This is a genomic window from Mycobacterium sp. HUMS_12744610 (assembly GCF_041206865.1).
Lineage (GTDB): Bacteria > Actinomycetota > Actinomycetes > Mycobacteriales > Mycobacteriaceae > Mycobacterium > Mycobacterium servetii.
Window position 1 is genome coordinate 1,997,874 of record NZ_JBGEDP010000001.1, and the last position, 115,343, is coordinate 2,113,216.

General features: G+C 68.5%; 87 protein-coding genes, 2 tRNA genes and 10 pseudogenes (2 of these 99 cut by a window edge). 55 read left to right on the top strand and 44 right to left on the bottom strand.

Features of this window, described 5'->3' with window-relative positions; genetic code table 11:
• Window positions 1-1,378, bottom strand: partial view of an acyl-CoA carboxylase subunit beta gene (locus AB8998_RS09925; RefSeq protein ID WP_369737755.1) — the 5' portion only. Its footprint begins 119 nt before the window's first position; 1,378 of the gene's 1,497 nt are visible here — the first part of the coding sequence; the start codon lies at window positions 1,376-1,378; its stop codon lies off the left edge, out of view.
• 84 nt (window positions 1,379-1,462) lie between these two features.
• Here AB8998_RS09925 and AB8998_RS09930 point away from each other — a divergent pair, with 84 nt between their 5' ends.
• From AB8998_RS09930 to AB8998_RS09955, 6 genes and pseudogenes are all read left to right on the top strand, one after another.
• A complete protein-coding gene (locus tag AB8998_RS09930; RefSeq protein ID WP_369737756.1) occupies window positions 1,463-2,485 on the top strand; it encodes an LLM class F420-dependent oxidoreductase in 1,023 nt (340 codons plus the stop codon).
• Between the two features lie 8 nt (window positions 2,486-2,493).
• On the top strand, window positions 2,494-3,714 hold the full coding sequence (locus AB8998_RS09935) for a cytochrome P450 (protein WP_369741501.1): 1,221 nt from the start codon (window positions 2,494-2,496) through the stop codon (window positions 3,712-3,714).
• Window positions 3,711-4,534 (top strand): annotated as a pseudogene (locus AB8998_RS09940) (SDR family NAD(P)-dependent oxidoreductase). Before AB8998_RS09935 ends, AB8998_RS09940 begins: the two are co-directional and overlap by 4 nt.
• A gap of 110 nt (window positions 4,535-4,644) precedes the next feature.
• Window positions 4,645-4,893, top strand: coding sequence for a dsRBD fold-containing protein (locus AB8998_RS09945; protein WP_369737757.1), 249 nt, complete (start codon window positions 4,645-4,647; stop codon window positions 4,891-4,893).
• Between the two features lie 28 nt (window positions 4,894-4,921).
• Window positions 4,922-5,362, top strand: a complete 441-nt coding sequence (locus AB8998_RS09950; RefSeq protein ID WP_369737758.1) for a VOC family protein — start codon at window positions 4,922-4,924, stop codon at window positions 5,360-5,362.
• Window positions 5,359-6,102, top strand: coding sequence for an SDR family NAD(P)-dependent oxidoreductase (locus AB8998_RS09955; RefSeq protein WP_369737759.1), 744 nt, complete (start codon window positions 5,359-5,361; stop codon window positions 6,100-6,102). The genes AB8998_RS09950 and AB8998_RS09955 overlap by 4 nt, the downstream gene beginning before the upstream one ends.
• On the opposite strand, the pseudogene AB8998_RS09960 reads toward AB8998_RS09955, so the two are convergent.
• The 4 genes and pseudogenes from AB8998_RS09960 to AB8998_RS09975 all read right to left on the bottom strand — a co-directional run bounded on the left by AB8998_RS09960 (window position 6,095) and on the right by AB8998_RS09975 (window position 9,762).
• Window positions 6,095-7,139 (bottom strand): annotated as a pseudogene (locus tag AB8998_RS09960) (zinc-binding dehydrogenase). The gene AB8998_RS09955 and the pseudogene AB8998_RS09960 sit on opposite strands and share 8 nt — an antisense overlap.
• A 17-nt stretch (window positions 7,140-7,156) precedes the next feature.
• A pseudogene (locus tag AB8998_RS09965) lies at window positions 7,157-8,101 on the bottom strand (cytochrome P450); the annotation flags it as partial.
• Between the two features lie 150 nt (window positions 8,102-8,251).
• Window positions 8,252-8,857 (bottom strand): hypothetical protein, encoded by a 606-nt coding sequence (locus AB8998_RS09970; protein ID WP_369741502.1) that lies wholly within the window; start codon window positions 8,855-8,857, stop codon window positions 8,252-8,254.
• A 35-nt stretch (window positions 8,858-8,892) separates the two neighbouring features.
• Complete coding sequence (locus tag AB8998_RS09975) at window positions 8,893-9,762, bottom strand: hypothetical protein (protein WP_369741503.1); 870 nt, start codon at window positions 9,760-9,762, stop codon at window positions 8,893-8,895.
• A 240-nt stretch (window positions 9,763-10,002) separates the two neighbouring features.
• Between AB8998_RS09975 and AB8998_RS09980 the strand changes: the two genes are divergently transcribed.
• On the top strand, window positions 10,003-11,166 hold the full coding sequence (locus AB8998_RS09980; RefSeq protein WP_369737760.1) for an acyl-CoA dehydrogenase family protein: 1,164 nt from the start codon (window positions 10,003-10,005) through the stop codon (window positions 11,164-11,166).
• Window positions 11,163-12,398, top strand: coding sequence for an acyl-CoA dehydrogenase family protein (locus AB8998_RS09985; protein ID WP_369737762.1), 1,236 nt, complete (start codon window positions 11,163-11,165; stop codon window positions 12,396-12,398). The genes AB8998_RS09980 and AB8998_RS09985 overlap by 4 nt, the downstream gene beginning before the upstream one ends.
• On the opposite strand, the gene AB8998_RS09990 is transcribed toward AB8998_RS09985, so the two are convergent.
• The 3 genes from AB8998_RS09990 to AB8998_RS10000 form a co-directional block, all read right to left on the bottom strand.
• Entirely contained in the window at window positions 12,395-14,422 is a 2,028-nt protein-coding gene (locus AB8998_RS09990) for a SpoIIE family protein phosphatase (RefSeq protein WP_369737763.1), read from the bottom strand. The two genes, AB8998_RS09985 and AB8998_RS09990, sit on opposite strands and share 4 nt — an antisense overlap.
• 106 nt (window positions 14,423-14,528) lie before the next feature.
• Window positions 14,529-14,795: a hypothetical protein gene (locus AB8998_RS09995; RefSeq protein WP_369737765.1), complete on the bottom strand. Its 267-nt coding sequence runs from the start codon at window positions 14,793-14,795 to the stop codon at window positions 14,529-14,531.
• Window positions 14,796-14,925: 130 nt separating this feature from the next.
• Window positions 14,926-15,870 (bottom strand): nitrilase-related carbon-nitrogen hydrolase, encoded by a 945-nt coding sequence (locus tag AB8998_RS10000; protein ID WP_369737767.1) that lies wholly within the window; start codon window positions 15,868-15,870, stop codon window positions 14,926-14,928.
• Window positions 15,871-16,087: 217 nt separating this feature from the next.
• Here AB8998_RS10000 and AB8998_RS10005 point away from each other — a divergent pair, with 217 nt between their 5' ends.
• Entirely contained in the window at window positions 16,088-17,278 is a 1,191-nt protein-coding gene (locus AB8998_RS10005; protein ID WP_369737769.1) for a phosphatidylserine decarboxylase, read from the top strand.
• A 71-nt stretch (window positions 17,279-17,349) separates the two neighbouring features.
• Window positions 17,350-17,814: a DUF421 domain-containing protein gene (locus AB8998_RS10010; protein WP_369737770.1), complete on the top strand. Its 465-nt coding sequence runs from the start codon at window positions 17,350-17,352 to the stop codon at window positions 17,812-17,814.
• An 11-nt stretch (window positions 17,815-17,825) separates the two neighbouring features.
• Here the strand turns inward: AB8998_RS10010 and AB8998_RS10015 are convergent, their stop codons facing one another.
• Together AB8998_RS10015 and AB8998_RS10020 are read right to left on the bottom strand one after the other, a co-directional pair.
• Complete coding sequence (locus tag AB8998_RS10015; RefSeq protein WP_369737772.1) at window positions 17,826-19,034, bottom strand: amidohydrolase family protein; 1,209 nt, start codon at window positions 19,032-19,034, stop codon at window positions 17,826-17,828.
• A 77-nt stretch (window positions 19,035-19,111) separates the two neighbouring features.
• A complete protein-coding gene (locus AB8998_RS10020) occupies window positions 19,112-20,152 on the bottom strand; it encodes a hotdog fold thioesterase (protein WP_369737774.1) in 1,041 nt (346 codons plus the stop codon).
• A 196-nt stretch (window positions 20,153-20,348) separates the two neighbouring features.
• On the opposite strand from AB8998_RS10020, the gene AB8998_RS10025 reads away from it, so the two are divergent.
• Window positions 20,349-20,648 carry a PE family protein gene (locus AB8998_RS10025; protein WP_369737776.1) on the top strand — a complete coding sequence of 100 codons (300 nt, stop codon included), beginning with the start codon at window positions 20,349-20,351 and terminating at the stop codon, window positions 20,646-20,648.
• A gap of 147 nt (window positions 20,649-20,795) precedes the next feature.
• Here AB8998_RS10025 and AB8998_RS10030 read toward each other — a convergent pair whose 3' ends face one another.
• The 7 genes from AB8998_RS10030 to AB8998_RS10060 are packed head-to-tail and all read right to left on the bottom strand — an operon-like array spanning window position 20,796 to window position 28,141.
• Complete coding sequence (locus AB8998_RS10030; protein WP_369737778.1) at window positions 20,796-22,301, bottom strand: class I adenylate-forming enzyme family protein; 1,506 nt, start codon at window positions 22,299-22,301, stop codon at window positions 20,796-20,798.
• Window positions 22,298-23,233 (bottom strand): acyl-CoA dehydrogenase family protein, encoded by a 936-nt coding sequence (locus AB8998_RS10035; protein WP_369737779.1) that lies wholly within the window; start codon window positions 23,231-23,233, stop codon window positions 22,298-22,300. The genes AB8998_RS10030 and AB8998_RS10035 overlap by 4 nt, the downstream gene beginning before the upstream one ends.
• On the bottom strand, window positions 23,230-24,387 hold the full coding sequence (locus AB8998_RS10040; protein WP_369737781.1) for an acyl-CoA dehydrogenase family protein: 1,158 nt from the start codon (window positions 24,385-24,387) through the stop codon (window positions 23,230-23,232). The genes AB8998_RS10035 and AB8998_RS10040 overlap by 4 nt, the downstream gene beginning before the upstream one ends.
• Window positions 24,384-25,478 (bottom strand): acyl-CoA dehydrogenase family protein, encoded by a 1,095-nt coding sequence (locus tag AB8998_RS10045; protein WP_369737782.1) that lies wholly within the window; start codon window positions 25,476-25,478, stop codon window positions 24,384-24,386. Before AB8998_RS10045 ends, AB8998_RS10040 begins: the two co-directional genes overlap by 4 nt.
• Window positions 25,475-26,539 carry an acyl-CoA dehydrogenase family protein gene (locus tag AB8998_RS10050; RefSeq protein ID WP_369737783.1) on the bottom strand — a complete coding sequence of 355 codons (1,065 nt, stop codon included), beginning with the start codon at window positions 26,537-26,539 and terminating at the stop codon, window positions 25,475-25,477. Before AB8998_RS10050 ends, AB8998_RS10045 begins: the two co-directional genes overlap by 4 nt.
• 29 nt (window positions 26,540-26,568) lie before the next feature.
• Complete coding sequence (locus tag AB8998_RS10055) at window positions 26,569-27,297, bottom strand: SDR family oxidoreductase (protein WP_369737785.1); 729 nt, start codon at window positions 27,295-27,297, stop codon at window positions 26,569-26,571.
• Between the two features lie 10 nt (window positions 27,298-27,307).
• The gene (locus AB8998_RS10060; protein WP_369737787.1) at window positions 27,308-28,141 is read right to left on the bottom strand and encodes a FadR/GntR family transcriptional regulator; all 834 of its coding nucleotides are present in this window, start codon (window positions 28,139-28,141) and stop codon (window positions 27,308-27,310) included.
• 67 nt (window positions 28,142-28,208) lie between these two features.
• Between AB8998_RS10060 and AB8998_RS10065 the strand changes: the two genes are divergently transcribed.
• Entirely contained in the window at window positions 28,209-30,593 is a 2,385-nt protein-coding gene (locus AB8998_RS10065; RefSeq protein ID WP_369737789.1) for a CaiB/BaiF CoA-transferase family protein, read from the top strand.
• A gap of 15 nt (window positions 30,594-30,608) precedes the next feature.
• The gene (locus tag AB8998_RS10070) at window positions 30,609-30,800 is read left to right on the top strand and encodes a ferredoxin (protein ID WP_369737791.1); all 192 of its coding nucleotides are present in this window, start codon (window positions 30,609-30,611) and stop codon (window positions 30,798-30,800) included.
• A gap of 1 nt (window position 30,801) precedes the next feature.
• Here AB8998_RS10070 and AB8998_RS10075 read toward each other — a convergent pair whose 3' ends face one another.
• Window positions 30,802-32,049, bottom strand: coding sequence for a cytochrome P450 (locus AB8998_RS10075; protein WP_369737792.1), 1,248 nt, complete (start codon window positions 32,047-32,049; stop codon window positions 30,802-30,804).
• A gap of 115 nt (window positions 32,050-32,164) precedes the next feature.
• Between AB8998_RS10075 and AB8998_RS10080 the strand changes: the two genes are divergently transcribed.
• The 5 genes from AB8998_RS10080 (at window position 32,165) to AB8998_RS10100 (ending at window position 36,301) form a co-directional block, all read left to right on the top strand.
• Complete coding sequence (locus AB8998_RS10080; protein WP_369737793.1) at window positions 32,165-33,280, top strand: aromatic ring-hydroxylating oxygenase subunit alpha; 1,116 nt, start codon at window positions 32,165-32,167, stop codon at window positions 33,278-33,280.
• Entirely contained in the window at window positions 33,280-34,845 is a 1,566-nt protein-coding gene (locus AB8998_RS10085; RefSeq protein WP_369737794.1) for an AMP-binding protein, read from the top strand. Before AB8998_RS10080 ends, AB8998_RS10085 begins: the two co-directional genes overlap by 1 nt.
• Before the next feature lie 63 nt (window positions 34,846-34,908).
• The gene (locus tag AB8998_RS10090; protein WP_369737795.1) at window positions 34,909-35,334 is read left to right on the top strand and encodes a nuclear transport factor 2 family protein; all 426 of its coding nucleotides are present in this window, start codon (window positions 34,909-34,911) and stop codon (window positions 35,332-35,334) included.
• Window positions 35,335-35,378: 44 nt separating this feature from the next.
• Complete coding sequence (locus AB8998_RS10095; RefSeq protein ID WP_369741504.1) at window positions 35,379-35,858, top strand: FAS1-like dehydratase domain-containing protein; 480 nt, start codon at window positions 35,379-35,381, stop codon at window positions 35,856-35,858.
• The gene (locus AB8998_RS10100; protein ID WP_369737796.1) at window positions 35,855-36,301 is read left to right on the top strand and encodes a MaoC family dehydratase; all 447 of its coding nucleotides are present in this window, start codon (window positions 35,855-35,857) and stop codon (window positions 36,299-36,301) included. The genes AB8998_RS10095 and AB8998_RS10100 overlap by 4 nt, the downstream gene beginning before the upstream one ends.
• A gap of 3 nt (window positions 36,302-36,304) precedes the next feature.
• Here AB8998_RS10100 and AB8998_RS10105 read toward each other — a convergent pair whose 3' ends face one another.
• On the bottom strand, window positions 36,305-37,777 hold the full coding sequence (locus tag AB8998_RS10105; protein ID WP_369737798.1) for an aldehyde dehydrogenase: 1,473 nt from the start codon (window positions 37,775-37,777) through the stop codon (window positions 36,305-36,307).
• A gap of 53 nt (window positions 37,778-37,830) precedes the next feature.
• On the opposite strand from AB8998_RS10105, the pseudogene AB8998_RS10110 reads away from it, so the two are divergent.
• From AB8998_RS10110 to AB8998_RS10140, 7 genes and pseudogenes are all read left to right on the top strand, one after another.
• Window positions 37,831-39,188 (top strand): annotated as a pseudogene (locus tag AB8998_RS10110) (secreted hydrolase).
• A 235-nt stretch (window positions 39,189-39,423) separates the two neighbouring features.
• Window positions 39,424-40,143: a DUF1906 domain-containing protein gene (locus AB8998_RS10115; RefSeq protein WP_369737800.1), complete on the top strand. Its 720-nt coding sequence runs from the start codon at window positions 39,424-39,426 to the stop codon at window positions 40,141-40,143.
• Window positions 40,144-40,577: 434 nt separating this feature from the next.
• Window positions 40,578-49,814 (top strand): fatty acid synthase subunit beta domain-containing protein, encoded by a 9,237-nt coding sequence (locus AB8998_RS10120; protein WP_369737803.1) that lies wholly within the window; start codon window positions 40,578-40,580, stop codon window positions 49,812-49,814.
• Window positions 49,815-49,842: 28 nt separating this feature from the next.
• On the top strand, window positions 49,843-50,235 hold the full coding sequence (gene acpS / locus AB8998_RS10125) for a holo-ACP synthase AcpS (RefSeq protein WP_369737805.1): 393 nt from the start codon (window positions 49,843-49,845) through the stop codon (window positions 50,233-50,235).
• Between the two features lie 95 nt (window positions 50,236-50,330).
• Window positions 50,331-51,449 (top strand): annotated as a pseudogene (locus AB8998_RS10130) (M20/M25/M40 family metallo-hydrolase); the annotation flags it as partial.
• A gap of 115 nt (window positions 51,450-51,564) precedes the next feature.
• Complete coding sequence (locus tag AB8998_RS10135; RefSeq protein WP_369737806.1) at window positions 51,565-53,349, top strand: IS1634 family transposase; 1,785 nt, start codon at window positions 51,565-51,567, stop codon at window positions 53,347-53,349.
• A 78-nt stretch (window positions 53,350-53,427) separates the two neighbouring features.
• A pseudogene (locus tag AB8998_RS10140) lies at window positions 53,428-53,670 on the top strand (dipeptidase); the annotation flags it as partial.
• On the opposite strand, the gene bcp reads toward AB8998_RS10140, so the two are convergent.
• Window positions 53,671-54,144, bottom strand: coding sequence for a thioredoxin-dependent thiol peroxidase (gene bcp, locus AB8998_RS10145; RefSeq protein WP_369737807.1), 474 nt, complete (start codon window positions 54,142-54,144; stop codon window positions 53,671-53,673). It abuts the pseudogene before it with no gap.
• Window positions 54,145-54,240: 96 nt separating this feature from the next.
• Here bcp and AB8998_RS10150 point away from each other — a divergent pair.
• A pseudogene (locus AB8998_RS10150) lies at window positions 54,241-54,467 on the top strand (DUF3618 domain-containing protein).
• Here AB8998_RS10150 and AB8998_RS10155 read toward each other — a convergent pair.
• From AB8998_RS10155 to AB8998_RS10165, 3 genes are all read right to left on the bottom strand, one after another.
• Window positions 54,454-56,139, bottom strand: coding sequence for a DUF3556 domain-containing protein (locus AB8998_RS10155; protein ID WP_369737809.1), 1,686 nt, complete (start codon window positions 56,137-56,139; stop codon window positions 54,454-54,456). The pseudogene AB8998_RS10150 and the gene AB8998_RS10155 overlap by 14 nt on opposite strands.
• Window positions 56,140-56,268: 129 nt before the next feature.
• Window positions 56,269-58,050: an SLC13 family permease gene (locus tag AB8998_RS10160; protein WP_369737811.1), complete on the bottom strand. Its 1,782-nt coding sequence runs from the start codon at window positions 58,048-58,050 to the stop codon at window positions 56,269-56,271.
• A gap of 728 nt (window positions 58,051-58,778) precedes the next feature.
• Window positions 58,779-58,854 (bottom strand) — tRNA-Lys (locus AB8998_RS10165).
• Between the two features lie 261 nt (window positions 58,855-59,115).
• Between AB8998_RS10165 and AB8998_RS10170 the strand changes: the two genes are divergently transcribed.
• On the top strand, window positions 59,116-60,312 hold the full coding sequence (locus AB8998_RS10170; protein WP_369737813.1) for a L,D-transpeptidase: 1,197 nt from the start codon (window positions 59,116-59,118) through the stop codon (window positions 60,310-60,312).
• A gap of 211 nt (window positions 60,313-60,523) precedes the next feature.
• Here AB8998_RS10170 and orn read toward each other — a convergent pair whose 3' ends face one another.
• Window positions 60,524-61,171: an oligoribonuclease gene (orn, locus tag AB8998_RS10175; RefSeq protein ID WP_369737815.1), complete on the bottom strand. Its 648-nt coding sequence runs from the start codon at window positions 61,169-61,171 to the stop codon at window positions 60,524-60,526.
• A 100-nt stretch (window positions 61,172-61,271) separates the two neighbouring features.
• Here orn and AB8998_RS10180 point away from each other — a divergent pair, with 100 nt between their 5' ends.
• Window positions 61,272-62,801 (top strand): helicase HerA-like domain-containing protein, encoded by a 1,530-nt coding sequence (locus AB8998_RS10180; protein ID WP_369737817.1) that lies wholly within the window; start codon window positions 61,272-61,274, stop codon window positions 62,799-62,801.
• A gap of 33 nt (window positions 62,802-62,834) precedes the next feature.
• Here AB8998_RS10180 and cmrA read toward each other — a convergent pair whose 3' ends face one another.
• Together cmrA and AB8998_RS10190 are read right to left on the bottom strand one after the other, a co-directional pair.
• Window positions 62,835-63,641 (bottom strand): mycolate reductase, encoded by an 807-nt coding sequence (cmrA, locus tag AB8998_RS10185; protein ID WP_369737819.1) that lies wholly within the window; start codon window positions 63,639-63,641, stop codon window positions 62,835-62,837.
• 89 nt (window positions 63,642-63,730) lie between these two features.
• Entirely contained in the window at window positions 63,731-64,963 is a 1,233-nt protein-coding gene (locus AB8998_RS10190) for an ISL3 family transposase (protein ID WP_369737157.1), read from the bottom strand.
• A gap of 140 nt (window positions 64,964-65,103) precedes the next feature.
• On the opposite strand from AB8998_RS10190, the gene AB8998_RS10195 reads away from it, so the two are divergent.
• The gene (locus AB8998_RS10195; protein ID WP_369737821.1) at window positions 65,104-66,435 is read left to right on the top strand and encodes an MFS transporter; all 1,332 of its coding nucleotides are present in this window, start codon (window positions 65,104-65,106) and stop codon (window positions 66,433-66,435) included.
• Between the two features lie 6 nt (window positions 66,436-66,441).
• Here AB8998_RS10195 and AB8998_RS10200 read toward each other — a convergent pair whose 3' ends face one another.
• Entirely contained in the window at window positions 66,442-67,233 is a 792-nt protein-coding gene (locus tag AB8998_RS10200) for an MmpS family transport accessory protein (RefSeq protein ID WP_369737823.1), read from the bottom strand.
• 69 nt (window positions 67,234-67,302) lie between these two features.
• A complete protein-coding gene (locus AB8998_RS10205; RefSeq protein ID WP_369737825.1) occupies window positions 67,303-67,959 on the bottom strand; it encodes an SACE_7040 family transcriptional regulator in 657 nt (218 codons plus the stop codon).
• Between the two features lie 192 nt (window positions 67,960-68,151).
• On the opposite strand from AB8998_RS10205, the gene AB8998_RS10210 reads away from it, so the two are divergent.
• The 8 genes from AB8998_RS10210 to AB8998_RS10245 all read left to right on the top strand — a co-directional run bounded on the left by AB8998_RS10210 (window position 68,152) and on the right by AB8998_RS10245 (window position 77,455).
• The gene (locus AB8998_RS10210; protein ID WP_369741505.1) at window positions 68,152-69,720 is read left to right on the top strand and encodes an AMP-binding protein; all 1,569 of its coding nucleotides are present in this window, start codon (window positions 68,152-68,154) and stop codon (window positions 69,718-69,720) included.
• Between the two features lie 108 nt (window positions 69,721-69,828).
• Window positions 69,829-70,572 (top strand): CoA transferase subunit A, encoded by a 744-nt coding sequence (locus tag AB8998_RS10215; RefSeq protein ID WP_369737827.1) that lies wholly within the window; start codon window positions 69,829-69,831, stop codon window positions 70,570-70,572.
• Between the two features lie 228 nt (window positions 70,573-70,800).
• Window positions 70,801-71,445, top strand: coding sequence for a CoA transferase subunit B (locus AB8998_RS10220; protein ID WP_369737829.1), 645 nt, complete (start codon window positions 70,801-70,803; stop codon window positions 71,443-71,445).
• The gene (locus AB8998_RS10225; protein WP_369737830.1) at window positions 71,442-73,025 is read left to right on the top strand and encodes a carboxyl transferase domain-containing protein; all 1,584 of its coding nucleotides are present in this window, start codon (window positions 71,442-71,444) and stop codon (window positions 73,023-73,025) included. The genes AB8998_RS10220 and AB8998_RS10225 overlap by 4 nt, the downstream gene beginning before the upstream one ends.
• A gap of 5 nt (window positions 73,026-73,030) precedes the next feature.
• On the top strand, window positions 73,031-75,004 hold the full coding sequence (locus AB8998_RS10230; protein ID WP_369737831.1) for an acetyl/propionyl/methylcrotonyl-CoA carboxylase subunit alpha: 1,974 nt from the start codon (window positions 73,031-73,033) through the stop codon (window positions 75,002-75,004).
• On the top strand, window positions 75,001-76,146 hold the full coding sequence (locus tag AB8998_RS10235; protein WP_369737832.1) for an acyl-CoA dehydrogenase family protein: 1,146 nt from the start codon (window positions 75,001-75,003) through the stop codon (window positions 76,144-76,146). The genes AB8998_RS10230 and AB8998_RS10235 overlap by 4 nt, the downstream gene beginning before the upstream one ends.
• Entirely contained in the window at window positions 76,143-76,640 is a 498-nt protein-coding gene (locus AB8998_RS10240) for a MaoC family dehydratase (protein ID WP_369737833.1), read from the top strand. The genes AB8998_RS10235 and AB8998_RS10240 overlap by 4 nt, the downstream gene beginning before the upstream one ends.
• On the top strand, window positions 76,640-77,455 hold the full coding sequence (locus tag AB8998_RS10245; RefSeq protein WP_369737834.1) for an HpcH/HpaI aldolase/citrate lyase family protein: 816 nt from the start codon (window positions 76,640-76,642) through the stop codon (window positions 77,453-77,455). Before AB8998_RS10240 ends, AB8998_RS10245 begins: the two co-directional genes overlap by 1 nt.
• 9 nt (window positions 77,456-77,464) lie before the next feature.
• Here the strand turns inward: AB8998_RS10245 and AB8998_RS10250 are convergent, their stop codons facing one another.
• The 3 genes from AB8998_RS10250 to AB8998_RS10260 all read right to left on the bottom strand — a co-directional run bounded on the left by AB8998_RS10250 (window position 77,465) and on the right by AB8998_RS10260 (window position 80,482).
• On the bottom strand, window positions 77,465-78,847 hold the full coding sequence (locus AB8998_RS10250) for an HNH endonuclease signature motif containing protein (RefSeq protein WP_369737835.1): 1,383 nt from the start codon (window positions 78,845-78,847) through the stop codon (window positions 77,465-77,467).
• A gap of 94 nt (window positions 78,848-78,941) precedes the next feature.
• Window positions 78,942-79,712, bottom strand: coding sequence for an enoyl-CoA hydratase (locus AB8998_RS10255; RefSeq protein WP_369737836.1), 771 nt, complete (start codon window positions 79,710-79,712; stop codon window positions 78,942-78,944).
• A 35-nt stretch (window positions 79,713-79,747) separates the two neighbouring features.
• On the bottom strand, window positions 79,748-80,482 hold the full coding sequence (locus AB8998_RS10260; protein ID WP_369737838.1) for a glucose 1-dehydrogenase: 735 nt from the start codon (window positions 80,480-80,482) through the stop codon (window positions 79,748-79,750).
• Window positions 80,483-80,607: 125 nt separating this feature from the next.
• Here AB8998_RS10260 and AB8998_RS10265 point away from each other — a divergent pair, with 125 nt between their 5' ends.
• The 3 genes from AB8998_RS10265 to AB8998_RS10275 all read left to right on the top strand — a co-directional run bounded on the left by AB8998_RS10265 (window position 80,608) and on the right by AB8998_RS10275 (window position 83,577).
• Entirely contained in the window at window positions 80,608-81,351 is a 744-nt protein-coding gene (locus AB8998_RS10265) for an ANTAR domain-containing protein (RefSeq protein ID WP_369737840.1), read from the top strand.
• Between the two features lie 364 nt (window positions 81,352-81,715).
• Window positions 81,716-82,411, top strand: coding sequence for a TetR/AcrR family transcriptional regulator (locus tag AB8998_RS10270; RefSeq protein ID WP_369737842.1), 696 nt, complete (start codon window positions 81,716-81,718; stop codon window positions 82,409-82,411).
• A gap of 161 nt (window positions 82,412-82,572) precedes the next feature.
• Entirely contained in the window at window positions 82,573-83,577 is a 1,005-nt protein-coding gene (locus AB8998_RS10275) for a glycoside hydrolase family 6 protein (RefSeq protein WP_369737843.1), read from the top strand.
• 60 nt (window positions 83,578-83,637) lie between these two features.
• On the opposite strand, the gene AB8998_RS10280 is transcribed toward AB8998_RS10275, so the two are convergent.
• From AB8998_RS10280 to AB8998_RS10290, 3 genes are all read right to left on the bottom strand, one after another.
• Window positions 83,638-83,982 (bottom strand): hypothetical protein, encoded by a 345-nt coding sequence (locus tag AB8998_RS10280; RefSeq protein ID WP_369737844.1) that lies wholly within the window; start codon window positions 83,980-83,982, stop codon window positions 83,638-83,640.
• Window positions 83,983-84,719: 737 nt separating this feature from the next.
• Window positions 84,720-85,982, bottom strand: coding sequence for an APC family permease (locus AB8998_RS10285; RefSeq protein WP_369741506.1), 1,263 nt, complete (start codon window positions 85,980-85,982; stop codon window positions 84,720-84,722).
• Entirely contained in the window at window positions 85,979-86,287 is a 309-nt protein-coding gene (locus tag AB8998_RS10290) for an Rv3488 family transcriptional regulator (protein WP_369737845.1), read from the bottom strand. The genes AB8998_RS10285 and AB8998_RS10290 overlap by 4 nt, the downstream gene beginning before the upstream one ends.
• 142 nt (window positions 86,288-86,429) lie before the next feature.
• On the opposite strand from AB8998_RS10290, the gene AB8998_RS10295 reads away from it, so the two are divergent.
• Window positions 86,430-87,155, top strand: coding sequence for a hemerythrin domain-containing protein (locus AB8998_RS10295; protein ID WP_369737846.1), 726 nt, complete (start codon window positions 86,430-86,432; stop codon window positions 87,153-87,155).
• 346 nt (window positions 87,156-87,501) lie between these two features.
• Here AB8998_RS10295 and AB8998_RS10300 read toward each other — a convergent pair whose 3' ends face one another.
• On the bottom strand, window positions 87,502-88,002 hold the full coding sequence (locus AB8998_RS10300) for a class I SAM-dependent methyltransferase (protein ID WP_369737848.1): 501 nt from the start codon (window positions 88,000-88,002) through the stop codon (window positions 87,502-87,504).
• A gap of 191 nt (window positions 88,003-88,193) precedes the next feature.
• Between AB8998_RS10300 and AB8998_RS10305 the strand changes: the two genes are divergently transcribed.
• Both AB8998_RS10305 and AB8998_RS31570 read left to right on the top strand, forming a co-directional pair.
• Window positions 88,194-88,595, top strand: coding sequence for a transposase (locus tag AB8998_RS10305; RefSeq protein ID WP_369737849.1), 402 nt, complete (start codon window positions 88,194-88,196; stop codon window positions 88,593-88,595).
• A pseudogene (locus tag AB8998_RS31570) lies at window positions 88,592-88,754 on the top strand (IS3-like element IS1141 family transposase); the annotation flags it as partial. The gene AB8998_RS10305 and the pseudogene AB8998_RS31570, both read left to right, overlap by 4 nt.
• A 19-nt stretch (window positions 88,755-88,773) precedes the next feature.
• Here the strand turns inward: AB8998_RS31570 and AB8998_RS10310 are convergent.
• On the bottom strand, window positions 88,774-89,121 hold the full coding sequence (locus AB8998_RS10310) for a hypothetical protein (RefSeq protein ID WP_369736315.1): 348 nt from the start codon (window positions 89,119-89,121) through the stop codon (window positions 88,774-88,776).
• A gap of 301 nt (window positions 89,122-89,422) precedes the next feature.
• On the opposite strand from AB8998_RS10310, the gene AB8998_RS10315 reads away from it, so the two are divergent.
• The 4 genes and pseudogenes from AB8998_RS10315 (at window position 89,423) to AB8998_RS10330 (ending at window position 94,214) form a co-directional block, all read left to right on the top strand.
• Window positions 89,423-90,658 carry an IS256 family transposase gene (locus tag AB8998_RS10315; RefSeq protein ID WP_369741377.1) on the top strand — a complete coding sequence of 412 codons (1,236 nt, stop codon included), beginning with the start codon at window positions 89,423-89,425 and terminating at the stop codon, window positions 90,656-90,658.
• Between the two features lie 83 nt (window positions 90,659-90,741).
• On the top strand, window positions 90,742-91,806 hold the full coding sequence (locus AB8998_RS10320; protein ID WP_369737850.1) for an IS630 family transposase: 1,065 nt from the start codon (window positions 90,742-90,744) through the stop codon (window positions 91,804-91,806).
• Window positions 91,807-91,827: 21 nt separating this feature from the next.
• Window positions 91,828-92,691: pseudogene (locus AB8998_RS10325) on the top strand (IS3 family transposase); the annotation flags it as partial.
• Between the two features lie 413 nt (window positions 92,692-93,104).
• Entirely contained in the window at window positions 93,105-94,214 is a 1,110-nt protein-coding gene (locus AB8998_RS10330; RefSeq protein ID WP_369741507.1) for a cystathionine gamma-lyase, read from the top strand.
• Between the two features lie 78 nt (window positions 94,215-94,292).
• On the opposite strand, the gene AB8998_RS10335 is transcribed toward AB8998_RS10330, so the two are convergent.
• From AB8998_RS10335 to AB8998_RS10360, 6 genes are all read right to left on the bottom strand, one after another.
• Window positions 94,293-94,772 carry a DinB family protein gene (locus AB8998_RS10335; protein WP_369741508.1) on the bottom strand — a complete coding sequence of 160 codons (480 nt, stop codon included), beginning with the start codon at window positions 94,770-94,772 and terminating at the stop codon, window positions 94,293-94,295.
• 185 nt (window positions 94,773-94,957) lie between these two features.
• On the bottom strand, window positions 94,958-95,788 hold the full coding sequence (locus AB8998_RS10340) for an ExeA family protein (protein ID WP_369737851.1): 831 nt from the start codon (window positions 95,786-95,788) through the stop codon (window positions 94,958-94,960).
• Between the two features lie 56 nt (window positions 95,789-95,844).
• Window positions 95,845-97,224 (bottom strand): DDE-type integrase/transposase/recombinase, encoded by a 1,380-nt coding sequence (locus AB8998_RS10345; RefSeq protein WP_369737852.1) that lies wholly within the window; start codon window positions 97,222-97,224, stop codon window positions 95,845-95,847.
• 72 nt (window positions 97,225-97,296) lie between these two features.
• A complete protein-coding gene (locus AB8998_RS10350) occupies window positions 97,297-97,905 on the bottom strand; it encodes a helix-turn-helix domain-containing protein (RefSeq protein WP_369737854.1) in 609 nt (202 codons plus the stop codon).
• Window positions 97,906-98,185: 280 nt separating this feature from the next.
• Entirely contained in the window at window positions 98,186-98,473 is a 288-nt protein-coding gene (locus AB8998_RS10355; RefSeq protein WP_369737855.1) for a DUF1330 domain-containing protein, read from the bottom strand.
• Between the two features lie 459 nt (window positions 98,474-98,932).
• Window positions 98,933-99,006, bottom strand: a tRNA-Arg gene (locus tag AB8998_RS10360).
• 186 nt (window positions 99,007-99,192) lie between these two features.
• Here AB8998_RS10360 and lipQ point away from each other — a divergent pair.
• The 5 genes and pseudogenes from lipQ to AB8998_RS10385 all read left to right on the top strand — a co-directional run bounded on the left by lipQ (window position 99,193) and on the right by AB8998_RS10385 (window position 108,209).
• Entirely contained in the window at window positions 99,193-100,440 is a 1,248-nt protein-coding gene (gene lipQ, locus AB8998_RS10365; protein WP_369737856.1) for an esterase LipQ, read from the top strand.
• A 146-nt stretch (window positions 100,441-100,586) separates the two neighbouring features.
• Window positions 100,587-102,068: a WS/DGAT/MGAT family O-acyltransferase gene (locus AB8998_RS10370; RefSeq protein ID WP_369737857.1), complete on the top strand. Its 1,482-nt coding sequence runs from the start codon at window positions 100,587-100,589 to the stop codon at window positions 102,066-102,068.
• The gene (locus AB8998_RS10375; RefSeq protein WP_369737858.1) at window positions 102,065-103,780 is read left to right on the top strand and encodes an HAD-IB family hydrolase; all 1,716 of its coding nucleotides are present in this window, start codon (window positions 102,065-102,067) and stop codon (window positions 103,778-103,780) included. Before AB8998_RS10370 ends, AB8998_RS10375 begins: the two co-directional genes overlap by 4 nt.
• The gene (locus AB8998_RS10380) at window positions 103,777-106,122 is read left to right on the top strand and encodes a glycerol-3-phosphate 1-O-acyltransferase (protein WP_369737859.1); all 2,346 of its coding nucleotides are present in this window, start codon (window positions 103,777-103,779) and stop codon (window positions 106,120-106,122) included. The genes AB8998_RS10375 and AB8998_RS10380 overlap by 4 nt, the downstream gene beginning before the upstream one ends.
• Window positions 106,123-106,152: 30 nt before the next feature.
• Window positions 106,153-108,209: pseudogene (locus tag AB8998_RS10385) on the top strand (bifunctional copper resistance protein CopD/cytochrome c oxidase assembly protein).
• Here the strand turns inward: AB8998_RS10385 and AB8998_RS10390 are convergent.
• Complete coding sequence (locus AB8998_RS10390) at window positions 108,206-108,463, bottom strand: Txe/YoeB family addiction module toxin (RefSeq protein ID WP_369737860.1); 258 nt, start codon at window positions 108,461-108,463, stop codon at window positions 108,206-108,208. The pseudogene AB8998_RS10385 and the gene AB8998_RS10390 overlap by 4 nt on opposite strands.
• A complete protein-coding gene (locus AB8998_RS10395; RefSeq protein WP_369741509.1) occupies window positions 108,460-108,978 on the bottom strand; it encodes a type II toxin-antitoxin system prevent-host-death family antitoxin in 519 nt (172 codons plus the stop codon). Before AB8998_RS10395 ends, AB8998_RS10390 begins: the two co-directional genes overlap by 4 nt.
• Window positions 108,979-109,278: 300 nt before the next feature.
• Between AB8998_RS10395 and AB8998_RS10400 the strand changes: the two genes are divergently transcribed.
• From AB8998_RS10400 to AB8998_RS10410, 3 genes are all read left to right on the top strand, one after another.
• On the top strand, window positions 109,279-109,755 hold the full coding sequence (locus AB8998_RS10400; RefSeq protein ID WP_369737862.1) for a single-stranded DNA-binding protein: 477 nt from the start codon (window positions 109,279-109,281) through the stop codon (window positions 109,753-109,755).
• Between the two features lie 80 nt (window positions 109,756-109,835).
• Complete coding sequence (gene ettA, locus AB8998_RS10405; RefSeq protein WP_369737863.1) at window positions 109,836-111,512, top strand: energy-dependent translational throttle protein EttA; 1,677 nt, start codon at window positions 109,836-109,838, stop codon at window positions 111,510-111,512.
• A 44-nt stretch (window positions 111,513-111,556) separates the two neighbouring features.
• Window positions 111,557-115,343, top strand: partial view of an NAD-glutamate dehydrogenase gene (locus AB8998_RS10410; protein WP_369737864.1) — the 5' portion only. 1,055 nt of this gene lie beyond the right edge of the window; 3,787 of the gene's 4,842 nt are visible here — the first part of the coding sequence; it begins with the start codon at window positions 111,557-111,559; its stop codon lies off the right edge, out of view.

Genomic DNA, 115,343 nt, shown 5'->3' on the forward strand with positions numbered 1-115,343 from the left:
ATCCCATGTGTTCGGCCGACCGGTAGGACGCCTGCAGTTCGGCGTCGCGCAGCTGCGCCGTCAGGTCCTCCCCGGCGTGCGAGGCCCTGCTCAGCGCCGCCGCGCTCATCGCGCCCATGGTCGCGCCGGGGTAGGCGAAGGTCGCCGACTGGTGGTCGAAGCCCAGCAGCGACATCACCATCGAGCCGAAGCCGTAGGCCTTGCGCAGCGTCAGGTGCAGCTTGACCGTGGTGGCCGCGGTCTGGGCGGCGAACATCCGCCCGCCGGCGCGCAGCACGCCGCTGCGCTCCGACCGGCTGCCGGGCAGCATCCCCGGGTTGTCGGCGAGGAACACGATCGGCAGGTGGAACGAATCGGCGACCATGATGAAGTGGGCCGCCTTGTCCGCGGCGTCGGCGTCGATGGAACCGGCCAGCACCTGCGGCTGGTTGGCCACCACCGCGACCGGGTGGCCGCCGAGGTGGGCCAGCGCGCAGATGACCGCCCTGCCGAACTGGGGCTGCACCTCGAACCAGTCCGGTGAGTCGAATACCACGTCGAGGACCGCGCGCATGTCGTAGACGCGGCGGTTGTCGCGGGAGACGATGTCGAGCAACTCCGGGGTTTGCCGCGGGCCGCCGGTCTCGGACGGGGGCAGCGCCGCCGGGTAGGACCATGCGCTCGGCGGGAAGTACGACAGGTAGCGGCGGATGTCGTCGAGCACGTCTTCGTCGGCCTCAGCGACGTTGTGGATCACCCCGCTCGGCAGGGCGACGTCCGGCCCGCCGAGATCCTCTTTCGAAATGTCTTCGCCGGTGGACTCTTTGACCACGGGTGGCCCGGCGGTGAAGATCGCGCCCTGCCGGCTCATGATCCGGAAGTCGCACACCGGCGCCACCAGGGCGCCGTGGCCGGCCGAGGGGCCGAGCACCGCGGCGACGGTCGGGACGCGCCCCGAGCACTGCGCCTGGGCGAGCAGGTCGGTCGGGGTGCGCCCGTAGTGCCCGCCGGTGGGGCGAAAGCCGGCGCCCTCGAGCAGCATGACGAGCGGGACCTTGTCGCGCAGCGCCAGCTCGGCGATGCGGTAGCGCTTGGAGTTGCCGCCCGGTCCGATGGTGCCAGCCATGCTGGTGAAGTCCTCGGCGCCCAGCATCACCGGCGAGCCGTTGATCGATCCAGAGCCGACGACGATGCCGTCGGCGGCGATCTCGCCGCCGACCAGGGTGCCGAATTCGCGGAAGGTCCCGGGATCGAGCAGCCGCTCGATCCGGGCGCGCGCGTCGAGCTTGCCCTTGCCGCGGTGCTTGTCGAGCCGCTCCGGCCCGCCCATGGCCCACGCGTGCCGACGGCGACGATCGAGGTCCTCGAGCGTCTCCTCCCAATCCCGGGCTTTTGTCATGCCTATGTCCTACCTCACGGGAGATTCGTGCGCAGCCAGACCAGCAGGGTCACATACTGGATTGCTTACTGTAAAGTCACCGGCATGGCCAGCAGCCCCCGCCTCAAGATCGACGGGGGCATCCCCAATCGCCTCGATCAGGCCGCCGCTGCGGCCGGTGACCTCGAGCGCCAGGGGTATGACGGCGGCTGGACCGCCGAAACCAGCCACGACCCGTTCCTGCCGCTGTTGCTGGCCGCCGAGCACACCTCGCAGATCGAACTGGGCACCAACATCGCGGTCGCCTTCGCGCGCAACCCGATGATCGTCGCCAACACCGGCTGGGACCTGCAGGCGTACGCGAAAGGGCGCTTCCTGCTCGGCCTGGGCACCCAGATCCGGCCGCACATCGAGAAGCGGTTCAGCATGCCGTGGAGCCATCCCGCGCCCCGGATGCGCGAGTTCGTCTCGGCGCTGCAGGCGATCTGGGCCGCGTGGCGCGACGGCACCAAGCTGTCGTTCGAGGGCGACTTCTACACCCACAAGATCATGACCCCGATGTTCACCCCGGAGCCGCAACCCCACCCCGCGCCCAAGGTCTTCCTCGCCGCCGTCGGCACCGCGATGACCGAGGTGTGCGGCGAGGTCGCCGACGGCCACCTCGGTCACCCGATGGTGTCGAAGCGCTACCTCGACGAGGTGACCCTGCCCGCGCTGGAACGCGGCATGCGGCGCCGCGGCCGCGCCCGCGACGACTTCCAGGTGTGCGCCGAGGTGATGGTGGCGACCGGTGCGGACGACGCCGAACTGGCGGCCGCCGCTGCCGCCGTGCGCAAGCAGATCGCGTTCTACGGATCGACACCGGCCTACCGCACGGTTCTGGAGTTGCACGGCTGGGGCGATTTGCACACCGAGCTGCACCGGTTGTCGCTGGCCGGGGAGTGGGACGCCATGGCAGCGCTGATCGACGACGAGATGCTCGCGGCGTTCGCCGTCGTCGGCGGGGCGGACACGGTCGGGACCGCGCTCCGGCGTCGCTGCGACGGTGCGGTCGACCGGGTCCTGCCGATCTTCCCTACCGTCTCAACGACCCGTGTTGCCGCCATATTGAAGGAGTTTCGCCAATGAGCACCACACTGGACGAGGCCGGCGGCCTCCTGGCGGACCCGTTGGCCTACACCGACGAGCCGAGGCTGCACGCGGCGCTGACCCACCTGCGGGCCAACGCACCGGTGTCGTGGGTCGAGGTGCCCGGCTATCGGCCGTTCTGGGCGATCACCAAACACGCCGACATCATGGACATCGAACGCGACAACGCGCTGTTCACGAATTGGCCACGCCCCGTGCTGACCACCGCGGAGGGCGACGAGATGCAGGCGGCCGCCGGCGTCCGCACGCTGATCCACATGGACGACCCACAGCACCGGGTGGTGCGCGCGATTGGGTCGGACTGGTTCCGCCCGAAGGCCATGCGGGCGCTGAAGGTTCGGGTCGAGGAATTGGCCAAGGTCTACGTCGACAAGATGGTGGCCGCCGGCCCCGAGTGTGACTTCGTCCAGGAAGTCGCGGTGAACTACCCGCTGTACGTGATCATGTCGCTACTGGGTCTGCCCGAGGACGACTTCCCGCGCATGCTCAAGCTCACCCAGGAACTGTTCGGCAGCGAGGACACCGAGTTCAAACGGGGCGCGACGAACGAAGACCAGCTTCCGGCGCTGCTGGACATGTTCGGCTACTTCAATGCGGTCACCGCGACGCGCCGCGAGCATCCGACCGACGACCTCGCGTCGGCGATCGCCAACGCCCGCGTCGACGGGGAACCGTTGTCGGACATCGACACCGTGTCGTATTACCTCATCGTCGCCACCGCGGGCCACGACACCACCAGTGCGACCATCTCCGGTGGCATGCAGGCGCTCATCGAAAACCCCGACCAGCTGCAACGGCTGCGCGACAATCGTGAGCTGCTGCCGCTGGCCACCGAGGAGATGATCCGCTGGGTCACCCCGGTCAAGGAATTCATGCGCACCGCCGCCGCGGACACCGTCGTGCGCGGGGTTCCCATCGCCGCGGGCGACTCCGTGCTGTTGTCGTATGTGTCGGGCAACCGCGACGAGGACGTCTTCGACGACCCGTTCCGCTTCGACGTCGGCCGCGACCCCAACAAACACCTGGCGTTCGGCTACGGGGTGCATTTCTGCATGGGTGCGGCCCTGGCCCGCATGGAGGTCAGCAGCTTCTTCTCCGAGCTGCTGCCCAGGCTCGAAAGCATTGAGCTGAACGGCGATCCGGAACTCGTGGCCACCACCTTCGTCGGTGGCCTCAAGCACCTACCGGTCCGCTACTCCCTGACGTGAACCGCCGGACGATCGTGATCACCGGCGCCAGCGAGACGGCATCGGCGCCGCGGCGGCCCGTCGTCTGCGTCGCAGCGGACACAACGTCGTGCTGGTAGGGCGTTCGGAGGCCAAGACCGCCGCCGTGGCCGCCGAACTGGACGCCGCATATTTCGTCGCCGATTTCGCCGATCTGTCGCAGGTGCGGGCGCTGGCCGACAAGCTTCGTTCCGAATACCCGCGCATCGACGTGTTGGGCAACAACGCCGGCGGCATGTTCAGCCGCATGCAGCGCACGGCCGACGGCCACGAGATCACCTTCCAGGTCAACTATCTGGCGCCGTTCCTGCTGACCACGCAGTTGCTCGACGTGCTCATCGGTTCGCGGGCCACGGTCGTCAACACGACGAGCTCGTCACAGAAACTGCTCCACCGCGTCACCCTCGACGACTTCGAAACAACGGACCGCCGCCGGCCCGGCACCGCGTACGCGCTGGCCAAGCTCGCGAACATCCTGTTCACCAGGGAATTGCATCGGCGCTACCACGCCGGGGGTCTTTCGGCCGCGGTGGTGCACCCCGGCTTCGTCAACACCAATATCGGCCACGCGTCGGGATCACGCTTCCTGGTGTGGATGCAGCGCACGCCGGTAAGCCGCCTCATCGCGACCGCGGACCGGGGCGCCGATCAGCTGGTCTGGCTGGCGTCGAGCACACCCGGTGTCGACTGGACTCCCGGCGAGTACTACGCGAAGGGCAAAGTGGCCAGGGCCAATCGCGCTGCCGACGACCCCGTCCTGGCGCGCGAGTTGTGGGATCGCGCGCTGGCCGCGGTCGGCTAGAAGTGCCCATCGGCGCCACCCATGGGGACCAATGACCCTAGGATGCGCCACGGCGGTGCCTAGGGTTGAGGCCAGCTCGTCCCGCAGCACGATTCGAAAGAGGCGCCGCCATGCCATACGACAGCCGCCCGATTGCCGCCAACCGGCCCATGGTCACCGTGGCGATCGACGAGCACGCCGGCCGCACCCTCGCGAAGGCTCAATTGCGCTGGGGGAGTTCGTATATCTTCGGGCGCGGGGTCGCCTATCGCCACCCGTCGGACTGTTTGGCCCGCGAAGCCGGCCAGGAGCTCGCCACCGCGCGTGCGCTCTCGGATCTGGCGGATCAGGTCAGCGCGTTCAGCCGGATCATGAACTGACCAGCACGGAGTACTAGACTGCGAACTCGTGTTGGGAGTTCACCACTCGGCGATCTGCACCGCCGACGTCGAACGCTCGTTGCGATTCTGGCGCGACGGCCTCGGCCTGACTCCACTACTCGACCACGAGTTCACCGGTGATTGGCCGGCATTGTTCGGCACGAGCAGCGACCGGTTGCGGTCGATCTTTTTGGGCGACCCGCAGACACCGGACGCCGGCATCGTCGAACTCGTCGAGTTCGACGGGGCCGACGAGGCGCTGCCGTCGTCGCCGGCGCCCCGGCACGGATTCTTTCTGCTCTCCCTGCAGCGTGACGTCGACGAGACACTCTCCGCGCTGGCCGAATTGGGTTTCACCGACGGTGTTCGCCGGATCGACGTGGCGGCTCCGGCCGGAAAGACCGTCGCGATGGCCGTTGTCACCGCGCCCGACGGCGTGCTGGTCGAGTTGATCGGTGCTGCGCGATGACGGCGCCGACAGCCCTCGTCACCGGCGGTGCATCCGGCATCGGGCGCGAGGTCGCCGGACTGCTGCGCGAGGCCGGCCACGACGTCGTGGTCTGGGACCTGTCCGGCGCCGACATCGTCTGTGACGTCAGCGATCCCGACGCGGTGTCGACGGCGATGGAACAAACCTTGTCCGAGCGCGGGACGCCGACCCGGGTGGTGACCTGCGCGGGAATCGGCGCCTCGGGCATGCTGCTGGACCAGTCACCCGCGGAATGGCAACGGGTGCTGGCGGTGAACCTCACCGGCACCTGGCTGACCATTCGCGCCGCGGCGCAGGCCATGGTCGATGCGGGGGCGGGCGGGTCGATCGTCGCCGTCTCCAGCATCAGCGGCACCCTCGCCGACCGGGACATGGGCGCCTACTGCGTGTCCAAAGCGGGCGTGGACATGCTGGTCAAGGTCGCCGCCGTGGAGTGGGGCGGCCACGGCATCCGAGTCAACGCGGTCGGGCCGGGCGTCACGAGGACGCCGATGCTGGCGAAACCCGAACAGCTTCCCGGCTGGGTGGAGGCGCTGGCCGAGCGCACGGTGCTGGGCGGTGTGGGGGAGGCGACCGACGTGGCGGGTGCCATCGTGGGGGTCCTCGGACTGCCCTGGGTGACGGGCCAGATCGTGCACGCGGACGGCGGCCTGGCGTTGCACAGCCCGATCGACGCGTACGGCCAGCTGCAGAAGGCGATCCGCAAAGGCCCTAGCTGATCCCGAAATCGATGATGCCGCAGATGATTTCGCCGTTGAGTAAGTCCGCGTAGGCGTCGTTGACGTCGTCGAGGCGATAGCGCCGGGTGATCATCTCGTCGAGCTGCAGTTGCCCCGTCTGGTAGAGCCTGGCCAGCCGGGCGATGTCCGCCTTCGGGTTGCACGACCCGAAGACGGTGCCCGCCAGCGACTTGTTCATCAGGATGAAGTCCTGCAGATCGATCTTGACCGACCGGGTCAGCTGCGAGGTCATTCCGGTCAGCACACACGTGCCGCCCTTTCGGGTGAGCTGCAACGCGTCGCGGACATCGGCGGCGGTGATCAGCGACGGCGAGACCACGACAGCGTCGGCCATCACCCCGTAGGTCAGGCCGCGCACCAGGTCCAGCGCCTCGTCCACCGCGGCCACACTGTGCGTGGCGCCGAACCGCAAGGCGGACTGCCGTTTGAACTCGACCGGATCGACGGCGACGATCTGCGCGGCGCCCCCGATCCGGGCGCCCTGGATCGCGCCCGTGCCGATCCCACCGGCGCCGACGATCACGACGGTGTCGCCGGCGCGCATGTTGGAGCGGTTCGCGACCGAACCGTAGCTTGGACAGATGCCCGAGATCGCCGCCGTCGCCGGTGTGGTGCCGGAACGTGCCGTCGGTGGGCATGCCCGGGGTCAGGGTGCCGATGCCCGCGTCGCAGATGTACTCCATCCCGCTCGCGCACCAGCGGCACTGCCCGCAGACGGCGACGAACGACATCACCACATGGTCGCCGACCGCGAAATCGGTTACTCCCGAACCGATGTCGCGCACGATGCCCGAACCCTCGTGTCCGCCGATCGTCGGGAACATGGTCGGCAGGCCCAGCGACCGCAGCACCTCGTTGGGTGCCGACATGTCGCCCTTGAGGATGTGGTCGTCGGAGTGGCACAGGCCGGCGGCCATCTCGACGAGGACCTCGCCGGCGCGCGGCGGGTCCAGCTCGAACTCCTCGACGGACCAGGGGCCGCCGACGTCGTGCAGGACCGCTCCTCGAGTTTTCAAGCGGCTTCTCAAGCGGCCGGGGCGAGCGCCAGGTCCGTCACCCGGTCGAACAGGCTGTTCAGCATGACCCTCGTCTCCAGCCGGGCCAGGTGCATGCCGAGGCACATGTGGATGCCGCCGGCGAACGCGATGTGGGATTGGCGCAGCCGGTGAATGTCGAATACCCCGGTGTCGGTCCAGCGGCGCTCGTCACGGTTGGCCGAGCCCATGCACAGGTCGATCTGCGCCCCGGCGGGGATCGTCTTGCCGCCGAGTTCGATCGCCTCGGTGGTGGTCCGCATGACCATGGTCGGCGGGGTTTCGAACCGCAGGCCCTCTTCGATCGCCGCCGCAATCAACGACCGGTCGCGGCAGACCGCCGCCAGCTGCTCGGGATGGGTCAGCAACAGTTACAGCAGGTTTCCCGACGACCGGTAGGTGGTCTCCAGGCCGGCCGGCAGCAGCAGGCGCAGGAACGCGATGATCGCCTCGTCGGTCAGCTTCTCGCCGTCGATCTCGGCGGCGACGAGGTCGCCGATGATGTCGTCGGTGAGTTGGTGGCGCCGCTGCTCGACCCGCTCGAGGAAGTAACCCTGCAACTCCGCCGCCGCGTTCAGCCCGGCGACGATGTCGGTCGGGATCGAGATGAGCTCCAGCGATAACCGCCGGAAAAGGTCGAGGTCCTCGGGCGGCAGGCCCAGCAGCCTGGCGATGATCCGGGTCGGGAACTCGAAGGTGAGCGCCTGCACCAGGTCAGCCTCGCCGTCCGCCTCGATCTCGTCGACCAGCCGGTCGCAGACCGGCCCGATCACCGACGGCTCCCAGCGCTGCAGCGCGGTGGCGCGGAAGGCCTTGGCCACCAGGTTGCGGTGGTCGTGGTGTTCCTTGCCGGCCATCGCGAGGATGGTATGGCCCATCACCAGCCCGATCGTCTTGTCGTAGCCGGCCGAGATGAAGACCCGGTCGTGGCGGAAGGCCTGGGACGCATGCCTTCCTCAGTACCGAACTACACATCGTCGCAGCGACGTTCAGCGGCTTCGACTCGGTGGTCCCGGACTGGGTCGTATCCCGGGAGTACCGGGCGTTGCACGCGCAGGCACTGCGCCGCGTGTTCCGATGTAACAGGCGGAGACTTACACCGGGGTGAACTTGGTGATCAGCCACTTGCCGTTGATCCGGCTCATGCGCACGAGCGCGCTCCTGAGCGCCAGCGACGGTTGCGGGTTGTCCTTGATCTTGGTGGTCTGATCGACGAAGACCAGGACGACGGCCGAATACGGCTGCAGCTCGGTCACCGCGGCCCCGGTCACATGGGCCGTGGTTTTCAGCGACTTCTGTTTGGCCGCCGGAGTTACGACCTGCTTGGTGAAATCGTTGTAGTAGGACAGGAAGTCCCCGCCCAGGTACGACCTTGCGGTGGCGAAGTCCTGGTCCAGGGTGTCCGACGAGTAGGACAGCAATGCGACGGTCCCGTCGGAGGCGATTCCTGCCACGGCGCGGGCGACGCCGGGATCGGTCTGCTGGTCGGGCCGGAACTGCTTGAAGTAGAGCCATGTCGCCACGCCGCCCGAGATCAGCAGCAGCACGATCAGGACCACGGAGAGGGCCTTCGAGTTGAGCACCGCCCGCGTCCGGACCAGACGTGGGCGTTTCGGCCGGGACGCGGAGTCGACCGCTTTCTCTTCCTCCGCGAACGGCTCACTCGCCTGATCGTCGAAGTCCGTTTCGGGCGAGTCGATCTCGGCATCGGCGGCGACGTCGTGCAGATGGTCGGTCACGGTACGTACTCAACTTTCGACATCTTGTACTGTCCGCCGACATCGGCAATGGTCACCCTGAGCCGCCACATTCGCGGTGGTTGGTCCTTTCCTGGTGGGGAATTGGTGACCCGCGAGGTCGCCGACACCAGCACCACCGCCGAATCCCCCTTCATGGACTCGACGGCGGCGCCGTTGATGGTTCCTTCGGTGACGGCCTTCGACTGTTCGACCACCGCGATGAAGTCTTTCGCCCGATTCTTGAAATCGTCTTTGAATTCGCCCGTGGCGCTGTCGATCACGCGTTGGACGTCCTCCTGGGCCTTCGTGTAGTCAAGCGAGATCATGTTCGTCACGCCCTGCTTGGCCCCGGCGACGTAGGCGGCCTGGCGTTGCTGGTAGCGGACGGCGTCCCGATGGTGGAACACCGCGTACATGCTGAACGCGGCGAAGCCGATGATGAGCAGGACCGCGGCGACTTTGGAAGCCGCGGTCGGCGAGGGCAACCGGCGTCGCCATGCCTCCGAGCGGTTCGCCGGTTCCGGGGGCGACTCGGCGTGGTCCTCGTCGACGGCCGCCTCGTACGCCCGCTCGTAGGCCTCGCCATACTCTTCGTCGTACTCTTCGTCGTACTCCCCGTCGTAGTCTTCTTCGTCCGTCTCGTCGTAATCGTCGTAGTAATCCGCGTCGGCGGCCGCGGCGGCCGCATCCCCGTAGTCCTCGGCGGCCTCGGCCAGCGCCATCGCCTCGCGCCGCAACCGGGCGGCGCGGGCACGCGCGCGGGCGGCGGCGGCCAGCGCCTCGGCTTCGGCGGCTTCGGCTTCGGCCTCTTCGGCCAGGGCCATCGCCTCGGCCCTCGACGTGGCCTCCGCCACGTCCTCCGGCATGGCCCCCGGCCCGGCGGAAGCCTCGAACGGTTCGTCCGCCTCAGTCATCGCGCCTGCCGCTCGTCACCATCATTATCGACTGAACTCCGGTATCTCTTACTGTATTGCCCGCTGCTAACATCGAGCCGCCGGCGAACTGCGACGAGGACCGAATAGGCGGATGACCACCCCCCACCCAGCGTCTCTCCTCTGCATGTTTTGCGGCGACGATCAATTGCCAAGGAAGGTCCTTCCGGCATCATGACCGCTGTCGACTCTCCCGAAAAGATACTCTTCACCTCCACGACCCAAGCCTTTCTGCAAAAAGAAGCGCCGCTGAGTCGCGTCCGTGAACTGCACGCCGCGGGCATGTCGTTCGACGCTTCCTGGTGGCGGCGCGCCGCCGAACTCGGGTGGACGAGCCTGCTTGTTCCCGAGGACTTGGGCGGTGGCAGCGTCTCCGACAGCGGCCTCGCGGACCTGGCCATGGTCGCCGAGCAACTCGGCAAAACGGTGGCGCCCGGGCCGTTGTATCCGGTCAGTGTCGTGCTGGCCGGCCTCGCCGGGTGCGCCGAACGCCACGCGCATGCCGCCACGATCGACGCGCTGATGTCGGGCGAGTTGGTCGCGTCGTGGGCCGTTGCCGAGCCGGGCCGGGGATGGGCCCCGCTGGACCCGTCGGTGACGGCCGCTGAAACTGGTTCGGACACCGGCTCGGGCTACCGCATCGACGGCACCAAAGACCGCGTCGAGGCCGGCGCCCAGAGCGCCCTGCTGCTGGTGGTGGCGCGGTGCGGTGAGGGGATCCGGCAGTTCCTGGTCCCGACGGACGCGCCGGGGGTCCGTATCGAGCCTCAACAGTCGGTGGACCTGGTCAAGCAGTACGCGCGGGTGCATTTCGACGGTGTCCTGGTGGCAGAGGCCGCGGCCGTGGGCGCCGCGGACGAGAGCACCGCGCTGATCGGCCGGCAGAGCCAGATCGCCCAGGTCCTGCAGTGCGCCGAGGTGGTCGGCGTCCTGCAGACGGTCTTCGACTTCACCGTCCAGTGGGCGCTGGACCGGCACACCTTCGGCCGCCCCCTGGCGTCCTACCAGGCGCTCAAGCACAAGTTCGCCGACATGAAGCTGTGGTTGGAAGCGTGCCGGGCCACCACCGCCGCGGCGGTCGCCGCTGTCGCCGCCCGGGCGCCGACGGCGGGGCTGTCGGCCAGCATCGCCAAGTCCTACGTCGGCGAGATGGCCGGCCAGATTGTTCAGGCGTGCGTGCAGATGCACGGCGGCATCGGCGTCACCTGGGAGCACGACCTACACCTGTATCTGCGGCGAGTCACGTTGTACCGCGCCATGTTCGGGACTCCCGAGGAACACAATCAGCTCGTGTATGCGTGGCACGCGGAGGCCAAGACGGGCCGCGCCGGGCAATGACGCCGACCGAATCGGTCGCGGAGTTCGCCGCGCGCGCCAGGGCGTGGCTGGCACAACACATGCCCACGATCGACCCGGACTGCCCGCCGCCCGCCCCGCGTGACGACGAGCGGGCCTGGGCCAGGGCGCGTGAGCTGCAGGGGCGGCTCTACGAGGGCGGATTCGCCGGCATCTGCTTTCCCCGCGAATACGGCGGCCTGGGGCTGGACTACGAGTACCAGAAGGCCTTCGACGCGGAATCGCTCGGCTACGAGATGCCGCTGATCCTCAACACCCCGACATTCACCATCTGCTGCGCCACGCTGCTCGACACCGGCACCGAGGAGCAGAAGAAGCAGCACATCGCCGCCGCTTTGCGAGGCGACGAGGTGTTGGTGCAGCTGCTGAGCGAACCCAGCGGCGGATCCGATCTGGCCGGTGTCATCACCCGCGCCGAACGCCACGGCGACCGCTGGGTGATCAACGGCGCCAAGACGTGGAGCACCAGCGCCTTCGCCGCCGACTACGGCCTGTGCCTGGCCCGCACCAACTGGGATGTGCCCAAACACGAAGGCCTGACCATGTTCCTGGTGCCCATCGCCCACCCGGGTGTCACGTTGCGGCGCATCACCATGCTCAGCGGTTCCACCGAGTTCTGCGAGGAGTTCCTGGACGGGGTGGACGTCGGTGACGACGCCGTCGTCGGCGCGGTCGACGGCGGCTGGGCGGTCGCGTCGCGGCAGCTGTACCACGAGCGCCGGGCGGTGGGGCAGGGATCGGAGTTCGCCAGCGGCAGCGGCAGCGAGGGGGGCAACGCCAATCCCGTCGACTTCGTCGACCTGGCGGACAAGACCGGCCGGGCCGGCGAGGCGCGCGTGCGGGAAATGGCCGGCCGGGCCCTGGTCCACCGCGCGGTCGCTGAGCAGTTGATCGCGCACGTGTACCGCAGCGTCAGGGACGGCGCGTTGCCGCCGGCGGCCGGAACGCTGATCAGGCTGTTCCATTCCGAAACCGTGACCCTGGATGTGGATACGGCGCTGGCGATCGCGGGGGCCGCGGGCGTCGTGGGGGAGCGCGGCAACGGACTCGAGACCGGGCTGCGCTACCTGTCGCGGCAAACCGTCGCCATCGGCGGCGGCACCACCGAGATGGCCCGCAATGTCATCGGCGAGCGGGTGCTGGGCTTCCCGCGAGAATACGCCGCCGACCGCGGTGTGCCGTTCAACGAAGTCCGCCACGGCCAGTTGCGCTAGCCCCGATCAGATTCGGACTCCTCGGCGAAGACGTTGTCGGCACAGCTGCTGACCGTGGGGATCTGCACGATCGACAACACGTGGTGGGCCGGGCTGCCGGGCGCGGCCACCAGCACGCATTCGCCGCCCTGTCTGCGGGCACGGTCGCGGGCGTCGGCCAGCGCGCTGACGCCCGCCGACCCCAGATGGGTGACCCCGCTGAGATCGATCGTCAAAGATGCTATGCCCGAACGGCTTTCGACGGCGATCCGGCGGTCCAGGATGGATGCCGTCTCCGAGTCGACATCACCGCTGACGACGATGCGGCCGTCGTCGCCGATCACCGAGGTGAATTCGGATTCGGTTGCGTGCTGATGAGGAACCCGGCTGATCAGCGTGTCGGCGAGGAAGTCGGCCGGACGAGACAGGCGGTGCACGACACTGGCGGTCGTCCCGCCGGCGCCGTGGCTGATCTGCGCCTGCGACACCAACGCCTCGGCCATGGCAAGCCCCCGCCCGCGGCCCTTCTCGCCCGCGCGGTAATCCTTCCACGTGCCACGGTCGGACACCGAGGCGTGCAGGTTGCCGTCACCGGCCAGTTCGGCCTCGACGACGATTTCCTTGGGTTCTCCCGGTTCTCCCGGTTCTCCCGGTTCTCCCGGTTCGCCGGAAGCCGCGGCGCCGTAGCCGTGCTCGACGGCGTTCTCCACGAATTCCGAGATCGCGTGCACGACGTCGGATGTCTCGTCGGGGTCGGCGCCGATCTCCGACAACCATGTGCGCAGGCGGGCGCGAACCGCGCGCGCAGTATGCAGGCTGGCGTCCAGCGTCAGCCGCAAGGGCGGCGGCGGCGTGCGCCGCTGGGCGGCGAGCAGCGTGACGTCGTCGGTGTAGCCGGTCGACCGCAGCAGCAACTCGAGCGTCTCCGAGCAGATCCGATCGATCGGCCGTGCGGGGCTGTCGAGGACGAACCCGCTGTGGCCGGCGGCGACACCGGCCGCCAACTCGGCGAACTCGGCGGTGCTGGCGCCCAATGGCCGGCCCGGCCGTTCGATCAGACCGTCGGTGAACAGCAAGATCACATCGCCCACGTCGAGGACCGCGGTGCGCACCGGAAAACCGGTGCCGCTGCCGAAAGGGCCCGCGCCCGAGGGCTCCAGGTACCGCGACTTCGCGTCGGTGGTCACCAACAGCGGTGGCGGGTGACCGGCGGTGCAGTACCGGAACTCCCCGGTGCTGTAGTCGAGGGAGCCGATGCACACCGTGGCCGACTTCGAGCCGGGCACGAACCGGTGGAAGCGGTCGACGGCCTCGAGCGCTTCGGGGATCGTCTGCCCCGCCAAGATCTGCATCCGCAAGGCGGTGCGCAGTTGCGCCATCGCCGCCGCGGCTTCGACGCCGTGGCCCACCACGTCGCCGACGGCAAGAACGAGCCGATCGCCCAGGGGCACCGCCTCGAACCAGTCGCCGCCGGCCGCGGTGTCCTCCGCGGCGACGAGGTACTGGGCGGCGATGTCGGCGCCGGGGACCACGGGTACCGACGGGGCCAGCAGAGCCTGCTGCATGACGATGGCCGAATCACGCGCGTTGCGGTAGCGCTCGGACAGCTCCTCCATCCGCGCCTCGGCGGCCGAGCGGGCCCGCACCCGGTTCGTGACGTCGTCGAACAGCATTTGTACGCCCTCGATCGATCCGTCGACGCCGTGCCGGGCCGTGACGAGGAAGTCGAAGAAGCGTTCGTGGACTCCCGAGCCGTCGAAGTCGGCCTGCAGCCGCCATTCCCTCCCCGACTGCGATTCACCGGTCGTGTACACCCGGTCGAACATCTGGTAGATCTGCTGACTTTCCAGCTCGGGAAAAACCTCGCGCGCGGGCAGGCCGATGGGGTCGAAAGCCGGATGGAATGCGCGGAACGCCGCGTTGACCGCCACGAATCGGTGATCAGGCCCCTCGAGCCCGACCAGCATCACGGGGACGTTTTCGAAGACGCGGCGTACGTTCTCGGCCGCATCAACGGGTCCGTCCCGGTCGTTCTCGGCCACCATATGGCCGTCCCTCCTGCGGAACCTCCCACCGGCCTGGTCGCAAATGGACGCGAAGTCGCCAGGCCCAATGCGTCGACGTATTCGTCAATTATTGACCACCACATTATCAATCGGGGCCCGGCGCCCGGGGCACGGATCCATAACGGCGGCGTGAGGGCTGCCACACCACCGCCGACGCGATGGGCCCGCCGACGCGGTCGGCGGCCCATTTGGGTGCACGGCCCCAGCCGAGCGACTTCGTCATCTCCTGGCACGCCTTCTCGCAGCAGCGCCGGCACACCTCGGCGAAGACCCGGCGTGCTCGTAGCTGGTTGCCGTGTCCCTCGCAGACGTCTCCGCAGGCCTTGCAGGCGGCCGCGCACGCCGCCGGCATGGAGCGTTCGGGCTGGCGTCGTGGCCGGTGTGGCGCGTCATCACCCGGGCGGTCGCCGCGCAGATGTCGGCGCAGGCTCGTTCAGGCGCTGGCGGGCAACCGAATTCGCGCTGGCGAGACTGACTCGTGGCTAATGTCGATCGACGAGCGCACCGTAGCTGTCGGGACGCCGGGTGCGCAGAAACGGGAAGGCGTCCAGCCAGTCGCGACGTTGGTCGAGGTCGAGGTCGGCGATCAGTATCGCCTCTTCGTCGCGCGGCGCCTGCGCCAGCACCCGGCCGTACGGGTCGGAGATGAACGACGAACCGTAGAACTTGAGCTTGCCCTCGTCGCCGGTGCGGTTCGCCACGACCATGAACAAGCCGTTGGCGATGCCGTTGCCGACGATGACGTGCTGCCACAGCGGTTCGCTGTTGAAGTCGGGGAAGGCGGGCTCCGACCCGATGGCACTGGGGTAGACCACTATTTCGGCGCCATGCAGCGAATAGCTCCGGGCCACTTCCGGGAACCATTCGTCCCAGCAGGTCGGCAGGCCGATCCTTGCGTCGAGCCCCTCGGGTGTGAGCACCGGATACGGGTCCCCGTCGGCAGGGCCGGGGCGAAAGTACGCGGCCTCGCGGTAACACTCGGAGTCGGGGATGTGCATCTTGCGCACGCGGGCGACTAGTTCGCCGGCGGGGGACACCAAAATTGCTGTGTTGTAGCCCAATCCGTCTTCCTTGCCGTCTTCGTTCGCAGCCTTCTCGTACAGCGAAGCCTGCACGAAGACGTCGTTCGTCTGCGCGCATTCGGCGGCGAACGCGAACGTCGGTCCCGCGAGCAGATCTTCGGCGGCACTAACCGGAGGAGACGGCGGGGCGAGGTCGCCCGGATAGCGGATCAGGGTCAACTCGGGCAGGAACACCACGCGGGCGCCGGCGGCGGCGGCCCGCGCGATGCCGTCGCCCAGGACGCTGGTGAGCTCGGTATGGTCGGCACGCCAGCGATGCTGGACCAGTCCGACCCGCAGGGGCGGGCGTTGCGACGGCGTCGTACGCGTCAGCGACTCGGGGGCGTCGGCGGTGAGGGTGATCATTGGCGCACCTCCGCGGGGTCGATCGGGGACGGGCGAATCGATACGGTGTGAGTAGTCATCCGTGAACGAGTACCCGTCCCCCGGTGCCGCAACCGCAGAAGTTGCCCGATGGCCCGGTCCTCGACGCGCGGCCGGGCGCCCCGGTTAACACCTCGCCTTATGCGGGTAACCGCCGTACTGAACTTCTGTCAGGGCGGAGCACACGAGGAGCGGCCGAATGAGCCAGCAGGATGCGATCATCACGGGTTTGCAAGACGTCCTCGGAAAAGAGGAGGGCTTGGCCGAGCTGCTCGAGCAGTCACTGGTCAACGCGCGCAAGTCGGCCGAAGCCGAGTTGAACGCCGACCTTTTCGAGGCGCTGGACTGGCCCGAGGACATTCCTCAGTACGAGGAATACCTGAAAGGCTTCCTCAGGTGGTTGCCGCGCCAGTCCGACGCGAAGGCGTGGCGGGGAATGGACCCCGGCCAGCGGCACGCCAAGGAGGTCAGTGACCGGATCTCGCACTTCTTTTTCCTGGTCGACCAGGACGGTGAGCGCGGCGCGCCGCAGGATTCCGGCGCCTTCCGGGACTGGATGACCGAATTCGCCCGGCAGTGGGGCAGTTTCCTGGACACCCCGGAATCGTTCAGTCCGGAGATCCTGCAATCGTTCATCGAGAATGCGCCCGAATACCGGGTCTACGAGTCGCTGGTCGAAGGAAAGCCGAACGAGGCGAGCGGCTGGCTGACGTTCAACCAGTTTTTCGGTCGCCGGCTCAACGGCGGCCTCCGCCCGATCGCCGAGCCCGGAAGCAACACGATCGTCACGTCGCCGGCCGACTGCGTATTCCAGCACGCCTACGACATCGACGGCGACTCCAACATCCCGGCCATCACCATCAAGAACACCCACAAGTACGGCAACATCACGCAGCTGATCGAGGGCAGTCGCTATGCCGAGAGCTTCGCGCGTGGCACCTTCGTCCATTACATGCTGAAGCCGTCGTCGTATCACCGCTTCCATCTGCCCGTGTCGGGGCGGATCGCCGAGTCCTTCCGGAACGCCGGAACGGTCTGCATGCACGTCGGTCTGAAAAACCAGGAGTTCGTGGCCAGCGACAGCGCGACGACCGGCTTCGAGTTCGCCCAGAATCGGGGCGTGGTCACCGTCGACACCGCCGACTCCGACGGGGGCGACATCGGTATCGTCGCGGTCATCCCGGTCGGGATGGCGCACGTGTCCTCGGTGGTGATCACCGCCGCCGAGGACACCCGGATGGCCAAGGGCGAGGAGTTCGGCTACTTCCAGTTCGGCGGCTCGGACATCATCGTCCTCTTCCAGGAGGGGGCCGCTCCGGAGATCGACACCGGCGAGCACTACCGCCTCTACGGCACTCCGATAGCCCGCTGCCGACCCCGCGGGTCCTGACCGGCGGCGTTGCGATGAGCGGCCTACTGCTCGAGCTGTACGACGGGTGGCGGCCCGCGCTTTATGCCGCCGTGAAGGCGGCCGCATTGTTCGCCACCGCCGCAGCGGCTTTCCGGCTCACCCTTCGGCGCACCATGTCCGAGTTGACGCCCTTCGACTGGGTCACGGGTGTCGCGGTCGGCGCCATCATCGGTCGCACCGCCACGGCCGCCGGCACCTCATGGACCACCGGGGTCGCCGCGCTGGTGACCTTGATCGCCGCCCATGATGTCGTCGCTCGCCTGCGTTTTGTCCCCTGGATACGCCGCCTCGTCGACCCGCCCGTGCGCGTCCTGATTCGCGATGGCCAACTGCAGCAAGCGAATCTGCGACGCTGCAGGATCACCCGTTCCGACCTCGACGCCATCCTGCGCGAACACGGTCACCAAAGTCCCGACGGCGTCAGCCTGGCGGTGTGGGAGTCGCGGGGAGTGGTTTCGGTCCGTGCCGCCACCGAATCGGCAGTCTCGACCGACCCGGGCGAACGTGGCCCCTGAGAGGCGTCGGGTCAGGCGGACACCGGTTTCTTGGAGGCGGACGCCGAAACCTTCATCAGCTTCATCATGTTGCCGCCCATGATCCTCTCGACGTCCTCCTGGCTGAAGTCCTTGAGTTCGTCGACGAAGGAGATCGGGTCCTTGAGCCCTTCGGGGTGCGGCCAGTCGGATCCGAAGACCACACGGTCGGATCCCACCATGTTGACGATCTCGGTGAAGCGGTCCTCCCAGAACGGGCTGACGTACACGCAGCGCTTGAAGGTCGCGATCGGGTCCTCGCTGAATGCCTGCGGCATCTTCTTGTAGACGCTCTTGAGCCCCTTGAACAGGTGGGGGACCCAGTCGGCGCCGTTCTCGATCGACAGGATCCGCAGGTCGGGGTTGCGGGACAGCGCGCCGTGGCAGATCAGCGCGCCGAACGCGTCCTCGACGGGCCGGTGGCCCATGGCCAGGCTGCGGAACGCAGTCGGCTTGAACGGCAGGAATTCGTCGCCGGGCTCCCAGATGTTGAGCAGCTCGGAGTAGCCGCTGTCCGAGGCGTGCATCGAGACGGGGATCTCGGCGCGCACGCATGCCTGCCAGAACGGGTCGAACTCCTCGAGGCCGAAGGAACGGCTGCCGCGGTAGCCGGGCACCGGCGCGGGGCGGACCAGCACGGTGCGGGCGCCGCGCTCGAGGCACCACTCGAGTTCTTCGAGTGCCCGTTCGACGATCGGCAGCGTGATCACCGGGGTGGCGAAGATGCGGTCGGAGTAGTTGAACGACCACTGCTCGTACATCCACTGGTTGAGCGCGTGGATGACGTCGTGGGTCATCTCCGGGTCGTCCTTCATGCGCTCCTCGACCAGGCTGGCCAGTGTCGGGAACATCAGGGCGTAGTCGATGCCGAGTTCGTCCATCACCTCCAGCCGGGCGCCCGGCTCGCGGAAGGCGGGGATGGCCTTCATCGGCTCGCCCAGGATCTCGCGGTAGCTCTTGCCGCCGCTGCCGTTGCGGAAGTACTCCTCCTGGGCGCCGGGGCGCGCCACCACCTCGAACGTCGGGTTGGGGATGTAGTCGCTGATGTGGCCGCGCACGACGATCTTGGTGCGACCGCGAACCTGCACGTAGTCGATGACGTTCTTGCGCTTCTCCGGCAGGAACTTGGTCAGCGCCTCCTGCGGCTCGTACATGTGGTTGTCCGCGTCGAACACGGGGAAGGGAAGCTCGCGAGACGGCATGGCGATCTCCTTGAAGTCAGGGTTCTCATCTTGTGGTAATGACGTTACCACCGTGGCGCAACCGGGTATACCGGGATTTACGCGTCCGCCTGCAGGCCCGCCGTCGGTGTCGCCCCGTTGATGATCGCGAAGTTCACGGTCGCGGTCGCGGCGAGCTCGTCCCCGTCGCCTTGGCCGTCGCCGTAGATGTCGACCTGCATGACCATCGCCCGCCGGCCGGTCCGCAGCATGCGCGGCACCGCCACCGCGGAGCCGCTGCGGATCGGCCGCAGGTAACGCACGAACAGGTCCGCGGTGGTCATCGTGGTGCCCGGCTGCAGGAAATCCAGCCCGAACTGGCCGCCCGCCACGTCCACGAGCGTGGCGATCAGGCCACCCTGCAGGGCGCCGGAGGTGTTGACCACCTGGGGGCTGACCGGCATCGTCATCGCGAACTCGCCGTCGCGGGTCCCGGGCCGCATGCCCACCTGCGCGAACAACTCCCGCAGCGACGGCGCGGCGGGCTCGTCGGCGGCGTCCCGGATGCCCAGGGCGCGGCTGCAGAAGTCATACAGCTGGCCCGCGTCGATCGGAGTTCCGTTCAATTCGGTGCCCAGCCAGTGCAATCGCTGCGCACCCATCACGGTCTGCATCACGATCGCGGCCGCGGCCCCGACATCGAGTCCCGGGTTGAACACTCCCTCGGTGATGCCCTGCCCCACGACGTCGCGGATCAGCTGGTGCAGGGGGGACAGCACGCGGGCGTACTCCCGCGGGCGGGTCTCGGCCAGATTCTGGTTGTAGAGGGTCAGCGCCCGGTTGAGGCTGTCCTGGGTCGTCGACTCCGGCTTCTGGCTGATGCGGTCGAGGACGAGCTTCAGCGCCGCCGTGCTGTCCATCGCGGCGGTTTCGGCACGCCACGTCTGCGCCGATTGCGCGATGGTCCGCTCGAACAGTGCGAGCAGCAGTTCGTCCTTACTGCTGAAATGCTGGTAGAAGGCCCGTAGAGAGGTCCGCGAGCGCGTGACGACCTCCTGCACGGTGAAGTCGGTGCGTCCCGTTTCGCCCAGGATGGCAACGGCCGTCTTGATGAAGCGGTCGCCGCGGGTCACTTCGGCTTCCTCGCCGGGGGCGGTCATGAGTTGCTCGGTCCCCTTCCGTCGCGCGGTGCCTGCGCGTTGAGAATGAGGTTACCGCGCGCGGGGATGGATCCACCCAGAACGGTCCCGCGGGCGTCGGCGGGGGTTGGCTTGGTGCGCTTCTGGTGTACTGCTGGACCGGGGGGCGGCGGTTAGGATTGGCTGGTATTCGCCTGCGGGGTGGAGGTAAGCGGCGATGGTATTTGCGATGGAGCCCTCCGAGGTGGGGGCTGCGGCGGTGACCCAGGCCGGTTTGGCCGAGCAGACGGGTGCGGGTGCGAGCGCCGGCGCGCCGACGTTGTTGGGCGTCGCGCCGATGGGCGCGGATGCCGATTCGGCCGAATTTGCCGCGGCATTGGCCGCAGTGGGTGCGGCGTATGTGGCGACCGCCGCCCAGCATGCGGCCCAGCGCGGACTGTTTTCGGATGCCCAGGCGTTGGCGGGGGAGACCACGGTGGCCAGTGAGGCGATCCGCGCGGCGGCGCTGTCGCTGTAGTCCTGGGGGGTTGTGGTGCCGCACCCGTGGCCGACGTTTAGCCCGGAGGCCAACTACACGGCGTTGATGGCGGGGTCTGGTCCGGCGTCGACGTTGGCCTATTCCGGGACGTTGGGCGCCGAGGCGGCTGTGAAGAGCCGGATTAAGCTAGCCGCCCCGGGCCGCGATCATCGCCGAGCGGTTCACCTTCGTGGCCGCGGTGCGCGGGATCGCGTCGACGAACTCGACGGTCTTGGGCGCCTTGTAGTGGGCCAGCCGGCTCTTGGCGTACTCGATCACCTGCTGCGCGGTCAGCGGCGCGCGGTCGGCCGGCTGCACCACCGCGTGCACGCGGCGTCCCCACTGCGGGTCGGCGAGTCCGATGACCACGACGTCGGCGATGCCGGGGTGGCCCGCGAGCGCCGACTCGACCTCTGCGGGAAAGACATTGGCGCCGCCGGTGACGATCATGTCGACGCGGCGGTCGACGATGTAGAGGTAGCCGTCCTCGTCGAGGTAGCCGATGTCGCCGGCGGAGCGGAAGCCGTCGTCGGTCGACGGCAGCGGCGCCGCCCCGCCCAGATATCGCGAGCCCGCGGCCATCGGGGCGCGCAGGTAGATCTCGCCGTGCTCGCCGGGGCCCAGCGGTGTCCGGCCGGCGTCGAGGATCCGAATTTCCGTCTCCCGGAAGCCCCGTCCGACACTGCCCGGATGGGCGAGCCACTCGTCGCCGCGCAGCGCGGTGAGCCCTAGGTTCTCGGTCATGCCGTAGGCCGACACGATCTGCTCGGGGCTCAGGAGCTCGAACCAGGTGTGCATCAGCGACGGCGGCATCACCGCGGCGCCCTGCAGGATGAACACGACGCTGGACAGGTTACGCTGCCTGACGTCGGGCCGGGCCGCGATGCGTGCCAGCATCGTCGGGGTGGCCGTGAAATTGGTGATGCGAAAGCGCTCGATCACGTCCAATGCCAGTGCCGCGTCGAACTTCTCGAGGATCACCAGATGGTCGCCCGCCAGCAGGAAGAAGAAGGTGGCGAAGCCGTTGGTGTGATACATCGGCGCGGGCACCATGATCGTCTGCGGCTGGGCCACCGGCGTCCAGTTCGACAGGAACGGTTCGCCGTGCTGGGGCGTCCACAGCGACGGCGCCAGGCTGAGGATCACCTTCGGAACGCCCGTCGACCCGCTGCTGCAGATTCCGTTGACGTTGGGGGAGACGACCGGGGGCAAGGGGTTTGCGGATTCGCCGGCAGCGCGTGCGTCCAGTTCCCAGCGGCTCTTCTCGTCGACCACCACGGTCGGCGCGATCACCTCACGCACCCGGTCGCGCTCCCATTCGGGTAGGTCCCAATGCATGGGGACCGGAACCGCGCCGATCTTCCAGCACCCCAGCGCGGCGAGCACCAGGTGCAAAGAATTCGGAACCCCCAGCGCGACAAGCGCACCCGGTCCGGCGCCGCCGGCGGCCAGGGCGCGCCCCCACTGGTTGGCGCGCGCGTCGAGCTCACCGAACGTCAGCGACTCCGCGGTGCCGTCGAGACCGACGACGGTCACCGCCTTCTCGTCGCGCTTCTCCTCGGCCAGCTGCTGCAGTTTGGTTCCGAAGGGGATGCCGTCCGCCAGGGGATTGGGGGCCGCGGCTGGCGCGGTCGGCAAGGCCGAGTCACTCACGCCGTGACCGGCCCGGTGAACAGGGTCTCGAGGTGGCCGTCGCGAACGTCGGGGATCAGGCGCAGCGCCAGGGCCTCGGCGCCCAGCGGCAGCCGGATCAGCGGCTGGGTGTGCCGGTCGAGCACGCTGATGTCGGACTCGTCGCAGAAACCCAGCGCGCCGAGCAACTGGTGCGAGGTGCGCAGTACCTGCCGCGCGGTGTCGGCGGCCTTGAGCCGCAGGACCAGTGCGTCGGCCGAACGCACACGGGGCCCTGGACTTTCGGCGCGGGACACCGTGTACTTCGCGAGTTCCTCGAGACCCCGGACCGCGACCGAGGCGTCCGCGACGGCGAAACTGACCGCCTGGAAGTCGGCCAACGGCTTGCCGAACTGGACCCGGGCGAGGACATGTTCGGTGACGATGTGCAGCGCCTGCTGTAGCGCCCCCAGAATCCGCCATGACCCCAGCACGAGATGAAGGTTAACGTCGGTCGCCGCAACCGCGCCATCGAGTGCGCCCAGCGAAGCCGGCACCAGAAACGGCCCCAGTTTGGCGTGGGTGGGCGCCGCCGGATGGGGTTGGTAGCGGTTGCCGTCGAGGTCGGCGGCGATCCAGCCGCCGGCCAGGTCGCCGTGGTCGATGCGGGGCGCGCCGGGATTGACCAGGGCCAGTCGCGCGCCGTCGATCGCGAGCAGTTCTTCGACGACGGGGTAGGGCAGGGCCGTCGCGCCGGCGGCGCGGCACAACACGGCAGCGGCCAGCAGGTCGTCGGAGGACGATCGCACGTCGAGGTCGAAGGCGCCGACCTCGCTCAGGGCCACCCGCGCCTCGTCCCGAACGCCCCGATCGCTCTCGGCGCGCAGCGCCGCCTGCGGGCCGCCCAGCCGGCCCAGGCGCTTGACCGCAACGGCGGCGAAGTCGCTGATGTCTTCTGGCAGAGCGGTTTTCACCGATGTTCTCCCAACACTTCCCGCGCGACCAGCATTCGCTGGACTTCGATGGTTCCCGACGCGACGGTGGCCGCCTGCGCATAGCGCCAATGGTCTTCGATTGCCCCGTGCAGCGGGGCAGACGATCCGCTGTCCAGGGCCGTCGGGCCGAGCGCGTCGAAGAGCAATTCCGCGACCTGCTGGTCGCAGGTGGTGGTGGCGATGCGCGCGGCGCTGGCCGCCGCGCCCGCCGCCGGGTCATCCTGCAGCGAGACGGCCCGATACGCCAGCAGCCTGGCCACCCGCAGATCGACCAGCGCCCGCACCCAGCGGGCGCGGATCGTCTCGGGCAGCGTGTCCCACTCGTCGCCGAGCCGGGCGCGCAGCCGGTCCAGCAGCGACTCGCAGCGCGCGTACCGCGCGATGCCGACCCGTTCGAACGCCAGCGCTTCGCGCATCACCCGCCAGCCGTCGCCGGGCTCGCCGAGGACGTCCTCGGGAGAGGCCGCGACTTCGTCGAGGAACATCTCGTTGAGATGGTGCGGCCCCAGCATCGACGGGATCGGGCGGACGGTGAAGCCCGGCCGGTCCATCGGAATCAGAAAGAGGCTGAGCCGCTTGGACTTCGGGGCGTCGGGGTGGGTGCAGGCGGCCAGCACGCACCAGGACGCCATCTGCGCGTACGACGTCCACACCTTCTGGCCGGTGATTCGCCACCCGTCGCCGTCGGGCACGGCGCGGGTACGCAACGACGCGAGGTCCGAGCCGGCCTCCGGCTCGGAGAAGCCCTGACACCAGATCACGTCGCCGGACGCGATGGCCGCCAGATGCTTGGCCTTCTGCTCGGCTGTGCCGTACCGCATCAGGGCCGGGCCGACCCAGTTGATTCCCATGTACTGCGGACCGCGCGGTTCGTGTCGCGCCCACATCTCCTCGCGCAACACCGTCTGCTGCCAGACCGAACCGCCACCGCCGCCATGCTCTTTCGGCCAGGCCAGGGCCAGCAGCCCTTCGGCGGCCAGCAGCTTGCAGAACGCCTCCGTGGTGGCCAGGTCTTGCGGGTCGTCGGTGCACGCCCCCAGAAAGTCCGCTGGGATGTGCTCGGATATCAACGTGCGCAACCGGTGTCGTAGCTGCTCGGCGTCGTCGCCGAGATCGTAGTCCATCTTCGTCATCCCTTCGGCAACCCGAGCAGCCGCTCGGCGATGATGTTGCGTTGGACCTCCGAGGTTCCGCCGTAGATGGTGGCGGCCAGCGCGTCCTGGCGCTCGAACAGCAGATCGGGCTCCCCGGCCGAGCCGGGTCCGTGGGCGGCAGCGGCCAGCTCCCAAACCCGCTGCAGGGTCACGGATCCGAGTAGCTTGGAGATGTCGGCCTCCGGGCTGGGGCGCCCGGCCAGCTCGTTGTTCAGGGCGCGGTACCCGGTGGCGCGCAACGCCTCGGCGTCGCCGAGCAGCGCGCCGAGTTCGGTGTAGATGTCCGGGTCGCGCCCGCCCCGCGCCGCCTCGAGCCCGCGCTTGATCTCGACCCAGTTCATGATCCAGATCATCTGGCGCTCATGGTGTAGCGAGGACAACGCGACGTTCCAACCGCCGTTGAGCGGCCCCAGCAGGTTTGCGGCCGGCACCTCGACGTCGTCGAGGAAGACCTCGCAGAACGTCTCGTCCGAGATCGACGCCATCCGGATTGGCTCGATCCGCACGCCCGGGGAATGCAGGTCGAGGATCAGGCAGGAAATGCCACGGTGCTTTGGCGCCTCCGGGTCGGTGCGGGCATACAGGGTGCACCACCGTGATTCGTGTGCCTGCGTGGTCCAGATCTTGTGACCGGTGACCCGGAACAGGTCCCCGTCCCGCTCGGCCCGCGTGCGCAGCCCGGCGAAATCGGATCCGGCCTCCGGCTCGGACATCCCCAGCGCCCACCATTCGTCGCCGCGCAGCAGGGGAACCAGGAGGCGGTCGATCTGGTCGGGGGTGCCGAACTGGCGGATGCCGGGCGCGGCGACGTTGGGGCCGGCGATGTTGGGCAGCTTGGGTGCCGAGCGCAGGGCGGCCTCCAGCCGGACTTCCATCGCGTCGCGCAGACCCAGCGAGCGCCCGCCGTGCTCGCGCGGCCAGGTCGGCTGTATCCAGCCCGCTTCGAAGGCGGCGCGCTGGTAGTCACGTCGCAGCGCCAGGTCCCAGCGGTAGGTGCGGTAGTTGTCGTAGTAGTCGCCGGGCAGAAACCGCGTCAGCCAGGCGCCGAATTCCTCGACCACAGGGCTCATTCCGCGCCTCCCGCAAAGCGGCGGCCCACCTCGTGGTAGAGCGCGCGACTGTCGCCGAGCATCGCCGCGCACTGCCAGGCGTGCCGGACGTAGAGGTGGATGTCGTGTTCCCAGGTCTGCCCCAGGGCGCCGTGCACCTGGACCGCGGTGCGCGCGCAGGTGACCGCCGCGTCGCCGGCCGCCGCCTTGGCCAGTGCCGCGGCGGTCCAGGCATCCGCGGGACCGGTGTCCGGGTCGCCGAGCCGGGCGGCCGCCGCGTAGGTGAGGCTGCGGGCGCGTTCCACGGCGACGTAGTTGTCGGCCAGTGCGTGCTTGATTCCCTGGAACGCGCCGATCGGCGTGCCGAACTGGCGGCGCGTCTTGGCGTGCTCGACGGCGCGGTGCAACGCGGCGCCCGCCACCCCGACCAGGTCGGCGGCCGCGGCCACCAGCGGCGTGGCGAGGGCCGATTCGACGCCCGCCGAGCTCAGGGGCGCGGTGGCCAGCGGCTCGGCGTCGACGTCGACGTCGGCGACGGGTTGTGCGGGGTCGGTGGACTCGCCCGCCGCTGCGGTCACCCCGTCGCCGCAGCGCGCCACGGCCGCCACGAACCCGTCGCCGGCATCGGCCAGCGTGACGAGGAACTCGGCGCGCGGCAGGTTGGGGACCGCGACTGCGCGTCCGCGCAGGCGTCCGTTGTGCAGCGCCATCGGGGCCCCGGGCAGCCGGGCGCCGGGGGAGTGGACCGCCAGGGTCGCGACGGCACCGCCGGCGATCTCGGCGAGCACGGAGTCGAGGCCGGTGCCGCGCAGCGCGCCCGCGGCCAGGCCGACGCTGCTCAGCAACGGGATCGGCGCGATCGCGGCGCCGCATTCCTCGAGGACCACCGCCAATTCGACGGGGCCGTAGTCGCCGGCCGCCAGTTCGGTCCAGCCCAGCCCGACGACCGTCTTCCACAGGCTGCGCCAGCGGTCGGGGTCGGTCAGGGCTTGGTGGGCGGCGTCGGGTGGGCACTCGGTGCGCAGGACGTCGCGCACGGCGTCGCGCAGCGACAGCTGGTCCGAGTTCAGGCCGACGTCCATAAGACCTCTAACATACTAAAGATAGCCAGCTAAGGGGACGGGTCGGCGGCGGCCGCGCGCCGCCGGGCCTCGGTGGGGACGATCGGCGGCCGCGCGAAGGGGCCCCGCCGCACCGCACCGAGCCGGATCTCCGGCAGGTCGACCGACGGGTCGACGGTGTCGAGCCAGGCGACCGTCGCCGCGACATCGGACGCCTGGATCGCGTACATCTCGAACGGAACGTCCTGGAGCATCTCGGTTTCCACCGGACCCGGCGTGACGAGGTGGACGCTGATACCGTCCCGATCGACTTCGAGCGCCAGCGCCCGGGCGAACGCGTTGACTCCGGCCTTGGACGCCGAGTAGGCGGTGCGGCCCGGCATCGGCTCGTGCGCCGCCGATGACGAGACGAACACCAGCCGCGAACCGGCGCGCATCCGGGGCAGCACCGCGGCGGTCACCACGAAGCACGAGTCCAGGTTCGCCGACATGATGTCGCGCCACTGCGCAAACGTCTGCTTGCGCGCGTAGGTCCCGCCCAACGTGCCCGCCGCGTGGACCACGAGGTCGATCGAGTTCAAAACCGCGATCGCGGAGGCGAATCCGTCGCCGTCCGAGGCGTCCGCCGCGATGTGACGCGCACCGATCTCCACGGCGGCCGTCCGCAGCGGGGCTTCGCGCCGGGCCACCAGCACGACGTCGTACCCGAGCTCGCAGAGCCTGCGCCCGCATTCCTTCCCGATCCCGCCGCTGCCGCCGGTCACCAGCGCGGTTCTCACGGGGCGGCCTTCAGGAGCGCCGCAAGTCCCGCGGGCGGGACTCCAAGCGGGAGAACGCTTGCGGCGACAGCGCATTGATCCGCTGACCGGATGCCCCGGACAGCACGTAGGTCTGGGTGTCGGCGAGGTGGCGGCCCGCGATGCGGCGGGCCCGGTCGACGTCGCCCTCGGCGATCGTCTCGGCCAGTTTGACGTGGGTGTTCAGCACCGCGCGGCGCTTGGCCAACGAGGGGTAGGTGCCGCGCGCCGCACTCTCGTCGGCCCACTGCCGTTCGTGGCCGGTCCACAGGGTCTCCAGGCTGCCCACGACCGCGATGATGGTGTGGTTCCCGCAGCCGCGGACGATGAGATCGTGGAACTGGCGGCCGATTTCGGTGAACCGCCGGCCATCGTCGAGATGCTCGGCCATGGCATCGTTGACCCGCTTGAGCTCGGGGACCAAGGTGTCGGCCCGGTCCGGCCGTTGGGCCGCCAGTGCGGCGCAGGCCGGTTCGAGCTCCTGCAGCGCCATGCCCAGGTCGGCGACCTCGACGGACTCGCTCTGCAGCAACAGGCCCAGCATGTAGGCCGCGCTGGTTTTCGCCGGGGCGTGCACGACGGCGCCGCCCCTGTTGCCCCGGCGCACCGACACCAGCCCCTCGGTTTCCAGGATCCGAAGCGCTTCCCGCAGCGACACCAGGCTGACGTTGAACTGTTCGACGAGCACCTCTTGGCGCGGCAGCAGATCGCCGTCGGCGAGCTCGCCGTCGACGATCTGGCGACGCAACTCGTCGGCCACGATCTCGGCGATCCGCGGCGCCGACAGCCGGCGGCGGGAGTCAGGTGCAATTCCCAAGGCGGTCATCCGATCCTCGCAGCCAAGTCCACTCCACAGGCTCAGCTATTTTAGCAGTAATGGTATAAATAGCCGGGTGAGCTGCGGGTCCAACTGCCGCCCGACACCGCTGGCCGAGTTGCGTGTCGTCGAGATCAGCGACCGGATCGCCGGCGGCTACTGCGGGAAGCTGCTGGCCGACGCCGGTGCGCAGGTGCGCAAAATCGAGCCACCCCAAGGGGACTGGCTGCGACGCTACTCCGCCGGCTGCGCACCGGTCGCCGAGGGTGATGCACCGTTGTTCAGTTACCTCAACGCGGGCAAGCAGAGCATGACCTTCGCGCCGGATTCGGAACGCTATCGTGCCGAACTGGCCGCCGCCGACGTCGTGGTCGTCACCGCCGACCGGGCGCGGGCCGCGGCGCTGGGGATCGATCCGCGGCGGCTGCTGGCCGACTCCCCGCACGCGATCGTCGTCACCATCTCGGACTTCGGCTGGAGCGGGCCGTACGCCGGGCGCGCTGCCAGTGAGCTGACGCTGCAGGCCTGGGCGGGCTCGCCGGGGTTTCGTGGTGACCCCGCCGGGCCGCCCATCTCGATCGGCGGCGACCTGGGCGAGTACATGGGCGGCGTGTACGCCGCGTTCGGCGCGCTGGCCGTGGGCCGCCGCGTCGCGCGCGGCGGCCCCGGCGAGCACCTCGACCTGTCCATGCTCGAGGCGATGACGGCGATGCAGAGCAGCGAATGGTTGCACTCGCAGCTGCTGCGGCGGCCGCCGATCCGGCGCACCCTGGAGGTGCCCTCGATCGAACCGGCCAAGGACGGCTACGTCGGCATCACCATGGTCACCGGCCAGCAGTGGCTCGACTTCGTCGCGATGGTCGGGTGTCCGGAGCTCGAGGAGATCGAGCAGCTGCGTTTTCAGATCGGCCGGTGGGAATACCGCGACTTCATCCGCGAACGGATCGGTCCGTGGCTGGCCGAGCGCACCGTGGCGGAGGTCGTCGAGCTGGGGCAGCTGTTCCGGCTGCCGATCGCGGCGCTGGGCAACGGCTCGACGATTCGCGACACCGAATACGTGCGCGAACGCGGCGCGTTCGTGTCCAACCCGGCGGGTTTTCACCAGCCCCGTCCGCCGTGGCTGATGTCGGTGTGCGCGCCCGCGCCGCCGCGTGCCACCGCCGCTGCCGGCGCCGACAACGACGAGGCGCCTTGGCTGCCAAGGGAAACCACCACCGGCGCGGCGTCGCACGAGTTGCCCCTGGAGGGCGTGCGCATCATCGATCTGACCGCGTTCTGGACCGGTCCCGCCGCCACCCATCTGCTGGCGGCGTTCGGCGCCGACGTCGTCAAGGTGGAGTCGATCCAGCGTCCCGACGGCATCCGGTATTCGGGCGGGATGCGCACCGACGTCGACGACTGGTGGGAGTACGGGTGGGTGTTCCACGCGATGAACACCAACAAGCGTTCGGTCACACTGGATCTGGGCTCGGAGCAGGGACGTGCCGCGTTCCGTGCGATGGCCGCCGGAGCCGACGTCGTGATCGAGAACTTCTCGCCCCGGGTGATGGACCACTTCGGCCTCACCGCCGACGTGCTGCTGCAGGCCAACCCCGAGCTCGTCGTCGCCCGGATGCCCGCGTTCGGGCTGGACGGCCCGTGGCGCGACCGGGTCGGATTCGCCCCGACCATGGAGCAGATCGCCGGACTGGCCTGGGTGACCGGACTGCCCGAGACGCCCCCGGTGACGCCGCGCGGCGCCTGCGATCCGCTGGCCGGCGTGCACGCCGCCTTCGCCGTGCTGGCCGCGCTGGGTTTCGCCGAACGGACGGGCACCGGCCAGCTGGTCGAACTGCCGATGGTCGAAACGGTGCTCAACGCCACCGCGATCCAGGCGATCGAATACGAGGTCTTCGGCGTCACGCTGGGCCGGCGGGGCAACAGCGGCCATGGCGGGTCGATCCAGAACATCTACCGCTGCGCCGGGGACGACGACGAATGGATCGCGGTCACCGTGCGCGACCACGGGCAGTGGCGCGCGCTGGTCGAGGTGATGGGACACCCGGACTGGTGCGACGAGACGATGTCCACGGCCGCGGGCCGGCAGCAGATCGCCGACGACATCGATCGCCGGCTGGGCGCGTGGTTCGCCGGGCAGCCCCGCGATGCGACGGTGGAGCGACTGGCCGGCGCGGGCATTCCCGCCGCGCCCGTGGTGTCGCCGTCGTTGGTGACCGAGAACCCGCAACTGCTGGCGCGGGGATTCTTCCAGCCGCTCGAGCATGCGAGCATCGGTGCGGCCCTGTATCCCTGCCCGCCGTTCGCCTTGCTCGCCGGCCAGGACAGGTGGCTGCGGCGTCCGCCGCCGCGGCTGGGTGAGCACAATGGGGAGGTGCTGCGCGAGCGGTGCGGGCTGACCGACGAACAACTGGAGACCCTGGCAGGCAACGGGGTGATAGGGACCCGGCCCAAGGGGCTGTGAGGAAGGAGGCATTCGATGCGCGTGACCGTCGACGGGACCCTGTGTGAGGCCAACGGCTTCTGCGAGTCGCTCGCCCCGGAGGTGTTCGAACTCGGTGACGCCGACGTGGTGCAGATCGCCGACGGCCCGGTGCCGCCGCGGCTGGAGATCGACGTGCGCGCCGCGGTGGACCAGTGCCCCAAGGCGGCGCTGCGGCTGATCGACTGAGCTACCGGCGCTCGGTCAGCGAGATCGGCATCTCGTCGTAGATCGACATGTTGGTGGTCAAATTCGGGTAGGCCACCTTGGCCGGACCCAGGGCGATGTCGTCGCAGCGCAGCAGCTCGTCGAAGACCGCGCGAAGCTCCGCCCGCGCCAGCATGGCGCCCAGGCAGTGGTGCGGCCCGCCACCGCCGAAGGCCACCTGCGGGTTGGGCCGGCGGCCGATGTCGAAGGTGAACGGGTCGGGGAAGACCTCCTCGTCGCGGTTCGCCGAGCGCAGCATCGACACCACCCGCTCGCCCGCGGGTATGTGCAGGCCGTCCATTTCGACGTCGACCTTGGTGGTGCGGGCCCAGTACGCCACCGGTGAGGCCCAGCGCAGCACCTCCTCGACGGCGGTCGAGCGCACCGCCTCCTCGGCACGGTAGCGCTCCATCTGCCCGGGGTTGGCCACGAACGCCTGCAGCCCGCCCGCCAGCGCGTTCTTCGTGGTGTCGCTGCCGGCGAAGGTCAGCACGAAGAAGAAGAACTCGAGTTCGTTGGGCGGCAGGCTGAATCGCTCGCCGTCCTCGCCGGTGATCACCGCGGTCGCCAGCGTGCTCCAGATGTCATCGGCCGGGTTGCGGCGCTTTTCCGCGGTGAGCTCCATCGCGTAGCCGAAAATCGTTGCGTACAGATCGCTGTAGTCCTGCCGGCTCGGCCGCTGTGCGGGCGAGTTGGCCTGCAAGATGCGGTCCAGGCAGTCGAAGATTCGTGGCCGGTCATCGTCCGGTATGCCGATGATGTCGCCGATGACCGTCATCGGCAGGGCGTCGGCGACGTCCGCGATCCAGTCGCCACCGCCGCCGGCGAGCAGGCCGTCGATCATCCGCGCGGCACGCGCCCGGATGCCGTCCACGAGTTTGGCGATCCCGCGGGGGTTGAACGCGTTCGAGATGATTTTGCGGCGCTTGTTCAGTTCCGGGGGGTCCATGTTGATGATCGTGGGATACGACGCGAACATCCCGACCGGCTGGATCAACGGGCCGTCGGTCGCGGTGAACGAGTCGACGTCGCGGTGCAGGCGCACCGCGTGCCGGTGTTTGGTGGCCACCCAGAACCCGCGCTGGACCGTCCCGGAAAACACACGCGCGACGCCCGGGGTGGGCTCGTGCCGGAAAAGCGGTTGGCTGCGGCGCAGTTCGGTGAAAATTTCATCGGGAAAACCATTGCGCCACAATGCGAAATCGGAGAGATCCACTGCGACAGCCGCCATGGGAAACCTCGTTCCGGCCGGAGCGTTCCCGCCCGCTCGTTGACGTTCAATGCTTAAAATAGTAAAAATAGCCCTAGTCGTCGAACCGTCCTAGCCCCAGACGAGCGGAGTGCTCGTGACGCATACGATCCCAGAATCGGCCCCGGACCCGTCGGAGCGCGAGTTCGGCGAGGCCGGCATCGCGCTGTCGTCCTACCCGTTTCCCACGGGGTGGTTCATCGTCGCCTTCGCCTCCGATCTCGCGGTCGGCCAGGTCAAGCGCGCGCACTACTTCGGCGAGGAGTTGGTGCTGTTCCGCACCGAGTCGGGCCGGGTCCATGTGCTGGACGCCTACTGCCAGCACCTCGGCGCCAACCTGGGTGTCGGCGGCACCGTGGAAGGCGAGCACGTCGTCTGCCCCTGGCACGGCTGGCAGTGGCGCGGCGACGGGTCCAACGCGCTCATTCCCTACAGCAAGATCGGCTGCAAGAACAACGTGCGCATCCGCGGCTACCCGAGCATGGAGTGGTACGGTTTCGTGCTGGCCTGGCACGAGCGGCACGGGCGGGCACCGTACTGGACCCCGCCGGTGCTGCCCGAACTGGAAACCGGCGAGTACTACCCACTGCACCCGCACACCCAGATGCTCAACCGGGTCAAGGTTCACCCGCAGATGATCATCGAAAACGCCGCCGACCCCTACCATGTGCAGTACGTGCACAAGGCGGCCAATCCGGCCACCACCGCGTCGTTCGAGGTATCCGGGTACCACCTGCACGCCACCGTCAACGCCCATTTCGGCGGCGGGCGGGCGCAGACCTGGCTGACCCCGAACGGCCCCGTCGACGCCAAGATCATCTACGACAACTACTCGCTGGGCCTGGGAGTCGTCCGGTTCCCCAGCGAGCTGGTGGCCACCGTGCAGGTCACCGGGCAGACGCCGGTCGACGAGGACTACACCGACTACTTCTACACCCAGGCCTCGGTGCGCGAGCCCGGCGACACCGGCGACGTGCCCACGGGCCGCGCGGCCCGCTTCCTGGCGCTGCAGCAAGAGGTCATCAAACAGGACTTCTTCACCTGGGAGAACATGAAATACCTCGAGAGGCCGAACCTGGCCCCCGAGGAGGCGCACGACTACGCCGCGTTGCGCCGCTGGGCGCACCGCTTCTACCCGGGCCCGCAGCCCTCGCCCGCCGACTTCGGTTACACCGCCGAAGGGGAACCCGACCCGGCCGCCGCGCAAGCCTGATGCCCGGACCCTCCGATTTCGGGGTCGAGCGTTTCACCGTGCCCGCCGTGCTGGACCGGCGCGCCGAGCAGTACCCCGACCGGGTGATGATGACCATTGCCGGTACCGACGTGACGTTCGCGCAGATGCGGCGGCGGTCCTGCGCCGCGGCGAACATGCTGGCCGATCACGGTGTCGGGCGCGGTGACTGCGTGGCGCTGTTCACCGCCACCTGCCCGGAATGGGTGTACTTCTGGCTCGGCGCGGCGCGCATCGGTGCGGTCAGCGCCGCGGTGAACGCCGCCAACAAGGGCGAGTTCCTGCTGCACACATTGCGGTTGTCGGGCGCCCTGGTGATCCTCACCGACGCCGAGCGGCGCGCCCGCGTCGACGAGGTCGCCGGTGCGTTGGGAACGGGAATTGATGTTGTGGTGCAGGGTGATTCGCTGACCGCCGAGCTGGATCGGAGTACCGGGAGCCCGCCGGCGGACGACGCGGCGGGGATCGGGGACATAGGGTGTCTGTTCTACACCTCGGGCACCACCGGTCCGTCGAAAGCGGTTGCCACGACCTGGCATTACCTGTTTTCCGTGGCCGCGACCGTGGCGTCGGCCTGGGAACTGGCGCCCGGCGAGGTGGTGTGGACGGCGATGCCGCTGTTCCACCTGAGCGCGGCGCCCAGCGTGCTGGCCCCCATGCTGGTGGGCGCAACGACGGTGCTGGCGGCCGCTTTTCACCCGGCCCGGGTATGGGACGAGGTGCGCGCCCACGGCACCGTGGGCTTCGCCGGTGCCGGCGCGATGGTCTCCATGCTGCAGAACCTGCCCCCGGATCCGCGTGACGCGCAACTGCCGCTGCGGTTCATCTCGGCCGCGCCGATCGAGGCCCAGGTCTATCGGGCCATCGAAAAGCGATACGGCTGCCGCATCGTCACGATGTACGGGATGACCGAGGCGTTCCCCATCGCGGTCAAGGCGCTGACCGAAGCCGGGGTGCCGGGCACGTCGGGCCGGCCCAACCCCGACTTCGAGGTCCGCATCGTCGACGCCTCCGGAAATCCGCTGCCCGCCGGGAGTGTCGGCGAGATCGTCTGCAGGCCCAGGCGTCCCCACGTGATGAGCGAGGGCTACGTGGGCGAGGATGCGCGGCTGGCGCCCCACCCGGAATGGTTCCGCACCGGCGACCTCGGCAGGCTCGGCCCCGACGCGGCCCTGACTTATGTGGACCGCGTGAAGGATTCGCTGCGCAGACGCGGCGAGAACGTGTCCTCCGTCGAGGTGGAGGGCGTCGTCACGCGCCATCCCGCGGTGGCCGAAGCCGCGGCGGTCGGGGTGCCCAGTGAACTCGGCGAGGACGACGTCCTGGTGGTCGTGACGTTGCGCCCCGGCGCCACACTGGATTGCGCCGACCTGCTCGACTTCTGCGCGGCCCGCATGCCCTACTTCTGCGTGCCCCGATACGTCGACACGGTGGCCGAACTGCCGAAGAACGGCATCGGCCGCATCCGCAAAGACGTGTTGCGCGCGCGGGGACTGACCGCGCAGGCATGGGATCGCGAGGTGCACGGTTATACCGTCCGGCGTTGAGTTGCGTTACCGTTGCCTCAGCAGCGGATCGGCCGTAGTTCCCAAGGAGGCTGGAGAGCGAACATGACCATGAGCTACCAGCAACAACAGCTGCTGCAGGCCGCCACGGGCCGAGCCGCCATCCTGAACCTGAACGCGCGGCACAATCGCGCGTTCTCGGCCGGCGATCGCGACCGGTGGATCGCGACGTTCCGCCACTCGGGCGCCAGTTACGCCCGCGACGGCGAGGTGTTCACCGACCTGCGGCCGGCCTTCCACGGCGGCGACGGACAACGCCTGGTGACGCTGGACCACGAGATCCACGTCGACGGGGTCAACGCCACCCAGCATTGCGTCGCAGTGCTTTTCGCCAACATGTACGGCGACACCACACTGCGGGCAACCGGAAGCTACCGGGACGCGCTGGTCTACGAGCGGGGCGCGTGGTACTTCGCCTCCCGCGAACTCACCTGGGACGTGGTGCCGAGCCGCCACCCGCTCGTCATGTGAGCGATTACCGACTCGCCTACGGCACCTACGAGGACGCGCTGCGGATGGTCGGCGCGACGAGCGGACCGCGGACCGCGGCGACCCCGGTCAGCGGGGCGCGCATCCAGATGTTCGCCGCCATGGTGCACGACGGCAACCGATCGTATTGGGATGCCGGGTTCGCCCGGCGCCGGTGGGGCGGTGCGCCGGCCCCGCCGGCGCTGTTGATGGGCTGGCTGATACCGCCGCCGTGGCAGCCCGCCGGCCAGGGAAGCGCCCGGCCGGCATCACTGGCGCTGCGAGTCCCGTTGCCGGGCAGCACCTTCATCAACGCGGCCAACGACTGCGAGTTCCTGCGGCCCATCCTCGAGGGCGACGTGCTCACCGTCGTCGAGGAACTGGTGTCGGTTTCGCCGGAGAAGCGGACGCGGCTCGGTACCGGTCATTTCGTCGAGACGCTGGAAACCTATCGCCGCCAGGACGGGACGGTGGTGGCCACCTGCCGGAACACCCTGTTCAGGTTCACCCCCGGGGACGCCGCGTGAGCGGGTCGGGCCTGGACTGGGACGACGTCGTCGTTCCGGTCGATCTGCCGGAGGTCGTCGACCCCATCAGCTATCAGCGGGTGGTCGAGAATGCCGGGGCGACATGGGACTACTTCCCCGGCCACTTCGACCCCGACTACGCCCGTAGTCAGGGAAACCCGACGATCTACGTCAACACGATGCACCTTGCCGGGTTCGCCGACCGCGTCGCGACCGACTGGGCCGGCCCGGGCAGTCGGGTGGTACGCCGCGCGATGCGGTTGGCCGGCCCGATCTTCGCCGGCGACACGATGGTCGGCAGGGGCCGGGCGGTGGCCAAGCGGCGCGACACCTCGGTGGACCCGCCGCGCCGTCTGGTCGACGTGCGGATCGAGGTGACCAATCAGCACGGCGCGCTGTGCTGCCCGGTCGAGCTCACCCTGGAGATGCCCGAAACACGTTGACAATCAACGAGGCAACGGTGGCATCTTCCCCCGGGACACCACGGACTGCAACTCCACGTATTCGTCGAGGCCCTCCGGGCCGAACTCGCGCCCGATGCCGGACTGCTTGAAGCCCCCGAACGGGGTGCCGGTGTCGAGCATGTACATGTTGACGCCGTAGGTGCCGGTGCGCACCCGGGCGGCGACTTCGAGACCGTGCGCGGTGTCGGCGGTCCACACCGAGCCGGCCAGCCCGTAATCGCTGTCGTTGGCGATCCGGATCGCGTCGGCCTCGTCGCGGTAGCGCAGCACGGTCAACACCGGGCCGAAGATCTCCTCCCGGGCGATGCGCATGTCGTTGGTGGCGTCGGTGAACAGCGTCGGCCGCACATACCAGCCCCGCCCGGCCGGCGCGTCGTCGCCGCCGACGACGATGCGCGCGCCCTCGTGTAGGCCGCACCGGATGTAGTCCCGCACCCGGTGCTGTTGTCGTTGCGCGACAAGGGGACCGATGTCGGTGGCCTCGTCGGCGGGGTCGCCGACGCGCAGCCCCGCCATCATGTCGGCCAGCGCGTCGACGACCTCGTCGTGCCGTCGTTCGCTGACCAGGATGCGGGTCTGCGCGACGCAGGCTTGCCCGTTGTTCATCAGGCCGGCGGTCTTCAGCCCTGCCACGGTCTTGCCGACGTCGGCGTCGTCGAGGACGATCGCCGCCGACTTGCCGCCCAGCTCCAGGCTCACCCGCTTGAGCTGCTCGCCGCACACCGCCGCGATCCGGCGCCCGGTGGCGCTGGATCCGGTGAACGCCACCTTGTCCACCCCGCGATGGCGCACCAGCGCCTCCCCGGCGTCCGGTCCGCCGGGCAGTATCGAGACGACCCCGTCGGGCAGGCCGATCCGCTCGATCATCTCGGCCAGCCACAAGGCGTCCAGGGGTGTTTCGGGTGCCGGCTTGACGACCACCGAGCAGCCGGCGATCAGGGCGGGAATCAGCTTGGGCATGATCAGGAACTGCGGCACGTTCCACGGCACGATGGCGCCGACCACCCCGACCGGAGCCCTGTTCAGATGCACCTCGCCCAGCACGCCCTGGCGGCGTTCCGCCCAGGGATAGTCGCGGGCGACAGCCAGCGCGCGGTGCATCATCGCCGCCGCGCCCGCCGCCTGGCCCAGCCTGCTGAAGCTGCGCGGCGACCCCATCTCCTCGGTGATGAGGTCGGCCATCTCGTCGAGATGTTGGGAGTAGATCGCGGCGAGCTGCTCGATCGCGGCCATCCGCTCGGCGGGGGCCAGGCGCGGCCACGGGCCGTGGTCGAAAGCGTGCCGCGCCGCGGTGACGGCCGCGTCGATGTCGTCGGGTCCTGCCGCCTGGACGTGGCCGATCGACTCTTCGGAATGCGGCGAAATGACGTCCAGTCGGCGGGGGTTGGCGGGCTTGCGCCATTGGCCCCCGAGGAAGACCGCGTCGTAGGAACGGTGGCCGGAGCTTTTCGTCATCGTTGACGCTAACATGGCCGGATACGACGTGAACCAGGTCACCGAGGCGTGAAATGAACGACGACTGGCGCACTTACCCGTTCCAGTTGGTGCCCGGTGACGCCCAATTGGAGTTTCCTGCCGCCGAAGGCGAACATCCCGATCAGGAGTCGGACACCTGGTTCATCGGTGGCCAACTCGACTCGGCCGGCAGCGACCGGTCGTTCGCGTTCCTGACCATCTTCAACAAGAACCGCCCCGGCGCAACGGTGGTCGCGGATTTCTACACGATGGCGCTCTTCGATCTGGACAGCGGCGACTACGGCACCTACACCGACTACGACATGCCGCCGGCCAGCCTCCAACCGGGCGCCCGGCCCAAGCTGGCCATGGCGCCGGGGTATCTCGACGTCAGCTACCGCAGTGGCGCCGGCACCGCGTCGTGGGCCACGTGCCGCAACGGCGACGGCGGGCTGTTGCCCTACACCTACCGCGTCAGCCTGGTGGGCGAGGACCAGTCCGGCCAGCCCATGCGGCTGGACCTGGCCGTGACACCGACGCGTGCGCCGACACCGGTGGGGGCCTCGACCTACAACGGAAAGATCTGCTGCTTCGGCCAGAACGACACGTACTCCTATTTCCAGAGCGGGATGAAGATGACCGGAACCCTGCGCTGGGGCGATGTGGTCGAGCAGGTATCCGGCAGCGGCGGGCACGTCGACCGGCAGTGGTTCCCGAAGTATGCCGGCGGCGGCGGAACCGGCGGCGACCCGCGGGCCGCGTCCCACGAGTGGCGCACCATCAACCTCGACAACGGCGTCGACCTGAGCATCTGGCACCAGTTCGACCGCACGAACCGCAATGCGCTGCAGCCGTTCTCCGGGGTGACGACGAGCTGCCCCGACCCCGGCGTGGAGCCCGCGCTGCCGCCGCAGTGCGCCGAGGACGTCGAGGTCACGGTGAGCAGCTATGTCCGGTGGCCGGAGGCGGTGCGCCCGCTCGTGCGCCCGCTCGCCGCGGGCCGCTATTTGCCCGATCGGCACCGGATCACCAGCGCGGCAATGCAACTCGATCTCGTCGGGGAACCGTTGGTGGCCGCACCGGCGCACGGCCTGCCGATCGAGTACATGGAGGGTCCGTACCGCTACCGGGGAAGCTGTGGGGCGAGCCGGTCACCGGCTTCGCGTTCTACGAGCGGTCGCTGGCGCTGTACCGGGACTGGGAACTCGTCGACGTGCTTGCCGCCGTCGTCGGCGGCGCCGAATCGATTGACCCGCAACTACAGAGCCTCGCAGACCAGCTCGCGGCGTTGGTGGCAGACGGCCGCCGCGGCGAGGCGATCGAGCTGTTGGCCCGGGTGCCCTCCGGTCACGACGACACGGTGGCCACCCTTCTCGGGGACCTCGTCGCGGCGCTGTCCGACGCTTTCTAGGCGGCTCGCGCGGAGACTGTTAATCCGCGGGCCGCCCGCTTCCTCGACGAGATGGCGGTCCAGACCGCGCGCCGCGGCCTGGACGTGGTCAGCGTCATCGTCCTGCCGGGCGCAAAGCGGTTGCAGACCGGGGATGCGCCAACGTAGTGCAGCCAATGTGATGCAACCAATGTGATGCACATGTGATCGTTGGGATCAATGTGTCTGGTGATAGTTGTGTCGTACCCTGAAGCCCATGTCGGTCTCGCGGCGCGACGTGCTCAAGTTCGCCGCCGCGACCCCGGGACTGGTGGGTTTCGGCGTCGCGGCGGCATCGCTGCGCGCCGCGACGGCGTCGGCCGCGCTCGGCACGCTGCTGGACTACGCGGCCGGCGTCATCCCCGCAAGCGAGATCCGGGCGGCCGGGGCGGTGGGATCGATCCGGTACGTGTCGGATCGGCGGCCCGGTGGTAACTGGATGCTCGGCAAGCCGATCCAGGCCGGCGAAGCGCGCGACCTCTCCAGCAATGGGCTCAAGATCGTGTCCTGCTACCAGTACGGCAAGGGCAGCACCTCCGACTGGCTGGGTGGGGCCGCGGCCGGCGTGGAGCACGCCCGTCGCGGCATGCAGTTGCACGCCGCCGCCGGAGGTCCGCCCGGCGCTCCCATCTACGCCTCGATCGACGACAATCCGTCCTACGAGCAGTACAAGCAGCAGGTCGCTCCCTACCTGCGGTCCTGGGAGTCGGTGATCGGGCACCAGCGCACCGGTGTGTACGCCAACTCCAAGACCATCGACTGGGCGCTGCAGGACGGTTTGGGGTCCTACTTCTGGCAGCACAACTGGGGTTCCCCCGTGGGCTACACCCATCCGGCCGCGAATCTTCATCAGTTCGAGATCGACAAGCGCAGTGTCGGCGGCGTTGGGGTGGACCTCAATCAAATCCTCAAGCCCCAATTCGGGCAGTGGACCTAGGCCGTCGGCACCGGGTCCAGCAAACAATCGCCCGCTGAGGGCGGGGTGCAGCCGAGATCTGGTGACGCCTCGACGGCAAGGTTGCTCGCGCGCGAGACGCGACCGAAGGCCGAAATCCTTAATATAACGATTCCATAACAATAGCGCTTTGAACAGCGAAGTTATAGCTACTCGACCGTAACCACCTACATGCAGCGAGTTTGTTCGCCGCGCTCGCGCGCGCGGTTTGACCCGGTGTTACCCAGGACATGGTTACCCGTGCGTAGAACTCACCAGTAACCAATCAGCTGGGAAAAAGGGCACCGATCCTTATGACACTCTTATTACAGCCCAAGCAGTCCGCCGCGCCGATCGACCGAGGGGGCGGGCCCGTCGACGACGACCAGGGTGCCGGCCCGAACCGACAAAAGACGCATGTAGGGGAGACGTAGAACGTGACGATCCACGAGCACGACCGGGTGTCCGCCGACCGCGACGGGCACGGCCCGCAGGGCACCCACGCTCTGGTCGACCGTCTGACGGCCGGCGAGCCGTACGCGGTGGCGTTTGGCGGGCAGGGCAGCGCCTGGCTGGAGACGCTCGAGGAGCTGGTGTCCTCGGCCGGGATCGAGACAGACCTGGCGACGCTGGTCGGCGAGGTGGAGCTGCTGCTCGAGCCGGTGGCCAAAGAGCTGGTCGTGGTGCGTCCGATCGGCTTCGAGCCGTTGCAGTGGGTGCGCGCGCTGGCAGCCGAGGACCCCGTTCCCGCGGACAAGCACCTGACCTCGGCGGCCGTCTCGGTGCCCGGGGTACTGCTGACCCAGATCGCGGCCATGCGCGCCCTGGCGCGCCAGGGCATGGACCTGACGGCCACCCCGCCGGCGGCTCTGGCGGGCCATTCCCAGGGCGTGCTCGCGGTCGAGGCGCTGCGGGCCTTGAAGGACGGGGCCGGCCGCGACGCCGAGCTGCTGGCCATGGCGCAGCTGATCGGCGCGGCGGGCACGCTGGTGGCACGGCGGCGCGGCATCGCCGTCCTCGGCGACCGCCCGCCGATGGTGTCGGTCAGCAACGCCGATCCCGAGCGCATCGGGCACCTGCTCGACGAGTTCGCACAGGACGTCCGGACCGTGCAGCCTCCGGCCCTGTCCATCCGCAACGGCCGGCGTTCCGTCGTCATCACCGGCACCCCGGAGCAGCTGTCGCGCTTCGAGCTCTACTGCCGCCAGATCTCGGAGAAGGAGGAGGCCGACCGCAAGAGCAAGGTCCGCGGCGGCGACGTCTTCGCGCCGGTCTTCGACCCGGTGCAGGTGGAGGTCGGCTTCCACACCCCGCGGCTGGCCGACGGCATCGACATCGTCGGCGCCTGGGCAGAAAAGGCCGGCCTCGATGTGGCGCTGGCCCGTCACCTCACCGAGGCCATCCTGGTGAGACCCGTCGACTGGGTCGCGGAGATCACCCGGGTGCACGAGTCCGGAGCCCGCTGGATCCTCGACCTGGGACCCGGAGACATCTTGACCCGGCTGACCGCGCCGGTGATCCGGGGGCTGGGCATCGGCATCGTGCCCGCGGCCACCCGCGGCGGCCAGCGCAACCTGTTCACCGTCGGGGCCGTCCCCGAGGTGGCCCGCGCCTGGTCGAGCTACGCCCCGACCGCGGTGCGGCTGCCCGACGGACGCGTCAAGCTCTCCACGAAGTTCACCCGGCTGACCGGCCGCTCGCCGATCCTGCTGGCGGGCATGACCCCGACCACCGTCGACGCCAAGATCGTCGCCGCCGCCGCCAACGCCGGGCACTGGGCCGAACTCGCCGGCGGCGGGCAGGTCACCGAGGAGATCTTCGCCGACCGCGTCGAGGAGCTGTCCGAACTGCTCGAGCCCGGCCGCACGTACCAGTTCAACGCGCTGTTCCTCGATCCGTACCTGTGGAAGCTGCAGGTGGGCGGCAAGCGCCTGGTGCAGAAGGCCCGCCAATCCGGCGCGGCGATCGACGGCCTGGTGATCAGCGCCGGCATCCCCGAGCTCGAGGAAGCCGTCGAGCTGATCGAAGAGCTCAACGACGTCGGCATCACCCACGTCGTGTTCAAACCCGGCACCGTCGAGCAGATCCGCTCGGTCATCCGCATCGCGACCGAGGCGCCCACCAAGCCGGTGATCGTTCACATCGAGGGTGGCCGTGCCGGCGGTCACCACTCCTGGGAGGACCTCGACGACCTCCTGCTGGCCACCTACTCGGAGCTGCGGTCGCGGCCGAACATCACAGTGTGCGTCGGCGGGGGCATCGGCACCCCCGAGCGCGCGGCCGACTACCTGTCCGGGCGCTGGGCGCAGAGCTACGGGTTCCCGTTGATGCCTGTCGACGGCATCCTGGTCGGCACCGCGGCCATGGCGACGCTCGAGGCCACGACGTCGCCGTCGGTCAAACGGATGCTGGTCGACACCCAGGGCACCGACCAGTGGATCGGTGCCGGCAAAGCACAGGGCGGCATGGCCTCCAGCCGCAGCCAGCTCGGTGCGGACATCCACGAGATCGACAACAGCGCCTCGCGCTGCGGCCGGCTGCTCGACGAGGTCGCCGGCGACGCCGAGGCGGTCGCCGAGCGTCGCGACGAGATCATCGCGGCGATGGCAAAAACCGCCAAGCCGTATTTCGGCGACGTCGCGGACATGACCTACCTGCAGTGGCTGCGGCGTTACGTCGACCTGGCGATCGGCGACGGCGACTCGACCGCCGACACCGCCGCACCGGGCAGCCCGTGGCTGGCCGACACCTGGCGCGACCGGTTCGAGCAGATGCTGCAGCGCGCCGAGGCGCGGCTGCACCCGCAGGATCACGGCCCCATCGAAACCTTGTTCGCCGACCCGGCGCTGCTGGAGAGCCCGGAGGCGGCGATCGAACTGCTGCTCGCTCGCTACCCCGACGCGGACACCGTGCAGCTGCATCCGGCGGACGTGCCGTTCTTCGTCACGCTGTGCAAGGCGCCGGGCAAGCCGGTCAACTTCGTGCCCGTCATCGACAAGGACGTGCGGCGCTGGTGGCGCAGCGACTCGCTGTGGCAGGCGCACGACGCCCGCTACGACGCCGACCAGGTGTGCATCATCCCGGGTATCGCGGCCGTCGCCGGTATCACCCGGCTGGACGAGCCCGTCGGGGAGTTGCTGGACCGCTTCGAGCAGGCCGCCATAGATGAAGTGCTCGCCGCCGGAACCGAGCCGCAGGCCGTCACCTCGCGCCGGCTGGGCCGCCCCGACGTGACCGGTCCGCTGGCCACCGTCCTGGACGCGCCGGACGTGCTGTGGGCCGGGCGCACCGTCACCAACCCGGTGCACCGCATCGCCGAGCCGTCCGGTTGGCAGGTGCACGACGGACCCGAAAGCCGCTGCGCCACACACTCGTCCACCGGCGCTCGGCTGCAGGTGGAGGCAGGCGACCGGGTGGTGCTCGCCGTCCCGCTGTCCGGCGTCTGGGTCGACATCCCGTTCACGTTGCCGGCCAACACCGTTGACGGTGGCGCCCCGGTCGTGTCCACCGCCGACGCCAGCGAGGCCATGCGCGCGGTGCTGGCGATCGCCGCCGGTGTGGACGGGCCGGAGTTCCTTCCCGCGGTCGTCGACGGGACGGCCACGGTGGCGGTCGACTGGGACCCTGAGCGGGTCGCCGATCACACCGGGGTCACGGCGATTTTCGGCGAGCCGCTGGCACCCACCCTCACCACCGTGCCCGATGCGCTCGTCGGCCCTTGCTGGCCCGCGGTTTTCGCGGCCGTCGGCGCCGCGACGACCGACACCGGCGTTCCGGTCGTCGAGGGCTTGCTCAGCCTGGTGCACCTGGACCATGCCGCCCGTCTGGTCGGACCGCTGCCCGCTAGCCGGGCCCAATTGGTCATCACCGCAACGGCTTCCCCGGCCGTCGACACCGACATGGGCCGGGTTGTCGGAGTGTCGGTGTCGATCGCGACGGCCGCCGGCGAGGTGATCGCCACCCTTCACGAACGGTTCGCCATCCTCGGGCGCACCGGGGCCTCCGAGCTCACCGACCCGGCCCGCGCCGGGGATGCGGTCTCGCAGAACGCCAACGACACCCCCCGTCGGCGCCGCCGCGACGTGACGCTGAGCGCGCCGGTGGACATGCGCCCCTTCGCGATGGTCTCCGGCGACCACAACCCCATCCACACCGACCGCGCGGCGGCGCTGCTGGCGGGGCTGGGATCGCCGATCGTGCACGGCATGTGGCTCTCGGCCGCCGCGCAGCATGCGGTGACGGCCACCGACGGTCAGGCCCGCCCACCGGCCCGGCTGGTCGGCTGGACCGCCCGTTTTCTGGGCATGGTCCGCCCCGGCGACCAGGTCGACTTCCGCGTCGACCGCGTCGGAATCGACCAGGGCGCCGAGGTTTTGGAGGTCGTCGCCCGCATCGGCTCGGACCTCGTGATGTCGGCGACCGCCCGGCTGGCCGCCCCCAAGACGGTCTACGCGTTCCCCGGCCAGGGCATCCAGCACAAGGGCATGGGCATGGAGGTCCGGGCCCGCTCCAAGGCGGCCCGCAAGGTGTGGGACAAGGCCGACAAGTTCACCCGCGACGTCCTGGGCTTCTCGGTGCTGAACGTGGTGCGCGACAACCCGACCAGCATCATTGCCGGCGGCGTGCACTACCACCACCCCGAGGGCGTGCTGTACCTGACGCAGTTCACCCAGGTCGCGATGGCGACGGTGGCCGCGGCGCAGGTCGCCGAGATGCGCGAGCAGGGCGCCTTCGTCGAGGGCGCGATCGCCTGCGGCCACTCGGTCGGCGAGTACACGGCCCTGGCCTGCGTCAGCGGCATCTTCGAACTGGAAGCGTTGTTGGAAGCGGTTTTTCACCGCGGCTCGAAGATGCACGACATCGTCCCGCGCGACGAGCTGGGCCGCTCCAACTACCGGCTGGCGGCCATCCGGCCCTCCCAGATCGACCTGCCCGACGACGAGGTCCGCGGCTTCGTCGCCGACATCGCGGCAAGCGCCGGTGAGTTTCTCGAGATCGTCAACTTCAACCTGCGGGGCTCCCAGTATGCGATCGCCGGCACGGTGCGGGGCCTGGAGGCGCTGGAGGCGGAGGTGGAGCGACGCCGCGAGATCACAGGCGGCAAGCGGTCGTTCATCCTGGTTCCGGGGATCGACGTGCCGTTCCACTCGCGGGTGCTGCGAGTCGGGGTGGCCGACTTCCGGCGCGCGCTGGAGCGGATCATGCCGCGCGACAAGGATCCCGACATCATCATCGGGCGCTACATCCCCAACCTCGTGCCCCGCCCGTTCACCCTCGATCGCGACTTCGTCCAGGAGATCCGCGATCTGGTGCCGGCCGAGCCGCTCGACGAGATCCTCGCCGACTACGACACCTGGCGTAACGAGAAGCCGCGCGAGCTGGCCCGCAAGGTGCTGATCGAGTTGTTGGCGTGGCAATTCGCCAGCCCGGTGCGCTGGATCGAGACGCAGGACCTGTTGTTCACCGAGGAGGCCGCCGGAGGCCTGGGTGTCGAGCGGTTCGTCGAGATCGGCGTGAAGTCCGCGCCGACCGTCGCCGGCCTGGCCACCAACACCCTCAAGCTGTCCGAGTACGCCCACAGCACAGTCGAAGTGCTCAACGCCGAACGTGACGCCGCCGTGCTGTTCGCCAACGACACCGACCCCGAGCCGGAGCCCGACGATGCGCCCGAACCGGTGGCCGAGAGCGCCGTCGCCGTCGCCGTCGACGCGGCCCCGGCCCCCGTTGCGGTGCCGTCGGCATCCTCGGGCGGGGTCCGCCCGGACGACATCGCATTCGATGCCGCCGATGCCACGCTGGCGCTGATTGCGCTGTCGGCCAAGATGCGCATCGATCAGATCGAGGAACTGGACTCCATCGAGTCGATCACCGACGGCGCGTCGTCGCGGCGCAACCAGCTGCTGGTCGACCTGGGGTCGGAGCTGAACCTGGGAGCCATCGACGGCGCTGCCGAGGCCGACCTGGCGGCGCTCCGCGCGCAGGTGACCAAGCTGGCGCGCACCTACAAGCCTTACGGCCCGGTGCTTTCCGACGCGATCAACGACCAGCTGCGCACCGTTCTGGGGCCGTCGGGCAAGCGGCCCGGCGCGATCGCCGAGCGGGTCAAGAAGACCTGGGAGCTCGGCGACGGCTGGGCCAAGCACGTGACCGTCGAGGTGGCGCTGGGCACCCGCGAAGGCACCAGCGTGCGCGGCGGTGCCATGGGCCACCTGCACGAGGGAGCCCTGGCCGACGCCGCCACCGTCGACAGGATCGTCGACGCCGCGGTGGCTTCCGTGGCTGCGCGCCGAGGCATTTCGGTCGCGCTGCCGTCGGCGGGCGGTGGCGGCGGCGCGACCGTGGACGCTGCCGCGCTGGGCGAGTTCACCGAGCAGATCACCGGCCGCGACGGCGTACTGGCCGCGGCGGCCCGCCTGGTGCTGGGTCAGTTGGGCCACGACGAGCCGGTCAGCGCGCTACCGGCGGCCACGGATGCCGAACTCATCGACCTGGTCACCGCCGAACTGGGTGCGGACTGGCCGCGTCTGGTCGCGCCGGTGTTCGACGCCCGCAAGGCCGTCGTCTTCGACGACCGCTGGGCCAGCGCGCGTGAGGATCTGGTCAGGCTGTGGCTGGCCGACGAGGCCGAGATCGACGCCGACTGGCCGCGTCTCTCGGAGAGGTTCGAGGGTGCCGGACATGTCGTCGCGACCCAGGCCACCTGGTGGCAGGGTAAGGCGCTGGCCGCCGGGCGTCAGATTCACGCGGCGCTGTACGGCCGCATCGCCGCCGGGGCCGAGAACCCGGAGCCGGGCCGCTACAGCGGTGAAGTCGCCGTGGTCACCGGCGCCTCGAAGGGATCGATCGCCGCGTCGGTGGCCGCGCGACTGCTCGACGGCGGTGCCACGGTCATCGCGACGACGTCCAAGCTCGACGAGGAACGGCTGGCGTTCTACCGCGGGCTGTACCGCGACCATGCTCGCTACGGTGCGGCGCTGTGGGTGGTCGCGGCCAACATGGGGTCCTACGCCGACATCGACGCGCTGGTCGAGTGGGTCGGGACCGAACAGACGGAAAGCCTTGGGCCGCAGTCCATTCATATCAAGGACGCGCAGACGCCCACGTTGCTGTTTCCGTTCGCGGCGCCGCGGGTGGCCGGCGACCTGTCCGAGGCCGGTGCGCGCTCGGAGATGGAGATGAAGGTGCTGCTGTGGGCGGTGCAGCGGCTGATCGGCGGGCTGTCGAAGATCGGCGCCGAGCGCGACATCGCGTCGCGGCTGCACGTGGTGCTGCCCGGCTCACCCAACCGCGGCATGTTCGGCGGCGACGGCGCCTACGGCGAAGCCAAGTCCGCGCTGGACGCCGTGGTGTCCCGGTGGCACGCGGAGTCGTCGTGGTCGCAGCGGGTCAGCCTGGCGCATGCGCTGATCGGCTGGACCCGCGGCACCGGGCTGATGGGCCACAACGACGCCATCGTCACCGCGGTTGAGGAGGCCGGCGTCACCACGTACTCCACCGACGAGATGGCCGCGATGCTGCTGGACCTGTGCGATGTGGAATCCAAGGTGGCGGCGGCGCATTCGCCCATGAAGGTCGACCTGACGGGCGGACTCGGCGAGGTGGAACTGGACATGGCCGAGCTGGCCGCCAGGACGCGCGAGCAGGCCGCGCCGCCCGAGGAGGCCGAGACCGGGCAGTCCGCGCACACCATCGCCGCGCTGCCGTCCCCGCCGCGCGGATTCACTCCGGCGCCGCCCCCGCACTGGGATGACCTCGACGTCGACCCGGCCGACCTGGTGGTCATCGTCGGCGGTGCCGAACTCGGCCCGTACGGCTCGTCGCGCACCCGCTTCGAGATGGAGGTCGCGGGCGAGCTGTCGGCGGCCGGCGTCCTCGAGCTGGCCTGGACGACCGGCCTGATCCGCTGGGAAGACGACCCCAAGCCGGGTTGGTACGACACCGAGACGGGTGAGCTGATCGACGAGGCCGAGCTCGTCGAGCGCTATCACGACGCCGTCGTACAGCGTTGCGGCATCCGCGAGTTCGTCGACGACGGCGCGATCGACCCCGACCACGCCTCGCCGCTGCTGGTGTCGGTGTTCCTGGACAAGGACTTCTCCTTCGTCGTCTCCTCGGAGGCCGACGCCCGCGCCTTCGCCGAGTTCGACCCCGAGCACACGGTCGTGCGGCCCGTTCCCGACTCCACCGACTGGCAGGTGATCCGCAAGGCGGGCACCGAGATTCGGGTGCCGCGAAAGACCAAGCTGTCGCGGACCGTCGGCGCGCAGATCCCGACCGGGTTCGACCCGACGGTGTGGGGAATCAGCCAGGACATGGCCAGTTCCATCGACCGGGTGGCCCTGTGGAACATCGTCGCGACGGTCGACGCGTTCCTGAGCGCCGGATTCAGCCCGGCCGAGGTCATGCGTTATGTCCACCCCAGCCTGGTGGCCAGCACCCAGGGCACGGGCATGGGCGGCATGACGTCGATGCAGACGATGTATCACGGCAACCTGCTGGGCCGCAGCAAGCCCAACGACATCTTGCAGGAAGTTCTGCCGAATGTTGTTGCCGCACACGTGGTTCAGTCCTACATTGGCAGTTACGGGTCGATGATCCACCCGGTCGCCGCGTGCGCGACGGCCGCGGTGTCGGTCGAGGAGGGCGTCGACAAGATCCGGCTGGGCAAGGCCGAACTGGTGGTGTCCGGTGGTTTGGACGACCTGACGTTGGAGGCCATCATCGGCTTCGGCGACATGGCGGCCACCGCCGACACCGCGATGATGCGCGGCCGCGGCATCGCCGACTCGAAGTTCTCCCGCCCCAACGACCGGCGCCGGCTGGGCTTCGTGGAGGCTCAGGGCGGTGGGACCATCCTGCTGGCCCGCGGTGACTTGGCCCTGAAGATGGGGTTGCCGGTGCTGGCGGTGGTGGCTTACGCGCAGTCGTTCGGCGACGGGGTGCACACCTCGATCCCGGCGCCGGGGCTGGGCGCACTGGGCGCAGGCCGCGGCGGCAAGCACTCCCCGCTGGCGCGTGCGCTGGCCAAGCTGGGCGTGGGCGCTGACGACGTCGCGGTGATCTCCAAGCATGACACCTCTACGCTGGCCAACGATCCCAACGAGACCGAGCTGCACGAGCGGCTGGCGGACTCGCTGGGCCGCTCACCGGGCGCGCCGCTGTTCGTGGTGTCGCAGAAGAACCTGACCGGGCACGCCAAGGGCGGCGCTGCGGTGTTCCAGATGATGGGCCTGTGCCAGATGCTGCGCGACGGGGTGATCCCGCCCAACCGCAGCCTGGACTGCGTCGACGAGGAGCTGGCCGGCTCCGCACACTTCGTGTGGGTGCGCGACACGCTGCGGCTCGGCGAGAAGTTCCCGCTCAAGGCCGGCATGCTGACCAGCCTGGGCTTCGGGCACGTATCCGGCCTGGTGGCGCTGGTGCACCCGCAGGCGTTCATCGCGTCGCTGGATCCCGGGCAGCGCGCCGACTACCAGCGTCGCGCGGACGCCCGCCTGCTGGCCGGCCAGCGTCGGCTGGTCTCGGCCATCGCCGGCGGCGAGCCGATGTACCAGCGACCGCCGGACCGCCGCTTCGACCACGACGCACCGGAGAAACGCCAGGAGGCGGCGATGCTCCTGGATCCGGCCGCCCGGCTGGGTAGGGACGGGGCATACCAGGTGTCCGCGGGATGACCCGCCCGATCCGTTAGCCTGGCGATCCATGGGCATCGTCGGAGTGGGGATCGACCTGGTTTCCATTCCTGATTTCGCCGAGCAGGTCGACCAGCCCGGAACGATCTTCTCGGAGACCTTCACCCCGGGCGAGCGTCGCGACGCCTCGGACAAGAGTTCGTCGGCGGCACGGCACCTGGCGGCCCGCTGGGCGGCCAAGGAGGCGGTGATCAAGGCCTGGTCGGGGTCGCGGTTCGCCCAGCGGCCGGTGTTGCCGGAGGCCATCCACCGCGACATCGAGGTGGTCACCGACATGTGGGGACGGCCGCGGGTGCGGCTGACCGGCGACATCGCCAAGCACCTGACCGACGTCACGATCCACGTGTCGCTGACCCACGAGGGCGACACCGCGGCCGCGGTCGCCATCCTGGAGATTCCGTAACCTCAACCGCGAGTGTGCGTGTTTGTACGCGACACGCCGATGATGAGCGGCATTCTGCGCACGCTCGCGCGGAGAAAGCGGAGAAAGGGGAGACCATGGGCGGTCTTGTCGAGCGCGTCCGCGACGTGTTGCCGTCGGTGCGGCGCGATCTCGAGGACCTGGTGCGCATCGAGTCCGTGTGGGCCGACCCCGCGCGGCGGCCCGAGGTGCACCGCAGCGCGCACGCGGTGGCGGATCTGCTGTCGCAGGCCGGGTTCGGCGACGTGCGCATCGTCAGCGAGGGTGGCGCGCCGGCCGTCATCGCCCGGCATCCGGCCCCGCCCGGCGCCCCGACGGTGTTGCTCTACGCCCACCACGATGTGCAGCCCGAAGGGGACGAAAGCCAGTGGGTCTCGCCGCCTTTCGCGCCGACCGAGCGCGACGGCCGGCTCTACGGGCGCGGCAGCGCCGACGACAAGGCCGGCATCGCAACGCATCTGGCGGCGTTCCGGGCGCACGGCGGGCAGCCGCCCGTGGGGGTGACGGTCTTCGTCGAGGGCGAGGAGGAGTCCGGGTCGCCGTCGCTTGGCGCCCTGCTGGCCGCCCACCGCGAGGCGCTGGCCGCCGACGTGATCGTGATCGCGGACTCCGACAACTGGAGCACCGAGGCCCCGTCACTGACGGTGTCGCTGCGCGGGCTGGTCGACTGCGTGGTGGAGGTCGCCACCCTCGACCACGGGCTGCACTCCGGGCTGTGGGGCGGCGTGGTTCCCGACGCGCTCAGCGTGCTGGTGCGGCTGCTGGCCAGCCTGCACGACGACGACGGCAACGTGGCCGTGAAGGGCCTGCACGAAACCGATGTCGCCGGGCTGAACTATCCCGACTTCCCCGCCGAGCGCGTCCGCGCCGACTCGGGTCTGCTGGACGGCGTGTCCGAGATCGGCTCGGGCTCGGTGCCGCAGCGGATGTGGGCCAAACCCGCCATCACGGTGATCGGCATCGACACCACACCGGTCGCGGCGGCCTCGAACACCCTCATCCCGCGGGCCCGGGCCAAGATCAGCATGCGAGTCGCCCCCGGCGGCGACGCCGCGGCGCACCTGGACGCATTGACCGCCCACCTGCAGCGGCATACCCCGTGGGGCGCCCGCGTCAGCGTCACGCCCGGCGACAAGGGCGAGCCGTACGCGATCGACGCCACCGGCCCCGTCTATGCCGAAGTTACGACTGCTTTCGGGCGTTATCTGATTGTTGAACTGGGTAGATGGTTTTGAACCGGCGTAGATATGTAGTCAGAATATGCGGCGTGTCGCCTTCGCGGGAAGTTTGGAATGAAATATGATCGTTGTTATGCCGCGTCAGCAGGGCCGGGTTCACGTAGTCAGAGTCCGGAAGACGCACGTGGACAAGCAGGGCCAGCGCCGCCAGTACACGTCGGCCTACCTGCGGCGCACTTACCGAGACGGCGCTGCGGTGCGCAACGAGACCGTGGCCAACCTGTCGATGCTGCCGCCGGAGTCCGTCGACGCGATCGAGGCGACGCTGAAGGGTCAGACGCTGGTGCCGGCGGGCAGCGAATTCAGCATCGTGCGGTCGCTGCCGCATGGGCACGTGGCCGCGGTCGCGGCGGTAGCGCGCCAGCTGGGCCTGCCCGCGCTGCTGGGCCCGGCCGGGCGCAGACGCGATCTCGTCCTGGCGCTGATCGTCTCGCGGGTGATCCGGCCCGGCTCGAAACTATCCACGCTGGCGTGGTGGCCCGACACCACGTTGGCCACCGACCTGGGGGTGGCCGGCGCATCCACCGACGAGATCTACGCCGCGATGGACTGGCTGGCCGGCCGACAGGGGGCGATCGAGAAAAAGCTCGCGGCCAAACACCTCGCCCCGCAGGTGAATCCGGGCCGGATGGCACTGTTCGATTTGACCAGCGCATGGGTGACCGGCCGGTGTTGCGAGCTGGCCGCGCGCGGCTACTCCCGCGACGGCAAGAAAGGCTGCGAGCAGATCGAGTACGGGGTGCTCACCGATCCGGCCGGGCGCCCGGTCGCGGTGCGGGTGTTCAAAGGCAACACCGCCGACCCGGATGCCTTCACTGAGATCGTCACCGTCATCCGCAACGAGCTGGGCATCCAGCGGTTGGTGTTGGTGGGCGATCGCGGCATGGTCACCTCTGCGCGCATCGACGCGCTGCGCAAGCTCAACGACGACCCCGACACCGCCACCGATTTCGGGTGGATCACCGCGCTGCGCGCCCCGGCGATCGCCAAACTGGCCGCCGACGACGGCCCGCTGCAGATGAGCCTTTTCGACACCCAGGACCTGGCCGAGATCACCCATCCCGACTACCCCGGCGAACGGCTGATCGCCTGCCGCAACCCCGCGCTGGCCGCCGAACGCGCCCGCAAACGCAGCGACCTGCTCAACGCGACCGAGAAACTACTCGCCGCGATCGCCGACCGGGTCAACCGCGGCACCCTGCGCGGGGCCGGCAAGATCGGCGAAGTGGTCGGCGCGGCCATCGGGAAGTACAAGATGGGCAAGCACTTTCACCGCGACATCACCGACACCAGCTTCACCTACCGCCGCGACCAGGCCCGCATCGAGGCCGAAGCCGCCCTCGACGGCATCTACGTGCTGCGCACCAGCGTCGACGCCGAGGACCTCGACCCCGGCGCGGTGGTGCAAAGCTACAAGAACCTCGCCAACGTCGAGCGCGACTTTCGCATCATCAAAACCGACGATCTGGACCTGCGGCCCATCCACCACCGTCTCGAGGACCGCGTCAAAGCCCACGTGCTGATCTGCCTGCTCGCCTGCTACCTCATCTGGCACCTGCGCAAAACCTGGGCGCCAATGACATTCACCGACGAGCACCCACCCCAGCGGGATAACCCGGTCGCGCCCGCACAGCGCTCACCCCACGCCGATGCCAAAGCCACCCGCAAGCACGACACCCACGGCAACCCGCTGCGCAGCTTCCGTGGACTGCTCGACCACCTGGCCACATTGACCCGCAACCAGGTCCGCTACCCCGGCGCTAACACCGAAGTCCCCATACTGGCCGAACCCACCCCCGACCAACGCCGCGCCTTCGACCTGCTCAACACCCCGATCCCGCTCACCATCACCGCGTAGCCAGAACAACCACCCCCCAAACCAAACAAATCCCCAGCTCAGCCCAGGTATTCACCCATTTCAGCTACAGTAACTTCGGTCTATGACACCGCGCGGGCGGCGTTCCGGCAGGCCTGGGGCGCCGACCCCATCGACATGGGCATGGGCGGCTCGATCCCGTTCATCGCCGAGTTCGCCGCGGCGTTTCCACGGGCCAAGATTCTGGTGACCGGCGTCGAGGACCCCGGTACCCAGGCGCACAGCGTAAACGAGAGCCTGCATCTTGGCGTGCTGGAACGCGCGGCGATCGCCGAGGCGCTGCTGCTGGCGAACCTGGCCTGATCAGACCGAAAGGTCGCGGCGCAGCTTGGCGACGTGGCCGGTGGCTTTGACGTTGTACTGCGCGACGGCGATCTTCCCCTTCTCGTCGACGACGAAGGTGGACCGGATCACGCCTTGCACGGTCTTGCCGTACATCTGCTTTTCGCCGTAGGCGCCCCAGGCGGTCAACACCTTGCGGTCGGGATCGGACAGCAACGGGAACGTCAGCTTCTCGGCGTCCCGGAACTTCGCCAGCTTCTCCGGCTTGTCGGGTGAGATCCCGACGACGTCGAGGCCGGCCTCGTTGAGCTCGCGCAGGCTGTCGCGGAAGTCGCAGGCCTGTTTGGTGCATCCCGGCGTCGCGGCGGCCGGGTAGAAGTACACGATGACGCGGCGTCCTTTGTAATCGGCCAGCGACACCTTGTTGCCGTCGGCGTCGGGCAGGCTGAAGGCGGGCGCTTTGTCACCCGGCGCCAGCCGAATGGTCTCGGTCAAGGTTCTTCCCTTTCTGTTCACCGCCGCGTCGGCATCGGCGCCAGCTGATCTAGGGTAGTGCCTGACGTGCACCAAGCGGACTTGGAGGACAGAGACGTGGCGGACCGGGATCCCGAGGTCATCAAGCAGGAGATCGACCGCGCGCGTGACCAGCTTGCGGCCACCGTCGATTCGCTCGCCGAGCGCGCCAACCCCCGCCGGCTCGCGGACGACATCAAGGCCCGGGCGATCGAATTCGTCACCAAGCCGGCGGTGATGGTGTCACTGCGGGCGCCGGCACGCTCATCGTCGTGGTGTTGGTGCACCGGGTCAGGAATCGCTGACGGCGCCCGCGCTCGGCTGGACGTGAATCGGAATGTCGTCGGCCCAAGGCTGGGCACCGGCCATGTCGGCGACGTCGACGTAGCCACGTTCGAACTCGCCGGTCGCGGCGTCGACCAGCCGGTATTCCTGCCGCTGCAGGTGGATGGGCTGGGCGTCCAGGATCACCACCCGCACGTCGCCCGGCTCGAATCCGCACCGCTGCTGTAGCGCCCCGATGAGGCACTCGTTGTGCATGTGCCCGTCGCCGAAGTTCCAGCCGAGCACCATGGAGCAGAGGACCTCTCCCTCGCACAGGTTGTAGTCGTCCTCGTCGTAGCCGGCCATCGCGCGATGCGCCAGGGTGAGCAACGCGCGCCCGTGGGTGTTCATGCCGCGGAATGCCAGCGCGAGGTGAAGGGGAATCAGGGTGTCCTCTTTGCTGCCGTACAGCCGCTCGAGTTGCAGGTGCTGCATGGGGCCCAGGGCCCGCGAGCCGGTGCGGAACTTCTCGTCGACCGACGGCTTGACGCACCACAGCGTGGTATCCCAGTTGCCGGCGTAGTAGCGCATGCCGGGCAGGAAGGAAACCTTGCGGGGGAAGAGATTCCCGACGACGACGGTGCCGGCGATGAGCGCGACGAACAGCCACAGCACCCCGAAGATCATGAACACGTTCCACTCCAGCGGCACCCCCATCGGAAAGGCCAGCAAGATGTTGAGGTGGAAGACGATCATGACGAACGATGCGATCGCGGTCGGCCAGCCGCCGCGGGAGAAGAAAAGCACCAGCGGCACCAGGCCTTCCACCGCGGTCGAGAAGTGGGCGATGAACCCGGCCAACGCACTTGGGCGCAGGTCATCCGGATAGTGTCTGAACAACGACCGCTTGAGAACGCCGCTGGGAAGAAGCGGGTTGTTCGCCAGCATGGTCGAGATCACGAACGGGAAGTGCCGGGTGAGCTTGGATGTCGCCGCGCCGATCCAGATCACCATGAACACGACCTTGGCGCCGACGACGATGTCGGCCCCGGTGAACAAGAACACCAGCGCCAGCGGTCCGTAGACCTCACCGCGTGCGGCCAGGAAGATGACCTTGTCGCGCAGGCTGATCGCGGCCAGAACGGCCAGCACCGCGAAGACCTGCCACTGCGGCAGCACACCAATCACGGTTCCCAGCGCGGGAATTGGGCCGGTGCCGTCGGACACCAGCGCGATCGCCAGCAGCACCAGCAGGGCGCCGTAGAGTGAGGCGTCGAACGCGGTCCTGGTGGTGCCCTTGGTCAGCGGAACCCGGCCCGGCCAGGGCGGCAACCGGATGGTGCCGGGGCGCAGCCAGTACAGGATCGAACCGATCGGCGGGAAGTAGCGCCCGGCCAGCGGCCCGAAGCAGCAGCCGAGGCCGACGACCTCGAACAGCATGGTGAACAGCACGGCCTTCTCGAAGACGATCGGCTCCGTCCACCACGCCGTGACGTTCGTGAAGCCGTCGATGCCCCGCGTCGACCACGCGAAAGCCCACGCGCTCAGGACATACAGCGCGATCTTCACCCCGTACATCAGGTGCATCACCAGCGGGGTGCCGAACCCGTTCTGCGCGATGTGGCGTGCCATCGGCATGATCCGCTGGGCGCGCGGGGCCTTGCTCCACTCGGCCATGTCGACGACGGGCAGGTTGGGCTGGATGAAACCCATTGCGGCTCCTCGGCAGCGCTCGCGGTGAGTGTGAGGAAGAAACTACAGCTCACGAACGGCGCTGAGTAGGGAATATGACGGGCCCGCTGGTGAAGTCCGGCTTTGCCGGTCTTCTCGCGCCCGAACGATTCAGTGGAACGGGAAAAAAATCGGCACCAGCAACGGGGTCGCAATCAGCAACAGGACGGTCAGGGGCGCGCCAAGCCGCATGAAGTCGGTGTACCGGTAGCCGCCCATCGCCCACACGATGGTGTTGGTCTGGTAGCCGATGGGCGTCAGGAACGACTGGGTCGCCCCGAACATCACGACCACGGCGAACGGCAAGGCGTTCAGCCCCACCTGCTCGGCGATCGCGATGGCGATGGGAAACATGAGCGCGGCCGCGGCGGCGTGCGAGATCACCTCGGTCACCAGCATCGTGGCCGCCAGGACGGCCGCGAGTAGGCCGTAGGCGCCCAGCGGCGCCGCGGCGCCGACGACCGTGTGTGCCAGCTTGTGGGCGAGCCCGCTGCTCTCGACCGCGTGTCCGAGCGCGAAACTCGTCGCCATCAGGACCAAGACGTTGAGGTCGATCGACCGGCGCGCGTCCTCGACCGTCACGATCCGGGCTACGACCAGCCCGAACGCGACCAGCAGCGACACCTGCAACAGGCTCAGGAGCCCCGTACCGGCCACGACGACGAGCGCGACGATGCTCAGCTCCACGGCACCGGCGTGCTCGCGCCGAATCGGCCTGTCCCAGTTCAGCGGGGCCACGATGGCGAAGTCGCGGTGCTGGTGAAAGCGCTGGCTGAAGTCGGGCCCCGCCAATACCAGCAGGACGTCTCCGGCCCGGAGACGCACCTCGCCGAGTTTGCCCTTCAGCTGCTCGCTGGCCCGATGGATCGCGACGACCGCCGACCCGTAGCGGCGGCGAAACCCGGCCGCTTTGAGACTCGACCCGGCCAGCGGCGAGCCCGCACCGATCACTGCTTCGACGAACTGACGCTGCGGATTGCGGGCCAGATGGTCGAAGTGGCGGGCCTCCGAGGAGACCAGCCCCGACATGCGCTGCAGATCCAGCACGCGCGCAAGGTTTCCGACGAAGACCAACCGGTCCCCGACGGCCAGTAGCTCGTCGGGTCCGATCGCCGCGATGACCCTGTTCCGGCGCTCGACTTCCACGAGGAAAACGCCTTCGAGGTTGCGCAGGCCCGCTTCGGCGACGGTGGCACCGGCCAGCTCACTGTTGTGGGGGATCGTCATCTCCACGGTGAACTCGCGTTCGGTGCCGGCCAGGCTGTCGCCGGGTGTGGGACGTTTGGGGAGCAGGTGCGGGCCCAGCATCACGAGGAGGGCGACTCCGGCGATGGCGAGGGGCAATCCGATTCCGGTGACCGAGAACAGGCTCAACCTGCCGAGGCCCGCCTTGCCGATGAGATCGTTGACGAACAGGTTGGTCGAGGTCCCGATCATCGTCGTCGAACCGCCCAGCATGATCGCGTAGCTCAATGGCATCAGGTAGTGCGACGGCGATCGTCCGGTGCGTCGACACCAGCGGATCACCCGAGGGGCGAGCATTGCCACCAGTGGGGTGTTGGCGATGAAGGCGGACGCCGCCGCAGACGGTGCGCACGTCCGCAAGAGCTCTCGGCGGGTTTGGACTCGCGTGCCCCTGCCGAGCAGTCGCGAGGTCGCGCCCTCGAAGGCGCCGGTGACATCCGCCGCCCCGGCAACGACGTAGAGCGCGGCGACCACGGCCAGCGACTCGTTGGCGAAGCCTCCGAGAACTTGGCCCTGGTCCACGACCCCCGCCAGATAGAGGGTCAACACCGCGCCGCCCATGACCAGAGGGGGATTGAACCGGTCTCGCACGAGCAGGACTATCGCCACGATGACCACCGCGAGGGTGATCCAGGCATCCGCAGTCATGATCGCTGCCCCTTTTGCCCGCTCGCGCGGGAGGGTCTACGCCGTCCCGCTTTACGCCGTCTCCCGGTTTGCTCAGCCTCGGTTAGGCCAGTAACTGAGTCAATCTAACCGATGCGCTGCGGACGGTGTCGTCGCATCACCGGGACGCCCCACCGCACTCGGGCGGCGCCACCGGAAGGTCCTTGCTATTCGGTCGTCGTCCAGGTCGTGGTGGCCTCCGCCGGAGAGAGGCGTCGTACTGCATCCGCGCTGAAATCGTAAGTCAGCGGCCCCGAATAGGTTTCGTCGATCGTGCAACCAGGGTCCGCCGTGGGATGGCCGGTTCGGTGGGTCATCCTGGTTCCCGTCACCGTGAATCCCGTTATTTCTCGGGCGAATTCGCTCGTGTAGGAGTCCGTCTCCGTTTTCCGCCCACCATGCAGGTGATGGCATCTGCGGTGGCGCGGCGTTCGCTGATTCCACCGGCGTCGGTGGGGGAGGGGGCCGGCGCAGGCGTAGCAGATGCGACCCCCGACGGGCAGCCATGCGCGATCGGGCGCCCTCACGGATCTGACCGGGCGTGATGCCGAAAGCCGCCATCTGGCCGTTCACGGGGTTGAACCCCGGCCTTCCCGGGCCCGGCGGCGCGGTTACGCAGCTGCGGAAAAACCCAGGTGTCCTGTCGCCGGCAGGGCATCCGGAGCGGCTCCCGCAGATGCAAAAAACCCCTCCGGAGCAGGGGTTTTCAATGGTGCGCCGTCAGGGTTTCGAACCCCGGACCCGCTGATTAAGAGTCAGCTGCTCTACCAACTGAGCTAACGGCGCTTTCGGTCGGTCTCGACCGCGTTTGCGACAATAACAGGCATCCCGCCGCAGGACGAAATTGCCGGATGCTCCCAGGATAGCGCAACGGCGGCGGTCCCCGGCGTCGCCCCAGCCCCGCGACGAGCCCCCTCGGTGACCGACTTGTGTCCGAAATCGCCGTCTGCGGCTCGTCACGGCGGCGTCGGCAAACCCCGTAAAATGCTTCCAACCATGCGGGTCAGTGGTGACCGGAGCAGGCAGGACGATGTGAAAGGTCACTCGATGGCGGCTTTGCCGATACGCCGATCGTGGCTGGCTGTGCTGGCCGTCGCGATTGCTGTGTTCGGCGTCTCCTGCAGCGCCGACCACCGGGCGGCGCCGCCGAACGTCATCGTCGACAAGGGCACCCCGTTCGCCGATCTGCTGGTCCCCAAGCTCACCGCCTCGGTGAGCGACGGTGCCGTCGGCGTCACCGTGGACACGCCGGTGACGGTGACCGTCGCCGACGGGGTGCTCGCGTCGGTCACCATGGTCAACGAGAACGGCAGGTCCATCAGCGGCCGGCTCAGCCCCGACGGCCTGCACTGGGCGACCACCGAGCAACTCGGCTACAACCGGCGTTACACGCTGACCGCCAAGGCGCTGGGCCTCGGTGGCGCTGCGAGCCGGCAGATGACCTTCCAGACCAGTTCCCCCGCCCACCTGACCATGCCTTACGTCTATCCGGGCGACGGCGAGGTGGTGGGCATCGGCGAGCCGGTGGCGATCCGTTTCGACGAGAACATCGCGAACCGTGCCGCGGCGCAGAGGGCCATCACCATCACCACCGAACCGCCGGTCGAAGGCGCGTTCTACTGGCTGACCAACCGCGAGGTGCGTTGGCGCCCAGAGCATTTCTGGAAGCCCGGGACCACCGTCGACGTGACGGTCAACACCTACGGCGTCGATCTGGGCGACGGTATGTTCGGCGAGGACAACGTCAAGACGCACTTCACCATCGGTGACGAGGTCGTCGCGACCGCCGACGACAGCACCAAGATGATCACCGTGCGCGTCAACGGCGAGGTCGTGAAAACCATGCCGACGTCGATGGGCAAGGACAGCACCCCGACGGCCAACGGCATCTACATCGTCGGCTCGCGGTTCAAGCACATCATCATGGACTCCTCGACCTACGGGGTGCCCGTCAACTCGCCCAACGGATATCGCACGGAAGTCGACTGGGCCACGCAGATGTCCTACAGCGGCGTGTTCGTGCACTCCGCGCCGTGGTCGGTCGGCGCGCAGGGCCACAGCAACACCAGCCACGGCTGCCTCAACGTCAGTCCCGCCAACGCCGAATGGTTCTACGGCCACGTCAAGCGCGGCGACATCGTCGAGGTCGTCAACACGGTGGGCCCGACGCTGTCGGGCACCGAGGGCTTGGGCGACTGGAACATCCCGTGGCCGGTGTGGAAGGCCGGCAACGCCAACACCTGACGCAGCCGCGCGGCACGGGGCCGGACCTGGCCCACCGGGAATCCGCGATGCACAAGGTCAGAGGGGCTGAATACCACCTCTGACCGGTGGGGTGAGTGGGACTCGAACCCGCGACCCCCAGGATCACAACCTGGTGCTCTACCAACTGAACTACACTCACCATGCCGCCGGGCCGGCCCCGGACCGGGGCCAACGAACGGCGACGTCGATACTAGCCGGTCGTTGGCCCGGGGGCCGAATCGTTTGGTTCCGGTGGGTCGCTTTTGTTCGCAAGGTGGGCGGCGACCGCCTCGATTTCGCTGGTAGAGGGGCCCGGCGGCGAAACGAAGGCGGTCCGGCGGTAGTACTGCAACTCCCGGATGGATTCGTGAATGTCGGCCAGTGCCCGGTGGGCCAGGCCCTTCTCCGGCTGGCCGAAGTAGATGCGTGGGTACCAGCGCCGGCAGAGTTCCTTGATCGAACTCACGTCGATCATCCGGTAGTGCAGGAACGAGTCCAGTGCGGGCATGTCGCGGGCGATGAAGGAGCGGTCGGTGGCGATGGAATTGCCCGCCAGCGGCGCGCTCCTCGGTTGTCTGACGTGGTTGCCGATGTAGTCCATCACGATCGCCTCGGCGGTGGCCAGGTCGATGGTGGACGCTTTCACCTCGTCGGTGAGCCCGGAGCGCGCGTGCATGTCGGCGACGACGTCGATCATCGACGACAGCGCGGCGTCGTCGGCGTGGATGACGACGTCGACGCCCTCGCCCAGGATGTTCAGGTCGGGGTCGGTGACCAGTACCGCGATCTCGATCAGCTTGTCCGAACGCAGGTCCAGTCCGGTCATCTCGCAGTCAATCCACACCAATTCGTCCACCACAGCGCTCAGCGTAGGCGCACGCGAGCCGTCGCCCCTGCGTCCCCCTGACAAGTAGGGTGAGTTTGCCGAACGGGTAACGATCGGGAAGAGGGCGCAGCACATGAGCACCGAATCAGCGGCGACACCGGCCCAACGCATCGCCGCCGGCTACACCGTCGAGGGCCGGGCCCTGGAACTGGGCAGCGTCGTCGTCGACGGCGTCGCCGACCCGGCCGCGCGGATCCGCATCCCGCTGGCCACGGTCAACAGGCACGGTCTGGTGGCGGGGGCGACCGGAGCCGGCAAGACCAAGACGCTGCAGCTGATCGCCGAACAGCTCAGCGCCGCGGGCGTGGCCGTGCTGATGGCCGATGTGAAAGGCGACCTCTCGGGTCTGTCGCGAGCGGGGGAGGCCAACGAAAAGACGGCCGCGCGGGCCAAAGACACCGGCGACGACTGGGAGCCGGCGGCGTTCCCGGTGGAGTTTCTGTCGCTGGGTACTGGTGGCGTCGGTGTACCGCTGCGGGCGACCGTTGCCGGTTTCGGCCCGGTCCTGTTGTCGAAAGTGCTGGGGCTCAACGCCACCCAGGAATCGACGCTCGGGCTGATTTTTCATTGGGCCAAGCAGGCCGACCGTCCGCTGGTCACCCTGGACGATCTGCGCGGCGTGATCAGCCACCTGGCCGGCGACGAGGGCAAGGCCGACCTGAAAGATTTGGGCGGGGTCTCGTCGACGACGGCGGGCGTCATCCTGCGGGCGCTGGTGAATCTTGCCGGGGAGGGCGGTGACACCTTCTTCGGCGAGCCGAAGCTCGACCCGCACGACCTGCTGCGTGTCGACGCCCAGGGCCGCGGCATCATCTCGTTGCTGGAGTTCGGCGGTCAATCGTTGCGCCCGGTCATCTTCTCCACCTTCCTGATGTGGCTGCTCGCCGAGTTGTTCGCCGAACTGGACGAGGTCGGTGATGTGGACAAGCCGAAGCTGGTCTTCTTCTTCGACGAGGCGCACCTGCTCTTCACCGACGCCTCCAAGGCGTTCCTCGATCAGGTCGAGCAAACCGTCAAGCTGATCCGCTCCAAGGGCGTCGGGGTGTTCTTCTGCACCCAGTTGCCCACGGACGTGCCCAACGACGTGCTGTCCCAACTCGGCGCGCGCATCCAGCACGCGCTGCGGGCGTTCACCCCCGACGACCAGCAGGCACTCAGCAGGACCGTCCGCACGTATCCCAAAACCGATGTCTACGAACTGGAGTCGGCGTTGACGTCGCTGGGGATCGGCGAGGCCGTCGTCACCGTGTTGTCGGAGAAGGGCGCACCGACACCGGTGGCATGGACGCGCTTGCGCGCACCCCGATCGCTGATGGCCGCGATCGGTACCGACGCGATCGCCGCGGCGGCCAAATCCAGTCCGCTGCAGGACAAGTACGGCAAGACAGTGCAACGAGAGCCGCAGCCGCCGCACGCCCGCTCCGGCTACCCCTCGAGCCCGTCGGACGAACCGGTTCCGCCGATGCCGGAGCCCTTCGAGCCGGAGCGGTCTGGCTTACTGGCAAAGCTGTGGCACGATCCGGAAGTGCAAAGCGCCGTGAACACCGGGATCCGCGAGCTCATCAGAGCCAGGTTCGGCACCGGCCGTCGCAAAGGGAGATAAGGATGGCCGGGCTCGTCGCGAGCGCGGCGCTCGCTACCCGCCGCCCAGCTTCTTGTAAAAGCTGCCGACGATGGGCGCGACGATGGCCCGGGGGGCGTACCCGCTGGCCACCGACATGGCCTTGGATGTCAGTCCCGGGACGATGCGCATCTTGTTGCGTTCCAACGCATCCAGCGCGGCCTGGGCGGTGTGTTCGGTGGAGATCCACAAGAAGTCGGGCACCAGCCTTTCGACCAGCGACGCCTCGGCGTCGTCGGGCAGATCGGTGCGCACCGGGCCCGGAGCCAGCAGCGTCACATGCACACCGGAGCCGCGGAGCTCGCCGCGCAACGATTCGCTGAACGTGTTCGCGAACGCCTTGGTGGCGGCATAGGTCGCGTTGTAGGGAATCGGCGAGTTGCCCGCCGCCGAACCGGAAATCAAGATGCCGCCGGCCCTGCGCGCCACCATGCCGGGCAGCACGGCCAGGGTGAGGTCGTGCACTGCCACCGCATTCAGCTGGACCTGCGCCTTCTCGCCCGCCGGGTCGAGCTTTGTGATCGGACCGAAAGTCGCGGTGCCGGCGTTGGCGCACAGGATGGAGACGGGGCGGGCGGCGAGTTCGTCGCACAGCTTCGCCCGGTCCGTGGGGTCGGCGAGGTCGGCGGGCCGGACGTCGACGGCAACGCGGTACCGGTCGGCCAGGCGGGCCGCCAGCTCGTTGAGCAGTTGCTCGCGTCGGGCGGTGATGATCAGGCTGTATCCGCGCGCCGCGAGTTCGGTGGCCAGCGCCGCACCGATGTTCTGCGAGGCCCCGGTGACGACCGCGCGCGCGTCGGAGCTGGGGGCGGGTACCGGCATGGGCCAATGGTAGTCAGCGAGCGCGGCGGAGCCGGGCGCGGCGGGTCACCTGCCCGTTCAAATTGGGGCTCTTCTGGGAACTCCGTGGGTCATGGGATGGCCGGATAGAGCTGGAGCCCGCCGAGGTGGAAGTAGATCGCGGTCTTGAAGTGCTCGCGGTTGCGGTAGCCGCGGGCCGAAACCCGGATGGCCTGGATGCGTGAGTTCAGGCCCTCGGCACCGGCGTTGGTGATGCGGTGGGCGAAGTAGGACAACAGCCCCGCCTCGTGGCGCTTCAACGTCTTGGCCGCGTCGATGATCGGCTTGAGACGGCAGTGGGTGGCCCAGAAGTACCAGCGCTTAAAGTGTTTGGCTGCCCAGCCGCGACGCTGGTAGGACCAGAAGTGCCGCAGGCTCTCCTTGATCGCCCATGCCCGAGCGGTTTTCAGGTCACCGGAGCGCAGCGTGGCGAAGCGGTCTTGGTGACGGTCGGGCAGGTTCTCCGCCGAATACAGCCACAGGTACTTGCTGCCGGCCAGGCTCTTATCGCCGGCCGCGGCCAGCGCCCGGTTCTCGGCCTTGCGCACGGTGTCCACGGCCTTGGTCAGGTAGCCCATCAGGTGGTAGCGGTCGAAGACGATCTTGTTCTCGGCGTCGCTCAGGTGCGCGCGCACCGAGGCGGCGAACGGCTCCCACATGTCCATTGCCACCGCCTCGATCCCGGCCAGCTGCTCGGGGGTGAACCGGTCGAAGTAGCCGTCCAGGCTGGCCTGGCGGCGTTCGTCGGCGATGTAGTCCACCGTGCCCGCGTCCAGGTCACTGACCACGGTGATGTAGTCCTGTCCCTTCCCGGCCGCCTTCTCATCGACCCCGACGTGGGCCGGCGCCACCAGCGGTTTGGCGGCCAGGCCGCGGGCCACCGCACGGTCCATCAGGTGCCACGCCTCGTCCCAGCTGACCCGCAGCAGCCCGGCCGCGGCCGCCACGTCGCACGCGGCGAGCACGTCGATGGCCAGCCGCTCAAACAACATGGTGAACCGCGAATGCGGCTCGGCCCACGGCAGCCGCACCTGATGCACCCCGTGCTCGGGACAGGCCACCCGCGGCGGGCTGGCATGCAGGAACGTCAGAAACGCACACGAGTCCAGATGCCGCCACGCCCGTTCCTCGCCATGGTCATACACCGACAGCTCGCGCTCGCAGTCCGGGCAGGCGAACCGGGTCCGGCCCGGATGCACGACCCAGACGTCCACCCGACCTTCCTGAGCCGACAGCTCCACCCGTTGCACCTCCCACAGCGCTACCAGTCCCAGCAGATGGCGGTACAACTCGGTGTCGCGCACACAGCACATCCTGCCGCCCTGCGCCCATCACGCCCAGACCAGACCCACAGAAAACCCGGAAGCGCCCAAATTGGCAGCGATCGCGAGCGCGGCGGAGCCGGGCGCGGCGGGTCACCTGCCCGTTCAATAGAGTCGCCGACATGAATCGACCGGGGTCGCGTTCGGACGGGCCACTGTGGTCTCGAGTGGTGGCGTGGGCGCTGTGGGATTGCGGCTCCCTCGGGATGAACGCCGTCGTGGCCACGTTCGTCTTCTCGGTCTATCTGACCGGCAGCGTCGGGAAGGGGCTCTCCGGTGGTACGTCGCCGGCCAGTTGGCTGGGTCGTGCGCTGGCCGTCTCGGGGGTGACCATCGCGGTGTTGGCGCCGCTCGTCGGCGTCTGGGTGGAGGCCCCGCATCGTCGGCGGGTGACGCTGACCGTCCTGAGCGGTCTCGCGGTGACGTCGACCAGCGCCATGTTCCTGATCCGCGACGACCCCAGTTATCTGTGGGCGGGTCTGGTGCTGCTGTCGGCCACGGCCGCGTGCGGTGATCTGGCCGGCGTTCCCTACAACGCCATGCTGCGTCAGATCTCCACGCCGCAGACGGTGGGACGCATCTCCGGCCTGGGTGCGGCGGCCGGATTCACCGGCAGCGTCGTGTTGCTGCTCCTGCTCTATGCCGGCTTCATCTCCGGCAGCGGCCCGGTGCGCGGGCTGCTGCGCGTGCCGGTCCACGACGGGCTCTACGTCCGGGCCGCGATGCTGCTGACCGCGGCGTGGTTCGCGGTGCTGGCGCTGCCGTTGCTGTTCGTCGCCCACCGGCTGCCCGACTCCGGCGAGGTGGCCTCGCATCCGACGAGCATGCTGGGCGGCTATCGCAAGCTGTGGACGGAGGTCAGCGCCGAATGGCGCCGCGACCGCAACCTGGTCTATTTCCTGGGGGCCAGCGCGCTGTTCCGGGACGGGCTGGCGGCGGTGTTCGGCTTCGGCGCCGTGCTCGGCGTCAATGTCTACGGCCTCTCGCAGGCTGGTGTGCTGGTGTTCGGTATGGCGGCCAGCGTGGTGGCCGCGGTCGGCGCGGTGGCCGGCGGGTTCGTCGACCACCGGATCGGCTCCAAACCGGTCATCCTGGGGTCACTGACAGCGATCGTCCTCGTGGCGCTCGCGCTGATGGCGTCGTCCGGTGCGCATGCCTTCTGGTTGTGCGGGTTGCTGCTGGCGTTGTTCGTCGGCCCGTCGCTGTCGTCGTCGCGCGCTCTGCTGCTGCACCTGTCCAAGCACGGCGGGGAGGGCGTCGCGTTCGGCCTGTACACGATGACGGGCCGGGCGGCGTCGTTTCTGGCGCCGTGGTTGTTCTCGATTTTCGTCGACGTCTTCGGCGCCGTCCGCGCCGGGCTCGCCGGCATTTCCCTGGTGTTGGTCGCCGGCCTGCTCGGGATGCTGGCGGTGCGTGCGCCGGCGCGCCGCGCCGTCCTCGCCGAACAGGCTTAGCGGCGTTCAGCCCCTGGCATCGCACATTGTCAGGCCCACCCCGACCCGTCGGCTGACCTGCACCCCGGCGACGGTGACCGTGCAGGTGACGTCGTGGCCGAAGTTCACGATCGTGACGTTCGCCGGGTGGGTGGGCGACTTGGCCAGCCTGACCTGTTTGCTCCACGGCAGCGCGACGTTGAACTCGGTCTGGATGAGGCCGCCGGTGGCGACGTACATGATGCTGAGGGCACGGCCCTCGCCGGTGACCTCGTAGACGACGTCCTGCATGGCGGCCGGCGGGCCGGTCGTTTCCGACGGCGTTTCCGGGCCGAACGTCGGAGGCACCGGCGCGGGAAAAGGTGAGTGCGGCGTGCGCGTCGGCGGTGCCGTCGTCGGCGTGGGGATCCACGTGCCCGGCCCGGGCATGGGGGGCAAGGCTGTCTGGGTTTGGATGACGGTGTTGATCAGCACCAGCGCGACGAGCCCGACGACCAGCAGCACCGCGATCCCCGAGGCGACCCATAACCACCGCGGCGCCTTCGGGCTCCTCGGCGGCGGAGGAGCGATCCCCGGGGGCGGCATCTCGCCCGGCGGGGGCTGGCCGTACTGCCAGTAGGTCGGCAGTGGTGCGGTCGGTTCGGCCTCGTTGAGGCCGGTAGTCCATTGCGGATAGTGCCCGCCGTACGTCGGCGCGAACGACGCCTGGTCGGCGTAGGCCGGGTCGACGGGCGGCGAGTACCAGCGGCCACGCGGATCGGTCGGCTCCGACCCCGACTGAGGGGGACTGAACCGCTCGGGTCGACGTGGATCGTTCATGTCCACCTCATGGCTAGCAGGGTACCTGTGCCGAAACCATGACAGGTTGCTCACCGTCGGACGCCCGATTCAGGGGCACTGATTTCCCGCCGTGAGCGCGGCGACGGTCATGGCGCGCATGACGGCGCGCGACCTCGCCGTGCCCCCGGGCTTGCTGCGCGAGTTGTCGGGGGACTTCATGGCATGCGGCGTCGAGTTCAGCAGTCCGAACACCGCGTGGGCCGCCAGCCGGGCGTCGGCTTCGGCCAGCTCGGGGTTCAGTTCGCGCAGCACGCCGACCCAGACCTCCACGTACTGGCGCTGGGCTTTGCGGACCTGCTTCTCGGCCGCCTCGGGCAGGTGTGCGAGGTCACGGTCCTGGATGCGGATCAGGTCGGGTTCGCCGAACGCGAAGTCCAGGTGGAAGTCGATGAGGCCGTCGAGGGCCGCCGCCGCGTCGGCGTTGCGGGCCCGCACGTCGCGGGCCCCGGCGAGTAATCGGGCGCTGATGCCCACCAGCAGCTCGACCAGCATCGACTCCTTGTTGGGGAAATGCCGGTAGATGGCGGGACCGCTGACACCGGCGGCCTTACCGATGTCTTCCAGCCGGACCGCAAGGAAGCCACGTTCGGCGAACAGCCGTTCGGCGGCCGCCAACAGTTGCAGGCGCCGGTCGGACTTCAACTGGCTGCGGCGATTTGGCGCCTCGGGATGACCGGTCTGGCTTTCCGGAGCGGACGCCGTCACGCCGGACCTCCCGTACCCAACTCGACCGTTCGGTTAATCGTCACTAACGTAGCACGAGTCGGTGGCAATCGACTTCGGCGAGCGTCTAGGTTGGTATCCAAACCACCCGGAGGGACCGTGGCAACCGCAGGAGCCGCACACATCGATCCGCTGTCGATCGATCGCGGCCCGAGCGAGCCCGCGTTGCTCGACATGACGATCGGCGCCAACCTCGCGGACACCGCCGCCGAGCACTCGACGCACGACGCCCTCGTCGACATCCCGGCCGGGCGGCGATGGAGCTACGCCGAACTGCTGGCTGCGGTGCGGGGTTTGGCGACCGGGCTGCTGGGTGCGGGTGTCGGCGTGGGCGACCGGATCGGCATCTGGGCGCCGAACCGGTGGGAGTGGGTGCTCGTCCAGTACGCCACCGCCGAGATCGGTGCGATCCTGGTGACCGTCAACCCCGCTTACCGCAGCCGCGAATTGGAGTATGCGCTAAGGAAATCCGGGGTCGCGTTGGTGATCGCGGCCCCGCGGTACAAGACCACCGACTACGCCGCGATGCTCGCCGAGGTGGCCCCGCGCTGTCCGGCGTTGCGCGAGGTGGTGTTGTTGGAGAGTCGGCGGTGGGAGGAGCTCTGCGGCGCCCGGGTGGACCCGGCCGCGCTCGGCGAGAGGGCGGCCGCACTCGACGGCGGCGACCCGATCAACATCCAATACACCTCCGGCACAACGGGATACCCGAAGGCCGCCACGCTCAGTCACCGCAACATCCTCAACAATGGTTATCTGGTCGGGGAGCTGCTCGAGTACACCGCCCGGGACCGGATCTGCGTCCCGGTCCCCTTCTACCACTGCTTCGGAATGGTGTTGGGCAACCTGGCCGCCACGAGCCACGGCGCCTGCATCGTGATCCCGGCGCCCGGTTTCGAACCGGCCGCCACGCTGCGTGCGGTGCAGGCCGAGCGTTGCACCAGCCTGTACGGCGTGCCGACGATGTTCATCGCCGAACTGGGTTTGCCGGACTTCGCACGCTACGAGCTGGGCAGCCTGCGCACCGGGATCATGGCCGGCTCCCCTTGCCCGGTCGAGGTGATGCGCAGGGTGATCGAGCGCATGCACATGCCGGGCATCTCGATCTGCTACGGCATGACCGAGACATCCCCGGTGTCCACGCAGACACGCATGGACGATTCGCTGGAGCGCCGGGTCGGCACGGTCGGCCGGGTGGGTCCGCATCTGGAGATCAAGGTGATGGACCCGGTGACCGCCGAGATCGTGCCCCGCGGCGTGGCGGGTGAGTTCTGCACCCGCGGCTATTCGGTGATGGCGGGTTACTGGGACGATCCCGAGCAGACCGCCGAGGTCGTCGACGCCGACGGCTGGATGCACACGGGGGACCTGGCCGTCATGGACGCATCCGGTTACGTCCGGATCACGGGCCGGATCAAGGACATCGTCGTTCGGGGTGGCGAAAACATCTCCCCGCGCGAGATCGAGGAGTTTCTCCACACCCATCCCGACATCGTCGACGGCCATGTCGTCGGGGTTCCCGATGCTCGGTACGGCGAGGAGCTCATGGCGGTGGTGATGCTGCGGTCCGGAGCGCCGGAGCTGACCATCGAGGCGCTCCGCGAGTTCTGTGCGGCCGGCATCGCGCACTTCAAGATCCCGCGGTACCTGTGGATCGTCGACGAGTTTCCGATGACCGTCACGGGCAAGGTCCGCAAGAACGAGATCCGGCAGCGGGCGATCGAATACCTCCGGGGTCGTGACTGAGTGGCGGCTCCCTCCCTGGACGCACCGTGGGCGCGATGGTATTCTCACCCCAGTTAATTGGTATTAACTGAATCTGCGCGACCCCCAAGGCGAGGAGGCCCTGCGCTCATGGACAAAGTGGTGGCTACCGCCGCGGAGGCGGTCGCGGACATCACCGACGGGTCGTCGCTGGCCGTCGGGGGATTCGGTGTCTGTGGCATTCCCGACGCGCTGATCGCCGCGCTGGTCGACAGCGGGGTCACCGACCTCGAAACCGTGTCGAACAACTGCGGCATCGACGGTGTCGGACTTGGGGTGCTTCTGCAGCACAAGAGGATTCGGCGGACCACCGCCTCCTACGTGGGCGAGAACAAAGAGTTCGCCCGGCAGTTCCTCTGCGGCGAACTCGAGGTGGAGCTCAACCCGCAGGGCACGCTGGCCGAGCGGCTGCGTGCCGGCGGCATGGGAATCCCGGCGTTCTACACACCGGCTGGCGTCGGCACCCAGATCGCCGACGGCGGGCTGCCGTGGCGCTACGACGCCTCGGGGGAGGTGGTGGTCGTGTCGCCCGCCAAGGAGACCCGCGAGTTCGACGGCATCACCTACGTTCTCGAGCGGTCGATCCGCACCGATTTCGCGCTGGTGCACGCCTGGAAGGGCGACCGGCACGGCAACCTGGTCTACCGCGAGGCGGCCGCGAACTTCAACGCCGACTGCGCCGGGGCCGGCCGGATCACCATTGCCCAGGTCGAACATCTCGTCGAACCCGGAGAGATCGATCCCGCGGCCGTGCACACCCCGGGTGTCTTCGTCCAGCGGGTGGTGCACGTGCCCAATCCCGTCAAGCTGATCGAGAAGGAGACGGTGCGATGAGGAGGAGTGGCGCGAGATGAGCGCGCCGGCGACGATGCAGAGCGAAGCGATGAGGAGGAGTGGCGTGAGATGAGCGCGCCGGCGACGATGCAGAGCGAAGCGATGAGGAGGAGTGGCGTGAGATGAGCGCGCCGGCGACGATGCAGAGCGAAGCGATGAGGAGGAGTGGCGTGAGATGAGCGCGCCGGCGACGATGCAGAGCGAAGCGATGAGGAGGAGTGGCGCGAGATGAGTTGGAGCAGGGACGGCATGGCCGCCCGCGTTGCGGCGGAGTTCGAAGACGGCCAGTACGTCAACCTCGGCATCGGGATGCCCACGTTGATCCCCAACCACGTGCCCGAGGGGGTGCACGTGGTCCTGCATTCGGAGAACGGCATCTTGGGTGTGGGGCCCTATCCGACGCGCGCACAACTCGACCCAGACCTGATCAACGCTGGCAAGGAGACGGTCACCACCCTGCCCGGCGCGGCGTTCTTCAGCTCCTCGACCTCGTTCGGCATCATCCGAGGCGGACACCTCGACGTCGCGGTGCTCGGGGCCATGCAGGTCTCGGCAACCGGCGACCTGGCCAACTGGACGATTCCGGGCAAGATGGTCAAGGGCATGGGCGGTGCCATGGACCTGGTGCACGGTGCCCGCAAGGTGATCGTGATGATGGAGCACGCCGCGAAGGACGGCAGCCCGAAGATCCTGGAGCGCTGCACGCTGCCGCTGACCGGTGTCGGATGCGTGAACCGCATCGTCACCGAGCTCGCGGTCATCGACGTCCGCGCCGACGGCCTGCACCTGGTCGAGACCGCCCCCGACGTCTCGGTCGACGAGGTCGTCGCCAAGACCCAACCGCCCCTTGTGATTCCAGCGGCCGCGCGGTGACCGCCACGACGACCGCGCCCTCGTTCGCCGACGAGCACCGCCGGCTGGTCGCGGAGCTGAACGCCAAGCTCGCGGCGGCGGCCCTCGGCGGCAACGAGCGTGCCCGGGAACGCCACGTCAGCCGCGGCAAGCTGTTGCCCCGCGACCGCGTCGACCGCCTGCTCGATCCGGGCACCCCGTTCCTGGAGCTGACCCCGTTGGCGGCCACAGGGATGTACGGCGACGAGTCGCCGGGGGCGGGGATCATCACCGGGATCGGGCGGGTGTCCGGGCGCGAATGCGTGATCGTCGCCAACGACGCGACGGTCAAGGGCGGCACCTACTACCCGATGACGGTCAAGAAGCACCTGCGCGCCCAGGAGGTCGCGCTGCACAACCGGCTGCCGTGCATCTACCTGGTCGACTCGGGCGGGGCGTTCCTGCCGCGCCAGGACGAGGTGTTCCCCGACCGCGAGCACTTCGGCCGAATCTTCTACAACCAGGCCACCATGAGCGCCAAGGGAATTCCGCAGGTTGCCGCTGTGCTGGGCTCGTGCACCGCGGGTGGGGCCTACGTGCCGGCGATGAGCGACGAGGCCGTCATCGTCCGCGAGCAGGGCACGATTTTTCTCGGCGGGCCGCCGCTGGTCAAAGCCGCCACCGGCGAGATCGTCTCGGCCGAAGAACTCGGCGGCGGTGACCTGCACTCGCGGGTCTCCGGTGTCACCGACTATCTCGCAGACGACGACGAGCACGCGCTGCGGATCGTGCGCGGCATCGCGGCCACTTTCGGCCCGCGCGAGCCGGCCCAGTGGGAGATCCGGCCCACGGTCGAGCCCGGGCACGCGCAGACCGAGCTCTACGACGTCGTGCCGCCCGACCCGCGGGTGCCCTACGACGTCCACGAGGTCATCGTCCGGCTGGTTGACGGGTCGGAGTTCGGCGAGTTCAAGGCGAACTACGGCAAGACGCTGGTGACCGCATTCGCGCGCATCCACGGCCACCCCGTCGGGATCGTCGCCAACAACGGCGTGCTGTTCGGCGAATCCGCTTTGAAGGGAGCGCATTTCATCGAGCTATGCGACAAGCGCAACATCCCGCTGCTGTTTTTGCAGAACATCGCCGGGTTCATGGTCGGCCGCGACTACGAGGCCGGCGGGATCGCCAAGCACGGCGCCAAGATGGTCACCGCCGTGGCCTGCGCCCGGGTGCCCAAGCTGACCGTGGTGATCGGCGGATCCTACGGTGCGGGCAACTATTCGATGTGCGGCCGGGCGTACTCGCCGCGCTTTTTGTGGATGTGGCCCAACGCGCGCATCTCGGTGATGGGCGGGGAACAGGCCGCCTCGGTGCTGGCGACCGTGCGCGGCGAGCAACTCAGCGCCTCGGGCAAGCCGTGGTCGGCCGACGAGGAGGAGGCGTTCAAGGCGCCCATCCGCGAGCAGTACGAGGACCAGGGCAACCCGTATTACTCCACGGCCCGGCTGTGGGACGACGGCATCATCGACCCGGCAGACACCAGACTGGTTGTGGGGCTATCCCTTTCAGTGTGTGCTCACGCACCGCTGGAACCCGTCTCCTACGGCGTCTTCCGGATGTGATGAGGATGTTCGACACCGTATTGGTAGCCAACCGCGGCGAGATCGCCGTGCGGGTGATCCGGACGCTGCGCCGGCTGGGCATCCGTTCGGTCGCCGTCTACAGCGACCCCGACGCCGGGGCGCGGCACGTGCTCGAGGCCGACGAGGCGGTCCGGCTGGGGCCCGCCGCGGCGCGCGAGAGCTACCTCGACATCGCTCACGTGCTCGACGCGGCGGCACGCACCGGCGCCCAGGCCATCCACCCCGGCTACGGGTTTCTCTCCGAGAACGCCGATTTCGCCGCCGCCTGCGAACGCGCCGGGGTGGTGTTCCTGGGGCCGCCGGCCCGGGCGATCGAGGTGATGGGCGACAAGATCACCGCCAAGAACACCGTCGCCGCCTTCGACGTGCCGGTGGTCCCCGGTGTGGCCAGGCCCGGCCTGAGCGACGACGAGTTGGTCGCGGCCGCCGCAGAGATCGGTTACCCGGTGCTGGTCAAGCCGTCCGCGGGCGGCGGCGGCAAGGGCATGCGGCTGGTCGACGACGCGGCCCGGCTGCGCGACGCGCTGGTGAGCGCACGCCGGGAGGCCGCCTCCTCGTTCGGCGACGACACGCTGTTCCTGGAGCGGTTCGTGCTGCGGCCCCGCCACATCGAGGTCCAGGTGCTCGCCGACACCCACGGCAACGTCGTCCACCTCGGCGAGCGGGAGTGCAGCCTGCAGCGGCGCCACCAGAAGGTCATCGAGGAGGCTCCCTCCCCGCTGCTCGACCCGGCGACCCGGGCCCGCATCGGGGCGGCGGCCTGCAACACCGCCCGCAGCGTCGACTACGTCGGCGCGGGCACCGTCGAGTTCATCGTCTCGGCCGAACGCCCGGACGAGTTCTTCTTCATGGAGATGAACACCCGTCTGCAGGTGGAACATCCGGTCACCGAGGCGGTGACCGGCCTGGACCTCGTGGAGTGGCAGCTGCGGGTGGCCGCCGGTGAGAAGCTGGCGTTCGCCCAGGACGACATCGAGCTGCGCGGCCACGCGATCGAGGCCCGCGTCTACGCCGAGGACCCGGCGCGCGGGTTCCTGCCCACGGGTGGCCGGGTGCTGCAGGTGTTCGAGCCGTCGGGCGCCGGTGTGCGGGTGGACTCCTCGCTGCTGGCCGGCACCGTGGTCGGCAGCGACTACGACCCGATGCTGAGCAAGGTGATCGCCCACGGCGCGGACCGCAACGCGGCGCTGGCGGCCCTCGACCGGGCGCTGGCCCGGACCGCCGTGCTGGGTGTGCAGACCAACGTCGAATTCCTGCGGTTCCTGCTGGCCGACGAGCGGGTGCGTGCCGGCGACCTGGACACCGCGCTGCTCGACGAGCGGGTGGCCCAGTTCGCGCCGCTGCCCGCGCCCGACGACGTGCTCGCCACCGGGGGCCTCTACCGCCAGCGTGACTTGGCCGAACGGGCATCGGGTGACCCGTGGGCGGCGCCGACCGGCTGGCGCGTGGGCGGGAACCCGGCGCCGGTGCGCACCGAGATGCACACCGCGCTGCGCACCGAGACGGTGTCGGTGTGGGGGCCGCCGGACGCCGCCTCGGTCCGGGTGGGAGACGGCGAGACCTGCTCTGCGAGTATCGAACTCGACGGGGTGCGGATGTTCGCGACGCTGGATGGGGTGCGCCGGGAGTACCGGTGGGCCGAGTCCGGCCGGCACCTGTGGATCGCCGACGAGCGCGGCACCTGGCAGCTGCGCGAGGCCGAGGAGCACAGGATTCACCGCGCGGCCACCGCGCGGCAGGCCGAGGTCCTCAGCCCGATGCCGGGCAGCGTGATCGCCGTCCAGGTCGACTCCGGCGCCGAGGTTACCGAGGGCGATGTGGTGGTGGTCGTCGAGGCGATGAAGATGGAACATTCGCTGCCCGCACCGGTTTCGGGGCGGGTCGAGGTGCTGGTGTCCGTCGGTGACCAGGTCAAAGTCGATCAGGTGCTGGCGCGGATCAAGGATCAGGAATCATGACGCTATCCAAGGAGTACGAAGACCTACGGGCGACGGTTGCCGATTTCGCGCGGACCGTGGTGGCGCCCGTATCGGCCAAACACGATGAGGAGCACAGCTTCCCGTACCAGGTCGTCGCCAAGATGGGCGAGATGGGCCTGTTCGGCCTGCCGTTCCCCGAGGAGTACGGCGGCATGGGCGGCGACTACTTCGCGCTGTCGCTGGCTCTCGAGGAACTCGGCAAGGTCGACCAGTCGGTGGCGATCACACTTGAGGCGGGGGTCAGCCTCGGCGCGATGCCGATCTACCGTTTCGGGTCCGAGGAGCAGAAGCAACGGTGGCTGCCGGACCTGACGGCTGGGCGCGCGCTGGCGGGCTTCGGCCTGACCGAGCCGGGAGCCGGCTCGGACGCGGGCGCCACCCGCACCACCGCCCGGCTCGAGGGCGGCGAGTGGATCATCAACGGCAACAAGCAGTTCATCACCAACTCGGGCACCGACATCACCTCGCTGGTCACCGTCACCGCGGTCACCGGGGCCCTCGACGGCGGCAAGAAGGAGATCTCGACGATCGTCGTGCCCGGCGGCACACCGGGATTCACCGTCGAGCCGGTCTACAACAAAGTCGGCTGGAACGCGTCGGACACCCACCCGCTGACCTTCGTCGACGCCCGGGTTCCGGAGGAGAACCTGCTGGGTGCCCGCGGGACCGGCTACGCGAACTTCCTGTCCATCCTCGACGAGGGGCGCATCGCGATCGCCGCCCTGGCCACCGGCGCGGCGCAGGGCTGCGTCGATGAGAGCGTCAAGTACGCCAAGGAGCGCCAGTCGTTCGGCCAGCCGATCGGCTCCTATCAGGCGATCAGCTTCAAGATCGCGCGAATGGAGGCGCGTGCCCACGTCGCGCGCACGGCGTATTACGACGCGGCCGCGAAGATGTTGGCCGGCAAGCCCTTCAAGAAGGAGGCGGCGATCGCCAAGATGATCGCGTCCGAGGCGGCGATGGACAACGCCCGCGACGCCACCCAGATCCACGGCGGGTACGGCTTCATGAACGAGTATCCGGTGGCGCGGCACTACCGCGACAGCAAGATCCTCGAGATCGGGGAGGGCACCACCGAGGTGCAACTGATGCTCATCTCGCGATCGCTGGGCCTGTCGTGAGCGGGCCGGGGAAGTCGATCGTCCAGCGCGGCTTATGGTTCGAGGAGTTCGAGATCGGTACCACCTATCTGCACCGGCCCGGCCGCACGGTGACCGAGGCCGACAACGTCCTGTTCACCACGCTGACGATGAACACCCAGTCGCTGCACCTGGACGCCGCGTGGGCGGCCGAGCAGCCGGGTTTCCGGGGTGAGCGGCTGGTGAACTCCATGTTCACGCTCTCGACGCTTGTCGGTCTCTCGGTGTCGCAGCTGACGCTGGGCACGATCGTCGCCAACCTCGGCTTCTCCGAGGTGTCCTTCCCCAAACCCGTCTTCCACGGCGACACGCTCTATGCCGAAACCGTGTGCACCGCCAAGCGGGAATCCAAAAGCCGCCCCGGGGAGGGCATCGTCACCCTCGAGCACACCGGACGCAATCAGCACGGCGACGTCGTCGCGCGCGCGGTGCGCACCACGCTCGTACAGAAGCGGCCCGCTGCGGAGGGAAATTGATGAACCTGCGCGCCGCCGGCCCGGCATGGCTGTTCTGCCCGGCCGACCGCCCCGAGCGATTCACGAAGGCCGCCGCCGCCGACGTGGTGATCCTCGACCTCGAAGACGGCGTCGCCCAAGGCGATAAGGCGGCCGCCCGCAAGGCATTGCGCGACAACCCGCTGGACCCCGCGCGCACCGTGGTCCGCATCAACGCGGTTGGCACCGACGAGCACGCCCTGGACCTCGACGCCCTGGCCGATACCGCGTACGGCACGGTGATGCTGTCCAAGACCGAATCGGCGGCGCAGGTTACTGCGTTGGCGCCCCGCGACGTCGTCGCGCTGATCGAGACGCCGTGCGGCGCAGTATTCGCCGCCGAGATCGCCGCGGCCGACGGCACCGTCGCGATGATGTGGGGCGCAGAGGATCTGGTGGCCGCCCTCGGCGGCAGTTCGAGCCGGCGGGCCGACGGCGGGTACCGCGACTTCGCGCGGCATGTCCGGTCGACGACGCTGCTCGCGGCGTCGGCGTTCGACCGGATCGCGCTGGACGCCGTGCATCTGAACATCGGCGACCTCGACGGCCTGCGGGCGGAGGCCGACGACGCCGTCGCCGTCGGTTTCGGCGGGACCGTCTGCATCCACCCGACCCAGGTTGCGGTGGTGCGCGAGGCCTACCGTCCCAGCGAGGACAAGGTGGACTGGGCGCGAAGGGTTTTGGTGGCGGCGAAGAGCGAGCGCGGGGTGTTCGCTTTCGAAGGGCAGATGGTCGACTCGCCGGTGCTCAAGCACGCGCAGATGCTGCTGCGGCGGGCGGGGGAGCCCACGGGCTGACGGGCGCGATCAGCTTTCGTCCTCCGCATTCTCGTCGGCTTCGTCTTCCTTTCTGCGCAAAAGTTTTTCGGGGTGCCAGTAGGTGTTTTTTCGGGGTTGGCCGCGGTCGAGGTGTGGGGGCGGGATCCATTCGGTGTCGCCGTTGGTGTTTTTTCGGGTGGTCCAGCCGCGGGGTTGCAGGAGGCGGTGGTGGGGGCCGCAGGCGAAGGTGAGGTCGTCGATGTCGGTGCATCGACAGGTGGCCCAGTCGGTGACGTGGTGGACTTCGCTGTAGTAGCCGCCCACGGTGCAGCCGGGGGCTGAGCAGCCGCGGTCTTTGGCGTAGAGCACGATTCTTTGCGCGGGGGAGGCCAGGCGTTTGGTGTGGTAGAGGGCCAGGGTTTTGCCTTTGTCGAAGATCGCCAGGTAGTGATGGGCGTGGCGGGCCAGGCGGATGACATCGCTCATGGGCAAGATGGTGCCCCCGCCGGTCAGGGCGCATCCGGCGGCGGCTTCCAGTTCGGCCAGGGTGGTGGTGGCGATGATGGCGGCCGGAAGCCCGTTGTGTTGGCCCAGCTTCCCGGAGGCCAGGATCGCGCGGAGTGCGGCGAGCAGGCCGTCGTGCTGGCGTTGGGCGGGCCCGCGGGCATCTTTGTCGATGGCGTCCTGGGTGGGGGTGCCGTCGATGCAGGGGTGCTCGTCGAGGGGGTTGCACATGCCCGGGGCGGCGAGTTTGGCCCACAGGGCTTCGATCGTGGCGCGCAGTTCGGGGGTGATCCAGCCGCTCAGGTGTGACATTTTGTCGGGGCCCTGGGCGCCCAGGATCAGCCCGCGCCGCCGGGCCCGGTCCTCGTCGGTGTAGTTGCCGTCGGGGTTGAGGGCGTTGTCGAGTTGCTCGGCGAGCCCGCTGAGTTGTTCGGGGCGGATTCGGGTGCCGTGGCGGGCCAGGTCGGCTTCGGCGCGTTCGCGGGTGGGCTGGTCGACCCAGCCGGGCAGCTGGCGGCAGAAGCGGCGGATCACCGCGATGTGCTCGGGTCCGAGCGTGCCCTGGCGCTGACGCAACGCGGTCTCGGCCAACATCGGGGGCAGGGGTTGGCCGGTCAGCCCGTGTCGCTCGCCTAGGTCGGCGGCCTCGCGGACCCGGCGGGCGGCCTGGGGGCGCGAGATCGAGGTGGCCTCGGCGATGGCGTGGGAGAGCTTGCCGCCCAACTCTTCCGCGCTGGCCTGATGGGCCAGGGTGTTGATCACCGCATGCTCGAGGGCGGGCAGGCGCCGGCGCACCTTTTCCACCCGCCCCAGCCAGGCCAGCAACTCCGGGGTGCTCAACGCCTCGCAGTCGAACCTCAGCAGCGTGTCCAGGTCGGCATCCAGCGCGTCGAACGCCGCACCCAGCTCCTCCCGGTCAACACTCACACCGTCAAACTATGCGCACCCACCGACAACAAACCCCGGAATGTGACCACAGAAACCAAAGTGACACAAGTGTTTTCAGGCCGCGGGCCAACGGCTACTTCCGCTGTGCTGCGGCCAATCTGGCTGCGAATTCAGGTGATTGGATGGTGTGCGCCTGTGGCCCCAGTTCCGTGCGCATGGCGAAGTCGTGGTGTTCGTTGTCCAGCGCCCCCGGACTGGCGGTGGCGCGCATGGTGGCCTTGGTGGCCAGCACCACCTCGCGCGGGGCGGACGCCGGGCCGGCGGCCAGGTCGAGCGCGGCGGCGACCGGATCGTCGGCGACGCTGAGCGCCAGCCCGTGGCGCACCGCGGCTTCGGCGTCGAAGCGCATGCCGAACAGCAGGGCCGCGCGGGCCACTTGCGGGCCGACCGCCCGCTGCAGCATCCACGTCGCGCCGCCGCCGGGATGCAGACCCAGCTTCTGGAAGCGGGCGTCGAACAAGGCGCCGGGTCCGGCGATGCGCACGTCGGCGGCCAGCGCCAGGTTCAGCCCCGCGCCGACGGCCGCGCCGTTGACCGCGGCGATGGTGGGCAGGCGGCAGTTGCCGACGGCCATGAAGCCGTCGTAGAGGCGCTGCAGCCCGGCTTCGGCCGCCCCGGCGCCCGCGGCGCCGAGCGCGCTGAGGTCGGCGCCGGCGCAGAACGCCTTGCCCGCCCCGGTGACCACCACGGCGTGCACGCCGTGGTCGTCCTCGGCCCGCCCCACCGCGGCGCGCAGGTGCGCCGACATCTCGCCGGTTACCGCGTTACGGCGGTCGGGATCGTCGACGGTGATCAGCGCGACGCGGTTCTCGACGCGGTACAGCACGGGGTCGGCGGGGCTCATTGGCGTCAGAGTACTGGGGGCGCGAGTCCTGTGTGCTAGACGGGCACGTAGCTGGTCAAGCCGCCGTCGACGACGAACTCCGCCCCGGTGGCATAGGACGATTCGTCGCTGACCAGGAAGATCACGAAGCTGGCCACCTCGCCCGGTGAGCCGCCGCGGCGCATCGGGATGGGCGTCAACATCTCGTCGGTCACGCCCCTGCTCATCGGGGTCCGCACCAGGCCGGGGTGGATCGAATTGACCCGAATGCCGCTGCCCGCCAGTTCAACCGCGGCCGATTTGGTCAGGCCCCGCAGGCCGAACTTGGAGGCCACGTAGGCGTGATGTCCGGGGGCGCCGGCCAGGCCCTGGACCGACGAGATGTTGACGATCGAGCCCGTGCCGGCGTCGATCATCGGCTCCACGGCGGCGCGCATCCCCAGATACGCCCCGGTCAGGTTGACGTCGAGAACCCGTTGCCAATCGGACAGCGACGAGCCTCGCAACGGGCCGTGTGTCCCGATTCCGGCGTTGTTCACCAGCGCATCGAGCCGCCCGAAGGCGCTCACCGCCGCGGCGACCGCCGCATCCCACTGATCGGCGTCCGTGACATCGAGGTGCACGAATTGCGCCGCTGCGCCCAGGTTCTCGGCGACCGCCCGCCCGTCCTCGTCGAGGACGTCGCCGACGACCACCTGGGCGCCGTGTGACACCAGGGCCGCGGCGTGGGAGGCACCCATCCCTCGGGCACCGCCACTGATCAACACCACTTTGCCGTTGACGCGTCCCATGCACGCCACGGTATGCGCGGTCGCGCGTGCGTCGGTGAACCTGGCCGTTTGCGAGTGGATCGGGATCAGAAGGTGTACTATCCCGCGGGTTTGGGTACGGAATCGTTGTGACTTCTCAGCGACGGATGTCACGGATCGTGGACGAACACCGGTTCGACGCGATCGCGGCAGCGGTGCCCGGCGGGCAGTCGGGTCCGGTCGGGATCGCATTTTTGGACTGTGACCTCAACATCCGTGGTTTTGACGCGACCTTCGAAACGGTCACCATGCGGCGGCGGGACGAAACGCTCGGCCAGAACGTTTTCGATGTGTTTCCCGACAACCCCGACGATCCGCAGGCCACCGGCTCGTCGCTGCTGGCCGCATCCATGGAGAGCGCGCTGCGCCGGCGCTCGACCGACCCGATACCCATCTGCCGATACGACATCACCGATCCGCAGAACCCGGGCGTTTACCTCCCCAAACTGTGGTCGTCCACCAGCACCGCGGTCGACGACGGCGGGGAGCAGATCGGAGTGTTGCACCGCGTGGTCGAGATCACGGCACTCGACGCCGCCCTGTCCGCGTTGGCTCTGCACAACGAGCACGCCATACCCTTCAATCCCGCCGAGCAGCTGCACATTCTGAGCGCCCTGGCGGCCGTCGTGGGCGCGGACCGGGCGCGGGTGCATGCGCTGGCACGCGAACGTGATCAGCTGCGGCGCGCCCTCGAATCCCGCGACGTCATCGGTCAGGCCAAAGGCATGCTGATGGAACGGTTTTCCGTCGATGCGGTGGAGGCTTTCGACATGCTGGTGAAACTTTCGCAGAGGACGAATGTCGTGCTGGCGGAGATCGCCAAGAAGGTTGTCGAGATCGACTCGGCGTGAGCGGTCCGCGGCACGGCGGTGTAGCGGGATGGCGACGGGGTAACCCGACCGCTCGCAACCGCTGAGTGCGCCGGAAACTTCGATTCACGACCCTTGGGAGGTCGCAAGTCTCGATGAGTTACTCGCCGACATGAAGGCGCGGCGAGTTCATCCTGTTGCTACCGTATCGGCCACTCCGCAACGACTAGAGAAATCGCTGGGACCGGCAAACGTGGCCAATCCCACTGCAACGAAGCCTAATCCGAGGGGACAGGTTGTCCACACCGAGCAAATAGGTGGACGGCATGAGCATCTGACTGTTGAATGTGTTGTCTAATAACGTGTTTAGTTGGCGTAAGCAACGTGTGTCCACTATGGTCAGCGCATGAGACGAAGCCGACTCGAGCCGCAGCAGCGACGCCAACAGTTGCTCGACATCGGGGCCGCGATGTTCGCGGAGAAACCGTATGAAGAGGTCTTTGTGGAGGACATCGCCGCTCGCGCCGGTGTGTCGAGAGCGCTGCTCTATCACTACTTTCCGAGCAAGCGAGACTTGTACGTGGCGATATTCACCCGTGCGAGAAACCGACTGCTGGCGCGGGCCAACCCCGATCCGGACCTGCAGCTCGCAGAACAGCTCGCCGCCGGGCTCGAGGCCCACATCCAATATTTTGCCGATCATCCTTTTGAGGCGATCACGATCAACCGTGGCGCGCTATCGGATGACCCAGCGATCCAGGCGATCATCAACAATGAGCTGAATGTCGTCGGCCAACGCCTGATCGACAAACTTGTCGGCGAGGGCCGGCCACGCGATGTCACCGAGATTGCCGTGGAGGGATGGTTGGGTTTCGTACGCGCAGCGTGCGTGAAATGGGTTCAAACGCAGAAGATCACCCAAATCGAGCTCACCGAAATGTGTACTCGCGCATTCGAATGCGCTCTCGGATATTCCAAACACCCTGCCGCACAGCAGCTTACGAACGGTATTCGCCCTCAGGTGATGACTGAGCTGCCGGAAGGGTGGAGCTGCGGTCGTGGTGCTGCCCGGCTGGCGGCCAACAGCCCGACTTCTTGTTAGACCGGTGCGGTCGACAGTCCGGAATCCGTCCGCGGCGGGAGTGGGCATTTGTTCGAGCGAGGCCGCAGCTACCTCGACTCCGATCTCGATAGAGCCGTACGGGCCACCGCCACTCCCACAGGGATTGGCGCTGACTGCTTTGGAGCACTAATTTCCCTAAGGTGATGTTCTCAGCTGCTGGTGTCGTCGCGCGGTGGATGGCGCCCTTCCTCACGGTTGCGGCCGTTGCCGTCCTGGGTGTTCTCGATCACCAGGTGCCGGTCGGTCCGGCGCCGGCGGTGCGCCTGGCCGACGACGCCAACCCGTTCGCCGGCACGCCCCTCTACGTCAATCCCGGCTCGGCGGCCATGCGCGCCGCGCAGCACGCCGATCCGCCGAGTCCCGAGCTGACCGCAATCGCCAACACGCCGCAGGCTTACTGGATCGTCCCGGGTGGCTCGGCGGCCACGGTCGCCAAATACACCGGTGACGCGCGGGCTGCCGGGGCGCTCCCGGTGCTGACGCTCTACGGAATCCCGCACCGCGACTGCGGCAGCTTCGCCGCGGGGGGCTTCGCGACGGGCGACGCCTACCGCGCCTGGATCGACGGCATCGCCTCCGACCTGGGGGCGTCTCGCACGGCGGTCATCGTCGAGCCGGATGCCCTGGCCATGGCCGACTGCCTGCCGGTCGACCAGCGCCAGGAGCGCTACGACTTGATCCGCTACGCCGTCGACACGCTGGGCCGCAATCCGGGCACGGCCGTGTACGTCGATGGCGGCCACCTGCGCTGGCACAGCGCCGAGGACATGGCCGCCAGGCTCAACCAGGCCGGCGTCGGGCACGCGCGGGGCTTCAGCCTCAATACTGCGAACTTTTTCACCACCGAGGACGAGATCGGCTACGGCGAGGCGATTTCGGGGCTCACGAACGGTTCGCACTACGTGATCGACACGTCGCGCAACGGTGCGGGACCGGCGCCCGACTCCAAGTTGAACTGGTGCAACCCCAGCGGCCGGGCGCTGGGCACTCCGCCTACCGCGGCCACCGGCGGTGCGCACGCGGATGCCTACCTGTGGATCAAACGTCCCGGCGAATCCGACGGGACCTGCGACAAAGGCGACCCGCCGGCGGGCACGTTCGTGAACCAGTACGCCATCGACCTGGCCCGCAACGCGGGCCAGTAGCCCGCGCCGGCGGCCCCGCGGTCCTTGCGAAAGCCCGGCTCGCCCGACCGCCAGCCACGGTCAGGTTGCGGGCGGGGCGGGTTGCTCGGGCGGAATCTCCCCGTCGCAGCCACCGGGTGGTGGCGGGCCCGGAACAGGTTCGTCGCCACCGACGCAGTCGTAGTAAAACTGAGGGCCGGTCATCCAGGTTTTCATCCACTGGTGCCAAAACGATCCGTCGGGGTATTTCTCGCCGTCGCAGACGGCCAATTGGCCCCAGCCCCAGCGGCCGCCCGGGCAGTAGCCTTTCGTAATGTCCGGCTTGTGGGGATCAGGCGGATCGGCGGTGGCAACCGCAGTAGAAAGCACAAACGCCGCAGCACAACCCAGTATCGCAGCCCCAAGGCGAGTGATCTCGAACTTCATTTCGACTCCCTTAAACCGTTGAATCGCTACAACCGATCCAAAGCGATAGGAGAACGCTAGCGGAAGCGGAACGCAGGCGCTTTTGAATCCTCGTCAGACACCGCATAGAGCCGCGGATCGAGCGGCGTCCTGCTGGCGGTGGTAAAAGCGCTGCAACGGGTGCGCCAACCTCAGCGTCCAAATACCCTTGTCAAGCAGCACGCTCGGAGCGCAGCGGGCGGGGGTGCTCTGGGAACAACAAATGCGGCAGTGCTGAGGCGTTTGGCTGGCGCCCAGGTTTCTTGACGAAAGGCCACGGAGGTTTCGCTGGCCTATCAGAGCGTGATTTGAGTTCCGCTATGGCGCGATTTCTCGGCCCGATCATTAGGAGCGGCCTCCTGTATCCAGACTGATTCGGCAGCCTGGGGGAAAGCCGGTGAAAGTCGACGCCGGTGGCAAACCACGACGGGAGAGGCATGGTAGCGCGCAGGCCGCCGACGAGCGTCCAAATTGGGAAAGAATGCGAATAGAAGAATCGCGTCTGCGCCGCGTCGATTGGCTTTCACGCGGAGCCGCAGAACCGACCCACGTCGACGTGGGATCCTTCGCCGCGAACACAACGCCCACATACAACCGGATCAGCAGAACTGCGGCCGGGCCCCGGGTGGCGGTCAACCGAATTAACCGGGAACTGTTTTGGGTCATCAGCATTGCCTTCTACGCAGATGTGGTGTCTATGGGCCGACCAGCCGCCCGGTTCAGGACCGTCGTCGTCGGGGTGCGCGGTCGACGCGGCGCAGTCCGTAGGCCGCGACGCCGACGCCGACTACCGCGGCCCCGGAGATCACCGAGATCAGCGGCAGCGCGAAAGCCAGAACCACGCAGCCAAGAAACCCGACGACCGGGATCGGGCGAGCGGGGCGGCCCTCGTCGGTGCGCAGCGTGAATGCGGACGCGTTGGCGATCGCGTAGTAGATCAGCACGCCGAAGGAGGAAAAGCCGATCGCGCCGCGCACGTCGGCAGTGGCGGCCACGATGGTCACCACCAGGCCGATCAGCAGTTCGGCACGGTGCGGCACCTGAAATCTGGGGTGCACCGCGGCCAACACGTGCGGCAAGTGGTGGTCACGCGCCATGGCCAGCGTGGTGCGCGAGACACCCAGGAGCAGCGCCAACAGCGAACCCAGTGCCGCGACCACCGCGCCAGCCCGCACCACGGGCACCAGCCAATCCGCCCCTGCGGCCCGCACCGCATCGGACAAGGGGGCCACCGCGTCCGTCAGTCGCTGGGGCCCCAGCACGGCAAGTACGGTTACCGCGACGATGGCGTAGACGGCCAGGGTGATGCCCAGGGCGAGCGGAATTGCGCGGGGGATCGTGCGGGCTGGGTCGCGGACTTCCTCGCCGAGGGTGGCGATGCGCGCATACCCGGCGAAAGCGAAGAACAGCAGCCCCGCGGCCTGCAGCACCCCGCCGACCGCGACACCCGCCACATCCAGTCGCGCGACCGCCACACCGTCAGAGGCCAGCACCGCCACGACCACCGCCGCCAGCACCAGCAGCACGACGGCGACGATCAGGCGCGTCAGCCGTGCCGACTTCTGCACCCCGGCGTAGTTCACCGCGCTCAACGCGACCACCGCCGTCGCGGCGATCGCATGGGCCTGCGAGGGCCACACATAGGACCCCACCGTCATCGCCATCGCCGCGCACGAGGCGGTCTTGCCCACCACGAATCCCCATCCGGCCAGGTATCCCCAGAAATCGCCCAGGCGCATTCGCCCGTAGACGTAGGTGCCGCCGGACGTCGGATACACGGCGGCGAGGCGGGCCGAGGACATCGCGTTGCAGTAGGCCACCACCGCCGCCACCGCCAGCCCGATCAACAGCCCGGATCCCGCGGCATGGGCGGCCGGGCCGAGCGCGACGAAAATCCCGGCGCCGATCATCGACCCCAGCCCGATCATCACCGCATCGCCGGTGCCGAGTCGCCGCGCCAATGCCGGGGGGCCGCTGGCTATGACTCCTCCTGACGGCCGAGGATCTCGGAGGCCAATTCGGCGAGCGCGGCGCGCTCCTGGGCCAGCGCGGCCCGCCCGGTGTCGGTGATCTCATAGACCCGGCGGGCGCGTCCGTCGACCACCTCTTGCCGGGAGGTCAACAGGCCGTCCGTTTGCATGCGGTGCAGCATCGGATACAGCGTGCCCGGGGAAATCTTGTAGCCGTGGCCGGCCAACTCCTCGGCCATCCAGGCGCCGTGGACCGGCTCGATGTCCGCGTGGTGCAGGATGTGCAGCCGCACCGCGCCGCGTAGGAACTGGCTCACGCGTCCGCCCGAATCGGACCAAGTTGCTGCCCGCCGCATACCACGCGCATCCGTACCACCAATCGGTATCGGTCGACGATATCGGGTTACGATATCATCTGGCGCGTCTACCGATCCGACGACAGGCGCGGAGAAGAAAGGCGTGACCGTGGTCGAGCACTCACCCGCCGTGGGCCGGCGTCAGCTTTTCGGGATCGCGCTGCCGGCAGTAGCTGGGGTCGCGCTATCGGCATGCGGTAGCCCGCAGCGCGAGGCCGGCCAGTCCGGCGCACCCTCAGGAGAAGAAGTTCCCGTCACTCCTCCCGAAGACCTGATGCGCGAGCACGGAGTGCTCAAGCGCATTCTGCTCGTTTATCGAGAGGTGATCCGGCGCGTGCTGGCGGGTGATCAGTTTCCGGCCCAGGCGCTCAACGCGAGCGCGGGGATCATTCGCGGCTTCATCGAGGACTACCACGAACACCTCGAAGAACACTATGTCTTTCCCAAGCTGGAACAGGCGGACAAACTCACCGACCTCACCACGGTCCTTCGGACCCAGCACCAGCGCGGCCGCGTGCTCACCGACCGAGTGCTCGCCGCCACCGGTGGGGCGGGGACCCTCGACCAGTCTGCGCAATCAGCCCTCGTCCAAGACATGTCGGCCTTCGTCCGGATGTATGAGCCCCATGAGGCACGCGAAGACACGGTCGTTTTCCCCGCGCTGCGTGAAGTGGTGCCCGCCAAGGAGTTTCGCGACCTGGCTGAGATTTTCGAAGACGAGGAACACCGGCGGTTCGGTCCGGCCGGCTTCGAAGGGATGGTCGACAAAGTAGCCGACATCGAAAAAAGCCTCGGCATCTACGACCTGAGCCAGTTCACGGCGACGTAGGGTCCCTCGCAGGTTGGTCGCTTTGCTTGGTGCTGGTGGCCGCCGGCGCGCAGGCCATTCCCAGAAGTGGCGGCCCCGGCACGACGCGGACGCGCGACCCAGGGATTACCGCGCGGATCCGCTTGTGCAGCAGAAGATCTGCTAATTTCGGCTCGGGTCGGGACCTGTTGTTTCACCGTCGATTCGTGGTCATTGGCGATTGATTTAATCAAGCCGGATGAACGCACCCTCCGGTATCCTCTAGGTGGGCGGGTTTCACGACTGGGACGGCGCTTAATCGTTGTGGCTGATGAGGAGGCGGTAGCCGGCGTCAAGCCGTTCTCGCCTGACCAGCTCCGGGTGTCTTTCATGCCATTTCCCGGAGTGCAGGTCGTCCGCCAGCCGGGTTTAGTCCTTCGGCCAGCGTGGATTCGCCGGCGTAGGCGAGCATGGACATCCCGGCGCGCACGGTGGGGTCGAGGTAGGCCGCCGGGCGTCGCCAGAAGGCGGCCCCGAACCCGTCGGTGCAATCGTGTGGCACCGGAACCGTCTGTACCTCTGCTCCCCCCAACAGCTCTGTGAGACGTTCGATCGGCACGTACAGTTCGTCGCTGATACGGGTGGCCTCGGGCAGGTACTCGCGCAGCAACCAGAAGTCGCGAGTCACCGTTTGATCCCACGTCAGCACCACGATCCGGTTGCGGGTGACTCGACGCAGTTCCTCGATGCCGGCAGCGACGTCGCCCCAGTGATGCACTGTCAGTATTGCCATTGAGCCGTCAACACAGTTGTCTTGCAGCGGAATGGCTTCGGCGATGGCTTGAACACACGGGGCGGATCCCGGCGGACGTTGGTTGATCATCACCATGCTCGGCTCGACTGCGGCGACGGTCTGGGGTGGTTCATAGGAGCCTGCTCCGGCCCCTCTCTGTCAACCTGGGTTGAGGCGCCCGCCCCCCGATAATTAGTGACCCGAGGGCGGGGATGGAGAGATTCCCCGAAATGACAAGCAAGGTGACGACGTTGGTCTGCGCGGCCGGGATGGAAGATCCTGGTCGGGTGGCTGACGATGCAACGCAACGTCCCGACCCCGAGGTGCCTGAGCGCGCCCGGCGACGGACGTTCACGGCGAAGTACAAGCTGGAGGTCCTTGCTGCCTACGACGCAGCACCTGACGGCGAGAAGGGCGCGGTGCTGCGCCGTGAGGGGCTGTATTCCAGCCACGTCACCGAGTGGCGCAAAGCCCGCGACGCCGGCGCGCTGGCCGCACTGGCCGCCCCGCGCGGGCGCAAACGCCGCAATGCGGCCGCCGAGCAGATCGCCCGCCTGCAGGCCGAAAAGCAGCGACTGGAGCAGGAGCTGGCCAAGACCCGCGCCGTGGTGGATGTGCAGGCAAAACTGCACGCGCTCTTGGAGACTCTCTCCGAGAGCGCGGATACCGATCCGAGGTCGACGCCGTGACTGATCGGGCCGTCATCGAGCTGACACCGCAATGGGGTGTGCGGGCCGCCTGCGAAGCGGTGGGTGCCGCGCAGGCCAGCTACTACCGACGCCACCGGCAAAGCCCGGCACCGGCACGGCCAGAGCCGATCCCGCACCGCCAACGGCGGCAGCCGCGTGCCCTAAGTGGTCTTGCCCGTTAATTCGTCGGGGGTTGTTGCCATGCGGTGGGGTCGCCGAGGTAGAGGCCACAGGCGCAGTCGAGGGCTTCTTCGGGACTGCCCGAGGGAGTTCCGTTGGGCAGGAATGAGTCTTCATATTTGTCGCTGCTGGCCAGGTAGATGGCGAATCCCCAGATGCTGGCCGAGCCGTTGTAGCGCAGCCGCATCAAGGGCATGACGGCTTGGTCGGGCAGGGCGGCTTCGACGTAGGCGAATTGGCCGTGGAATCGGGTGGTGATCGCGCTCAGCTGCGGCCACCTGTTACTGGCATGTTCGCGCAGCTTCCAGCGCAGTGAATTCTTGGTTGATTCCGGTGGTTTCGGCATGGCTTCGATGGTGCCCGATCAGCGTGGCGCGGGCCGGTCATCGGCGTGTCGTGACCAGCCCGTGATCCGCCAAAATGTGACGGTTGAGGCATGAGTGATGGATGTGACGACAGGGTCGGGGCCCGGGCATGGTGATGGTCAGCCCGCACCGGATCACGCTGAGCGCCCAAGACGGGCGTGTCATTCCATCTGTGTAAGTCCGGGGTGGTCCATCATCGGACCGCCGTTGGGCGGACAGAAGGAGTGTTTTGTGACCAAGACCATGCAGATGCCGGCTGAGGAGACGACCGCGGCGCGGCGGCTGGCCGAGATGTTCACCGAAGAGACGCTGGACTCGTTGATTAAGGATGCGGTGAAGACCGGGACCCCGATCGACGGCGCGGACGGTTTGCTGAACCAGCTGACTAAGGCCGTGCTGGAGCGGGCGCTGAATGCGGAGCTAACCCACCATCTGGGTTATGAGGCCGGCGATCCGGCCGGACGCGGATCGGGAAATTCGCGCAACGGCACCACGCCGAAAACGGTGACCACCGTCAACGGCCCGGTGCAGATCGATGCGCCGCGTGATCGCAACGGCTCGTTTGAGCCGGCGATTGTGCCGAAGAAGACCCGCCGGCTCAACAACATCAATTCGGTGGTGTTGTCGCTGTATTCACGGGGAATGACCACCCGCGATATCGAAGCCCACCTGCAGGAGGTCTATGGGGCGTCGGTGTCGCGGGAGTTGATCTCCAATATCACCGAGGTGGTGGTCGATGAGATCAAGGCCTGGCAGGCCCGCCCGCTCGATGAGGTCTACCCGATCCTCTACATCGATGGGCTGCGGCTGCGGATCGGCGACAACGGGGTCATCACCACCAAGGTCGCCTATTTGGCCATTGGCGTGGATCTGGAGGGCCGCAAACACGCCTTGGGCTGCTGGATCCAGGACTCCGAGGGGGCGAAGTTCTGGCAGAAGGTCGTCATCGACCTGCGCAACCGCGGGGTGCGCGACATCCTCATCGCCTGCTGCGACGGGCTGACCGGTCTGCCTGATGCGATCCGCTCGATCTATCCCGATACCGTGGTGCAGACCTGCGTCGTGCACGTCATTAGGAATGCGATGCGCTTCGTGTCTTATAAGGACCGCAAGAAGGTCGCCACCGCGATGCGGGCGATCTACAGTGCGCCGACCGTCGATGGAGCCGAACTCGCACTCAAGGAGTTCGACCAGCAATTCGGCGCCCAATATCCGGGTGCAATTGACGTGTGGCACAACGCCTGGGGGGAATTCGTTCCGTTCCTGGACTATCCGGTGGAGTTGCGCAAGATCGTCTACACCACCAATGCGATCGAGTCGATCAACTTCCAGTTGCGCAAGATCACCAAGAACCGTGGTCATTTCACGGACAAGGACGCCGCGATGAAGTTGCTGTACCTCGGGCTGCGCAACATCTCCAGCGAGAGAGGAGGCTATTCGGGTACTGGAACGCACAACTGGACTGTGGCGCTCAACACACTCGCCAGACTATTCCCTGGGCGAATCCCATTGTGCTAGAATACAACTCGTAGTCAAATCACCTCTGACTTACACAGAAATCGTGACAGGCTCCCCAAGACCGCGACACCCTCAACGGGTGGGTGCGCGCCGGGGCCACACCACAAAAACTGGTGCTGCGCGCGATGATCGTGTTGCTGGCCGCCGACGGCGCGCCGAACGCGGCGATCGCCGAGGAACTGGGCATCTGCGTGGACACCGCGCGTAAGTGGCGGGCCCGGTTCGCCGGCAAGGGCATCGAGGGCCTGGCCGATGCGCCGCGTTCGGGGCGCCCACCGATCTACACCCCGGCCGACCGGGCCAAGGTCACCGCTTGGGCGTGCGAGCTGCCCGCCGAACACGACCTGCCGCTGTCGCGATGGAGTGCTGTGGATCTAGCCGCCCAACTGCGCCGCGACGGCATCGCGGCATCGGTGTCCACGGTGCGCCGCTGGCTGGACCACGATGCGCTCAAACCATGGCAGCACCGATCGTGGATCTTCGTGCGCGACCCCGACTTCGAGGCCAAAGCCGCCGTTGTGCTCGAGTTGTACGCCCGCACCTATCAGGGCACCCCACTGGGAGCCGATGAATACGTGATCTCCGCCGACGAGAAACCCTCGATCCAGGCCCGCGACCGGTGCCACCGCACCGTAGCGACCCGGCCGGGGCGCCCGATGCGGGTCAATCACGACTACCACCGCCGCGGCGCGCTGGCGTATCTGGCCGCCTACGACGTGCACCAGGCCCGGGTCTTCGGCCGTTGCGAGACCTCCACCGGCATCAAGGCGTTCACCCGACTGGTCGACCAGGTCATGACCAGCCAGCCCTACGCATCAGCCACGCGGGTGTTCTTCATCGTCGATAACGGCTCCTCACACCGCGGTATCGCCGCGATCGACCGGCTCAGCGCCCGCTACCCGAATGCGACCATGATCCACACCCCCGTGCACGCCTCCTGGCTCAACCAAGTCGAGATCTACTTCTCCATCGTCCAGCGGAAAATACTCACCCCCAACGACTTCCCCGACCTCACCGTGCTCGAGCAACGCCTGGCAACATTCCAGGATTGCTACAACCGCACCGCCGAACCATTCCGCTGGCGATACACCAGCGCTGACCTTCACCAACACCTCACCCGGCTCGACCACCACACCCCTGCCGCATGACCCCCGACGAATTAACGGGCAAGACCACTAAGCGGCGCCGAGCAGCAGGCGATCCTTGACGTGCTGCACAGCGACCGGTTCGTCGACATGTCCCCGGCTGAGGTGTGGGCCACCCTGCTCGACGAAGGCGTCTACCTGGGCTCATAGTCGACGTTTTATCGGCTGTTGCGTCAAGCCGGCGAGGTGCGTGAGCGCCGCCGGCAGGCCACGCACCCGGCGAAGGTGAAACCCGAACTTGGCGCCAACGGCCCCAATGCGGTGTGGTCGTGGGACATCACGAAATTGCGCGGCCCGGCGAAGTGGACCTACTACTACCTCTACGTGATCTTGGATATCTTCTCCCGCTATGTCGTTGGTTGGATGGTTGCCAGCCGCGAATCGGCTGCCCTGGCCGAGGTGCTGATCCGCCAGACCTGTGTCAAGCAGGGGATCGACCGTGACCAGTTGACGATCCACGCCGACCGCGGCAGTTCCATGACCAGTAAGCCGGTGGTGTTCCTACTCGCCGATCTCGGTATCACCCAGTCACATTCGCGACCACACGTCTCCAATGACAACCCGTTCAGCGAAGCCCAGTTCAAGACGTTGAAGTACCGGCCCGACTTCCCCGGCCGGTTCAGCTCGATCGAGCAAGCTCGATTGCACTGCCAGGGCTTCTTCGGTTGGTACAACGATGAACACCGCCATACCGGGCTGGGCCTGCATACCCCCGCCGACGTCCACTACGGCCTCGCCGAGACAGTTCGCGACAAGCGTGCCGGCGTACTCGACGCCGCCTACGCCGCCCACCCCGAACGGTTCGTCCGCAAACCGCCCGAACCACCCAAGATCCCGGAAAATACGTGGATCAACCGACCCAACCAATCAGAGGAGGAGACTCAGTAAATACCGCGCAAAGGTGCCTCATTCAGGTTGACAGGTTCCGGGCCCCGACGTCGAGGACGGTGCCCATCGTGGAGAGCGCGGCATGGATTTGGGCGGCGATCCGTGGGTCGGGCCGCCGCGTCGCACGATAGCTACTGCCGATTCGATCGTAGGCAACCATCGGTTCCAGCCTGGCGCACGTGCATCCGTTCCGCCAGGGCAATCACGGCTGCGTTGTCGTCGCCTGTCGTTTCCGCACAAGCCTCAGGTCAGCGGGTGGCAAACCTGCTGCGGTGGGCCGGTGCGCACGAGCATGATGTAGCGATGGTGATCACCGTTGACCAGGGCGATTTCAACCTGACCGCGCGGCCGGGCGGGGGTACTAGCGTAGCCGGATGCCGCCGGCAGGGTTCATGACCGCGATGAAAGAGCCGATGAGCGCTCGGTTTGGTGATTCCACTCGCAGCGTCAAAGCCGTGAGCGCGCAGGCCGTCCCGGGTCATCCGGTGGCGCCGCCAGCGGTGTTGGCCGCGACCTTCCACCTGTCGGATGATGACGCCGCGGACCTCGATGCCTACGGCCGCAGCTCCAATCCGACATGGCGGCAACTGGAATCGGCGCTCGCCGAGCTCGAGGCGGCGGCCGGCGCGTTGGTGTTCAGCTCCGGTATGGCGGCTATCAGCGCCGCATTGTGCGCGCTGACCAAACCGGGGTCAGTATTGGTGCTGCCCGCCGACGGTTACTACCAGGTGCGCCGCTACGCAGCCGAATGCCTTGTGCCCGTAGGGGTCACGGTTGAGGAGGTAAGTAGTGCACAGATCTGCGATGCCGCGGCAGGTGCAGATGTGGTGCTGGCCGAGACTCCCACCAACCCGGGACTCGATGTCGTCGATCTGCAGCAGCTGGCGACGGCCTGCCATCGCCGGGGCGCGCGCCTGATCGTGGACAACACGACTGCCACGCCGCTGGGCCAGCAGCCGCTGGCTCTGGGCGCCGACCTCGTGGTGGCCAGCGCCACCAAAGGCCTGTCCGGTCACAGCGACCTGCTGGCCGGCTACGTGGCCACCGACGATTCGCAACTGCTTGCCGCCATCGAACGTCAACGGCTGCTCGCCGGGGCGATTTTAGGGGCGTTCGAGGCCTGGCTGATGCTGCGCAGCCTGGGTAGCGCCGGGTTGCGCTTCGAGCGCCAATGCCACAACGCGCAGGCGCTGGCGACTATGCTGCGGGACCATCCGAGCGTGCAAGCGGTGCGCTACCCGGGGCTTCCCGACGATCCCGCGCGTCCCGTGGCCGCGGCGCAGATGCGCAGGTTCGGCGGCCTGGTATCTGTCGAACTGGCCGACGCCGCCGCGGTGCACGCCCTTGTGCGGGGGAGCGAACTGCTCATCGCGGCGACGAGCTTCGGCGGCATCCACACCTCCGTCGATCGCCGGGCCCGCTGGGGAGAACCCGTAGCGGATGGATTCGCGCGCATTTCATTAGGCATCGAAGACACCGATGACCTTCTGGCAGACGTCGAACGCGCCCTCACCGGCCCATGATTTCCGCACTCACGCTAGAGATTTGTGGCGGCGGTCGATAAGTGGAAGGTAAGGACCGTGGCGGCGGCAAGGCAACGGTCAGTGCTCAACACGTGCCGCATCGGCTCGGTCGAGCTGGCGGCGAACATGAATCAGGTGGTGCGGTAGCTCGTGAAGGGTGTGAGTTGCCATCCATCGAAGTGAACGCTCTGCCGGGTTGGGGTCCGGGTACGCGTACGGGTAGATCACGGTGCGATCCCAGTCGGCGGGAGATAGCCTGCCGAAAGCGTTCGATAGCAATAGCTTTGCATCGCTGGGGGATTGGTCGTTGTATCCGTCGTGCTCAACCCTTTCGTCGCGGCCCATCGGCTCTGCGACAGGCCGGTCTTGGCGACGGGCGGCCAGCACCCTTTCACGCTGTGCCAAGAGCAGATCGCGGACATGGCATGCGTACTCCAACGGCGACCACACGTGCATCGACGGTCGGGCGCGCAGCATTGTCTCGTTGGTGGACTCGAGCAGGTTGACATACTCATCGGCAATAGGGCCCGCTGAGGCCGCGAAGTTTTGGCCGTCTATCCGTTCGTAATCGAACTGGCAATCCGCGCATTCGGTCACGTTGTCACGGTGATCGCACGCGGTGTTGCGCGTCACTGATCTTGCACATGGTGGCGCCACTTTCGTTGAGGCTGGTTCGGGTGTGATTTGACCCTGCCCGGTGGTGTCGGGCGGGGTTGTCGATGGTCGCGGTGTCGCGGTGGTGGTCACGGTGTCGCGGGCTGGAGGTCGTGGTTGGTTTCGGTGACCGCGGTTCGGGCGCTGGCCTCGTCGATGAGGTTCTTGTCGGCGGTGCAGGCAGCGATGAGGGCGGCGATGGCGAGCCGATTGATACCGCGGGGTTTGCCGCGGCTGGATTGGTGGATGAGCGCGATGGCGTCGTCGGTGAACAGCGGATCAGATCGGCCCGCCAGTTGGAGGTGGTGGCGTAGGTAGCCGGCGGTCTCCTCGCCGGTCATGCCGGTCATGGTGCGGCGCACGGTGATGCGTTGTTCGAGTGCGGCCAGGGTACCCAGCGCCATTTTGGCGGCGAGGGTGGGCTGGCCTAAAAGGATGGTGGCGAAGGGGGATTCGGTATCGAGGCGGTGATTGGTGAGCAGTCGTAGTGCTTCGAGGGCATCGTGGCAAAGCAAGTGGGCTTCATCGATACACACGATGGGGACACGGCCCCGCTCAGCATGTTCGGCGGCGAGCGCGTCGCGGGCTTGCGGGACCAGGGAGGCGTTGTGGAAGCTGGGCTGCCCGCCGAGGGCGGACACGATGTGGTGGTAGATGCCGCGGGCGCCGACGGTGGGGTCGGGAATGTAGATCAGGTGGTGGCGGGCCGGTTCGGCGCGGTCGATCGCCGCGCGGGCGGCCACTGTCTTGCCTACGCCGACTTCGCCGGTGATCACTGTGATGCCGCGGGTGGCGATGCCGTAGCCGATGCGGGCGGCGGCCTGGGCATGATCACCGCTGCGAAACAGCATGCCCGGTGCCAGGGCCCGGCCAAAGGGCATGGTGGTGAAGCCGAAATACGACTGAATTTTATCGAGCATGGTGGTGGTCCGTTCCCCGGGGCTGGCCCGGTGGTTGAGGTGAATGATGATGCGGGTCAGGTGTTTTCCGGGTCAGCCTGGTTGTGGCGGGTTGGTTCGACATCGCCGCCGGCCAGGGCGAGGTAGTTGATCGCCTGGCCCACGTCGGCTTGGTGTGCCTGCTCGAGTAGGTGCAGGTAGTCGATGCCGGTGGCTTCGACGGGGGCGGTGGTGCTGGGTTTGACCGCGGGGTGGGTGTGGCGGCCGATGGTGTGCGGGGCGGCCCGCCCCATCGGTTTGCCCTGGTATTCGACGTCGATGGTGGTCAGGTCGAACGGGGTGAACAGCAAGTCCACGACGCGCCCGACTAAGGCGGCGTCGACCTGGTATCGGTTGCCGTGTAGCGAAACCGTGGCGGTGGCGGTGACTCTGCGCTGCTCACGCCATAAAAATGCCCGCCGCAGCAGCGCTGTATCCGGTCGCGGCGCCGGGGTGCGGCCCTCGGCGTGGTAGCGCGCTGTGGGGGTGGCGCCGGTCTCGGAATGCACGCTGCGGTGATACTGCTGGTGCAACCATGCGGTGAACAGCCGGTTCAGCTCATCGAGTGAATCGACGCCGCCGGCGGCTTGGATCTCGACCAGGAATTGGTCGCGCACGGTGCGGTTCCATCTCTCGATTTTCCCGCGGCCCTGAGGTCTGCCCGGCCTGCTGTGCACCAGCCGGATGTCGAGCACCGCCACCGACCAAGCCAGTTGATTCGAGGAATACGCAGAGCCGTTGTCGCAGTATAGGTTTCGTGGGCAGCCGTGGGTTTTGACCGCGTCGTGCAGCGCGGCCTGCATACCCAGGGTGTCCTCGCCGTAGCCCCACCGGTGGCCGGGCACATAGCGGGAGTGGTCGTCGAGCAGGGCGAACAGCACCGCCCGTTTCCCGTCGATGGTCGGGCCGTGCAGGCCGTCGCTGATCCACAACTCATCAGGTTCGCCTGCCTCGAACCGGCCGAACGCCGCCGGCGGGGTGCCGTCCGGGCGAGTATTGAGCTCCAGGCGGGCGAAGTGGCGTTGCAGGGTCCGCGCCGACGGCGCCCAGCCCTGCTCGGCCTCAACGATCCGGGCGATATGGGCCGCAGTGCGTGCGGGGTGCTCGGCCTTGAGCCGCGCCGCCAACTCCAGCACCTCGGCGTCGGTGCGCGGGGTGATCTGGCGCTGCGCTGGGAGCAGCGCGTCGAACCCGCCGGCCCGCCACGCCCGAATCCAGCGGTCCAGGCTGGCCCGCGACACCTCCGTCGGCTGCCCGAACGGCCCGATATGGACCTGGGCGGCCATATCCCGTACCAGCCGGCCCCGTTCAGTCGCAGACAGGTTCGGATCGGCCAGCGGTCGGATCAGCGAGTAGCGATACAGCGCGACATCACGCGCCCGATCAGTGCGTGACTTTTTCGGCTCTGGCTTGGCCATCGGTGGGGTACCTCAACGCTTTCATGGTCGACAGCAGTGACGCCGTCGACCCTGACGCGCCGCGGCCGGCAGTCACAGACGCGGACATATGTTGATTCCCGTCGCCGCCACCGCCGGCGGCCGCATCCCGAGCAGCCAGCCTCCCGAGCACGCCGCCACCAACTCCGCCGCCGACACCTCGAACACCACCGCACCGGCCATCCGGCGCACCGCCGCGCACGCCGCCCCGATCTGGGAGACCGCATCGGCCAGCGGGCTTGCCGCCGGTGTCAGGCGAACCATGTCCGCGCCGGTGTTGGCCAGGTGTTCCAGCCGAGCGAACCCCACCCGGATCGGCTCGGCATGCTCAGCGAACCGCGACAGCCAGCCCCGCACTGTCGAGGCCGGACGACCCGCCGCCGCACAGATCCGCCGCCACCCCCAGCCCGACGCCCGGGCCACCAACGCCGCCCAGATCACCGCCACCGAATCGACCCGTCGTCCCAGGCAGACCAGGGGCAACAGCACGTGCGAGCGGCCACAGCCTGCCGCGCTCGAACAGATCGCCCGCCGTGGCCGAATCCGGGCCACCACCGCCGCGGCCCGGCGCACAAACCGCGGCGCGGCATGCCCCCACGGCGCCAACCGCAGCTCACAATCCGGGCACTTCAGCTCACCGGTACGCAACTGGTTCTCAACCACAACGGGATCTGCTCCTACACTGAGCACCGCGCCTCCGGGCGTGTTCGGACGGCCCTTCCCGCAGACCGTCAAAGCACGTGGGGAGGGCCGTCGGCTTTCAAGATCACCCGAACCGTAAACCGGCCGTCCTCGCGGTGACGCCACCACTCGCACTCGGCCCACCCGATAACCGTCAGGTCGGACCGTCCTCAACTCACGTGACGTGCCACGACCCCGTCGTGCTCACCCACAGCGTCGCTCAACACGCGGGGCAGGCGTTGCCGCTCTGGCCCCGCTGGCATCAGACGACCTCGACGTTGATCATCTCAGTTTTGGCGATTGAATGGTCGCGCTCGGTGGCCAACGCAGTGCGACGGGGGTCATGCATGTAGGCGTCGAACGACTCGGTGGACGGAAACTCGAACAACTGGATCTCCAGCGGTCGTCCTTCGGCGCCGTCGCTTCGGGACCGCTGGACGACCCGGCCACCGTGTTGGGGGACTAGGCCCAAGACCGTGTCTTCGTATGCGATCAGCGCCTGCTCAGCCCCCGGATGGGCCCACAGCAGCACATAGAAAGTCAGGCTCATGCGACCAAGCTCACCACACGGCACGCGGTGAGGTGTCGGACGTGAGAAAAGCCGCTCGTCGGGTCGACATGCATGCGCCTGGCTGGACCTCGGCACGACTCGAGGTGCGGCCTACGGATGAGCGACCGGGTATCACCGCGGCAAATCTTCGGAGAAGTTCTCCGCGCCTCCGGACCTGAAGGCAGGAGGTTGGCCGGTCCTCGTCACGACTCCAGAGCAAACCGACCTCATGCACCGACCTCGCCTCGGCGACGCCCAGCATGAAGTGTCCGCGGCGATTGCGATGTTGTACCTGCGCAGCGATCAGCAGAGCCTTGGGGCGCAAAACCACCTCTGACCAGTGCCCGCCGAGACGGCCTGATACCTCTGCTCGGCCACGGTCAGCTCCCTCATTTAGGGAGTGTCAAGGATCAACCGCAGCTACTGTCAAGCATCAGCCGAGGTCATACACAGAAGCAGTGCCCCCGGCACGACTCGAACGTGCGACCTAGGGATTAGAAGGCCCTTGCTCTATCCACCTGAGCTACGGAGGCAATGTGCAGGTCAGTCTAGCCAACGGGCCCCAGGGCTCGACCGGAGCAACACGACGCGCCCGAAAGGGCTTCCGCCGCCGCGATTATCGGTTAGGGTAGTGACCCTCGACACACGTACAACATCGGCTGGACATGAGCCGTTAACCGCAATGTGGCGTGTGCCTGACGTCGAGGGGTGGCATAGCTATGAGCTTGGCCATAGATGTGGCTTCGCGGTGCTCGCGGGCCAGCGCCCACGCGCTGCGACTGGCGGCCGATGCCAGGGACACCTGCCGTGCCAGCGCGCTGCTGCTGCGCGGTTCGCCGTTCGCGCTCGGCTGGGTCGCGGGCTGGCTGTCCACGGAGTTTCCGCCGCACGTGGTGACCGGACACGCGTTGTCCCGGGTGGCGCACCCGGCCGTCGGCCGGGTCGCGAACAGCTGGGCGGTGCAGCGCGCGGATCAAGCCCTCACCGCGGCCCTCGAGGACGCCTTCGGTCCGGACTTTCGCGACCAGGTGTCGCATCCGACCCGGCGTACGTCGCAGTGCGCGCCCCGCGACGGCTTGTTCCAGCGGCCCGGCCCGCACCGCCGTTACGCGGCGCAGACCTCCGACATCTCCTACGGCCCCGGCGGCACCGAGCACCTGCTCGACATCTGGCGGGGCCCGGACGTGGCACCCGGCAGCCGCGCCCCGGTACTGATCCAGGTGCCCGGCGGCGCATGGACCGTCGGCGACAAACGCGTTCAGGCCTACACGCTGATGAGCCGCATGGCCGAACTCGGCTGGATCTGCGTCTCGATCAACTACAGCAAAAGCCCGCGCTGCACGTTCCCGGCGCACCTGATCGACGTCAAGCGGGCGATCGCCTGGGTTCGCGAGAACATCGCCGACTACGGCGGCGACCCCGACTTCATCGCGATGACCGGCGGCTCGGCCGGCGGGCACCTGGCGTCACTGGCCGCGCTCACGCCGAATGACCCGAGGTTTCAACCCGGATTCGAACGCGCCGACACCACGGTCCAGGCCGTCGCCCCCTACTACGGGGTGTACGACTTCGTCGACGCCGACAACATGCACGATCTGATGCTGCCGTTCCTCGAGCAGTTCGTCATGAAAGCCCGCTACGCCAGCGCCCCCGAGCGGTTCGAGGCGGCCTCCCCGATCTCCTACGTCCACCCCGACGCCCCGCCGTTCTTCGTGCTCCACGGCGATAAGGACGAAATCGTTCCCTGCGGCCAGGCCCGCTCCTTCTGTGCGGCGCTGCGCGCGGCCGGCGCACCCACGGTCGGCTACGCCGAGCTGGCCAACGCCCACCACGCCTTCGACATCACCCCGACGCTGCGCTCGCGGCTGGCCGCCGACGCCGTCGCCGACTTCTTCGGTGTGGTCTACGGGCGGCGCTCGAGCGCGCTGATGGATTCGCTGCCGCTGGCGGTCACGTCCGCCAGCTGACGTCCGGACCCGTCGCCGGCGCGGGACCCGCGACCGGATCGTGCCTTTTCACCAGCCCGTCAACCCGACTAGCGTTGTGGTGGCGAGTGGTCCGAGGTGAGAGGCTTGGTCGGCGGTGACACGTATGGCACGTCGAGTTGGTGATCATGGCTGAGGCCACTGATTCCGTGGCCGTCGTGAAATTGTCCGATGAGCTTGGACCGGTCGACTACCTGATGCATCGGGGCGAGGCGAATCCCCGGACCCGCTCGGGCATCATGGCCCTGGAAGTCCTTGACGCGACACCGAACTGGGACGCCTTTCGCACCCGCTTCGAGAATGCCTCGCGCCGGGTGCTGCGGCTGCGGCAGAAGGTCGTCGTCCCGACCTTGCCGACGGCGGCGCCGCGCTGGGTCGTCGATCCCGATTTCAACCTGGACTTCCACGTGCGTCGCGTGCGGGTGTCCGGGCCGGGCACGCTGCGCGAGGTGTTCGACCTCGCCGAGGTCATCCTGCAGTCACCGATGGACATCTCCCGGCCGCTGTGGACGGCCACTCTGGTGGAGGGCCTGCCCGACGGGAGGGCCGCGACCCTGCTGCACGTCAGCCACGCCGTCACCGACGGCGTCGGTGGCGTGGCGATGTTCGCCGAGATATACGACCTCGAACGCGACCCCCCGCCCAGGCCGACGCCGCCGTTGCCCGTGCCGCAGGACCTGACGCCCAACGAGTTGATGCGGCAGGGCATCAACCGGCTTCCCCTGTCGGTGCTCGGTGGCGTCCTGGGCGCGGTGTCCGGCGCCGTCTCGACGGCCGGGCGGGTGGTGCTGGAGCCGACGTCGACGGTGTCGGGGATCGTGGGCTACGCCATGTCGGGGATGCGGGTGCTCAACCGGGCCGCCGAGCCGTCGCCGCTGCTGCGCCGGCGCAGCCTGGCAACCCGCACCGAGGCGATCGACATTCTGCTCGCCGACCTGCACAAAGCGGCCAAGGCCGGCGGGGGATCGATCAACGACGCCTACCTCGCCGGCCTGTCCGGCGCCCTGCGCCGCTACCACGAGGCCCTCGGCGTGCCGGTCAGCACGTTGCCGATGGCGGTGCCGGTGAACCTGCGGGCCGACGCCGACGCGGCCGGTGGCAACCGGTTCACCGGAGTCAACCTGGCGGCGCCGCTGGGCACCGCCGACCCGGTCTCCCGGATGCGCAAGATCCGCGCGCAGATGACCCAGCGCCGCGACGAGCCCGCGATGAACATCGTCGGTTCCCTCGCACCGGTACTCAGCGTCCTGCCGACCGCCGTGCTGCAGGGGATCACCGGCTCGGTGATCGGCTCCGACGTCCAGGCCAGCAACATCCCGGTCTACCCGGGGGACACCTACCTCGCCGGCGCGAAAGTCCTGCGCCAGTACGGCATCGGCCCGCTGCCCGGCGTGGCGATGATGGCAGTGCTGATCTCGAGGGGCGGGTGGTGCACCATCACCGTCCGCTACGACAGGGCGGCGATCCGCGACGAGCCGTTGTTCGCCCAGTGCCTGCTGGAGGGTTTCGACGAGATCCTGGCGCTGGCCGGCGACCCGGCGCCCCGCGCGGTGCCCGCCTCGTTCGGCGAGCCGGCAGCGTCGGCGTCGCGATCGGTGTCGGGATCATGAGCGCATCCGAGGAGCGGGGGACCGAACGCGACATGCAAAAACCGGCGACGGACATGCGACTGCCCGGATCGGTCGCCGAGATCATGGCCAGCCCACCCGGGCCCAAGATCGGGGCGTTCTTCGACCTGGACGGGACCCTCGTCGCCGGCTTCACCGCGGTCATCCTCACCCAGGAACGTCTGCTGCGCCGCGACATGGGGGTGGGGGAGCTGCTCAGCATGGTGCATGCGGGCCTGAACCACACGCTCGGGCGCATCGAGTTCGAAGATCTCATCGGTAAGGCCGCCTCCGCGCTGGCCGGGCGGCTGATCGACGACCTCGAAGAGATCGGCGAGCGGCTGTTCGTGCAGCGGATCGAGGGCCGCATCTACCCGGAGATGCGCGAACTGGTGCGGGCGCACGTGGCGCGCGGACACACCGTCGTGCTCAGCTCGTCGGCACTGACCATCCAGGTCAACCCGGTGGCCCGATTTCTCGGCATCACCAACATGCTCACCAACAAGTTCGAGACCACCGAGGACGGCATACTCACCGGCGGCGTGCAGAAGCCCATCCTGTGGGGGCCGGGCAAGGCCGCCGCCGTGCAGCGGTTTGCCGCCGAGAACGGCATCGACCTCAAGGACAGCTACTTCTACGCCGACGGCGACGAGGACGTCGCCCTGATGTACCTGGTCGGCAACCCGCGACCGACCAACCCCGAGGGCAAGATGGCCGCGGTGGCCAAGCGGCGCGGCTGGCCGATCCTGCGGTTCAACAGTCGCGGACCGGTCGGCCTCCGCCGGCAACTGCGCACGCTGGCCGGTTTCGGTTCGCTGTTCCCGATCGCGACCGGCGCGGTGGGGATCGGCATGCTCACCCGCAGCCGGCGGCGGGGGGTCAACTTCTTCACCTCCACCTTCTCCCAGGTGCTGCTCGCTACCACCGGCGTCCAGATGAACGTCATCGGCCAGGAGAACCTGACCGCGCAGCGTCCGGCGGTGTTCATCTTCAACCACCGCAACCAGGTCGACCCCGTCATGGTTGGCGCGCTGGTGCGCGACAACTGGACCGCAGTGGGCAAGAAGGAACTGGCCAAGGATCCGATCATGGGCACGATCGGCAAGGCGATGGACGCCGCGTTCATCGACCGCGACGATCCGAGCGCCGCCGTCGAGTCGCTGCACCAGATCGAAGAGCTCGCCAGAAAGGGACTCTCGGTCGTGATCGCCCCCGAAGGCACCCGCATGGACACCACCGAGGTCGGGCCCTTCAAGAAGGGCGCGTTCCGCATCGCGATGGCCGTCGGCATCCCGATCGTGCCGATCGTCATCCGCAACGCCGAGATCGTCGCCGCGCGCAACTCCACCACCATCAACCCGGGCACGGTCGATGTGGCGGTGTTCCCGCCGATCCCGGTGGACGACTGGACGGTCGAGACGCTGCCCGAGCGCATCGCCGAGGTGCGCCGGCTGTACCTGGACACGCTGGCCGACTGGCCCACCGACGAGCTGCCCGAGTCCGATCTGTACAAGACGAAGGCGGCGAAGAAGGCCCCGGCGAAGAAGGCCCCGGCGAAGAAGGCCCCGGCGAAGAAGGCCGCGGCCAAGAAGGCCCCGGCGAAGAAGACCCCCGCCAAGAAGGCCCCGGCCAAGAAGGCGGCGGCGAAAGCCCAGCCGAAGGCCCCCGGCCCCGGCGAGGAGACACCCGAATCCGGGCCCAGAGGGCGCGTGTGAGCGAACCGGCCGCAGACACCAGCGCCGATCAGGATTCGCTGGTGTTGGCGTCCATGGCCTCGCCGGTCGAAATGGAGCTGATCACGGCCTGGGTGGAACGGCAGCGCGCCGACCACCCGGGCGCGCGGGTCGACGTACTGCGGCTGCCCGAACCCGACGCGCCGCCGTCGGAGCTGAGCGCGCTGGCGCAGCGGCTCGAATCCGGTCACGACCGTTCGATCGTGCCGGTTCAGGTGTTCTGGTTGCCGCCCCCGGACCGCGGCCGGCTCGCCAAGGTGGCGGGCCTGCTGCCCGGCCTGGATCCCTACCACCCCAGCCAGCGCCGGCAGCGCCGCATCCGGCGCGACGCTCCCGGTCGCGCGCGGGTGGTGGCCGGCGAGCCCGCCAAGGTGTCCGAATTGCGTCAGCAGTGGCGCGACACCACGGTGGGTGAGGATCCGCGCGACTTCGCCGGGTTCGTCGTCCGCCGCGCGGTCCTGGCGATCGAGCGCGTCGAGTACCGCATCCTCGGGCCGCAGTACAAGTCTCCGCGGCTGCTCAAGCCGGAGATCCTGGCTTCGGCGCGGTTTCGTGCGGGTCTGCAGAAGATCCCGGGCGCCACCGTCGAAGAAGCCGGCAAGATGCTCGACGAACTGGCGACCGGGTGGAGCAGGGTGTCGGTCGACCTGGTGTCCGTGCTCGGCCGGGCGATCAGCCGCGGATTCGATCCCGAGCTCGACTACGACGAGTACCAGGTGGCGGCCATGCGCTCCGGGCTGGAAGCGCACCCGGCGGTGCTGCTGTTCTCGCACCGGTCCTACATCGACGGCGCGGTGGTGCCGGTGGCGATGCAGGAGAACCGGCTGCCGCCGGTGCACGTGTTCGCCGGCATCAACCTGTCGTTCGGTTTGATGGGACCGCTGCTGCGCCGGTCCGGCGTCATATTCATCCGCCGCAACGTCGGCGACAACCCGCTCTACAAGTACGTCCTGCGCGAGTACGTCGGCTACATCGTCGAGAAGCGGTTCAACCTGAGCTGGTCCATCGAGGGCACCCGCTCGCGGACGGGCAAGATGCTGCCGCCCAAGCTCGGCCTGCTGGCCTACGTGGCCGACGCCTACCTCGACGGCCGCAGCGAGGACATCCTGCTGCAGCCGGTGTCTATCAGCTTCGACCAGCTGCACGAGACGGCCGAGTACGCCGCCTACGCCCGCGGCGGGGAGAAGACCCCCGAGGGCATCGGCTGGCTGTACAACTTCATCAGGGCGCAGGGCGAACGCAACTACGGCAAGATCTACGTCCGCTTCCCCGAGGCCGTGTCGATGCGCCAGTACCTCGGCCCCCAGCAAGGTCCGCTCAACCACGACCGGGACGCCAACAAGCTTGCCCTGCAGAAAATGTCCTTCGAGGTCGCGTGGCGAATCCTGCAGGCCACCCCCGTCACCGCGACGGGGTTGGTGTGCGCGCTGCTGCTGACCACCCGCGGCGCGGCGCTCACGCTGGGCCAGCTGCACCACACCCTGCAGGACTCCCTGGACTACCTCGAACGCAAGCACACCCCGGTCTCGACGAGCGCGCTGCGGCTGCGCACCCGGGCCGGCGTGCGTGCCGCGGTCGACGCGCTGTCGGGCGGTCACCCGGTCACCCGGGTCGACGGCGGGCGGGAGCCGGTGTGGCAGATCGCGCCCGAGGACGAACACGCCGCCGCGTTCTACCGGAACTCGGTGATCCACGCCTTCCTGGAAACCTCCATCGTCGAACTCGCGCTCGCGCACACCCGCCACGCCGGAGGCGACCGCATGGAGGCGTTCTGGGCGCAGGCGATGCGGCTGCGCGACCTGCTCAAGTTCGACTTCTATTTCGCCGACTCGGCGACGTTCCGGCAAAACATCGCCGAAGAGATGGCCTGGCACGACGACTGGGAGTCCCACGTCGCCGCCGGGGGAGACGAGATCGACGCGATGCTGTTCGCCAAGCGTCCGCTGATGGCCGACGCCATGCTTCGGGTGTTCTTCGAGGCCTACGAGATCGTCGCCGACGTGCTGCGCGACGCCCCGCCCGACATCGGCCGGCAGGAGCTGACGGACCTGGCGCTCGGGGTGGGGCGGCAATACGTGGCGCAGACCCGGGTCCGCAGCAGCGAGTCGGTGTCGACGCTGTTGTTCGCCACCGCGCGCCAGGTCGTCGACGACCACGGCTTGATCGGCCCCGGAGCCGAGCTGACCGAACGGCGGGTCGCCTTCCGGCGCGAGTTGCGCAACGTGCTGCGGGATTCCGGCCACATCGGTCGGCTCGCGCGCAAGCAGTTCGTCGCCCGCGAGTTAAAAGCGCGCCAGGACCAACGGGACAGCCGAACCGACTGACCGCCGCGCGCCCCCCAATAGCCTGGACCCATGACCGTTGCCCCGCCCGCCGGGAACGCCCCGGCACGCGCGCGACGAGGGGCGCTGCCAAGCGCCCTGCACGGGTGTGGCCGTTGCTGGTCGGGGTCGCGGTGCTGGCGGGGTGCACGGCGGCCGGGATCGGGGCGTTGTCGCTGGCCGATGCGCTGCTCGACACCGGTCTGCCCGATCCGGGGCCGGCCACCACGCTGGGGCTGCCGTTCGTCCGCGCGGCGGGCGAGATCGCCGCGGTCCTGGCCGTCGGTTCCTTCCTGTTCGCCGCCTTCCTGGTGCCGCCGCAGCGGAGCGGCGTACTCGACGCCGGCGGCTACCGTGCGCTCCGCACGGGGACGTGGGCGTCGGGGGTGTGGGCGGTGTGCGCCGCGTTGCTGGTCCCGCTGACCATCTCCGACGTGTCGGGCCAACCGCTGAGCCAGCACCTCAACCCGCTCACGCTGTGGTCGTCGGCCGGCCTGGTCACCACCGCCTCCGCGTGGCGCTGGACGGCGATCCTGGCCGCGCTGGTCACGCTGGCCAGCGTGTCGGTGCTGCGCTGGTCGTGGACAGCGCCGCTGTTGGGCGCTTCGCTGTCGACCCTGATCCCGCTGGGGCTGACCGGACACTCCTCGGCCGGCGGCTCGCACGACTTGGCGACCAACAGCCTGCTGATCCACCTGGTCGCCGCCGGCCTATGGGCCGGCGGCCTGCTCGCGTTGGTGGCCCACGCCCTGCGCGGGGGCGACCACCTGGGCCTGGCGGCGCGGCGGTTCTCGTCGATCGCGCTGTGGTGCTGGTTGGCCATGGGCGTGAGCGGGGTGATGAACGCCCTAGTGCGGGTGCTGCCGTCGGACCTGCTGACCACCTCCTATGGGCGGCTGGTCGTCGGCAAATTCCTGGCGCTGTGCCTGCTGGGCGTCCTCGGCTGGCGCCAGCGCCGCTCGGCAGTCGCCGCGCTGCACGACGACGCGAGCCCGCCGCACGCGCGGCGGGCCCTGATCCGGCTCGCGCTGATGGAAGCCGCGCTGTTCGGGCTGACCTTCGGCATTGCCGTCGGGCTGGGCCGCACACCGCCCCCGCCGCCGCCGATTCGGCTGCCCTCGCCGTCGGAAGCCGAGGTCGGCTACAACTTCGACGGGCCGCCGACCATGGCGCGCGTCCTGTTCGACTGGCGTTTCGACCTGATCTTCGGCACGGCCGCGATCGTGTTCGCCGCGGTGTACGTGGCGGCGGTGGTGCGGCTGCGCCGGCGCGGCGACCGGTGGCCGGCGGGCCGGACGCTGGCGTGGTTGCTCGGCTGCCTGACCCTGTTGTTCATGACGTCCTCGGGTGTCGGCCGGTACATGCCGGCGATGTTCAGCATGCACATGGTCGCCCACATGGGGCTGTCGATGCTGGTCCCGATCCTGCTCGTGCTCGGCGCCCCGGTCAGCCTGGCGCTGCGCGCACTGCCGACCGCCGGTCGTGACGATCCCCCGGGTATGCGGGAATGGTTGTTGGCCGCACTGCACAGCCGATGTTCCCGGTTCCTCACCAACCCGGCCGTGGCCACGGTCCTCTTCGTCGCCGGCTTCTACGGGTTGTACTTCTCGAGCCTGTTCGACAAGGCGGTGAGCAGTCACGCCGGGCATCTGGCGATGAACGTGCACTTCCTGCTCAGCGGCTACCTCTTCTATTGGATCGTCATCGGGGTGGACCCCACGCCGCGCCCGATCCCGCCGCTGGCCAAGGTGGGTGTGGTGTTCGCGTCGTTGCCGCTGCACGCGTTCTTCGGGGTGGTACTGATGGGCACCCAGCGAGTCCTCGGCGCCGACTACTACCAATCGCTGGGACTGGGCTGGCACACCGACCTGATGGGCGATCAGCGGCTGGGCGGCGCCATCGCGTGGGCGGCCGGAGAAGGCCCCCTGGTGATCGTGATGTTGGCGTTGCTCATCCAGTGGGCGCGCAGCGACGACCGCATGGCCCGGCGGCTGGACCGGGCGGCCGACCGCGACGACGACGCCGAGCTGGCCGCCTACAACGCGATGCTGGCCGAGCTCGCGCGGCATAAGACGACAGAACTGCGCTAGAGGTAGTGATACCGGGCCTGGAGAATCTGCAAATCATCGCCGACGACGCGGTAGACGAGCCTTTGCTCCTGGGTAATCCGCCGAGTCCAGGCGCCGACGAGCCCGTATTTCAACGGCTCCGGCTTACCGATGCCTTCCTGCGGTGACCGACGGGCGTCCGCGATGAGCGTGTTGATCCGCTTGAGCACCGCACGGTCGGCGGTCTGCCAATGCTGGTAGTCCTCCCACGCTTGCGGCGAGAAGACGATGTTCACTCGGCGAGTTCAGCCCGGATTCCGCCGCCCTGGTCCAAGGCGTCAGCAGCGTCGAGGAGCCGGCGGGCATTGGCCGGGGAGCTGAACAGGTATGCCGTCTCCTGCCACGCTTCCCAGTCCTCGGCGGACATCAGCACGGCGCGACCAGCCTTCGATGTGATCTCGACCGGCGTCCGGTCGGCGTTGACCCTTTCGATCAGGGGAAACAGGTTCTTGCGCGCCTCGCTTGCGGTGATTGCCACCGAGCGCCTCCTCGCTAGTGGTACAAGATATGGTACCAGCCAGTTCAGTGTTGCTTGGTAGCCGCATGGAGCGGGGCGGTCGGCCGGGAAATCCATGGTGATCGAGCCGTCGCGGCCGGGACGGCAGCGCAGTTCGCCGCTGCGGGTGGCAAAAGCCCGCTCGCCGCCAAGCACGTGCGCGCTGGCCAGGGTGCCGTGCCCGCACAGGTCGACCTCGGTGGTCGGGGTGAACCAGCGCAGCGGCAAGCTCGCGTCGTGCTGGTCGCCGGTCAGGTCGACGAACGGCGGTTTAGGTCACAGCGACATCCTCGCCGAACAGGTCCAGGCGGCTCCGTCGACACACCTCCACCGGCCAGCCGTCTCGGAAGCAGGTCATTGAGACAGCAGGCCGCACGCGCGATCGCCTCCGACTCACCGATGGACTGATCCACAGTCACCGTTTTCTCCACAGTGCCAGCGCGCGGGCCCCGTCTGCGACCGAGTCCGTCGGTGGTCCCGAGCTGAATGGCGGTCGTATAGGGCGGTGACCTGTTCGCCAAGCCATGACAGATAGATCGAGAAAGGGATCAGCCAATGTTCGAAACTCCGCTTACCGTAGTCGGTCACATCGTCAACGACCCCCAGCGCCGCCGGGTCGGTGACCAGGAGCTCATCAAGTTCCGGGTGGCCAGCAATTCCCGTCGCCGCACCGGTGACGGTGGCTGGGAGCCGGGCAACTCGCTGTTCATCACGGTCAACTGCTGGGGCAAGCTGGTGACCGGCGTGGGTGCCGCGCTGGGCAAGGGAGCGCCGGTGATTGCGACCGGACACGTGTACACCAGCGAGTACGAGGACCGCGACGGCAACCGCCGTTCCTCGCTGGAGATGCGGGCCATCGCGGTCGGGCCGGACCTGTCGCGCGCCCTGGTGCGCATCGAAAAGCCCGGGTACACCGGTCCGGAACCGGCTCCTGCCCCGGCGGAGGCCGCCGCCGACGGCAAACCGGCCGAGGACGCCGCCGCCGCCGACGACGACGCCGCGGGCGGCAACCCGCTGCCGCTGTCGGCCTAGCGGCCGGCCCGGCGCCGTCGGGCGATGCCTAGGATGGTCCGCGAGATCATTTTGCAAGACCAGAAAGGCAAAACCGCGGCATGGCTGAGTTCATCTACACGATGAAGAAGGTCCGCAAGGCGCACGGCGACAAGGTCATCTTGGACGACGTCACGCTGAGCTTCTACCCGGGCGCCAAGATCGGTGTCGTCGGCCCCAACGGCGCCGGCAAGTCGAGCGTCTTGCGGATCATGGCCGGACTGGACAAACCCAACAACGGTGACGCGTTCCTGGCCGCCGGCGCCACCGTCGGCATCCTGCAGCAGGAGCCGCCGCTGAACGAGGAGAAGACGGTTCGCGGCAACGTCGAAGAGGGCCTGAGCGACATCAAAGTCAAGCTGGACCGTTTCAACGAGGTCGCCGAACTCATGGCCACCGACTACTCCGACGAGTTGATGGAGGAAATGGGGCGGCTGCAGGAGGACCTCGACCACGCCGACGCGTGGGACCTCGACTCGCAGCTCGAGCAGGCCATGGACGCGCTGCGCTGCCCGCCGCCCGACGAGCCGGTGACCAATCTGTCCGGCGGTGAGCGTCGCCGGGTGGCGTTGTGCAAGCTGCTGTTGTCCAAGCCCGACCTGCTGTTACTGGACGAACCGACCAACCACCTGGACGCCGAGAGCGTGCAGTGGCTCGAGCAGCACCTGGCCTCCTATGCGGGGGCGGTGCTGGCGGTGACCCACGACCGCTACTTCCTCGACAACGTCGCCCAGTGGATCCTCGAGCTGGACCGCGGCCGCGCCTACCCCTACGAAGGCAACTACTCGACCTACCTGGAGAAGAAGGCCGAGCGGCTGTCGGTGCAGGGCCGCAAAGACGCCAAGCTGCAGAAACGGCTGGCCGACGAGCTGGCGTGGGTCCGGTCCGGCACCAAGGCGCGTCAGGCCAAAGGCAAGGCGCGACTGCAGCGCTACGAGGAAATGGTCGCCGAGGCCGAAAAGACGCGGAAGCTCGACTTCGAGGAGATCCAGATTCCGGTCGGGCCGCGACTGGGCAACGTGGTGGTCGAGGTGGCCCACCTCGACAAGGGCTTCGGCGGACGCACCCTGATCAAGGACCTCTCGTTCACCCTGCCGCGCAACGGCATCGTCGGCGTCATCGGCCCCAATGGTGTCGGCAAGACCACGCTGTTCAAAACCATCGTGGGTCTCGAGGAGCCGGACAGCGGCACCGTCAAGGTCGGCGAAACGGTCAAGCTCAGCTACGTCGACCAGGACCGCGCCGGCATCGACCCCAAAATGACCGTGTGGGAAGTCGTCTCGGACGGGCTCGACTACATCGAGGTCGGCCAGAGCGAGGTGCCGTCTCGGGCCTACGTGTCGGCGTTCGGGTTCAAGGGACCCGACCAGCAGAAGCCGGCGGGGGTGCTCTCCGGTGGCGAGCGCAACAGGCTCAACCTCGCGCTGACGCTCAAGCAGGGCGGCAACCTGATCCTGCTCGACGAGCCGACCAACGACCTGGACGTCGAAACGCTGAGCTCGCTGGAGAACGCCCTGGAGAACTTCCCCGGCTGCGCGGTGGTGATCTCCCACGATCGCTGGTTTCTCGACCGCACCTGCACGCACATCCTGGCGTGGGAGGGCGACGAGGACAACGAGGCCAAGTGGTTCTGGTTCGAGGGCAACTTCGGGGCCTACGAGGAAAACAAGATTGACCGGCTGGGCGCCGAGGCCGCGCGTCCGCACAGAGTGACCCACCGCAAGTTGACGCGCGGCTGACGTCGGCCCGCGCTGACATCCGTCGCAAGTTGGGAGCAATCGGCATGACGATCGATCCCGGGGCTAAGCAGGACATTCAGCCGTGGACCACGTTCTCCGAGGACGAGGACATTCCCGAGTGGATCTCGACGGCCTACCTCGAGAGCTATCGCGGTCCGCACACCGACGAGCTCGGGGAAGCCGGGCCGATCGATCCGAGCCTGCCCGCCGCCATCGTGACCCCGGCGATGCTCGGTGCGCACTATCGGCTCGGCGAGCACCGCCCGGCCGGCGAAAGCTGCGTGGCCGTATACCCCCTGGACGATCCCGCGGGGTTCGGGCCTGCGCTGCAGGTCGTCACCGACCACGGCGGGATGCTGATGGACTCCGTCACGGTGCTGCTGCACCGCCTCGGTGTCGCCTACGCGGCCATCATGACCCCGGTGTTCGAGGTGCGGCGCAGCCCCGAGGGGGACCTGCGCGGCATCGGGCCGAAGCCCGCCGGCGCGTCACCGTATGACGGCGAGGCGTGGATACACGTGCAGCTGTCCCCGGCCGTCGACACCAAGGCCCTCGCCGAACTCGAGCGGCTGCTGTCCAAGGTGCTGGCCGACGTCCAGCAGGTCGCCAGCGACGCAACGGATCTGATCGCCGCGCTCGAGCAGGTGACCGCCGCCGTCGAAGCCAACTCCGACGACCATTTCGCCGCACCGGACCGCGACGAAGTGGCCGCACTGCTGCGCTGGCTGGCCGACGGGAACTTCCTGCTGCTGGGCTATCAGCGCTGCCAGGTGCACGACAGCGAGGTCTCCGGCGACGGGTCGAGGGGCCTCGGCGTGCTGCGGACACGCACCGGTTCCCGGCCCCGGTTGACCGACGACGACCAACTGCTGGTCCTGGCCCAGTCCGTGGTCGGCAGCTATCTGCGCTACGGTGCCTACCCGTACGCCATCGGGGTCCGCGAGTACGTCGACGACGGCATCGTCGAGCACCGCTTCGTCGGGCTCTTCACCATCACAGCCATGAACGCGGACGTGCTGGAGATCCCGATGGTCTCGCACCGGGTCCGCGAGGTGCTCACGATGGCCGACAGCGACCCCGCCTATCCCGGGCAGCTCCTTCTCGACGTCATCCAGACCGTCCCGCGGTCGGAATTGTTCACCCTGAGCGCCGAACGGCTGTTAGCGATGGCCAAAGCCGTGGTCGACCTGGGATCCCAGCGGCGCGCATTGTTGTTCCTGCGCGCCGACCGGCTCCAGTACTTCGTCTCCTGCCTGGTCTATGTGGCCCGCGACCGCTACACCACACCGGTGCGGCGCCAGATCGAGGACATCCTGGTGCGCGAATTCGGCGGGACACGACTCGAATTCACCGCGCGTGTCAGCGAATCCCCATGGGCACTGATGCATTTCATGGTGCGGCTGCCTCCGAAACAGGAAGGTGTCGCCGTCGCTCCGGTCGACACCTCCGAAGAGAACCGGGTCCGGATCCAGGCGATGCTGAGCGAAGCCGCCCAAACCTGGTCCGACCGGCTGCATGGCGCCGCGGCCGACGACACCGTCGCACAGGCGGACGCCGAGCACTACGCGGCCGCCTTCCCCGAGGCCTACAAGCAGGCCGTCGCGCCCGCCGACGCCATCGACCACATCCGCATCATCAACGAGCTGAGCGACGACTCGGTCAAGCTGGTGTTCTCCGACAGCGGCGAAGAGGGGCTCGCCCAGCTCACCTGGTTCCTGGGAGGGCACACCGCGTCGCTGAGTCAGCTGCTCCCGATGCTGCAGAGCATGGGGGTCGACGTGCTCGAGGAGCGGCCGTTCACCGTCACCCGGGCCGACGAGCTGCCGGTGTGGATCTACCAGTTCAAGATCTCACCGCACCCGACCATCCCGCAGGCGTCGTCGACCGAAGAGCGCGACGCGACGGCACAACGGTTCGCCGACGCGGTCACCGCGATCTGGCAGGGCCGCGTCGAGATCGACCGATTCAACGAGTTGGTGATGCGCGCGGGCCTGGCCTGGCAGCAGGTCGTGCTGCTGCGCGCCTACACGAAATACCTGCGGCAGGCCGGGTTTCCCTACAGCCAGTCCCACATCGAGGCGGTGCTCAACGACCACCCGTCGACGGCGCGGTCGCTCGTCGCACTGTTCGAGGCGCTGTTCAACCCCCAGGGATCTTCCGGGAGCCGCGACGCGCAATCGGCGGCCAACGCGGTCGCCGCGGACATCGACGCGCTGCGCAGCCTGGACACCGACCGCATCCTGCGCGCCTTCGCGTCGCTGGTCCAGGCCACGCTGCGCACCAATTACTTTGTGACGAAAGAGGGTTCGGCCCGCGCCCAGAACGTGCTGGCGCTCAAGCTGGACGCGCAACTGATCGACGAGTTGCCGCTGCCGCGGCCCAAATACGAGATCTTCGTGTATTCCCCCCGCGTCGAGGGTGTGCACCTGAGGTTCGGCCCGGTGGCCCGCGGCGGGTTGCGCTGGTCGGACCGCCGCGACGACTTCCGCACCGAGATCCTGGGCCTGGTCAAGGCGCAGGCGGTGAAGAACGCCGTGATCGTGCCGGTCGGCGCCAAGGGCGGGTTCATCGTCAAGGGCCCGCCGCTGCCCACCGGTGATCCCGCCGCCGACCGGGACGCCACCCGCGCCGAAGGTGTGGCCTGCTACCAGCTGTTCATCTCCGGGCTGCTGGAGGTCACCGACAACGTCGACCACTCCACCGGGAAGGTCAACCCCCCGCCCGAGGTGGTGCGGCGCGATGGCGACGACGCCTACCTGGTGGTGGCCGCGGACAAAGGCACCGCCACGTTCTCCGACATCGCCAACGACGTCGCCAAGTCCTATGGGTTCTGGCTGGGCGACGCGTTCGCCTCCGGCGGGTCGGTCGGCTACGACCACAAGGCCATGGGCATCACCGCCAAGGGTGCGTGGGAGGCGGTCCGACGGCACTTCCGGGAGATGGGGGTCGACACCCAGGCCGAGGACTTCACCGTCGTCGGCATCGGCGACATGAGCGGCGACGTGTTCGGCAACGGCATGCTGCTGAGCAAGCACATCAAGCTGATCGCCGCCTTCGACCACCGGCACGTCTTCCTCGATCCGGACCCCGACCCCGAGGCGTCCTGGGAGGAACGCCGACGGCTGTTCGACCAGGCGCGCTCCAGCTGGGACGACTACGACAAGTCGCTGATCAGCGAGGGTGGCGGCGTGTATGCCCGCGAGCAGAAGGCGATCCCGGTCAGCGAGCAGGTCCGCGCCGCGCTGGGCATCGACGGCGACTCCGAGGAGATGGCCCCGCCCAACCTGATCAAGGCGATCCTGCAGGCGCCGGTGGATCTGCTGTTCAACGGCGGGATCGGCACCTACATCAAGGCCGAATCCGAGTCCGACTCCGACGTGGGGGACCGCGCCAACGACCCGGTCCGCGTCAACGGAAACCAGGTGCGCGCCAAGGTGATCGGCGAAGGGGGCAACCTCGGTGTGACGGCGCTGGGTCGCGTCGAGTTCGACCTGTCGGGCGGGCGCATCAACACCGACGCGATGGACAACTCCGCCGGTGTGGACTGCTCGGACCACGAGGTCAACATCAAGATCCTGATCGACGCGCTGGTCACCGCCGGCAAGGTGGACCCCGACGAGCGCAAAGAGCTGCTGGAGTCCATGACCGACGAGGTGGCACGGCTGGTGCTCACCGACAACGAGGACCAGAACGACCTGATCGGCACCAGCCGCTCCAACGCGGCCAGCCTGCTGCCGGTGCACGAACGCCAGATCAAGTTCCTGGTCGAAGAACGCGGCCTCAACCGCGAACTGGAGGCGCTGCCGTCGGAAAAGGAGATCCGCCGCCGCT

Coding starts and splice junctions, on each gene's coding strand:
- AB8998_RS10090 (WP_369737795.1), top strand. CDS start 34,909: ATGACCATGAGCTACCAGCAACAACAGCTGCTGCAGGCCGCCACGGGC.
- ettA (WP_369737863.1), top strand. CDS start 109,836: ATGGCTGAGTTCATCTACACGATGAAGAAGGTCCGCAAGGCGCACGGC.
- acpS (WP_369737805.1), top strand. CDS start 49,843: ATGGGCATCGTCGGAGTGGGGATCGACCTGGTTTCCATTCCTGATTTC.
- AB8998_RS10040 (WP_369737781.1), bottom strand. CDS start 24,387: ATGACGAAGATGGACTACGATCTCGGCGACGACGCCGAGCAGCTACGA.
- AB8998_RS10045 (WP_369737782.1), bottom strand. CDS start 25,478: ATGAGCCCTGTGGTCGAGGAATTCGGCGCCTGGCTGACGCGGTTTCTG.
- AB8998_RS10015 (WP_369737772.1), bottom strand. CDS start 19,034: ATGCCGTCTCGCGAGCTTCCCTTCCCCGTGTTCGACGCGGACAACCAC.
- AB8998_RS10310 (WP_369736315.1), bottom strand. CDS start 89,121: ATGCCGAAACCACCGGAATCAACCAAGAATTCACTGCGCTGGAAGCTG.
- AB8998_RS10170 (WP_369737813.1), top strand. CDS start 59,116: ATGGCGGCTTTGCCGATACGCCGATCGTGGCTGGCTGTGCTGGCCGTC.
- AB8998_RS10280 (WP_369737844.1), bottom strand. CDS start 83,982: ATGAAGTTCGAGATCACTCGCCTTGGGGCTGCGATACTGGGTTGTGCT.
- AB8998_RS10230 (WP_369737831.1), top strand. CDS start 73,031: ATGTTCGACACCGTATTGGTAGCCAACCGCGGCGAGATCGCCGTGCGG.
- AB8998_RS10075 (WP_369737792.1), bottom strand. CDS start 32,049: ATGGCGGCTGTCGCAGTGGATCTCTCCGATTTCGCATTGTGGCGCAAT.
- AB8998_RS10180 (WP_369737817.1), top strand. CDS start 61,272: ATGAGCACCGAATCAGCGGCGACACCGGCCCAACGCATCGCCGCCGGC.
- AB8998_RS10370 (WP_369737857.1), top strand. CDS start 100,587: ATGGCTGAGGCCACTGATTCCGTGGCCGTCGTGAAATTGTCCGATGAG.
- AB8998_RS09985 (WP_369737762.1), top strand. CDS start 11,163: ATGACGCCGACCGAATCGGTCGCGGAGTTCGCCGCGCGCGCCAGGGCG.
- AB8998_RS10340 (WP_369737851.1), bottom strand. CDS start 95,788: ATGCTCGATAAAATTCAGTCGTATTTCGGCTTCACCACCATGCCCTTT.
- AB8998_RS10355 (WP_369737855.1), bottom strand. CDS start 98,473: ATGAGCCTGACTTTCTATGTGCTGCTGTGGGCCCATCCGGGGGCTGAG.
- AB8998_RS10160 (WP_369737811.1), bottom strand. CDS start 58,050: ATGACTGCGGATGCCTGGATCACCCTCGCGGTGGTCATCGTGGCGATA.
- AB8998_RS10400 (WP_369737862.1), top strand. CDS start 109,279: ATGTTCGAAACTCCGCTTACCGTAGTCGGTCACATCGTCAACGACCCC.
- AB8998_RS10060 (WP_369737787.1), bottom strand. CDS start 28,141: ATGACCGCCTTGGGAATTGCACCTGACTCCCGCCGCCGGCTGTCGGCG.
- AB8998_RS10105 (WP_369737798.1), bottom strand. CDS start 37,777: ATGACGAAAAGCTCCGGCCACCGTTCCTACGACGCGGTCTTCCTCGGG.
- AB8998_RS09990 (WP_369737763.1), bottom strand. CDS start 14,422: ATGGTGGCCGAGAACGACCGGGACGGACCCGTTGATGCGGCCGAGAAC.
- AB8998_RS10135 (WP_369737806.1), top strand. CDS start 51,565: ATGCCGCGTCAGCAGGGCCGGGTTCACGTAGTCAGAGTCCGGAAGACG.
- AB8998_RS10195 (WP_369737821.1), top strand. CDS start 65,104: ATGAATCGACCGGGGTCGCGTTCGGACGGGCCACTGTGGTCTCGAGTG.
- AB8998_RS09980 (WP_369737760.1), top strand. CDS start 10,003: ATGACCGCTGTCGACTCTCCCGAAAAGATACTCTTCACCTCCACGACC.
- AB8998_RS10245 (WP_369737834.1), top strand. CDS start 76,640: ATGAACCTGCGCGCCGCCGGCCCGGCATGGCTGTTCTGCCCGGCCGAC.
- AB8998_RS10270 (WP_369737842.1), top strand. CDS start 81,716: ATGAGACGAAGCCGACTCGAGCCGCAGCAGCGACGCCAACAGTTGCTC.
- AB8998_RS10050 (WP_369737783.1), bottom strand. CDS start 26,539: ATGGACGTCGGCCTGAACTCGGACCAGCTGTCGCTGCGCGACGCCGTG.
- lipQ (WP_369737856.1), top strand. CDS start 99,193: ATGAGCTTGGCCATAGATGTGGCTTCGCGGTGCTCGCGGGCCAGCGCC.
- AB8998_RS10265 (WP_369737840.1), top strand. CDS start 80,608: ATGTCACGGATCGTGGACGAACACCGGTTCGACGCGATCGCGGCAGCG.
- AB8998_RS09995 (WP_369737765.1), bottom strand. CDS start 14,795: ATGCCGGCGGCGTGCGCGGCCGCCTGCAAGGCCTGCGGAGACGTCTGC.
- AB8998_RS10000 (WP_369737767.1), bottom strand. CDS start 15,870: ATGATCACCCTCACCGCCGACGCCCCCGAGTCGCTGACGCGTACGACG.
- AB8998_RS10005 (WP_369737769.1), top strand. CDS start 16,088: ATGAGCCAGCAGGATGCGATCATCACGGGTTTGCAAGACGTCCTCGGA.
- AB8998_RS10020 (WP_369737774.1), bottom strand. CDS start 20,152: ATGACCGCCCCCGGCGAGGAAGCCGAAGTGACCCGCGGCGACCGCTTC.
- AB8998_RS10095 (WP_369741504.1), top strand. CDS start 35,379: ATGGTCGGCGCGACGAGCGGACCGCGGACCGCGGCGACCCCGGTCAGC.
- AB8998_RS09945 (WP_369737757.1), top strand. CDS start 4,645: ATGCCATACGACAGCCGCCCGATTGCCGCCAACCGGCCCATGGTCACC.
- AB8998_RS09955 (WP_369737759.1), top strand. CDS start 5,359: ATGACGGCGCCGACAGCCCTCGTCACCGGCGGTGCATCCGGCATCGGG.
- AB8998_RS10215 (WP_369737827.1), top strand. CDS start 69,829: ATGGACAAAGTGGTGGCTACCGCCGCGGAGGCGGTCGCGGACATCACC.
- AB8998_RS10025 (WP_369737776.1), top strand. CDS start 20,349: ATGGTATTTGCGATGGAGCCCTCCGAGGTGGGGGCTGCGGCGGTGACC.
- AB8998_RS10085 (WP_369737794.1), top strand. CDS start 33,280: ATGCCCGGACCCTCCGATTTCGGGGTCGAGCGTTTCACCGTGCCCGCC.
- AB8998_RS10220 (WP_369737829.1), top strand. CDS start 70,801: ATGAGTTGGAGCAGGGACGGCATGGCCGCCCGCGTTGCGGCGGAGTTC.
- AB8998_RS10330 (WP_369741507.1), top strand. CDS start 93,105: ATGAGCGCTCGGTTTGGTGATTCCACTCGCAGCGTCAAAGCCGTGAGC.
- cmrA (WP_369737819.1), bottom strand. CDS start 63,641: ATGCCGGTACCCGCCCCCAGCTCCGACGCGCGCGCGGTCGTCACCGGG.
- AB8998_RS10235 (WP_369737832.1), top strand. CDS start 75,001: ATGACGCTATCCAAGGAGTACGAAGACCTACGGGCGACGGTTGCCGAT.
- AB8998_RS10155 (WP_369737809.1), bottom strand. CDS start 56,139: ATGGGTTTCATCCAGCCCAACCTGCCCGTCGTCGACATGGCCGAGTGG.
- AB8998_RS10115 (WP_369737800.1), top strand. CDS start 39,424: ATGTCGGTCTCGCGGCGCGACGTGCTCAAGTTCGCCGCCGCGACCCCG.
- AB8998_RS10345 (WP_369737852.1), bottom strand. CDS start 97,224: ATGGCCAAGCCAGAGCCGAAAAAGTCACGCACTGATCGGGCGCGTGAT.
- AB8998_RS10260 (WP_369737838.1), bottom strand. CDS start 80,482: ATGGGACGCGTCAACGGCAAAGTGGTGTTGATCAGTGGCGGTGCCCGA.
- AB8998_RS10070 (WP_369737791.1), top strand. CDS start 30,609: ATGCGCGTGACCGTCGACGGGACCCTGTGTGAGGCCAACGGCTTCTGC.
- AB8998_RS09930 (WP_369737756.1), top strand. CDS start 1,463: ATGGCCAGCAGCCCCCGCCTCAAGATCGACGGGGGCATCCCCAATCGC.
- AB8998_RS10300 (WP_369737848.1), bottom strand. CDS start 88,002: ATGGTGATGATCAACCAACGTCCGCCGGGATCCGCCCCGTGTGTTCAA.
- AB8998_RS09975 (WP_369741503.1), bottom strand. CDS start 9,762: ATGCCGGAGGACGTGGCGGAGGCCACGTCGAGGGCCGAGGCGATGGCC.
- AB8998_RS10255 (WP_369737836.1), bottom strand. CDS start 79,712: ATGAGCCCCGCCGACCCCGTGCTGTACCGCGTCGAGAACCGCGTCGCG.
- AB8998_RS10375 (WP_369737858.1), top strand. CDS start 102,065: ATGAGCGCATCCGAGGAGCGGGGGACCGAACGCGACATGCAAAAACCG.
- AB8998_RS10210 (WP_369741505.1), top strand. CDS start 68,152: ATGACGATCGGCGCCAACCTCGCGGACACCGCCGCCGAGCACTCGACG.
- AB8998_RS10200 (WP_369737823.1), bottom strand. CDS start 67,233: ATGAACGATCCACGTCGACCCGAGCGGTTCAGTCCCCCTCAGTCGGGG.